Annotated in this window: 102 protein-coding genes, 1 pseudogene and 1 riboswitch (2 of these 104 only partly in view); of the genes and pseudogenes, 63 read left to right on the top strand and 40 right to left on the bottom strand. The window is 60.7% G+C overall.

The window, feature by feature from the left end:
* Positions 1-173, bottom strand: partial view of a DNA polymerase II gene (locus ACJ8M3_RS14640; RefSeq protein WP_089196582.1) — the start only. It extends 2,194 nt beyond the left edge of the window; only the first 173 of its 2,367 coding nucleotides appear in the window; the start codon lies at positions 171-173; the stop codon falls past the left edge of the window.
* A 215-nt stretch (positions 174-388) separates the two neighbouring features.
* Between ACJ8M3_RS14640 and ACJ8M3_RS14635 the strand changes: the two genes are divergently transcribed.
* Positions 389-1,159: a DedA family protein gene (locus tag ACJ8M3_RS14635; protein ID WP_033641838.1), complete on the top strand. Its 771-nt coding sequence runs from the start codon at positions 389-391 to the stop codon at positions 1,157-1,159.
* A gap of 27 nt (positions 1,160-1,186) precedes the next feature.
* Here ACJ8M3_RS14635 and ilvN (ACJ8M3_RS14630) read toward each other — a convergent pair whose 3' ends face one another.
* The 7 genes from ilvN (ACJ8M3_RS14630) to sgrR form a co-directional block, all read right to left on the bottom strand.
* Positions 1,187-1,480 (bottom strand): acetolactate synthase small subunit, encoded by a 294-nt coding sequence (gene ilvN / locus ACJ8M3_RS14630; RefSeq protein WP_033641839.1) that lies wholly within the window; start codon positions 1,478-1,480, stop codon positions 1,187-1,189.
* A gap of 3 nt (positions 1,481-1,483) precedes the next feature.
* A complete protein-coding gene (gene ilvB, locus ACJ8M3_RS14625; RefSeq protein WP_042783677.1) occupies positions 1,484-3,178 on the bottom strand; it encodes an acetolactate synthase large subunit in 1,695 nt (564 codons plus the stop codon).
* Positions 3,179-3,289: 111 nt separating this feature from the next.
* Positions 3,290-3,403: an ilvB operon leader peptide IvbL gene (gene ivbL, locus ACJ8M3_RS14620; protein WP_154747116.1), complete on the bottom strand. Its 114-nt coding sequence runs from the start codon at positions 3,401-3,403 to the stop codon at positions 3,290-3,292.
* Between the two features lie 88 nt (positions 3,404-3,491).
* On the bottom strand, positions 3,492-4,196 hold the full coding sequence (gene thiQ, locus ACJ8M3_RS14615; protein ID WP_046688226.1) for a thiamine ABC transporter ATP-binding protein ThiQ: 705 nt from the start codon (positions 4,194-4,196) through the stop codon (positions 3,492-3,494).
* Positions 4,183-5,790: a thiamine/thiamine pyrophosphate ABC transporter permease ThiP gene (gene thiP / locus ACJ8M3_RS14610; RefSeq protein ID WP_089196583.1), complete on the bottom strand. Its 1,608-nt coding sequence runs from the start codon at positions 5,788-5,790 to the stop codon at positions 4,183-4,185. Before thiP ends, thiQ begins: the two co-directional genes overlap by 14 nt.
* Positions 5,766-6,752: a thiamine ABC transporter substrate binding subunit gene (gene thiB / locus ACJ8M3_RS14605; RefSeq protein WP_042783680.1), complete on the bottom strand. Its 987-nt coding sequence runs from the start codon at positions 6,750-6,752 to the stop codon at positions 5,766-5,768. Before thiB ends, thiP begins: the two co-directional genes overlap by 25 nt.
* 57 nt (positions 6,753-6,809) lie before the next feature.
* Positions 6,810-6,928, bottom strand: a riboswitch (TPP riboswitch).
* Positions 6,929-6,965: 37 nt separating this feature from the next.
* On the bottom strand, positions 6,966-8,627 hold the full coding sequence (gene sgrR, locus ACJ8M3_RS14600) for an HTH-type transcriptional regulator SgrR (protein WP_033641844.1): 1,662 nt from the start codon (positions 8,625-8,627) through the stop codon (positions 6,966-6,968).
* Positions 8,628-8,717: 90 nt separating this feature from the next.
* Between sgrR and sgrT the strand changes: the two genes are divergently transcribed.
* From sgrT to ACJ8M3_RS14585, 3 genes are all read left to right on the top strand, one after another.
* Positions 8,718-8,891: a glucose uptake inhibitor SgrT gene (gene sgrT, locus ACJ8M3_RS14595; protein ID WP_071845093.1), complete on the top strand. Its 174-nt coding sequence runs from the start codon at positions 8,718-8,720 to the stop codon at positions 8,889-8,891.
* Between the two features lie 156 nt (positions 8,892-9,047).
* The gene (locus tag ACJ8M3_RS14590) at positions 9,048-10,244 is read left to right on the top strand and encodes an MFS transporter (RefSeq protein ID WP_042783681.1); all 1,197 of its coding nucleotides are present in this window, start codon (positions 9,048-9,050) and stop codon (positions 10,242-10,244) included.
* 144 nt (positions 10,245-10,388) lie between these two features.
* Complete coding sequence (locus ACJ8M3_RS14585) at positions 10,389-11,861, top strand: DASS family sodium-coupled anion symporter (RefSeq protein ID WP_047572680.1); 1,473 nt, start codon at positions 10,389-10,391, stop codon at positions 11,859-11,861.
* 37 nt (positions 11,862-11,898) lie between these two features.
* Here ACJ8M3_RS14585 and leuD read toward each other — a convergent pair whose 3' ends face one another.
* Genes leuD through leuA form a run of 4 tightly spaced genes read right to left on the bottom strand, consistent with a single transcriptional unit; the run spans position 11,899 to position 16,581 of the window.
* Entirely contained in the window at positions 11,899-12,501 is a 603-nt protein-coding gene (leuD, locus tag ACJ8M3_RS14580) for a 3-isopropylmalate dehydratase small subunit (RefSeq protein ID WP_025159634.1), read from the bottom strand.
* A gap of 9 nt (positions 12,502-12,510) precedes the next feature.
* Entirely contained in the window at positions 12,511-13,911 is a 1,401-nt protein-coding gene (gene leuC / locus ACJ8M3_RS14575; RefSeq protein ID WP_033651676.1) for a 3-isopropylmalate dehydratase large subunit, read from the bottom strand.
* 1 nt (position 13,912) lies between these two features.
* Positions 13,913-15,004 carry a 3-isopropylmalate dehydrogenase gene (leuB, locus tag ACJ8M3_RS14570; protein WP_025159635.1) on the bottom strand — a complete coding sequence of 364 codons (1,092 nt, stop codon included), beginning with the start codon at positions 15,002-15,004 and terminating at the stop codon, positions 13,913-13,915.
* Between the two features lie 2 nt (positions 15,005-15,006).
* Entirely contained in the window at positions 15,007-16,581 is a 1,575-nt protein-coding gene (gene leuA / locus ACJ8M3_RS14565) for a 2-isopropylmalate synthase (RefSeq protein WP_033641848.1), read from the bottom strand.
* Between the two features lie 872 nt (positions 16,582-17,453).
* Between leuA and leuO the strand changes: the two genes are divergently transcribed.
* The 5 genes from leuO to cra all read left to right on the top strand — a co-directional run bounded on the left by leuO (position 17,454) and on the right by cra (position 24,427).
* A complete protein-coding gene (leuO, locus tag ACJ8M3_RS14560; RefSeq protein WP_033641849.1) occupies positions 17,454-18,401 on the top strand; it encodes a transcriptional regulator LeuO in 948 nt (315 codons plus the stop codon).
* A 465-nt stretch (positions 18,402-18,866) separates the two neighbouring features.
* The gene (locus ACJ8M3_RS14555; protein ID WP_033641850.1) at positions 18,867-20,675 is read left to right on the top strand and encodes an AMP-dependent synthetase/ligase; all 1,809 of its coding nucleotides are present in this window, start codon (positions 18,867-18,869) and stop codon (positions 20,673-20,675) included.
* 316 nt (positions 20,676-20,991) lie between these two features.
* Positions 20,992-22,710 carry an acetolactate synthase 3 large subunit gene (ilvI, locus tag ACJ8M3_RS14550; protein ID WP_028127857.1) on the top strand — a complete coding sequence of 573 codons (1,719 nt, stop codon included), beginning with the start codon at positions 20,992-20,994 and terminating at the stop codon, positions 22,708-22,710.
* Positions 22,711-22,712: 2 nt separating this feature from the next.
* Entirely contained in the window at positions 22,713-23,204 is a 492-nt protein-coding gene (ilvN, locus tag ACJ8M3_RS14545; protein WP_004932806.1) for an acetolactate synthase small subunit, read from the top strand.
* Positions 23,205-23,422: 218 nt separating this feature from the next.
* A complete protein-coding gene (gene cra, locus ACJ8M3_RS14540; RefSeq protein WP_033641851.1) occupies positions 23,423-24,427 on the top strand; it encodes a catabolite repressor/activator in 1,005 nt (334 codons plus the stop codon).
* 34 nt (positions 24,428-24,461) lie between these two features.
* Here cra and ACJ8M3_RS14535 read toward each other — a convergent pair whose 3' ends face one another.
* Complete coding sequence (locus ACJ8M3_RS14535; protein WP_033651675.1) at positions 24,462-24,902, bottom strand: L-alanine exporter AlaE; 441 nt, start codon at positions 24,900-24,902, stop codon at positions 24,462-24,464.
* Positions 24,903-25,765: 863 nt separating this feature from the next.
* Between ACJ8M3_RS14535 and mraZ the strand changes: the two genes are divergently transcribed.
* The 16 genes from mraZ (at position 25,766) to lpxC (ending at position 43,616) form a co-directional block, all read left to right on the top strand.
* A complete protein-coding gene (gene mraZ, locus ACJ8M3_RS14530; RefSeq protein ID WP_004932796.1) occupies positions 25,766-26,224 on the top strand; it encodes a division/cell wall cluster transcriptional repressor MraZ in 459 nt (152 codons plus the stop codon).
* 2 nt (positions 26,225-26,226) lie between these two features.
* Positions 26,227-27,168 carry a 16S rRNA (cytosine(1402)-N(4))-methyltransferase RsmH gene (gene rsmH / locus ACJ8M3_RS14525; RefSeq protein ID WP_089196585.1) on the top strand — a complete coding sequence of 314 codons (942 nt, stop codon included), beginning with the start codon at positions 26,227-26,229 and terminating at the stop codon, positions 27,166-27,168.
* Positions 27,165-27,485, top strand: a complete 321-nt coding sequence (ftsL, locus tag ACJ8M3_RS14520) for a cell division protein FtsL (RefSeq protein WP_033651674.1) — start codon at positions 27,165-27,167, stop codon at positions 27,483-27,485. Before rsmH ends, ftsL begins: the two co-directional genes overlap by 4 nt.
* Before the next feature lie 42 nt (positions 27,486-27,527).
* Complete coding sequence (locus ACJ8M3_RS14515; RefSeq protein ID WP_004932790.1) at positions 27,528-29,291, top strand: peptidoglycan glycosyltransferase FtsI; 1,764 nt, start codon at positions 27,528-27,530, stop codon at positions 29,289-29,291.
* The gene (murE, locus tag ACJ8M3_RS14510) at positions 29,278-30,765 is read left to right on the top strand and encodes a UDP-N-acetylmuramoyl-L-alanyl-D-glutamate--2,6-diaminopimelate ligase (protein WP_038873471.1); all 1,488 of its coding nucleotides are present in this window, start codon (positions 29,278-29,280) and stop codon (positions 30,763-30,765) included. Before ACJ8M3_RS14515 ends, murE begins: the two co-directional genes overlap by 14 nt.
* Complete coding sequence (gene murF, locus ACJ8M3_RS14505) at positions 30,762-32,123, top strand: UDP-N-acetylmuramoyl-tripeptide--D-alanyl-D-alanine ligase (RefSeq protein WP_033651672.1); 1,362 nt, start codon at positions 30,762-30,764, stop codon at positions 32,121-32,123. Before murE ends, murF begins: the two co-directional genes overlap by 4 nt.
* On the top strand, positions 32,117-33,199 hold the full coding sequence (gene mraY / locus ACJ8M3_RS14500; protein ID WP_004932782.1) for a phospho-N-acetylmuramoyl-pentapeptide-transferase: 1,083 nt from the start codon (positions 32,117-32,119) through the stop codon (positions 33,197-33,199). Before murF ends, mraY begins: the two co-directional genes overlap by 7 nt.
* Positions 33,200-33,201: 2 nt before the next feature.
* Positions 33,202-34,521, top strand: a complete 1,320-nt coding sequence (gene murD / locus ACJ8M3_RS14495; RefSeq protein ID WP_033641855.1) for a UDP-N-acetylmuramoyl-L-alanine--D-glutamate ligase — start codon at positions 33,202-33,204, stop codon at positions 34,519-34,521.
* Entirely contained in the window at positions 34,518-35,720 is a 1,203-nt protein-coding gene (ftsW, locus tag ACJ8M3_RS14490) for a cell division protein FtsW (protein WP_015376649.1), read from the top strand. The genes murD and ftsW overlap by 4 nt, the downstream gene beginning before the upstream one ends.
* 3 nt (positions 35,721-35,723) lie before the next feature.
* Positions 35,724-36,788 carry an undecaprenyldiphospho-muramoylpentapeptide beta-N-acetylglucosaminyltransferase gene (gene murG, locus ACJ8M3_RS14485; protein WP_004932773.1) on the top strand — a complete coding sequence of 355 codons (1,065 nt, stop codon included), beginning with the start codon at positions 35,724-35,726 and terminating at the stop codon, positions 36,786-36,788.
* Between the two features lie 83 nt (positions 36,789-36,871).
* Positions 36,872-38,347, top strand: coding sequence for a UDP-N-acetylmuramate--L-alanine ligase (gene murC / locus ACJ8M3_RS14480; protein ID WP_025301571.1), 1,476 nt, complete (start codon positions 36,872-36,874; stop codon positions 38,345-38,347).
* Positions 38,340-39,260 carry a D-alanine--D-alanine ligase gene (locus tag ACJ8M3_RS14475; protein ID WP_033651670.1) on the top strand — a complete coding sequence of 307 codons (921 nt, stop codon included), beginning with the start codon at positions 38,340-38,342 and terminating at the stop codon, positions 39,258-39,260. The genes murC and ACJ8M3_RS14475 overlap by 8 nt, the downstream gene beginning before the upstream one ends.
* 1 nt (position 39,261) lies before the next feature.
* On the top strand, positions 39,262-40,113 hold the full coding sequence (gene ftsQ / locus ACJ8M3_RS14470) for a cell division protein FtsQ (protein ID WP_004932761.1): 852 nt from the start codon (positions 39,262-39,264) through the stop codon (positions 40,111-40,113).
* Positions 40,110-41,366, top strand: a complete 1,257-nt coding sequence (gene ftsA, locus ACJ8M3_RS14465) for a cell division protein FtsA (protein WP_004932758.1) — start codon at positions 40,110-40,112, stop codon at positions 41,364-41,366. The genes ftsQ and ftsA overlap by 4 nt, the downstream gene beginning before the upstream one ends.
* 74 nt (positions 41,367-41,440) lie before the next feature.
* Positions 41,441-42,595 carry a cell division protein FtsZ gene (gene ftsZ, locus ACJ8M3_RS14460; RefSeq protein WP_004932757.1) on the top strand — a complete coding sequence of 385 codons (1,155 nt, stop codon included), beginning with the start codon at positions 41,441-41,443 and terminating at the stop codon, positions 42,593-42,595.
* Between the two features lie 103 nt (positions 42,596-42,698).
* On the top strand, positions 42,699-43,616 hold the full coding sequence (gene lpxC, locus ACJ8M3_RS14455; RefSeq protein WP_004932754.1) for a UDP-3-O-acyl-N-acetylglucosamine deacetylase: 918 nt from the start codon (positions 42,699-42,701) through the stop codon (positions 43,614-43,616).
* A gap of 114 nt (positions 43,617-43,730) precedes the next feature.
* Here lpxC and ACJ8M3_RS14450 read toward each other — a convergent pair whose 3' ends face one another.
* Positions 43,731-44,246, bottom strand: a complete 516-nt coding sequence (locus ACJ8M3_RS14450; protein ID WP_004932751.1) for a DUF721 domain-containing protein — start codon at positions 44,244-44,246, stop codon at positions 43,731-43,733.
* A 26-nt stretch (positions 44,247-44,272) separates the two neighbouring features.
* On the opposite strand from ACJ8M3_RS14450, the gene secM reads away from it, so the two are divergent.
* The 3 genes from secM (at position 44,273) to mutT (ending at position 48,079) form a co-directional block, all read left to right on the top strand.
* Positions 44,273-44,803, top strand: a complete 531-nt coding sequence (gene secM / locus ACJ8M3_RS14445; protein ID WP_033641856.1) for a secA translation cis-regulator SecM — start codon at positions 44,273-44,275, stop codon at positions 44,801-44,803.
* Between the two features lie 82 nt (positions 44,804-44,885).
* Positions 44,886-47,594 carry a preprotein translocase subunit SecA gene (gene secA / locus ACJ8M3_RS14440; RefSeq protein WP_042783690.1) on the top strand — a complete coding sequence of 903 codons (2,709 nt, stop codon included), beginning with the start codon at positions 44,886-44,888 and terminating at the stop codon, positions 47,592-47,594.
* A gap of 80 nt (positions 47,595-47,674) precedes the next feature.
* Positions 47,675-48,079, top strand: a complete 405-nt coding sequence (gene mutT, locus ACJ8M3_RS14435) for an 8-oxo-dGTP diphosphatase MutT (RefSeq protein WP_033651668.1) — start codon at positions 47,675-47,677, stop codon at positions 48,077-48,079.
* 39 nt (positions 48,080-48,118) lie between these two features.
* On the opposite strand, the gene yacG is transcribed toward mutT, so the two are convergent.
* Positions 48,119-48,310 carry a DNA gyrase inhibitor YacG gene (gene yacG, locus ACJ8M3_RS14430; RefSeq protein WP_025301578.1) on the bottom strand — a complete coding sequence of 64 codons (192 nt, stop codon included), beginning with the start codon at positions 48,308-48,310 and terminating at the stop codon, positions 48,119-48,121.
* Between the two features lie 51 nt (positions 48,311-48,361).
* Positions 48,362-49,102, bottom strand: a pseudogene (gene zapD / locus ACJ8M3_RS14425) (cell division protein ZapD); the annotation flags it as partial.
* On the opposite strand from zapD, the gene ACJ8M3_RS14420 reads away from it, so the two are divergent.
* Positions 48,990-49,220 (top strand): hypothetical protein, encoded by a 231-nt coding sequence (locus tag ACJ8M3_RS14420; RefSeq protein WP_227414610.1) that lies wholly within the window; start codon positions 48,990-48,992, stop codon positions 49,218-49,220. The pseudogene zapD and the gene ACJ8M3_RS14420 sit on opposite strands and share 113 nt — an antisense overlap.
* On the opposite strand, the gene coaE is transcribed toward ACJ8M3_RS14420, so the two are convergent.
* Positions 49,120-49,734 (bottom strand): dephospho-CoA kinase, encoded by a 615-nt coding sequence (coaE, locus tag ACJ8M3_RS14415; protein ID WP_025301580.1) that lies wholly within the window; start codon positions 49,732-49,734, stop codon positions 49,120-49,122. The genes ACJ8M3_RS14420 and coaE overlap by 101 nt on opposite strands.
* 362 nt (positions 49,735-50,096) lie before the next feature.
* Here coaE and ACJ8M3_RS14410 point away from each other — a divergent pair, with 362 nt between their 5' ends.
* Positions 50,097-51,140, top strand: coding sequence for a GMP reductase (locus tag ACJ8M3_RS14410; RefSeq protein WP_015376656.1), 1,044 nt, complete (start codon positions 50,097-50,099; stop codon positions 51,138-51,140).
* A 54-nt stretch (positions 51,141-51,194) separates the two neighbouring features.
* Here ACJ8M3_RS14410 and hofC read toward each other — a convergent pair whose 3' ends face one another.
* From hofC to nadC, 4 genes are all read right to left on the bottom strand, one after another.
* The gene (gene hofC / locus ACJ8M3_RS14405) at positions 51,195-52,394 is read right to left on the bottom strand and encodes a protein transport protein HofC (RefSeq protein WP_033651666.1); all 1,200 of its coding nucleotides are present in this window, start codon (positions 52,392-52,394) and stop codon (positions 51,195-51,197) included.
* Positions 52,391-53,833 carry a type II secretion system protein GspE gene (gene gspE, locus ACJ8M3_RS14400; protein ID WP_089196586.1) on the bottom strand — a complete coding sequence of 481 codons (1,443 nt, stop codon included), beginning with the start codon at positions 53,831-53,833 and terminating at the stop codon, positions 52,391-52,393. Before gspE ends, hofC begins: the two co-directional genes overlap by 4 nt.
* Before the next feature lie 5 nt (positions 53,834-53,838).
* Positions 53,839-54,276, bottom strand: coding sequence for a prepilin peptidase-dependent pilin (ppdD, locus tag ACJ8M3_RS14395; protein WP_442514701.1), 438 nt, complete (start codon positions 54,274-54,276; stop codon positions 53,839-53,841).
* Between the two features lie 189 nt (positions 54,277-54,465).
* Positions 54,466-55,356, bottom strand: coding sequence for a carboxylating nicotinate-nucleotide diphosphorylase (gene nadC, locus ACJ8M3_RS14390; protein WP_025301584.1), 891 nt, complete (start codon positions 55,354-55,356; stop codon positions 54,466-54,468).
* Positions 55,357-55,440: 84 nt separating this feature from the next.
* Here nadC and ampD point away from each other — a divergent pair, with 84 nt between their 5' ends.
* Both ampD and ampE read left to right on the top strand, forming a co-directional pair.
* Positions 55,441-56,037 carry a 1,6-anhydro-N-acetylmuramyl-L-alanine amidase AmpD gene (gene ampD / locus ACJ8M3_RS14385; RefSeq protein ID WP_025301585.1) on the top strand — a complete coding sequence of 199 codons (597 nt, stop codon included), beginning with the start codon at positions 55,441-55,443 and terminating at the stop codon, positions 56,035-56,037.
* A complete protein-coding gene (ampE, locus tag ACJ8M3_RS14380; protein ID WP_033631795.1) occupies positions 56,037-56,891 on the top strand; it encodes a beta-lactamase regulator AmpE in 855 nt (284 codons plus the stop codon). Before ampD ends, ampE begins: the two co-directional genes overlap by 1 nt.
* A gap of 62 nt (positions 56,892-56,953) precedes the next feature.
* On the opposite strand, the gene hemL is transcribed toward ampE, so the two are convergent.
* Positions 56,954-58,243 carry a glutamate-1-semialdehyde 2,1-aminomutase gene (hemL, locus tag ACJ8M3_RS14375; protein WP_015376661.1) on the bottom strand — a complete coding sequence of 430 codons (1,290 nt, stop codon included), beginning with the start codon at positions 58,241-58,243 and terminating at the stop codon, positions 56,954-56,956.
* Positions 58,244-58,417: 174 nt separating this feature from the next.
* Between hemL and clcA the strand changes: the two genes are divergently transcribed.
* Positions 58,418-59,857 carry a H(+)/Cl(-) exchange transporter ClcA gene (gene clcA, locus ACJ8M3_RS14370; RefSeq protein ID WP_033641864.1) on the top strand — a complete coding sequence of 480 codons (1,440 nt, stop codon included), beginning with the start codon at positions 58,418-58,420 and terminating at the stop codon, positions 59,855-59,857.
* Positions 59,858-59,946: 89 nt separating this feature from the next.
* Positions 59,947-60,291, top strand: a complete 345-nt coding sequence (gene erpA / locus ACJ8M3_RS14365) for an iron-sulfur cluster insertion protein ErpA (protein WP_033641865.1) — start codon at positions 59,947-59,949, stop codon at positions 60,289-60,291.
* A gap of 164 nt (positions 60,292-60,455) precedes the next feature.
* Here the strand turns inward: erpA and ACJ8M3_RS14360 are convergent, their stop codons facing one another.
* From ACJ8M3_RS14360 to mtnN, 3 genes are read right to left on the bottom strand one after another with little or no spacing between them, the layout of a single operon-like run.
* Positions 60,456-61,070, bottom strand: coding sequence for a TRIC cation channel family protein (locus tag ACJ8M3_RS14360; RefSeq protein ID WP_033641866.1), 615 nt, complete (start codon positions 61,068-61,070; stop codon positions 60,456-60,458).
* On the bottom strand, positions 61,070-61,876 hold the full coding sequence (gene btuF / locus ACJ8M3_RS14355) for a vitamin B12 ABC transporter substrate-binding protein BtuF (protein WP_046688235.1): 807 nt from the start codon (positions 61,874-61,876) through the stop codon (positions 61,070-61,072). The genes ACJ8M3_RS14360 and btuF overlap by 1 nt, the downstream gene beginning before the upstream one ends.
* Position 61,877: 1 nt before the next feature.
* A complete protein-coding gene (gene mtnN / locus ACJ8M3_RS14350; protein ID WP_019455094.1) occupies positions 61,878-62,579 on the bottom strand; it encodes a 5'-methylthioadenosine/S-adenosylhomocysteine nucleosidase in 702 nt (233 codons plus the stop codon).
* 129 nt (positions 62,580-62,708) lie between these two features.
* Between mtnN and dgt the strand changes: the two genes are divergently transcribed.
* Together dgt and degP are read left to right on the top strand one after the other, a co-directional pair.
* On the top strand, positions 62,709-64,226 hold the full coding sequence (gene dgt, locus ACJ8M3_RS14345) for a dGTPase (protein ID WP_033641868.1): 1,518 nt from the start codon (positions 62,709-62,711) through the stop codon (positions 64,224-64,226).
* Positions 64,227-64,407: 181 nt separating this feature from the next.
* Positions 64,408-65,850, top strand: a complete 1,443-nt coding sequence (gene degP, locus ACJ8M3_RS14340) for a serine endoprotease DegP (protein ID WP_033641869.1) — start codon at positions 64,408-64,410, stop codon at positions 65,848-65,850.
* Between the two features lie 68 nt (positions 65,851-65,918).
* On the opposite strand, the gene barA is transcribed toward degP, so the two are convergent.
* A complete protein-coding gene (gene barA / locus ACJ8M3_RS14335; RefSeq protein ID WP_442514700.1) occupies positions 65,919-68,072 on the bottom strand; it encodes a two-component sensor histidine kinase BarA in 2,154 nt (717 codons plus the stop codon).
* Positions 68,073-68,138: 66 nt separating this feature from the next.
* Between barA and rlmD the strand changes: the two genes are divergently transcribed.
* The 8 genes from rlmD (at position 68,139) to ACJ8M3_RS14295 (ending at position 79,100) form a co-directional block, all read left to right on the top strand.
* A complete protein-coding gene (gene rlmD, locus ACJ8M3_RS14330) occupies positions 68,139-69,488 on the top strand; it encodes a 23S rRNA (uracil(1939)-C(5))-methyltransferase RlmD (RefSeq protein WP_046688236.1) in 1,350 nt (449 codons plus the stop codon).
* Positions 69,489-69,497: 9 nt separating this feature from the next.
* Positions 69,498-71,729: a GTP diphosphokinase gene (relA, locus tag ACJ8M3_RS14325; RefSeq protein ID WP_047572652.1), complete on the top strand. Its 2,232-nt coding sequence runs from the start codon at positions 69,498-69,500 to the stop codon at positions 71,727-71,729.
* A 99-nt stretch (positions 71,730-71,828) separates the two neighbouring features.
* The gene (gene mazG / locus ACJ8M3_RS14320; RefSeq protein WP_033641873.1) at positions 71,829-72,623 is read left to right on the top strand and encodes a nucleoside triphosphate pyrophosphohydrolase; all 795 of its coding nucleotides are present in this window, start codon (positions 71,829-71,831) and stop codon (positions 72,621-72,623) included.
* Positions 72,624-72,981: 358 nt separating this feature from the next.
* Positions 72,982-74,619: a glutamine hydrolyzing CTP synthase gene (gene pyrG / locus ACJ8M3_RS14315; protein ID WP_004932674.1), complete on the top strand. Its 1,638-nt coding sequence runs from the start codon at positions 72,982-72,984 to the stop codon at positions 74,617-74,619.
* A gap of 81 nt (positions 74,620-74,700) precedes the next feature.
* Complete coding sequence (gene eno / locus ACJ8M3_RS14310; RefSeq protein WP_004932670.1) at positions 74,701-75,996, top strand: phosphopyruvate hydratase; 1,296 nt, start codon at positions 74,701-74,703, stop codon at positions 75,994-75,996.
* Between the two features lie 285 nt (positions 75,997-76,281).
* On the top strand, positions 76,282-77,472 hold the full coding sequence (locus tag ACJ8M3_RS14305; protein WP_442514699.1) for an NAD(P)/FAD-dependent oxidoreductase: 1,191 nt from the start codon (positions 76,282-76,284) through the stop codon (positions 77,470-77,472).
* Entirely contained in the window at positions 77,469-77,873 is a 405-nt protein-coding gene (locus ACJ8M3_RS14300; protein ID WP_080273363.1) for a hypothetical protein, read from the top strand. Before ACJ8M3_RS14305 ends, ACJ8M3_RS14300 begins: the two co-directional genes overlap by 4 nt.
* A 30-nt stretch (positions 77,874-77,903) precedes the next feature.
* Positions 77,904-79,100 (top strand): methionine gamma-lyase, encoded by a 1,197-nt coding sequence (locus ACJ8M3_RS14295; protein ID WP_197845321.1) that lies wholly within the window; start codon positions 77,904-77,906, stop codon positions 79,098-79,100.
* A 36-nt stretch (positions 79,101-79,136) separates the two neighbouring features.
* On the opposite strand, the gene ACJ8M3_RS14290 is transcribed toward ACJ8M3_RS14295, so the two are convergent.
* From ACJ8M3_RS14290 to ACJ8M3_RS14275, 4 genes are all read right to left on the bottom strand, one after another.
* The gene (locus ACJ8M3_RS14290; RefSeq protein ID WP_033651653.1) at positions 79,137-80,531 is read right to left on the bottom strand and encodes an amino acid permease; all 1,395 of its coding nucleotides are present in this window, start codon (positions 80,529-80,531) and stop codon (positions 79,137-79,139) included.
* Positions 80,532-80,633: 102 nt separating this feature from the next.
* Positions 80,634-82,169: a histidine ammonia-lyase gene (gene hutH, locus ACJ8M3_RS14285; RefSeq protein WP_025301604.1), complete on the bottom strand. Its 1,536-nt coding sequence runs from the start codon at positions 82,167-82,169 to the stop codon at positions 80,634-80,636.
* The gene (hutU, locus tag ACJ8M3_RS14280; protein ID WP_025159649.1) at positions 82,166-83,857 is read right to left on the bottom strand and encodes a urocanate hydratase; all 1,692 of its coding nucleotides are present in this window, start codon (positions 83,855-83,857) and stop codon (positions 82,166-82,168) included. Before hutU ends, hutH begins: the two co-directional genes overlap by 4 nt.
* Before the next feature lie 375 nt (positions 83,858-84,232).
* A complete protein-coding gene (locus ACJ8M3_RS14275) occupies positions 84,233-85,573 on the bottom strand; it encodes an MFS transporter (protein ID WP_033641877.1) in 1,341 nt (446 codons plus the stop codon).
* 327 nt (positions 85,574-85,900) lie between these two features.
* Here ACJ8M3_RS14275 and queE point away from each other — a divergent pair, with 327 nt between their 5' ends.
* Positions 85,901-86,572: a 7-carboxy-7-deazaguanine synthase QueE gene (gene queE, locus ACJ8M3_RS14270; RefSeq protein WP_033641878.1), complete on the top strand. Its 672-nt coding sequence runs from the start codon at positions 85,901-85,903 to the stop codon at positions 86,570-86,572.
* Between the two features lie 43 nt (positions 86,573-86,615).
* Complete coding sequence (locus tag ACJ8M3_RS14265) at positions 86,616-87,125, top strand: GNAT family N-acetyltransferase (RefSeq protein WP_049866645.1); 510 nt, start codon at positions 86,616-86,618, stop codon at positions 87,123-87,125.
* Between the two features lie 26 nt (positions 87,126-87,151).
* Here ACJ8M3_RS14265 and queD read toward each other — a convergent pair whose 3' ends face one another.
* On the bottom strand, positions 87,152-87,511 hold the full coding sequence (queD, locus tag ACJ8M3_RS14260) for a 6-carboxytetrahydropterin synthase QueD (protein ID WP_004932638.1): 360 nt from the start codon (positions 87,509-87,511) through the stop codon (positions 87,152-87,154).
* A 436-nt stretch (positions 87,512-87,947) separates the two neighbouring features.
* On the opposite strand from queD, the gene cysJ reads away from it, so the two are divergent.
* From cysJ to ACJ8M3_RS14245, 3 genes are all read left to right on the top strand, one after another.
* A complete protein-coding gene (cysJ, locus tag ACJ8M3_RS14255) occupies positions 87,948-89,747 on the top strand; it encodes an NADPH-dependent assimilatory sulfite reductase flavoprotein subunit (RefSeq protein ID WP_033651649.1) in 1,800 nt (599 codons plus the stop codon).
* On the top strand, positions 89,747-91,462 hold the full coding sequence (gene cysI / locus ACJ8M3_RS14250; protein WP_033641880.1) for an assimilatory sulfite reductase (NADPH) hemoprotein subunit: 1,716 nt from the start codon (positions 89,747-89,749) through the stop codon (positions 91,460-91,462). Before cysJ ends, cysI begins: the two co-directional genes overlap by 1 nt.
* Before the next feature lie 61 nt (positions 91,463-91,523).
* Positions 91,524-92,258 (top strand): phosphoadenylyl-sulfate reductase, encoded by a 735-nt coding sequence (locus ACJ8M3_RS14245; protein WP_047025218.1) that lies wholly within the window; start codon positions 91,524-91,526, stop codon positions 92,256-92,258.
* 54 nt (positions 92,259-92,312) lie between these two features.
* On the opposite strand, the gene ACJ8M3_RS14240 is transcribed toward ACJ8M3_RS14245, so the two are convergent.
* Positions 92,313-93,383, bottom strand: coding sequence for an aminopeptidase (locus ACJ8M3_RS14240; RefSeq protein WP_060660852.1), 1,071 nt, complete (start codon positions 93,381-93,383; stop codon positions 92,313-92,315).
* A 261-nt stretch (positions 93,384-93,644) separates the two neighbouring features.
* Between ACJ8M3_RS14240 and cysG the strand changes: the two genes are divergently transcribed.
* From cysG to ACJ8M3_RS14215, 5 genes are all read left to right on the top strand, one after another.
* Positions 93,645-95,075 (top strand): siroheme synthase CysG, encoded by a 1,431-nt coding sequence (gene cysG, locus ACJ8M3_RS14235; protein WP_060659945.1) that lies wholly within the window; start codon positions 93,645-93,647, stop codon positions 95,073-95,075.
* A 22-nt stretch (positions 95,076-95,097) separates the two neighbouring features.
* Positions 95,098-96,006 (top strand): sulfate adenylyltransferase subunit CysD, encoded by a 909-nt coding sequence (gene cysD / locus ACJ8M3_RS14230; RefSeq protein ID WP_033641883.1) that lies wholly within the window; start codon positions 95,098-95,100, stop codon positions 96,004-96,006.
* A gap of 11 nt (positions 96,007-96,017) precedes the next feature.
* Complete coding sequence (gene cysN, locus ACJ8M3_RS14225; protein ID WP_033641884.1) at positions 96,018-97,445, top strand: sulfate adenylyltransferase subunit CysN; 1,428 nt, start codon at positions 96,018-96,020, stop codon at positions 97,443-97,445.
* On the top strand, positions 97,384-98,073 hold the full coding sequence (gene cysC / locus ACJ8M3_RS14220; protein WP_079656228.1) for an adenylyl-sulfate kinase: 690 nt from the start codon (positions 97,384-97,386) through the stop codon (positions 98,071-98,073). The genes cysN and cysC overlap by 62 nt, the downstream gene beginning before the upstream one ends.
* Before the next feature lie 84 nt (positions 98,074-98,157).
* On the top strand, positions 98,158-98,484 hold the full coding sequence (locus tag ACJ8M3_RS14215; protein WP_016929047.1) for a DUF3561 family protein: 327 nt from the start codon (positions 98,158-98,160) through the stop codon (positions 98,482-98,484).
* A 52-nt stretch (positions 98,485-98,536) separates the two neighbouring features.
* Here ACJ8M3_RS14215 and ACJ8M3_RS14210 read toward each other — a convergent pair whose 3' ends face one another.
* The 3 genes from ACJ8M3_RS14210 to ACJ8M3_RS14200 form a co-directional block, all read right to left on the bottom strand.
* Complete coding sequence (locus ACJ8M3_RS14210) at positions 98,537-99,259, bottom strand: amino acid ABC transporter ATP-binding protein (RefSeq protein ID WP_089196591.1); 723 nt, start codon at positions 99,257-99,259, stop codon at positions 98,537-98,539.
* Positions 99,243-99,962 (bottom strand): amino acid ABC transporter permease, encoded by a 720-nt coding sequence (locus ACJ8M3_RS14205; protein WP_042706788.1) that lies wholly within the window; start codon positions 99,960-99,962, stop codon positions 99,243-99,245. Before ACJ8M3_RS14205 ends, ACJ8M3_RS14210 begins: the two co-directional genes overlap by 17 nt.
* A 114-nt stretch (positions 99,963-100,076) precedes the next feature.
* Positions 100,077-100,847, bottom strand: a complete 771-nt coding sequence (locus ACJ8M3_RS14200) for a basic amino acid ABC transporter substrate-binding protein (RefSeq protein WP_033651644.1) — start codon at positions 100,845-100,847, stop codon at positions 100,077-100,079.
* Between the two features lie 403 nt (positions 100,848-101,250).
* Between ACJ8M3_RS14200 and ftsB the strand changes: the two genes are divergently transcribed.
* The 8 genes from ftsB to rpoS all read left to right on the top strand — a co-directional run bounded on the left by ftsB (position 101,251) and on the right by rpoS (position 107,556).
* Positions 101,251-101,571 carry a cell division protein FtsB gene (gene ftsB / locus ACJ8M3_RS14195; protein WP_016929043.1) on the top strand — a complete coding sequence of 107 codons (321 nt, stop codon included), beginning with the start codon at positions 101,251-101,253 and terminating at the stop codon, positions 101,569-101,571.
* A gap of 3 nt (positions 101,572-101,574) precedes the next feature.
* Entirely contained in the window at positions 101,575-102,282 is a 708-nt protein-coding gene (gene ispD, locus ACJ8M3_RS14190) for a 2-C-methyl-D-erythritol 4-phosphate cytidylyltransferase (protein ID WP_004932598.1), read from the top strand.
* A gap of 10 nt (positions 102,283-102,292) precedes the next feature.
* A complete protein-coding gene (gene ispF, locus ACJ8M3_RS14185; protein ID WP_004932594.1) occupies positions 102,293-102,766 on the top strand; it encodes a 2-C-methyl-D-erythritol 2,4-cyclodiphosphate synthase in 474 nt (157 codons plus the stop codon).
* 4 nt (positions 102,767-102,770) lie between these two features.
* Positions 102,771-103,817, top strand: coding sequence for a tRNA pseudouridine(13) synthase TruD (truD, locus tag ACJ8M3_RS14180; protein WP_089196592.1), 1,047 nt, complete (start codon positions 102,771-102,773; stop codon positions 103,815-103,817).
* The gene (gene surE / locus ACJ8M3_RS14175; RefSeq protein WP_033641889.1) at positions 103,798-104,559 is read left to right on the top strand and encodes a 5'/3'-nucleotidase SurE; all 762 of its coding nucleotides are present in this window, start codon (positions 103,798-103,800) and stop codon (positions 104,557-104,559) included. The genes truD and surE overlap by 20 nt, the downstream gene beginning before the upstream one ends.
* On the top strand, positions 104,553-105,179 hold the full coding sequence (locus tag ACJ8M3_RS14170; protein WP_033641890.1) for a protein-L-isoaspartate(D-aspartate) O-methyltransferase: 627 nt from the start codon (positions 104,553-104,555) through the stop codon (positions 105,177-105,179). Before surE ends, ACJ8M3_RS14170 begins: the two co-directional genes overlap by 7 nt.
* Before the next feature lie 325 nt (positions 105,180-105,504).
* Entirely contained in the window at positions 105,505-106,503 is a 999-nt protein-coding gene (nlpD, locus tag ACJ8M3_RS14165) for a murein hydrolase activator NlpD (protein WP_170853020.1), read from the top strand.
* Positions 106,504-106,557: 54 nt separating this feature from the next.
* Positions 106,558-107,556, top strand: a complete 999-nt coding sequence (gene rpoS / locus ACJ8M3_RS14160) for an RNA polymerase sigma factor RpoS (protein WP_019455119.1) — start codon at positions 106,558-106,560, stop codon at positions 107,554-107,556.
* Positions 107,557-107,635: 79 nt separating this feature from the next.
* Here the strand turns inward: rpoS and mutS are convergent, their stop codons facing one another.
* The gene (mutS, locus tag ACJ8M3_RS14155) at positions 107,636-110,191 is read right to left on the bottom strand and encodes a DNA mismatch repair protein MutS (RefSeq protein WP_089197664.1); all 2,556 of its coding nucleotides are present in this window, start codon (positions 110,189-110,191) and stop codon (positions 107,636-107,638) included.
* A 394-nt stretch (positions 110,192-110,585) separates the two neighbouring features.
* Between mutS and ACJ8M3_RS14150 the strand changes: the two genes are divergently transcribed.
* Positions 110,586-110,753 carry a hypothetical protein gene (locus ACJ8M3_RS14150; RefSeq protein ID WP_162882342.1) on the top strand — a complete coding sequence of 56 codons (168 nt, stop codon included), beginning with the start codon at positions 110,586-110,588 and terminating at the stop codon, positions 110,751-110,753.
* Here the strand turns inward: ACJ8M3_RS14150 and ACJ8M3_RS14145 are convergent.
* The 4 genes from ACJ8M3_RS14145 to ACJ8M3_RS14130 form a co-directional block, all read right to left on the bottom strand.
* Entirely contained in the window at positions 110,750-111,367 is a 618-nt protein-coding gene (locus ACJ8M3_RS14145; RefSeq protein ID WP_089191196.1) for a Fic/DOC family protein, read from the bottom strand. The genes ACJ8M3_RS14150 and ACJ8M3_RS14145 overlap by 4 nt on opposite strands.
* 194 nt (positions 111,368-111,561) lie before the next feature.
* On the bottom strand, positions 111,562-112,554 hold the full coding sequence (locus ACJ8M3_RS14140) for a Vgb family protein (RefSeq protein ID WP_230079616.1): 993 nt from the start codon (positions 112,552-112,554) through the stop codon (positions 111,562-111,564).
* A 30-nt stretch (positions 112,555-112,584) separates the two neighbouring features.
* Positions 112,585-113,556, bottom strand: a complete 972-nt coding sequence (locus ACJ8M3_RS14135) for an aldo/keto reductase (RefSeq protein ID WP_033641894.1) — start codon at positions 113,554-113,556, stop codon at positions 112,585-112,587.
* 12 nt (positions 113,557-113,568) lie between these two features.
* A protein-coding gene (locus ACJ8M3_RS14130) for an SDR family NAD(P)-dependent oxidoreductase (protein WP_049866646.1) crosses the window boundary here: on the bottom strand, positions 113,569-113,920 show its 3' portion. It continues 449 nt past the right edge of the window; only the last 352 of its 801 coding nucleotides appear in the window; its start codon lies beyond the right edge, outside the window — the gene reads right to left on this strand; it ends in the stop codon at positions 113,569-113,571.

Here is a 113,920-nt window from a genome sequence, read left to right as displayed (position 1 = left end):
AGCAGTTCCGCGCGCTGCCTTTGTTCGGCGGGGATAAACGCCACCGAGGTTTGCGGCGGCAGACGCAGCTGGCGCGGGCCCGCGTCGGTCGCCAGCCAAAATTCGACCTCGGTGCCGGCGGGCGTGTCGCGCCAATGGCGAGTGAGCAGGAACCCCTGTTGCAGTGCTGTCATAACCCCTTCGTTTTCCGCCGGGCGGCGTGTGCGACGTTCAGCGTGATGTCGGTTTTGGCGCTAATATAGATAAATTACAGTATGGGTTTTTATACAGTCATTGTCCATTGCCGCGCGGCGTTGCCAAATACGCATACAATTCATCGATTGACTCGCCAGCGGCGGCGCTGGAAAATCCTCGGCCCCGTTTGGCCCGAATAATCCACAGAGGTGTAATGGAAGCCTATTTACAAGATTTGATCACCCAGTCACTGGCTTTCACTCTGATGGTCGTTCTGCTGGTCGCTTTTCTGGAGTCGTTGGCGCTGGTGGGGCTGCTGTTGCCCGGCACGGTGATGATGGCCAGCATCGGCGCGCTGATCGGCAGCGGCAAGGTGGATTTTTACTACGCCTGGGTGGCGGGCATCGTCGGTTGCCTGCTCGGCGATTGGATCTCCTATTTCGTCGGCCGCGCCTTTAAGGGGCCTTTGCATCGCTGGTCGTTTCTGAAGAAGAACAAAGCGCTGCTCGACAAAACCGAACATGCCTTGCACCAGCACAGCATGGCGACCATTTTGATCGGTCGCTTCGTTGGCCCGACGCGCCCGCTGGTGCCGATGGTGGCCGGCATGCTCGATTTGCCGCCGTACAAGTTCGCGCTGCCGAATATCATCGGTTGCCTGACCTGGCCGCCGGTCTATTTCTTCCCCGGCATTCTGGCGGGGGTGGCGATCGATATCCCCGCCGACGCCAACAGCGCGACGTTCAAGTGGCTGTTGCTCGCGGCGGCGCTGCTGGTCTGGCTGGCGGTGTGGCTAAGCTGGCGCTGGTGGCGCGAGGGCAAGCGCAACGCCGATCGGCTGAGCCGTTGGCTGACGCCGCTGCGGCTGCGCGTGGTGTGCGGATTGAGTTGGCTGGCGGCGTTGGCGGTCGGCTATTTGCTGAGCCAACAGCCGCTGATGCCGGTGTACCGGCATCTGTTGTGGCAGGTGCTGTCCGGGCAATGATTGCGGGGGCATTAGCCCCCGTTCGCCTTACTGGAAGAACGCTTCCAGCTGTTCAAATACCCGCACGTCTTCGCTGTGGCGCTTCACCCGCAGCACGTCTTCCAGCTTTTCCACCTGGCTTATCATTTGTTCCAGCCGTTGATCGTCGGCGACCAATAGCCAAATGCGGCTCTGTTGGCCGTCTTTCAACGGCAGACACAGAATGCCTTCGACGTTGAACGCGCGGCGGGCGAACAGCCCGCAAACGTGCGACATCACGCCGGGATGGTTGCGCACCGCCAGCTCCAGGATCACCTGTGGTTTATCTTGTGGTTGCAGCATGGCTTATTCTCCAATCATGTCGATGTTGGCGGCGCCCGGCGGCACCATCGGGAACACTTTTTCGTTGATATCGATCAGCGCGTGGATCAGGCAGGGACCCGGGCGCTGGATCGCCTCAGCCAGTGCCGCCTGAGGATCTTCCGCGGCGTTCAGATCGCAGGTATCCAGCCCGAATCCGGCGGCGATTTTCAGGAAGTCGGTACGCTTCGGATAGGCGGCGGCGAAGATGCGCTGTTGGTAGAACAGGGTTTGCTGTTGGTGCACCAGCCCCAGCGCCTGGTTGTTCATCAAAATGATTTTCACGTCCAGATCGTGCTCGACCGCGGTGGCCATTTCCTGAATGTTCATCATCAGGCTGCCGTCGCCGGAGAAGCACAGCACTTTACGTTCGGGCTCCGCCAACGCCGCGCCGATCGCCGCCGGCAGACCGAAGCCCATGGTGCCCAGGCCGCCCGACGTCAGCCACTGGCGCGGCCGGCTCAGCGGATAGGCCTGCGCTACCCACATCTGATGCTGACCCACGTCGGTGGTGATGATGGCGCTGTCGTCCACGCAGCGCGCGGCGGCCAGCACCAGGCCGTAATGGCTCAGCGGATCGTCGGCGTTCGGCATGTTGAACGGGAATTCGCGCTTCAGATCGTTGACGGTGTTCAGCCACGCGCTGCGCGGCTGCGTGTCGATCTGCGGCAGCAGCTGTTGCAGCACCTGGCCGACGTCGGCATGGATCGCCACGTTGGCCTGTTTGACCTTGCCCAGCTCGGCGCGGTCGATATCCACATGAATGATGGCGGCGTTAGGGCAGAACTGCTCGGTTTTGCCGATCGCCCGATCGTCGAAGCGCGCGCCCAGCACGATCAGCAGATCGGCCTCCTGCAGAATGAAGTTGGTGCTGCGCGCGGCGTGCATGCCCAGCATGCCCAGCGACAGCGGGTGTTCCACCGGCATCGCGCCCAGCGCCATCAGCGTCATGGTGGTGGGCAGACCGGCGCGCTCGGCCAGTTCCAGCGCCTGCCGGTGAGCGTCGGCGCAGATGATGCCGCCGCCCAGGTAGAGGATGGGGCGTTTCGCCTGATTGATCATCGCGGCGGCCTGCGAAACCAGCGCCGGATCGAAGCTCGGGGCGGCGTCCGGCACGGCGATTGGCGGCAACTCTTCCAGGGTGATGGTGGCGGTCTGCACGTCTTTCGGCACATCGATCCAGACCGGGCCGGGGCGGCCGGACTCGGCGATGCGGAACGCGTCGCCAATCACCTGCGGCAGCTCGCGGATATCGCGCACCAGATGGTTGTGCTTGGTGATCGGGATGGAAATGCCGTAGGTGTCCACTTCCTGGAAGGCGTCGGTGCCGATCATCGAGGAAGGCACCTGCCCGGTGATGCACACCAGCGGAATGGAGTCGAGCTTGGCGTCGGCGATGGCGGTGACCAGGTTGGTGGCGCCCGGCCCGCTGGAGGCGATGCACACCGCCGCTTTGCCGTTGGCGCGCGCCATGCCTTGCGCCATAAAGCCCGCGCCCTGTTCGTGGCGCGCCAGCACGTGGTGAATGCGGGTGCTTTGGCTCAGCGCGTCATACAGCGGCAGCGCGGCGCCGCCGGGAATGCCGGCGACGGTGGTGATGCCCTGACGCTCCAGCAGATGAACGATCAATTGTGCGCCGGTGAAGCGGGTACTCGGTTGAGGCGTGCCCGAAGTTGCCATGTTCCTGTCCTTTCTCAAGGCCGGTGAGCTTTTCTGGGCAGGGTGCTAAAACAAGAAACCCCGCCCGGTTTGCGCCGGCGGGGTTTGGGAATCGATGCGTTGATTCGGACCCTACGGCGCATTGCCGACGACCACCACCACACGCACGACGACCACCGCGGCTGGTAGCGCGGTAACTAGTAGGGTCGAAGTCAGCGAGGATGCGATCACAGGGAACCTTATCATCAGTAAAAAAAGTCAGGTTTTTATAAAAACACAGGCGCAAAATTCGCACAACAGGTTTATTGGCGCAGCATAAAAAACGCGCGTCAGATCACGCTTTACCCGAAATGCCCAGCACGCGCGCTTCCGGTGCGCTGCCGTCCAGCAGGGCCTGCGTCGGGCCGTCGTAGTAGATGCGGCCGTCGACCACCAGCAGCGTGCGCGGCGCGATGCGCGCGGCGTCGTCGAGGTTGTGCGACACCATCAGCAGCGTCAGGTCGCGCTGTTCGCACACCGTCTGCAGCAGCTGCAGCATCTCGTTGCGCAGCGCCGGATCGAGCGCCGAGAAGGGTTCGTCGAGCAGCAGGATCGGCCGCCGGCGAATCAAACAGCGCGCCAGCGCGGCGCGCTGACGCTGACCGCCGGAAAGCTGCGCCGGCAGGCGATCCAGGTGTTCTTCCAGGCCGACCTGACGGGCGATGTGTTCTCGCTGTTGACGCTGCTGCGCAGTCAAGCGCAGACCGGGATCCAACCCCAACCCGATGTTCTGCGCCACCGTCAGGTGCGCGAACAGGTTGTTTTCCTGAAACAGCATCGACACCGGCCGTTTGGCCGGCGGCGTGGCGGTGTGGTCTTCGCCGTTCAGCAGCAGCCGGCCGCTGGCCGCCGGCAGAAAACCGGCGATCAGGCTCAGCAGGGTGCTTTTACCGGCGCCGCTGGGGCCGAGCACCGCGACGCGCTCGCCCGGCTGGATGCGCAAATCAAAGCGCATCGGCAGGTGTTCATACAGATAGGTCAGTTTTTCAAGCGTCAGCATGGCGGCCCGGTAAGCGTTCAATCAGGGTAAACAGCAGGAAGCACAGCAGCAGCAACAGCAGCGCGGTCACCGCTCCGTCCTGGCTGCGGTAGGCGCCAATCTGCTGATACAGGTAAAAAGGCAGGGTACGGAAATGCTCGTTGCCAAACAAGGCGACCACGCCGAAATCGCCGATCGACAGCACGCAGGCGAAGGCCAGCGCCTGCGCCAGCGGGCGGCGCAGGGCGCGCAGTTCAATCAGCCGCAGCCGTCGCCAGCCGCGGATATCCAGCGACAGGCACAGCGGGTTGTAACGTTCGGCGAGGTCGCGCATCGGGTTCTCCAACACCTTCAGCGCATAGGGCACCGCCATCAGCGCATTGGTGAGGATCACCAGCGCATAGGGCGACTGCGGCAACCCGATCGTATCGTTCAGCAGCAGGAAGAACCCGGTGGCCAGCACGATGCCCGGCATCGCCAGGATCACCATGCCGCTCAGCTCCAGCGCTTGGCCGCCGCGCAGCTGCTGCCGCAGTTTCAGCTCGCGGCTGCTCCACAGCAGCATCATCGTGAGCGCCACGCACAGCGCTCCGGCGCCAAGGGCGATGCGCAGCGACGTGAACAGCGCCTGCCACAGCACCGGCTGGCGCAGCACGCTGATGATAGCCTGATTGGCGCCGTCGGCGATCACCGCCAGCAGAGGCGGCAGCAGCAGCAACAGCGCGGCGGCGATCAGCAGAAAATCGCTGATGCGCCGCCACAGGCTGTCTTCCGGGTTGCGCCAGCGCTGGGCGTGGGTATGCCCTACCGGCAATGCCTGGCTCAGGCGTTGGCTGATCAGCACCAGCCCCAGACAACAGCCCAGTTGGATCAGCGCCAGCAGGGCGGCGCGGCCCAGATCGTAGTCGTAACTCAACGCCTGGTAGATCGCCAGCTCGATGGTGGTGGCCTGCGGCCCGCCGCCCAGTGACAGCACGGTGGCGAAGCTGGCGAAGCACAGCATGAAGATCAGCGCGCCGCTCGGCAGGATTTGGCGGCGCAGCGCCGGCCATTCGACGAAGCGGAACTGCTGCCAGCCGTTCATGCCCAGCTGGGCGGCCAGCTGGCGCTGTTCCACCGGAATATTCTCCAGCGCCTGCAGCAACAGGCGGGTAGCCAGCGGCAGGTTAAAGAACAGGTGCGCCAGCAGAATGCCCTGCAGCCCGTAGGGCGAGAAATCATACTCGACGCCCAGCCAGCCGCACAGCGTCGCCAGCCAGCCCTGGCGCCCATAGACGCTGAGCAGGCCGAACACCGCCACCAGCACCGGCAGCACCAGCGTCATGGCGCACAGTCGCAGCAGCAACTGCCGGCCGGGGAAACGGCGGCGATAGAGCGCGCGCGCCAGCAGAATGGCGGGCAGCACCGAAATCAGCGCCGACAGCAGCGCCTGCAGGAAAGTGAAGCGCACCACGTGCCACAGGTAGCTGTCCTGCCACAGGCCGCGCCAGCCGCTGTCCGGCGAGTGACGCCACAGCGAGCCCATCGCCAGCGCGGCGACCAGCAGGATCATGCCGGCGGCCAGCAGCCCCGGCCAGAGCCAGCGGGGGATCAGCGGCTGACGGCGGTTTGCCATGCCCGGATCCAGCCGCCGCGTTGTGTGGCCACCTCTTCGGCGCTGTATTGCAGCGCGGTATGCGGCACGTTCATCTGTTCAAAGCCGACGGGCAGCGGGGTGTTGATCACCGGGTACATCCAGTTGCCGGTCGGGATGGTGTTCTGGAATGCCGGCGTCACCATGAACTGCATGAAACGCTCCGCCAGCTCAGGCTGTTTGGCGGCCTTCAGTTTGCCGGCCACTTCCACCTGCAGGTAGTGGCCTTCGCTGAACGTGGCGGCGGCGTAGCGGTCTTTTTTCTCGGCGATCAGATGATAGGCGGGGGAGGTGGTGTAGCTGAGCACCAGATCGCCTTCGCCTTTCAGGAACAGGCCGTAGGCTTCGCTCCAGCCTTTGGTGACGGTCACGGTCTTTTTCGCCAGCTGCTGCCAGGCGGCCGGCGCCTTGTCGCCATACACTTTTTGCATCCACAGCAGCAGGCCGAGGCCCGGCGTGCTGGTGCGCGGATCTTCGTAGATCACCTTCCAGTCACGATCGCTGCTGACCAGCTCCTGCAGGCTTTTCGGCGGGTTCTTCAGTTTTTCCTTGTCGTAGACGAAGGCGAAATACCCGTAGTCGTAAGGCACGAAGGTCGCGTCCTGCCAGCCGCCCGGCACCGTCAGTTTGGCGGTGTCCACGCCGCTCGGCGCGAACAGGCCGGTTTGCTGCGCCGCCTGCAGCAGGTTGTTGTCCAGCCCCAGCACCACGTCGGCGGCGCTGTTCTTGCCTTCCATGCGCAGGCGGTTCAGCAGTGAGACGCCGTCTTCCAGCGCCACGAACTTCAGCTCACAGTCGCACTCGGCTTCGAAGGCTTTTTTCACCGCCGGGCCTGGGCCCCAGTCGGCGGCGAAGGAATCGTAGGTGTAAACCGTCAGCGTCGGCTTGGCGAACACCGGCGCGGCGCACAGCAGCAATAAGCAGGGCAGATATTTTTTGACCACGTTGCACTCCTGAAAAATAAGGGGGCAAGGGCATCTGAGGGGGCGAGGCGGCGTCGCCGGTTCGCTGGGCTCAAATCCCTCCGCCGGTATTGACCGGATCAGGTTCGACGGGTGTGCTCTCAGCGGAAAATCGGGCTTATCACGCGGCCCGACTCTCCGCACCCCGTTGAGACGGCGCTATTGTAAAGATTAACCGACCCGGGCGAAAGGCGCTTATGCCTCCGGCGGGGCAAACCAGGCTGACTTGAAGTCGAACCAGCCGAGGGTGTTCATTCGCACGCCGCGCATGCTGCGCTGGCCGTGCAACTGCAGCCAGTGGTGGAACAGCGGATGCAGTTGGTGATTGCTGACCAGGCGCTGGCAGAACTCCGCCAGCGGCAGACGGTTGGCGCGCCACAGCGCCGCATCCTGCGCCAGGTCCTCGCTCATGCAATGCTGCATCAGCGGCAGCTCGTACAGCGTGGCGAACAGCGAAAACTCCAGCGGCAGATAGAAGTTGGCGCTGCCGAGCCATAGATCGCTGCGCGCGTCGCCCTGGTGCCAGGTCGCGTAATCCACGCTTTGCACGATCAGGCGGATGCCGTGCTGCGCCAGCAGCGGCTCGATCGCCTGGCGGATGGCGTGGAACTCCGAATGCTCATTGAAGTGAGTCAGCGTCAGTTCGGTCAGCCCCGCCGGTTTGGGCTGCTGCGCCAGCGCGCGGTTGTGGTGCCAGCGCGGCAGCAGGCCGTACGCCGGCGACCAATAGCGCTGGTAGAGCGGCCCGGCGTGGCTCAGCAGCGAAATGGGGTTGATCAATTCGCACAGCCAGCTGCGCATGGCGGGATCGGCCGCCAAGGGAGAGCGCTGATCGAACAGCAGGAAGTAGCAGCCTTCTTCCAGCCGGCTTTCCAGCTCGCTGTTGCCGGTTTCATCGCCCTGCAGCTGTACGCCGGAGTGCACCAGTTCTTCGGAGAACTCCGGCAGCACCCAGATGTTGACCTCATCGATCAGCGCCCGGTAGCCGAAATAGTCATCGAAGGCGTGGATCTTCATCTGGCTGGGAAGGTTGCGCACCACGCGGTAGGGGCCGGTGCCGATCGGATGGCGGGTGAAGTCCGGCAGATCGCGCCATTCGCGCGGCAGGATCATGGCGTGCACGCTGCCCAGCAGCCAGGGTAACCAGTGGTCGGGGCTGCGCAGATGCACGTCGACAACGAACGGCGTCGGCGAGGTGACGCTTTCGATATGCGAGAACAGCGGTTGCGAGGTCAGACGCGAAAGCGAGCTGATGACGTCCGCCATCTCCAGCTCGCGGCCATGATGAAAATGGATCGCCGGGCGCAGGTAAAACCGCCAGTGCAGCGGCGTCAGCGCCTGCCAATGGTGGGACAGATCGGATTCGAGTTCCCCGTTTTCCTCATTTATGCGCGTCAGGCCGTTGAAGATCTGACGCGCCAAATGGGTCTCGGAACGCCGCAGCGCCGAGCCGGGCAGCAGGTTGTACAACTGCCGATAGTAGAGCACCCGCAGGATATGTTTCCCCTGACGGAAGCTGCGCCCCAGCTGCGACAGCAGCATTTGGCGCACCACGTTTTTGTCGCCCACCAGCTGCACCAACTGATCGATGCGATCCTGCTCCAGCAGCTCCTCGGCCCGCTGTTGCTGCAGCGCCAGGCCGGTGTAATGAAAGGTTAGCCGCGAACGCTTGCCGCGTCCCGACTCCGCCTGCCAGGTGAGCCAGCCCTCCCGCTGCATAGCGCTCAACAGGGAGCGTACGTGGCGCCGCGAGCAGCTCAGCGCCTCCGCCAGCGCCTGCAGCGTGGTGTCGGTGGTTTCACCGTGGCAGCGCTGCCACAGACGGATGAACTGCTGCTGCAATCTGGACGTGGACATAAAAGAGGAACACTCCTGTCTCAACTCGTCAATTTTTCTTTCCCTATATTACGCCGATAATTTTCATCAATGAAAGGGGAGGGCGTAATCATGAAAGCTTTCTTATCCAAATCGTTCTATCAGCGCTATTTCAGCGCGGTGCGTCGGCAGCACGCTGACTGGCTGAACGTGGTGCCCGAGCAGGCGCGGCTGGCAATATTGGCGCACCTGACGCAATGGGATATCAAAGAGATGAGCGACAAGCAGTATCGCGAGCACCTGTAAGGCGCTGCGGCATAAAAGTTTCTGAGTAATGGTGCTGTTTCACCAGCCAGTGGGTCGCCCCACTGGTTTTTTTATTTGCGGTTAGGGCGATGGACTTGCATTTTCCTCGCCGTGACCTAAGGTTTTTGCTTCTGCTTTGGGATCAGGGAAGAGGATATGGAACGCCTGAGACGGTTATCACTGCGCATCAACCCCATCTTTGCCGCCTTCCTGCTGATCGCTTTTCTCTCCGGCATCGCCGGCGCGTTGCTGACGCCGACGCTCAGCCTGTTTCTGACCACCGAAGTTAAGGTGCGGCCGCTGTGGGTCGGGTTGTTTTACACCGCCAACGCGGTGGCCGGCATCGTCGTCAGCTTCCTGCTGGCCAAACGTTCCGACACCCGCGGCGATCGGCGCAGGCTGATCCTGCTGTGCTGCCTGATGGCGGTCGGCAACTGCCTGCTGTTCGCTTTCAACCGCGACTACATGACGCTGATCACCGCCGGGGTGTTGATGTCCGCCGTTGCCAACACCGCCATGCCGCAGATCTTCGCGCTGGCGCGGGAATACGCCGACAGCGAGGCGCGTGAAGTGGTGATGTTCAGTTCGGTGATGCGCGCCCAGCTTTCGCTGGCGTGGGTGATAGGCCCGCCGCTGTCGTTTGCGCTGGCGCTGAATTACGGCTTTACCGTGATGTTCCTGATCGCCGCCGCCACCTTCGCCATCTGCGTGCTGCTGGTCGGGTTCATGCTGCCTTCGGTGCCGCGCGCGGCGGACGGCGACGGGCTGCGGGACGGCGCTTCCGCGCCGATTGCGCCCGCCAGCGCCTGGCGCAATCGCGACGTGCGTCTGCTGTTCATCGCCTCGATGCTGATGTGGACCTGCAACACCATGTATATCATCGACATGCCGCTGTATATTACCGCCGATCTCGGCCTGCCTGAGGGGCTGGCCGGGGTGCTGATGGGCACCGCTGCCGGGCTGGAGATCCCGGCGATGCTGCTGGCCGGTTACTACGTCAAACGTTTCGGCAAGCGCAACATGATGCTGCTGGCGGTGGCGGCGGGCGTGCTGTTTTACCTCGGGCTGACGGTGCTGGCGACCAAGCCGACCCTGATCGCATTGCAGCTGCTCAACGCGGTGTTTATCGGCATCGTCGCCGGTATCGGCATGCTCTATTTTCAAGATTTGATGCCGGGCCGACCGGGCGCCGCCACCACGCTGTTCACCAACAGCATCTCGACCGGGGTGATCCTGGCCGGGGTGCTGCAGGGCGCGCTGGTGGAGAACCTCGGTCATGGCTCGGTGTATTGGATGGCGGCGCTGCTGGCGCTGGCGGCGCTCTGGATGAGCGCCAAAGTGCGTGAAGTGTGAGGTCAAACGACGGCATTCTTGATGCAAGTCATTGAGAAGGCTGAAGCGGACGCCCAAGCTGAAGGCATATGGAGCGCGATCGTTGCGTCCACGCCCGTCTCGCTATTGAGATGCCGCCTTGTTGTTTAGAACAGTGGGAACGTTATGGATAAACTCACACCGCTCAAACCGCTTCCTTCCCTGTGCGCCCTTGCCGCCACGCTGATCATCTGGTTCCTCATTCCCGTGCCGGAGGGCGTTGCGCCCAACGCCTGGCAGCTGCTGGCGCTGTTTATCGGCACTATCATCGCCATCATCGGCAAGGCGATGCCGATCGGCGCGGTCTCGGTGATCGCCATCGCCCTGGTGGCGGTGACCGGCGTCACCAATCCCGGCAAGCCGGGCGCCGCGCTGGACGACGCGCTCAGCGGTTTTTCCAACCAGCTGATCTGGCTGATCGGCTTTTCTATCATGATCTCCCTCAGCCTGAACAAAACCGGGCTGGGCGCGCGCATCGGTTACTACTTTATCTCGCTGTTCGGTAAAAAAACGCTCGGCATCGCCTACGCATTGACGTTGGCGGAAACCACCCTGGCGCCGGTGACGCCGAGCAACACCGCGCGCGGCGGCGGCATCATTCACCCGATCATGAAATCGATCGCCGACAGCTTTGGTTCCAAACCCGAGCTCAATACCTCCGGCAAGATCGGCCGCTATCTGTCGCTGGTGAACTACAACATTAACCCGGTCACCTCGGCGATGTTTATCACCGCCACGGCGCCTAACCCGCTGATTGTCAGCCTGATCGCCAAAGGCACCCACGGCAGCTTCGAACTGTCCTGGTCGATGTGGGCGATTGCCGCCCTGGTGCCGGGGCTGTGTTCGCTGATCGTGATGCCGCTGGTCATTTATCTGCTGTACCCGCCGGAGGTGAAAAGCACCCCGGACGCGCCGCGTTTTGCCTGCGAAAAGCTGCAGGCGCTGGGGCCGGTGACGCTGCCGGAGAAAATTACTCTCGCGGTGTTCGCGCTGCTGTTGGTACTGTGGGCCGGCATTCCGGCGATGATTTTCGGCCCGGCGCTGGCGGTCAATCCTACCACCGCGGCGCTGATCGGCCTGGCGGTGCTGCTGGCTACCGGGGTGCTGAGCTGGGAGGATGTGCTGAAGCATAAAGGGGCCTGGGATACCGTCGTGTGGTTCTCGGCGCTGGTGATGATGGCCAGTTTCCTCGGCAAGCTGGGGCTGATCGGCTGGCTGTCGCAGACCGTCGGCAACGGCATCGACCATATGGGCATGAGTTGGGTGGGCGGCACGATCTTGCTGACCATCATTTATCTGTATTCTCACTATTTCTTCGCCAGCACCACTGCGCACGTAACGGCGATGTTCGCCGCCTTCTTCGCTGCCGGCATCGCGCTCGGCGCGCCGCCGGCGCTGCTGGGCCTGATCCTGGCGTTCTCTTCTTCGCTGATGATGTCGCTGACGCATTACGGGACCGGCACCGCGCCGATCATCTTTGGCTCCGGCTATGTGACGTTGGGGGAGTGGTGGAAAGCGGGATGGGTGATGAGCGTGGTTAACCTACTGATCTGGATAGTGATCGGCGGCGCATGGTGGAAGCTGCTGGGCTACTGGTGAGGAAAAAATTCACCCGCCGGGCGGCGGGTGAAGGGGATTAATTCAGAAACGCCGGTTGCTGCGCTTCGTAGCGGGAGATGTCCGCTTCATGCTGCAGCGTCAGGCCGATGCTGTCCAGCCCGTTGATCATGCAGTGGCGGCGGAAGCTGTCTATTTCGAACGGATAGCTTTTGCCACCGGCGTTGACCGTCTGGTTCTCCAGATCCACCACGAACTCCGTACCCTCGTTGGCGTCAACCAGTTTGAACAGCTCATCCACCTGCTGCTCGCTCAGCGTGACCGGCAACAGCTGGTTGTTAAACGAGTTGCCGTAGAAGATATCGGCGAAGCTCGGCGCGATCACCACTTTGAAACCGTAGTCGGTCAGCGCCCAAGGGGCGTGTTCGCGCGAGGAGCCGCAGCCGAAGTTCTCCCGCGCCAACAGGATGCTGGCGCCTTTATAGCGCGGTTTGTTCAGCACGAACTCCGGGTTGGGTTGCTGGCCGGCATCGTCGAGGAAGCGCCAGTCGTTGAACAGGTGCTGGCCGAAACCGGTACGGGTCACCTTCTGTAAAAACTGCTTGGGAATAATGGCGTCGGTGTCGACGTTGGCCGCATCCAAAGGCACCACTAAGCCGGTATGTTGAGTAAATTTAGCCACGTTAGCCCCTTAGTGAATATCACGGATGTCAGCGAAGTGACCGGCGACGGCGGCCGCGGCGGCCATTGCCGGGCTGACCAGGTGGGTGCGCCCACCGCGGCCCTGGCGCCCTTCGAAGTTACGGTTGCTGGTGGACGCGCAGCGCTCGCCCGGATTCAGACGGTCGTTGTTCATCGCCAGGCACATCGAGCAACCCGGCAAGCGCCATTCGAAACCGGCTTCAATAAAGATTTTGTCCAACCCTTCGGCTTCCGCCTGGGCCTTCACCGGGCCGGAGCCCGGCACCACGATGGCCTGCACGCCGTTGGCGACCTTGCGCCCCTTGGCGATCGCCGCCGCCGCACGCAGATCTTCGATGCGCGAGTTGGTGCAGGAACCGATGAACACTTTGTCGATCGGCACTTCGGTCAATTTGATGCCCGGCTTCAAATCCATGTAGGCCAGCGCTTTCTCGGCGGAGGCGCGCTCAACCGGATCGTTAAACGATTCCGGCGCCGGGATCGCCTGATTGACGGCGATCACCTGGCCAGGGTTGGTGCCCCAGGTGACCTGCGGCGCGATCTCTTCGGCGCGCAGCGTCACCACGGTATCGAACTGGGCGTCGGCGTCGGACTTCAGCGTGCGCCAGTAAGCGACCGCCTGCTCCCAGTTTTCACCGGTCGGCGCGAACTGACGCCCCTTCAGGTAGGCGAAGGTGGTGTCGTCCGGCGCGACCAACCCGGCTTTGGCGCCCATTTCGATCGCCATGTTGCACAGGGTCATGCGGCCTTCCATGCTCAATGCCTCGATCGCCTTGCCGCAGAACTCCACCACGTGGCCGGTGCCGCCGGCGCTGCCGGTTTTGCCGATCACCGCCAGCACGATGTCTTTGGCGGTAATGCCCTCGGCGGCATCGCCGGTGACCTCAATCTTCATGGTTTTGGCCCGGCCCTGCTTCAGGGTCTGGGTCGCCAGCACGTGCTCCACTTCGGAGGTGCCGATGCCGAACGCCAGCGAGCCGAAAGCGCCGTGGGTGGCGGTGTGCGAGTCGCCGCAGACGATGGTCATGCCCGGCAGCGTCATGCCTTGCTCAGGCCCGATCACGTGTACGATGCCCTGGAACGGGTGGTTCAGGTCATACAGCGAAACGCCGAATTCCGCGCAGTTCTTGATCAGCTCCTGCATCTGGATGCGTGCCATTTCGCCGCTGGCGTTGATGTCTTTGGTCTGGGTCGACACGTTGTGATCCATGGTGGCGAAGGTTTTGCCGGGCTGGCGCACCTTGCGGCCCATGGCGCGCAGGCCGTCGAATGCCTGCGGCGAAGTGACTTCGTGCACCAGGTGACGGTCGATATACAGCAACGGCGTTTCGTTCGGCGCTTCGTGCACCACGTGGGCGTCGTACAGCTTCTGGTATAAGGTCTTGGCCATGTTATGCCCCCTGAGCTACAAAGCGAGCGATGATGTCGCCCATTTCATCGGTGCTGACGGCTTTGCCGTCACCGGCCAGATCGGCGGTACGGTAGCCCTGTTCCAACGCCTGGTTGATGGCGCGCTCCACGGCGTCGGCCGCTTCATCGGCGCCCAGGCTGTAACGCAGCAGCAGGGTGGCGGACAGGATCTGCGCAATCGGGTTGGCGATGCCTTTGCCTGCAATATCCGGCGCGGAACCGCCCGCCGGTTCGTACAGGCCGAAGCCTTGCTCGTTCAGGCTGGCGGACGGCAGCATGCCCATCGAGCCGGTAATCATCGCGCACTCGTCGGACAGGATGTCGCCGAACAGGTTGGAACACAGCAGCACGTCGAACTGGGACGGATCCTTGATCAGCTGCATGGTGGCGTTGTCGATATACATGTGCGACAGCGACACGTCCGGGTAATCCTTGGCGACCTGATTGACCACTTCACGCCACAAGATGGAACTTTGCAGCACGTTGGCCTTGTCGATCGACGTCACCTTGTGGCGGCGCTTGCGGGCGGATTCGAAGGCGATGCGCGCGATGCGTTCAATCTCGAAACGGTGATACACCTCGGTGTCGAAGGCGCGCTCCTGCATGCCCTGGCCTTCGCGGCCCTTCGGCTGGCCGAAATAGATGCCGCCGGTCAGTTCGCGCACGCACAGAATGTCGAAGCCGCGGGCGGCGATATCGGCGCGCAGCGGGCAGAACGCCTCCAACCCTTGATACAGGCGGGCCGGGCGCAGGTTGCTGAACAGTTTGAAGTGCTTGCGCAGTGGCAACAGCGCGCCGCGTTCCGGCTGCTCGGCCGGCGGCAGGTGTTCCCATTTCGGGCCGCCCACCGAACCGAACAGGATGGCGTCGGCCTGCTCGCAGCCGGCGACGGTCGCCGCCGGCAACGGGCTGCCGTGGCGATCGATGGCGATGCCGCCGACGTCGTACTCGGCGGTGGTGATGCGAATGTCAAAGCGTTGACGCACCGCGTCCAACACTTTGCGCGCCTGAGCCATTACTTCCGGGCCGATGCCGTCTCCGGGCAAGACGGCAATGTGATAAGTCTTCGTCATGTTCACACCGTTTCCTGATTATTTTGATGTTTGTTTTGCTGCAGGCGCTGCTTTTCTTTTTCTACCTGCTGTGAGCGCCAAATATTGTTCAACACGTGCACCATCGCCTTGGCGGAGGATTCGACGATGTCGGTCGCCAGACCTACGCCGTGGAAGCGGCGGCCGTTGTATGAGACCACGATATCCACCTGGCCCAGCGCGTCGCGGCCATGGCCCTTGGCGGTCAGTTGGTATTTCACCAGCTCGATCGGGTAGTCGGTGATGCGATTGATTGCCTGATAAACCGCATCGACCGGGCCATTGCCGGTGGCGGCCTCGGCTTTCTCTTCGCCGCCGCAGATCAGTTTCACCGAGGCGGTGGCCATGATGCTGCTGCCGGACTGCACGCTGAAGTAGCCCAGGCTGAAGTGCTCCGGCTCTTCCTGCTGTTTATTGATGAAGGCCAGCGCCTCCAGGTCATAGTCGAACACCTGGCCTTTTTTGTCGGCCAGCTTCAGGAAGGCGGCGTACAGGGTGTCCAGGTTGTAGTCCTGCTCCTGGTAGCCCATCTCTTCCATGCGGTGTTTCACCGCCGCGCGGCCGGAGCGGGAAGTCAGGTTCAACTGCACGTCTTTCAGGCCGATCGACTGCGGGGTCATGATTTCGTAGTTTTCGCGGTTCTTCAGCACGCCGTCCTGGTGAATGCCGGAGGAGTGGGCGAAGGCGTTGGCGCCGACGATCGCCTTGTTGGCCGGGATCGGCATGTTGCACAGCTGGCTGACGATCTGGCTGGTGCGGAAGATTTCCTGATGATTGATGTTGGTGTGCACGTTCATGATGTCCTGGCGCACCTTAATCGCCATGATCACCTCTTCCAGCGAACAGTTGCCGGCGCGCTCACCGATGCCGTTCAGGGTGCCTTCCACCTGACGGGCGCCGGCCTGGACCGCGGCAATGGAGTTGCCGACTGCCATGCCCAAATCGTCGTGGCAGTGTACGGAAATGATGGCTTTGTCGATGTTTGGCACGCGGTCATACAAGGTGGTGATGATACCGCCGAACTGGTTTGGCGTGGTGTAGCCGACGGTATCCGGAATATTGATGGTGGTGGCGCCGGCGTTGATGGCGGCTTCGACCACGCGGCACAGATTGTCGATCGGCGTGCGGCCGGCGTCTTCGCAGGAGAATTCCACGTCGTCGGTATAGTTGCGGGCGCGTTTGACCGAGCGCACTGCCATCTCCAACACTTCGTCGAACGAGCGCTTCAGCTTCGATTCGATGTGCAGGGTGGAGGTGGCCAGGAACACGTGGATACGGAACGCTTCAGCGACGCGCAACGCTTCGGCGGCCACGTCGATGTCTTTGTCCACGCAGCGGGCCAGGCCGCAGACACGACTGTTCTTGATCTGGCGAGCGATGGTTTGCACCGATTCGAAATCGCCCGGCGAAGAGACCGGGAAGCCGACTTCCATCACGTCAACGCCCATTCTTTCCAGCGCCAGCGCAATCTGAATCTTCTCTTTTACGCTCAGGCTGGCCTGCAATGCCTGTTCGCCATCACGCAGCGTGGTATCGAAAATAATGACTTGTTGGCTCATCGGTGCATTCCTTATCGTGTTGATTTCACGCTAAGCGGGCAAAAAAAAACCCGCGCAGTAGCGCGGGTTTCTTATGGGTGATCGGCTGAGTCAGCTCCGAACTTCGTCCACAGGCATACCGCGCAAACAAGATGCGTTGAGTAGTAGGCCTAGTAGACGGTGAGTACGGATCATAATGGTTCAGCTTCTCTTAAATTGGGTGTCTGCCTAATTTGATACGTGATTGGCCTGGCGATGTCAACACCTGATTGAATGCGGGGACAATGCACCGGCTATCCGTCCAAACAGAGGATCATTCGGTAAAAATGCAGCGCTATAGAGAAAAAATGGGAGCAGTTTGCGTGCTGCTTAGCATAAACGAATCGAATATATACTGCGCTAATTGCTTCTGGATTTTGTTGGGTTAAGATTTGTGATGAAAAAATAAGGAGGATTAATCACGGGAGGAAACAAAATAATATTTTTAATACGAATGATTTAAATTGAATTCATATGATTAATTGATTGTTTTAGTCATAATATAACAAAATAATGCGATTTTACACAAAGCGATTGATGTTTTTAGATGGTTTGATTGCTTATGATGTGTTTTTATAGTTTGTCTCATACAGTGGGGTTACGTTGTTTAATTGTATTAATCATTGTTAATACCTAATTATTAGTACCACCCAGGTGGCATTTTTCCTGCTGACGGTAGAAGTGACTGATATGCATTCCATATACGACTTAAATCGTGTCGATAACACGAGGTTTTTTATCGGCTGATGACGGTAATGGCAGGATTTGTCGTGCAAAGATAAGACAATGCGGCGTTTCATTGTTTGTCGAGCATAAGGATTAGATTATCTACACAGGATTTAGTGGAGTGAAATATGGCTGAATATGATTCAGAAATCGCCATGGTCAAAGAGCCGGCGGACATCCATTTGCGCAGCGTCGATCTTAATTTGCTGACGGTGTTTGACGCCGTGATGCAAATGCAAAATATTACGCGAGCCGCTAATTCGCTAGGGATGTCGCAGCCGGCGGTGAGCAACGCGGTAGCGCGTCTGAAGGTGATGTTCAACGACGAGCTGTTCGTGCGCTGCGGGCGCGGGATCCAGCCCACCATGCGGGCCAGACAGCTGTTCGGGCCGGTGCGGCAAGCGCTGCAGCTGGTGCAAAATGAGTTGCCGGGATCTGAGTTTGAGCCGCTGACCAGCACGCGAGCGTTCTCCCTGTCCCTGTGCAGCCCGCTCGATTTGCGTCTGGGCGCCGGGATAATCAATCACGTCAAACAGATAGCGCCGCAGCTTAACCTGCAAATAAAGTCATACATTAACAATAATATTGAACATCAATTACGTTATCAGGACGTCGAATTTGTCATCGGCTACAGCCGTTTCGAGTCGGCGGAGTTTCGCAGCCTGGCGATGTTCGACGACGAATTAGTGCTGGCGGTTGCGCAGGCGCACCCGCGAATAGGGGAGGAGGTGACGCCGGAACACATGTTGGCCGAACAGCACGCGGCGGTTTCCCTGGAAAGTTTTGGATCGTTCAGTAAACCTTTCTATTTAGAGGAGCCGATGCTGCGCGCCGTGACACAACAGTGCACGGATCTCTACAGCGTGTTGAATATGGTGTCGCAAACGGAAATGGTGGCGATTGCGCCCGCCTGGTTGGTGCGGCAACAGACGGAGGCGTTGAAAATAAAGGCAGTTCCTTTGTGCGCCAATCACAATAAAGCGACCTGCTATCTTTCCTGGCATGAATCCTCCGAACGGGATAAAGGGCACCAGTGGATGAAGTCCGTCCTGATTGAGGCGGGTAACCCAAAGTAAAGCGATAAAAAATGGGGATATATAAAGATAATATTCAACTGAGCGTTTTTTTCTCATGATAAAAACTAAGAACTATCTGGGTTTTTATTAAGATGTTTCTTGGTTTTGCGGCGATTAAATAACTTATTTTCAGGGTGAGTTGGTTCGTTTACCAAAAATAATTAATATAAATTAATATTCTGATTTTTACTTTACGACTGGTATTTTAAACTAACTCGATGCGGCGGCCCAGATGGGCCGCGTTTTATTGCCGCCAGCAAACCTTTTCCTTCCCGTTCTGTCCAACCCATGAAAGCGCGAAAGCCGGCCTGAGTTTTGGCTCACACTTCTACGCTGAAATCGCTTTTCCCCCTGCCTGAGAGTAGGTAGACTGCGCGGAAAAAAGTAAACACGTGTAAGCTGAGATGAGGGCCGTAAGGCGTCGTTCAGGCTTAACTGTATGATTCATTTCAGGCTTAGAGCACTATGATCACTAATCTGCTGCAATACCATTTGATCCATCGTATACAGCATCAAATCACCCACCGAGCCGATCGCACAGCTTTTCGCCAATGGTCGCCCAACGGCGAGTTTCAACTGACCTGGGAAGAGGCCGCCGTTCGCATCGATCGCATTGCCGCCGGGCTGTTGGCCCTGGGGGCCGAAGTGCAAGAGCGCATCGGCATTTTCGCCAATAACGGCATGGCCTGGTCGCTGGCCGATCTCGCGATTCTCCACCTGCGCGGCGTCAGCGTGCCGCTCTATTCCACCAATACGCCGGCGCAGGCGGCCTTCGTCATCAACGACGCCGACATTCGCATACTGTTCGTCGGCGAACAGGCACAGTTGGACGCGGCCATCGCGCTGCGCGGCGTTTGCCCACAGCTGCGCCATATTATCGTGTTTGACCAAGATGCCGATCTGCGCGGCTGCGAGATAGCGCGACACCTGAGCGCCTTCGAGCATGCCGCCGATCCGGCGGCTTTTATCGCTCAACGTCGGCAGCGCATTGAAGAGTGCGACCTGCAGGACCTCTTCACCCTGATCTATACCTCGGGCACCACCGGCGAGCCGAAAGGGGTGATGCTGGATTACCGCAACCTGGCGGCGCAGCTCTACCTGCATGATGAGAGACTGACGGTTGGCGAAGAAGATGTGTCGCTCAGTTTCCTGCCGCTGTCGCATGTATTCGAGCGTGCCTGGAGCTTCTTTGTCATGCATTCCGGCGCGCAGAACGTCTTCCTGCCGAACACTGACTGGGTACGGGAAGCGATGGGGCAGGTCCGCCCGACGCTGATGTGCGCGGTACCGCGTTTCTACGAGAAGATTTTCAGCGCGGTGCATGAAAAAGTGGCGCGCGCGCCTTGGCTGCGCCGCGCGCTGTTCCACTGGGCGATCGTCTGCGGGGAGCGCAAGTTCCTTCAGGAGCGGGCCGGCAAACCGTTGGGTAAACTGTTCGAACTCTCTCATCGCTGGGCCGACAAGCTGGTATTGAGCAAGCTGCGCGGCATCCTCGGCGGCCGGGTGCGCTTCCTGCCGGCGGCGGGCGCCAAGCTGGATGACAATGTGATCCTGTTTTTCCAGGCGATGGGCGTCAACATCAAGTACGGCTATGGCATGACCGAAACCTGTGCGACCGTGTCCTGCTGGGAAGAAGGGCATTTCCGCTTCGGCTCTATCGGCAAACCGCTGCCGGAGGTCGAGGTGCGCATCGGTGAAGAAAATGAAATCCAGGTGCGCGGGCCGATCGTGATGCGCGGCTATTTCAACAAACCGTTGGAAACCGCCGCGACCTTTACCGCAGACGGCTGGCTGAAAACCGGCGATGCCGGGGCGATCGATGAAGAGGGCAATCTGTTCATCACCGAGCGCCTTAAGGATTTGATGAAAACCTCCGGCGGCAAATACATCGCGCCGCAGATGCTGGAAGGCACGCTGGCGCAGGACCGCTTTATCGAGCAGGTGGCGATCATCGCCGATGCGCGCAAGTTCGTTTCCGCGCTGATCGTGCCGTGCTTTGAGTCGCTGGAAGAGTACGCGAAGTCAGTCAACCTGAAGTATCAGGATCGCCTGGAGCTGCTGCGCAACGGTGAAATCCTCGAGATGTTCGAAAAGCGTCTGCGTGAGATGCAAAAGGAGCTGGCGCGCTTCGAGCAGGTGAAGAAGTTCACGCTGCTGCCGGCGGCCTTTTCCATGGAGCTGGGGGAGCTGACGCCAACGCTGAAGCTGCGCCGCAAAGTGATCCTGCAGCGCTATCAGCGTGAAATCGACTCCATGTACCAGGAACAGGGCTGAGGCCGCCGCCGGGCCGCGCGTTCGGCGAAAAAAACGGCATATTCTTCGCCTGATTTAGTTCTGTAATTTTCCCTCTGTTCGAAACAATGCCTAGCCTGACGCCCCTGGGGCTAGCGCATTGTTTTTATAAAGTCGCGATCTCCAGCCGCTTGGCAATAACCCCGCCGTCGTTAAGCCATTTTGCCGTTTGCCTGCCCCATATTCTGACGTTATGTTAATTCGATAGCGACAACCCATAAAAATTTAGGGGCATTGCCCCGCAGCAGGCGCTACGTTCCGGCGCCAGAGAAGAATAAGCAAGCCTGGAGGCAAACCCATGGAGATGTTGTCAGGAGCCGAGATGGTCGTCCGATCGTTGATCGATCAGGGCGTTAAACATGTATTCGGCTACCCCGGCGGGGCGGTGCTCGATATCTACGACGCCCTGCATACGGTCGGAGGGATCGATCATATTCTGGTGCGCCACGAGCAAGGTGCGGTGCACATGGCCGACGGTTACGCGCGCGCCACCGGCGAAGTGGGCGTGGTGCTGGTGACCTCCGGCCCCGGCGCCACCAACGCCATTACCGGTATCGCTACCGCTTATATGGACTCGATCCCGATGGTCGTCCTGTCGGGGCAGGTGCCCAGCTCGCTGATCGGCTACGACGCCTTCCAGGAGTGCGATATGGTGGGGATTTCTCGGCCGGTGGTGAAACACAGCTTCCTGGTGAAACGCACCGAAGACATCCCGGCGGTGTTGAAGAAGGCCTTTTACCTGGCCTCCAGCGGCCGCCCCGGCCCGGTGGTGATCGATCTGCCGAAAGACATCGTCGGCCCGGCGGTGCGGATGCCTTATGCCTATCCGCAGGACGTGAGCATGCGTTCTTACAACCCGACGGTGCAGGGCCACCGCGGGCAAATCAAACGCGCGCTGCAAACCATTCTGGCGGCCAAAAAGCCGGTGATGTACGTCGGCGGCGGCGCGATCAACGCCGGTTGCGAAGCCGAACTGTTGGCGTTGGCGGAGCAGCTGAACCTGCCGGTGACCAGCAGCCTGATGGGGTTGGGGGCCTTCCCCGGCACTCATCGCCAGAGCGTCGGCATGCTCGGCATGCACGGCACCTATGAAGCCAATAAAACCATGCACCATGCCGACGTGATCTTCGCCGTCGGCGTGCGTTTCGACGATCGTACGACCAACAATCTGGCCAAATACTGTCCGGATGCCACCGTGCTGCACATCGATATCGATCCGACCTCGATCTCCAAAACGGTGGACGCCGATATCCCGATCGTCGGCGATGCCAAGCAGGTGCTGGTGCAGATGCTGGAGCTGCTGGCGCAGGACGAGAAAGCGCAGGATCACGATGCGCTGCGCGATTGGTGGCAGTCTATCGAGCAGTGGCGCGCCCGCGACTGCCTGGGCTACGACAAAAACAGCGGCACCATCAAGCCGCAGGCGGTGATTGAAACCCTGCATCGCCTGACCAAAGGCGACGCCTATGTGACCTCGGACGTCGGCCAGCACCAAATGTTCGCCGCGCTCTATTATCCGTTCGACAAACCGCGCCGTTGGATCAACTCCGGCGGCCTCGGCACCATGGGCTTCGGCCTGCCGGCGGCATTGGGCGTCAAGCTGGCGCTGCCGGAGGAAACCGTGGTGTGCGTGACCGGCGACGGCAGCATTCAGATGAATATTCAGGAGCTGTCCACCGCGCTGCAATATAACCTGCCGGTGGTGGTGGTGAACCTCAACAACCGCTATTTGGGCATGGTCAAGCAGTGGCAGGACATGATTTATTCCGGCCGTCATTCGCAGTCTTACATGGATTCACTGCCGGACTTCGTCAAGCTGGCCGAGGCTTACGGCCATGTCGGCATCGCCATCCGCACGCCGGATGAGCTGGAAAGCAAGCTGGCGCAGGCGCTGGCGGAAAAAGAGCGGCTGGTGTTCGTCGACGTGACCGTCGATGAAACCGAACATGTCTACCCGATGCAGATCCGCGGCGGAAGCATGGACGAAATGTGGCTTAGCAAAACGGAGAGGACCTGATCATGCGCCGTATTTTATCTGTCTTGCTGGAAAACGAATCCGGCGCCCTGTCGCGCGTGGTGGGGTTGTTCTCCCAGCGCGGTTACAACATCGAGAGCCTGACGGTGGCGCCGACCGACGATCCGACGCTGTCGCGCATGACTATCCAGACCGTCGGCGACGAGAAAGTGCTGGAGCAGATTGAGAAGCAGTTGCACAAGCTGGTGGACGTGTTGCGCGTCAGCGAGCTGGTGCAGGGCGCTCACGTTGAACGCGAGATCATGCTGGTGAAGCTGCAGGCCAGCGGCTACGGCCGTGAAGAGGTGAAACGCTGCGCCGATATTTTCCGTGGCCAGATCGTCGATGTGACGGCGACGCTGTATACGGTGCAGCTGGCCGGCACCAGCGACAAGTTGGACGCTTTCCTGAGCGCGGTGCGTGAAGTGGCGGAGATTGTGGAAGTGGCGCGTTCCGGCGTGGTCGGCGTGTCGCGCGGCGACAAAATCATGCGCTGAGCGCGGTCTGGCGGCGAATAATCGGGGGCGCGGCGTGGCTGCGCCCTTTGTTTTTCGGCCTTTTTTGCCCGATTGCCGGCACCTTTCGGCAAAAGCGGTTGCTAGGTAGTGTTTTCTGCTGTTAGATCGCAGAGGCTGGATTGAATAACCGCACGGGATGCCATGGTTAATCCGAGCACAGCCTTCACTTCTATTTTCAGCGTCATTAAGGGGTTAATGTGAAACTGGATGAAATCGCGCGTCTCGCGGGCGTTTCGCGCACGACGGCCAGTTATGTCATCAACGGCAAGGCGAAGCAGTATCGTGTCAGCGATAAAACCGTCGAGAAAGTGATGGCCGTGGTCAGGGAGCATAACTATCACCCGAATGCCGTCGCGGCGGGGCTGCGCGCCGGGCGCACCCGTTCTATCGGCCTGGTGATCCCGGATCTGGAAAATACCAGCTATACCCGCATCGCCAACTACCTGGAGCGCCAGGCGCGCCAGCGGGGTTACCAATTGCTGATCGCCTGTTCCGAAGATCAGCCGGACAACGAAATGCGCTGCATTGAGCACCTGCTGCAGCGTCAGGTGGACGCCATCATCGTCTCCACCGCCTTGCCGCCGGAGCATCCTTTCTATCAACGCTGGGCCAACGATCCGCTGCCGATCATCGCGCTGGACCGCGCGCTGGATCGCGAGCATTTCATCAGCGTTGTGGGCGCCGATCAGGAAGACGCTTTTGCGTTGGCGCAGGAGCTGCGCACCTTCCCGGCGGAGTCGGTGCTGTACCTGGGCGCCTTGCCGGAGCTTTCGGTCAGCTTCCTGCGTGAGCAGGGCTTCCGCCAGGCCTGGCAAGAGGATCCCCGCCACGTCGATTACCTGTACGCCAACAGCTACGAACGCGAAGCCGCCGGCGCGTTGTTTGCCGAATGGTTGAAAGCGCACCCGATGCCGCAGGCGCTGTTTACCACGTCGTTCTCTTTATTGCAGGGCGTGATGGACGTGACGCTGAAGCAACGCGGCCGCTTGCCGACCGATCTGGCGATCGCCACCTTCGGCGATCATGAACTGTTGGATTTCCTTGAGTGCCCGGTATTGGCGGTAGCGCAGCGCCATCGCGACGTGGCCGAACGCGTGCTGGAACTGGTGCTGGCCAGCCTGGACGAGCCGCGTAAACCCAAGCCGGGGCTGACGCGCATTCGCCGCAATCTGTTCCGCCGCGGCAGTCTGAGCCGCAAGTAGTTTGGCTGACAGGGGCCCGCGTTGGCGGGCTCCTTTAGACGTAACCCGCTACCCGAAACAGCCGCCGGCAGTACTCCAGGAAGTAACCATACACCACGCCCATCGCCATGGAGACCAGCGCATTGCTGGTTACCGCCGCCAGCATTTGTTGGCCGTCGGCGCCCACGCTCCATAAAATTGCAGCATAAACCGGCGACTGGAAGCTGACATAGGCCAGCAGATCGGCGAGATTGCGCAGTAGGAACTGGCCGTGCGGGCAGCGGCGCGCCGTGCGGATAAACAGATCGCGATAGCGGCCATAAGGCCAGGCGATCAGAATGTTGACCGGGATCGACAACAGGCGTGAAGAGAGGGATTGCTGGAAGCTCATGCCGGAGATCAACACTTCAATCGCCATACCGGCGATAAAGCAGTACACCACCAGTGCAAACGTATCGGCAGCGGCGCTGCGCCAGTGTGCGGCGGGCGAAAGCATGTATCTCTCCTTTTGTGTTAATGTGCTGTTAATTTTATAATTTGCGGTTGTTAATTCTGGTTTTTTGCTTTTTATATAGTTTACTGATCTGGTTTGTGTTTTTTAACTAGGTTTATATTTTTATTTTTAACATTTGTTCGGTTTTTGTCCCGCAGAGCCGGGGCGCAGGAAGGGATGGAGAGATTAAAATCGGTGTTTTTAAATAAACCTATTAAAAACATGCTGTTGCGATTTTTTGTGTCCGCGGGGGGATTTTTCCGGCAAAAATTGTGGAAATAAAGGTGTAAGAAAATGAAACCATAATTGTAAACAGGTGTTTTGGGAATAATCTTACCAAATTGATTTAAATCGAAATTACTTCTGCTCGTAATATCCGAGTCATTTATTTTCGCCGTGCTCTCATCATGGCGGTGCAAATTGAAGTAAAATAGCGCGCAGTTTCACGGTGAATAACGATTGAGCGTTATTAACTCAAGGAGTTATAGCCTTATTCTGCGGTCGACTCGTCAGGCGCCGAGCCTTGGCGCGCGCGGGGCGGCAGCGGTTACAGCCCTGAGATTGCCGAGCTGAAAAATGAGACATGGCTTGCAGAAGGAAGTAATGAGTTAATTAATCGCCAGTTCGTCAGGTTTTTAATCAGATTCTTTCCGCCTAGAAAATTCTCTCCGTTTATCATGGTGTTAATTTTTAATCGTCGAATAATCAGAGTTTCTTTCGCGAGTCAGCTCCCAAAATGACCAGAGAAATATTGCCAAAGCGCTGGCGCTCTGGCTTGACAAGGTTTTCATACCCTCCGTAAACTCCATTGTGTGGGAATTTGTGGGGTAAAGTGGTGAAAACGGTCACTAAGGGGTAGCTCAGGAATGTTCCGTGGAGCGACGATGGTCAACCTCGACAGCAAAGGGCGGCTCGCCGTACCTACCCGATATCGGGAATTGCTCAACGAGGAATCGCAAGGCCAAATGGTCTGTACCATTGACCTCCATCAGCCCTGCCTGCTGCTTTATCCTTTGCCCGAATGGGAAATTATTGAACAAAAATTATCACGTCTGTCGAGCATGAATCCCGCCGAGCGCCGCGTTCAGCGCCTGCTGTTGGGACATGCCAGTGAGTGTCAGATGGATAGTGCCGGTCGTTTGCTGTTAGCCAGTACGCTGCGGCAACACGCCGGGCTCACGAAAGAAGTGATGCTGGTCGGTCAGTTCAACAAGTTTGAACTGTGGGATGAACAGACCTGGTATCAACAAGTCAAGGATGATATTGACGCTGAACAGTCGACTCAGGAACCGTTGTCTGAGCGGCTACAGGACTTGTCGCTATAAGCATGTTGGAAAACTATAAACACACCACCGTCCTGCTGGACGAAGCCGTCAACGGCCTCAATATCCGCAGCAACGGCATATATATCGACGGTACTTTTGGTCGCGGTGGCCATTCTCGTCTGATTCTGTCCCAACTGGGGCCGGAAGGGCGCTTGCTGGCAATTGACCGTGACCCTCAGGCGATTGCAGCCGCCAAATCTATTGAAGATCCTCGTTTTACCATCGTACACGGCCCATTTTCCGAGTTGTCGCACTATGTGCGGGAGCGCGAGCTGGCGGGCAAGATCGACGGCGTTCTGCTCGATCTGGGCGTTTCCTCGCCGCAGCTTGACGACGCGGAGCGCGGGTTCTCCTTTATGCGCGACGGTCCGCTGGACATGCGCATGGATCCGTCCACCGGCCTGTCTGCCGCAGAGTGGCTGATGAAGGCCGAAGCGGACGACATCGCCTGGGTGCTGAAAACCTTCGGCGAAGAGCGTTTCGCCAAGCGCATCGCGCGCGCCATCGTCGAAAGAAACCGCGTGGAGCCGATGACGCGCACCAAAGAGCTGGCGGATCTGATCGCCGATGCCAGCCCGTTCCGTGAAAAGCACAAGCATCCGGCGACGCGCAGCTTCCAGGCGATCCGCATTTATATCAACAGCGAGCTGGAAGAGATCGAGCGTGCGCTCGACGGCGCGCTGGAAGTGCTGGCCCCGCAGGGCCGTTTGTCGATCATCAGCTTCCATTCGCTGGAAGACCGCATCGTCAAACGCTTTATGCGACACCACAGCCGCGGCGCCCAGGTGCCGGCGGGCATTCCGTTGACCGAGGAGCAACTGCGCGGCATGGGCGGGCGAACGCTGAAAGCGCTGGGCAAAATGATGCCGTCGGAAGCGGAAGTGGCGGACAACCCGCGTGCGCGCAGCTCGGTGCTGCGCATTGCTGAGAGGATGCCCGCGTGATTGGCAACGAACGTCACGGCCTGGTCGGGGTGATTGGCGGCGATCTGCTGCGCAACGCCAAGATCCCCATGATTTTACTGATTGCGTCACTGGTCTCCGCGATTTTCGTGGTGACCACCGCGCACCGCACCCGCCTGCTGACCGCCGAACGCGAGCAGCTGGTTCTGGAGCGCGATGCGCTGGATATCGAGTGGCGCAACCTGATTTTAGAAGAGAACGCCCTCGGCGATCACAGCCGGGTTGAACGTATCGCGACAGAAAAACTGCAGATGCAACACGTTGATCCATCGCAGGAAAATATCATCGTTAAACAATGAATGGTTTAACCGGAATAATGACACGGAGTAGAAAGGAAACGCATGAAAGCAGCGCGCCCCGGTAAGTTGAGACGCCAGGAAGATCAGGCCAGCTTTGTCAGCTGGCGTTTTGCGTTGCTGTGCGGCTGCATTTTGCTGGCGATGGTTGGCCTGATGCTGCGCGTCGCGTACCTGCAGGTCATCAACCCCGATCGTCTGGTGAAAGAAGGCGACATGCGTTCGCTGCGCGTGCAGGAAGTGCCGACCGCGCGCGGCATGATCAGCGATCGCGCCGGCCGTCCGTTGGCGGTCAGCGTGCCGGTGAATGCGGTGTGGGCCGATCCGAAAGAGCTGAACGAACGCGGCGGCATCACGCTGGACAGCCGTTGGAAAGCGCTTTCCGATGCGCTCAACATCCCGCTGGACCAGCTTTCCAACCGCATCAACGCCAACCCGAAAGGGCGCTTCGTTTACCTGGCGCGCCAGGTTAACCCGGCGATCGGCGACTACATCCACAAACTCAAGCTGCCGGGGATCTACCTGCGGCAGGAGTCGCGCCGTTACTACCCGGCGGGGCAGGTGACGTCGCACATCATCGGCGTGACCAACATCGACGGGCAAGGCATCGAAGGCGTCGAGAAGAGCTTCGATCGCTGGCTGACCGGGCAACCGGGCGAGAGAACGGTGCGCAAGGACCGCTTCGGCCGAGTGATTGAAGATATCTCCTCCGTCGATAGCCAGGCGGCGCATAACCTGGTGCTGAGCGTCGATGAGCGCCTGCAGGCGCTGGTGTATCGCGAGCTGAACAACGCCGTGGCGTTCAACAAGGCCGAATCGGGCACTGCGGTGCTGATCGATGTGAACACCGGCGAAGTGCTGGCGATGGCCAACAGCCCGTCTTACAACCCGAACAACATGGCCGGTACGCCGAAAGAAACCATGCGTAACCGCGCTATCACCGATATTTTTGAACCCGGTTCAACCGTGAAGCCAATGGTGGTGATGACCGCGCTGCAAAACGGCGTGGTGAGAGAAAACAGCGTGCTGAACACCATCCCGTACCGCATTCAGGGCCACGAGATCAAAGACGTGGCGCGGTACTCGGAGCTGTCATTGACCGGGATCTTGCAGAAGTCGAGTAACGTCGGTGTTTCAAAGCTGGCGTTAGCGATGCCGTCCTCAGCGTTAGTAGATACTTACTCTCGTTTTGGGCTGGGAAAAGCGACCAATTTGGGGCTGGTCGGAGAAAGCAGTGGCATATACCCAAAAAAACAACGGTGGTCTGACATAGAGAGGGCCACCTTCTCTTTCGGCTACGGGCTGATGGTAACTCCGTTACAGTTGGCGCGAGTCTATGCAACGATCGGCAGTCTGGGCGTGTATCGCCCATTGTCGATCACCAAGGTTGACCCTCCGGTCGCCGGCGAACGCGTTTTCCCTGAACCTCTGGTGCGCACCGTGGTGCACATGATGGAAAGCGTGGCCTTGCCGGGCGGCGGCGGCGTGAAAGCCGCCATCAAGGGATATCGTATCGCCATCAAAACCGGTACCGCGAAAAAAGTGGGCCCGGACGGCAAATACGTCAACCGATACATCGCTTATACCGCCGGCGTCGCGCCGGCAAGTAACCCCCGTTTTGCCCTGGTGGTCGTCATCAACGACCCGCAGGGTGGGAAATACTATGGTGGCGCAATCTCCGCGCCGGTGTTCGGCGCCATCATGGGCGGCGTATTGCGCACCATGAACGTCGAGCCTGACGCGTTGCCCACCGGTGACAAAAGCGAATTAGTGATTAACAAGAAAGAGGGTTCAGGTGGCAGATCGTAATTTGCGCGACTTACTCGCCCCGTGGGTGCCGACGGCGCCCGGGCGCGCGCTGCGGGAAATGACATTAGACAGCCGTGTGGCGGCTGCCGGGGATCTGTTTGTCGCCGTGGTCGGCCATCAAACGGATGGACGCCGCTATATTCCGCAGGCCATCGCGCAGGGCGTCGCCGCCGTGATCGCCGAAGCTGACGGTCAGGCCGAAGACGGCGCCATCGTTGAGATGCACGGCGTGCCGGTGATCTACCTGAGCCAACTGAACCAGCGCCTTTCCGCGCTGGCCGGGCGTTTTTACCATCAGCCGGGCGAGCGTCTGCGGCTGGTCGGCGTGACCGGCACCAACGGCAAAACCACCACCACGCAGTTGTTGGCGCAGTGGAGCCAACTGCTGGGCGAAACCAGCGCGGTGATGGGCACCGTCGGCAACGGTCTGCTGGGCCAGGTCTGCCCGACCGAGAATACCACCGGTTCTGCGGTGGATGTTCAACACGTATTAAACGACTTGGCGGAACAGGGCGCGACCTTCGCCGCGATGGAAGTCTCATCCCACGGTTTGGTGCAACACCGGGTGGCGGCGCTGCCGTTCGCTGCCGCGGTCTTCACCAACCTGAGCCGCGATCACCTGGATTACCACGGTGACATGGCCAATTACGAAGCGGCCAAATGGTCGCTGTTCGCCGCCCACAATGTGGGGCAGGCGATCATCAACGCCGACGATGAAGTCGGCCAGCGCTGGCTGAGCAAGCTGCCGGATGCGGTGGCGGTGACGATGCAGGGCAACCTGCAGCCGGGCTGTCACGGCCGCTGGCTGAAAACCACGGCGGTCGATTATCACGACAACGGCGCCACGGTTCGGTTCAGCTCCAGCTGGGGCGACGGCGAGATCGAAAGCCGCCTGATGGGCGCTTTCAACGTCAGCAATCTGCTGTTGGCATTGGCGACGCTGCTGTCGCTGGGCTACCCGCTGGAGGCGCTGGTGGAAACCGGCAACCGTCTGCAGCCGGTCTGCGGCCGCATGGAAGTGTTTAACGCGCCGGGCAAACCGACGGTCGTGGTGGATTACGCCCACACGCCGGATGCGCTGGAGAAAGCGCTGGAAGCGGCGCGCCTGCACTGCCAGGGGCAGCTGTGGTGCGTCTTCGGCTGCGGCGGCGATCGCGACAAGGGCAAACGTCCGCTGATGGGCGGCATCGCCGAGCAGTTCGCCGATCGCGTGGTGATCACCGATGACAACCCGCGTACCGAAGAGCCGCGCGCGATTATCAACGATATCCTGACCGGATTGCTGGATGCCGGGCAGGCGCTGGTGATCCACGGCCGCGCCGAAGCGGTGACCAGCGCCATCATGCAGGCGCAGGAGCAGGATGTGGTGTTGGTGGCGGGCAAAGGCCACGAAGATTATCAGCTGGTGGGCAACCGCCGCCTGGATTACTCCGACCGCACGACGGTCGCCCGACTGCTGGGGGTGCTGGCATGATCCCTGTCTCTCTTCAGACACTGGCTGAGGTATTGAGCGCTGAACCGATCGGCGCCGATTGCCAAATTGTCGAGGTGACGACAGACACCCGCAAGGTGACCGCCGGTTGCCTGTTTGTGGCGCTGAAAGGCGAGCGTTTCGACGCTCACGACTTCGCGGCGGATGCCGTAGCCGCAGGCGCCGGGGCGTTGCTGGTCAGTAAGCGCTTATTGGTGGACGTGCCGCAGCTGGTGGTGAAAGACACCCGTCTGGCGCTGGGGCAGCTTGGCGCCTGGGTGCGTCAGCAGGTGCCGGCGCGCGTGGTGGCGCTGACCGGCTCCTCGGGCAAGACATCGGTGAAAGAAATGACCGCCGCCATTCTGCGTGAATGCGGCGAAGTGCTGTATACCGCCGGCAACTTCAATAACGACATCGGCGTGCCGTTGACGCTGTTGCGTCTGGAGCCGCAGCATGATTTTGCCGTGATAGAGCTGGGCGCTAACCACATTGGCGAAATTGCTTACACCACCGCATTGACGCGTCCGCAGACCGCTTTGGTGAACAACCTGGCGGCGGCGCACCTGGAAGGCTTCGGCTCGCTGGCCGGCGTCGCCCAGGCGAAAGGTGAAATCTTTACCGGCCTGCCGGCCGACGGCGTGGCGATCATCAACGCCGATAACAACGACTGGCCGCACTGGCAGAGCATGCTGGGCGGCAAAACCGTCTGGCGCTTCTCGCCGCAGGCGGCCGAAGGCGTGGACTTCTTCGCGGACGATGTGCGGGTGAACGGCGCAGGCACGCAGTTTACGCTGCACAGCCCGTTCGGCACCGCCGAGATCGCGCTGCCGCTGCCGGGGCGCCACAACGTGGCCAACGCGCTGGCGGCCACGGCGCTGGCGATGTCGGTGGGCGCCACCCTCGAAGCGGTGCGTCAGGGGTTGAAACAATTGCAGGCGGTGCCGGGGCGTTTGTTCCCGGTGGCGCTGGCCGAAGGCAAGCTGCTGCTGGACGACAGCTACAACGCCAACGTCGGGTCGATGACCGCGGCGGCGCAGGTGCTGGCGGAGATGCCGGGCTACCGCGTGATGGTGGTCGGCGATATGGCCGAGCTGGGCGCAGAAGCGGAAGAGTGCCACCGTCAGGTGGGTGAAGCCGCCCGCCAGGCCGGGGTCGATAAAGTGATCAGCGTCGGCGGGTTGAGCCGCGTGCTGAGCGAGGCTTCCGGCAACGGCGAACATTATCAGGACAAGACAGCAGTGATCGCGCGCGTGGCGGAATTACTGTCGGAACATGCGGTCATCACCGTGTTAATCAAAGGTTCACGTAGTGCCGCAATGGAGCAGGTAGTACGCGCGTTACAGGAGAAAGCACCATGTTAGTTTGGCTGGCCGAGCATTTGGTCAAGTATTACTCAGGCTTCAACGTCTTTTCTTATCTGACGTTCCGAGCCATTGTCAGCCTGCTGACCGCGCTGTTCCTGTCGCTGTGGATGGGCCCGCGGGTGATCAAGCGTCTGCAAGAAATGTCCTTCGGCCAGGTGGTGCGTAACGACGGCCCCGAGTCGCACTTCAGCAAGCGCGGCACGCCGACCATGGGCGGCATCATGATCCTGACCTCCATCACCATTTCGGTGCTGATGTGGGCCTACCCGTCCAACCCGTATGTCTGGTGCGTGCTGTTTGTGCTGGTGGGTTACGGCATCGTCGGTTTCGTCGATGACTACCGCAAGGTGGTGCGTAAGGACACCAAAGGGCTGATCGCCCGCTGGAAGTATTTCTGGCAGTCGGTGATTGCGCTGATTGTCGCATTCGCCATGTACGCCGTAGGAAAAGACACGCCAGCCACCGAGCTGGTTGTGCCGTTCTTTAAGGACGTGATGCCGCAGTTGGGCTTGCTGTACATCCTGCTGGCCTATTTCGTCATCGTCGGCACCAGCAACGCGGTCAACCTGACCGACGGTCTGGACGGCCTGGCGATTATGCCGACGGTATTCGTGGCGGCCGGTTTCGCGCTGGTGGCCTGGGCGACCGGTAACATGAACTTCGCCAACTACCTGCATATTCCGTATCTGCGTCATGCCGGTGAGTTGGTGATCGTCTGCACCGCCATCGTCGGCGCCGGCCTCGGCTTCCTGTGGTTCAACACCTACCCGGCGCAGGTGTTTATGGGCGACGTCGGTTCGCTGGCGCTGGGCGGCGCGCTGGGCACCATCGCGGTGCTGCTGCGCCAGGAGTTTTTGTTGGTGATCATGGGCGGCGTATTCGTGGTAGAGACGTTGTCGGTGATCCTGCAGGTGGGATCGTTCAAGCTGCGCGGACAACGCATTTTCCGCATGGCGCCGATTCACCACCACTATGAATTGAAAGGCTGGCCGGAGCCGCGCGTTATCGTGCGCTTCTGGATCATTTCGCTGATGCTGGTGCTGATTGGCCTGGCAACGCTGAAGGTGCGTTAATCATGGCAGACTATCAGGGTAGAAAAGTCGTCATCATCGGGTTGGGCCTCACCGGCCTGTCCTGTGTCGATTTCTTCATGGCGCGCGGCGTGACGCCGCGCGTGATGGATACCCGTATCGCGCCGCCAGGGTTGGACAAACTGCCTGAAAGCGTGGAGCGCCATCTGGGCGATCTGAACCAGGACTGGCTGCTGGCGGCGGATCTGATCGTCGCCAGCCCGGGCGTCGCGCTGGCGACCCCGGCATTGAGCGCCGCGGCTGACGCCGGCGTGGAAATCGTCGGCGACGTCGAACTGTTCTGCCGCGAGGCGCAGGCGCCGATCGTGGCGATTACCGGCTCCAACGGCAAGAGCACCGTCACCACCCTGGTGGGCGAGATGGCGAAAGCCGCCGGTTGGGCGGTGGGCGTGGGCGGCAATATCGGCCTGCCGGCGCTGAGCCTGTTGCGCCAGGAATGTCAGCTTTACGTGCTGGAGCTGTCCAGCTTCCAGCTGGAAACGACGTATAGCCTGCGGGCGGCGGCGGCGACCATCCTGAACGTGACCGAAGATCATATGGATCGCTATCCGTTCGGCCTGCAGCAGTATCGCGGTGCCAAGCTGCGCGTGTATGAAAACGCCGCCGTGTGCGTGGTGAACGCGGACGATGCGCTGACCATGCCGGTGCGCGGCGCCGACGAACGCTGCGTCAGCTTCGGGGCGGACGTGGGCGACTATCACCTGAACCGTCAGCAGGGCGAAACCTGGCTGCGGGTGCGCGGTGAGAAGGTGCTGAACACGCGCGAGATGAAGCTGACCGGCCGCCACAACTACACCAACGCCCTGGCGGCGCTGGCGTTGGCGGATGCGGTCAATATCCCGCGTGCCTCCAGCCTGAAGGCGTTGACCACCTTCACCGGCCTGGCGCACCGCTTCCAGCTGGCCTGGGAGAACAACGGCGTGCGTTGGATCAACGATTCCAAAGCCACCAACGTCGGCAGCACCGAAGCGGCACTGAACGGCCTGCAGGTGGACGGCACGCTGCATCTGCTGCTGGGCGGCGACGGCAAGTCCGCCGATTTCTCGCCGCTGGCGCGCTATCTGCAGGGCGACAACGTGCGGCTGTATTGCTTTGGCCGCGACGGCGCCCAGCTGGCGCAGCTGCGGCCGGAAGTGGCGACGCTGACCGAGACCATGGAGCAGGCAATGCGCACCATCGCCGGCCGCGTACAGCCCGGCGATATGGTGCTGTTGTCGCCGGCCTGCGCCAGTCTCGATCAGTTCCGTAATTTTGAAGTGCGCGGCGATGAGTTCGCCCGCCTGGCGCAGGAGCTTGGCGGATGAAACTACGCTTGCCGAACTTCGGGCTGACAGAACGGCTGAAAGACTGGGTGACCGGCGCGCGCGACAACGACGCGGTCAACATGGTGCTGTACGATCGCACCCTGCTGTGGCTGACCTTCGGGTTGGCGATCATCGGCTTCGTGATGGTGACCTCGGCGTCGATGCCGATCGGCCAACGCCTGGCGGACGATCCGTTCCTGTTCGCCAAACGCGATGCGCTGTACCTCGGCCTGGCGTTCGGCCTGTCGCTGGTGACGCTGCGCATCCCGATGGAAGTTTGGCAGCGCTACAGCAACGTGATGCTGCTGATGTCGATCGTGATGCTGCTGATCGTCCTGGTGGTGGGGAGCTCGGTGAACGGGGCCTCGCGCTGGATCGCGCTCGGCCCGCTGCGTATTCAGCCGGCGGAGCTGTCCAAGCTATCGCTGTTCTGCTACCTGGCGAGCTATCTGGTGCGCAAGGTGGAAGAGGTGCGCAGCAACTTCTGGGGCTTCTGTAAGCCGATGGGCGTCATGGTGGTGCTGGCGGTGCTGCTGCTGGCGCAGCCGGATCTCGGCACCGTGGTGGTGCTGTTCATCACCACGCTGGCGATGCTGTTCCTGGCCGGCGCGAAAATGTGGCAGTTCCTGGCGATCATCGGCTCCGGCGTGTTCGCCGTGGTGCTGCTGATTATCGCGGAACCGTACCGTATGCGCCGCGTGACCTCGTTCTGGAACCCGTGGGCCGACCCGTTCGGCAGCGGCTACCAGTTGACCCAGTCGCTGATGGCGTTCGGCCGCGGCGAGTTCTGGGGGCAGGGGCTCGGCAACTCGGTGCAGAAACTGGAGTATTTGCCGGAAGCGCACACCGACTTCATCTTCTCCATTTTGGGTGAAGAACTGGGCTATATCGGTGTGGTTTTAGCCCTGTTAATGGTATTCTTCGTCGCTTTTCGCGCGATGTCCATCGGGCGCCGCGCGCTGGAGATCGACCAACGCTTCTCCGGCTTCCTGGCCTGCGCGATCGGCGTGTGGTTCAGCTTCCAGGCGCTGGTTAACGTCGGCGCCGCCGCGGGCATGCTGCCGACCAAAGGTCTGACGCTGCCGCTGATCAGTTACGGCGGCTCGAGCTTGCTGATTATGTCGACGGCGATTGTGCTGTTGCTGCGAATTGATTATGAAACGCGCCTGACCAAGGCTCAGGCGTTTGTGAAGAGGTAAGGGATGAGCGGGAAACCTAAGCGTTTAATGGTGATGGCAGGCGGTACCGGCGGGCACGTGTTCCCGGGGCTGGCGGTCGCGCATCATCTGATGGCGCAGGGCTGGCAGGTGCGCTGGCTCGGAACCGCAGACCGAATGGAAGCCGATCTGGTGCCGAAGCACGGGATCGAGATTGATTTTATCCGCATCTCCGGCCTGCGCGGCAAGGGCCTGAAGGCCCAGTTGACGGCGCCGCTGCGGATCTGGCAGGCGGTGCGGCAGGCGAAAGCCATCATGCGCAGTTATCAGCCGGATGTGGTGCTGGGGATGGGCGGTTACGTTTCCGGCCCCGGCGGCCTGGCGGCCTGGCAGTGCGGCATCCCGGTGGTGCTGCACGAGCAGAACGGCATCGCCGGCTTGACCAACCGCTGGCTGGCGCGCATCGCCGCCAAAGTGATGCAGGCCTTCCCCGGCGCGTTCCCGAACGCCGAGGTGGTGGGCAACCCGGTGCGCACCGACGTGTTGGCGCTGCCGTTGCCGGCGGAGCGGTTGCAAGGGCGCGAAGGCCCGATCCGCGTGCTGGTGATTGGCGGAAGTCAGGGCGCCCGCGTGCTGAATCAGACAGTTCCTGAAGTCGCGGCGCGTTTGGGCGATAGAATTACGCTCTGGCATCAGGTTGGCAAGGGCGCGCTGGAAACGGTGTTGCGCGACTACGAGAGGGTAGGGCAGACGCAGCACAAGGTGACCGAGTTCATCGACGACATGGCCGCCGCCTATGCCTGGGCCGACGTGGTGGTCTGCCGCTCCGGCGCGTTGACCGTCAGCGAAATCGCGGCGGCGGGGCTGCCGGCGATTTTCGTGCCGTTCATGCACAAGGATCGTCAACAGTACTGGAACGCACGCCCGCTGGAAGAAGCCGGCGCGGCGAAGATTATCGAACAGCCGCAGTTCAACGCCGATGTGGTGGCCGAACTGCTGGCGAGCTGGGATCGCAAGACGCTGCTGGCCATGGCCGAGAAAGCGCGCGCGGTCGCCATTCCGGACGCCACCGAGCGCGTGGCGGCGGAGCTGGTGCGGCTCGCCAAGTAACGAGTGCAGGGGTTCGGCGCGCCGAACCTGAATAAAAGCAATGTGATGTAGGCCGGTATACCGGATCCGGATTAGAGAGAGTGATGAATACACAACAACTGGCGAAACTACGTACTATCGTGCCCGAGATGCGTCGCGTCCGGCACATTCACTTTGTCGGCATCGGTGGCGCCGGCATGGGTGGTATCGCCGAAGTGTTGGCAAACGAAGGGTATCAGATCAGCGGCTCCGACCTGGCGCCAAATCCGGTGACCCAGCAGTTGAGCGCGCTCGGGGCGACGATTTATTTCAATCACCGTCCGGAAAACGTGCTGGATGCGAGTGTGGTGGTGGTATCTACCGCCATCTCCGCCGACAACCCGGAGATCGTCGCCGCCCGTGAAGCGCGCATCCCGGTGATCCGCCGCGCTGAAATGCTGGCGGAGCTGATGCGTTTTCGCCACGGCATCGCTATCGCCGGCACGCACGGCAAAACCACCACCACGGCGATGGTCTCGAGCATTTACGCCGAAGCCCGCCTGGACCCGACCTTCGTTAACGGCGGGCTGGTTAAGGCGGCGGGCACCCACGCACGACTGGGGTCCAGCCGTTATCTGATCGCGGAAGCGGATGAGAGCGATGCGTCGTTCCTGCATCTGCAGCCGATGGTGGCCGTGGTCACCAACATCGAAGCCGACCACATGGACACCTACCAGGGCGACTTCGAGAACCTGAAGCAGACGTTTATCAATTTCTTGCACAACCTGCCGTTCTACGGTCGCGCGGTGATGTGCATCGACGATCCGGTGGTGCGTGAGCTGCTGCCGCGCGTGGGTCGTCATATCACCACCTACGGCTTCAGTGAAGATGCCGATGTGCGCATCGAAGACTACCGGCAGATTGGGCCGCAGGGGCACTTTACCCTGAGCCGTCAGGACAAACCGTTGCTGACGGTGACGCTGAACGCGCCGGGCCGCCACAATGCGTTGAACGCAGCGGCGGCGGTGGCGGTAGCGACCGAAGAAGGCATCGACGACGAAGATATCCTGCGCGCGCTGGCGGGCTTCCAGGGCACCGGGCGCCGCTTCGATTTCCTCGGAGAGTTTCCGCTGGAGCCGGTCAACGGCAAAGCGGGCAGCGCGATGCTGGTGGACGATTACGGCCACCATCCGACCGAAGTGGACGCCACGCTGAAGGCGGCGCGCGCCGGTTGGCCGGACAAGCGTCTGGTGATGATCTTCCAGCCGCACCGCTACACGCGTACCCGCGATCTGTACGACGATTTCGCCAACGTGCTGTCGCAGGTGGATGTGCTGCTGATGCTCGACGTGTACGCCGCCGGCGAAGCGCCGATCCCGGGCGCGGACAGCCGCTCGCTGTGCCGCACCATCCGCAGCCGCGGCAAGCTGGATCCGATCCTGGTTTCCGATGCCGATACCGTGCCGGAAACCCTGGCGCAGCTGCTGCAGGATGAAGACCTGGTGCTGGTGCAAGGCGCCGGCAACGTGGGCAAAATCGCCCGTAAACTGGCCGAGCTGAAGCTGCAGCCGCCGAAGAAAGAGGAGGAGCACCATGGCTGATAAAGTTGCAGTTCTGCTGGGCGGCACCTCCGCTGAACGTGACGTTTCTCTGCAGTCCGGCGCCGCGGTGCTGGCCGGGTTGCGCGAAGCCGGTATCGATGCGCACGGCGTCGATACCCGCGATTTCCCGGTGACCCAGCTGAAAGAGCAGGGGTTCACCAAAGTGTTTATCGCGCTGCACGGCCGCGGCGGCGAGGACGGCACCCTGCAGGGGCTGCTGGAGTTCCTCGAGTTGCCTTATACCGGCAGCGGCGTGATGGCCTCGGCGCTGACCATGGACAAATGGCGCACCAAGATGGTGTGGCAGTCGATGGGCTTGCCGGTGGCGCCTTACGTGGCGCTGAATCGCCAGCTGTATCTCGGCGCCGAAAAAGCGGCGCTGCTGGCGCGCGTGGCGGATCTCGGTCTGCCGGTGATCGTCAAGCCGAGCCGTGAAGGCTCCAGCGTCGGCATGAGCAAGGTCACCGAAAGCGCGGCGTTGGCAGCGGCGTTGGAAGAAGCCTTCCGCCATGACGACGATGTGCTGGTGGAGAAGTGGTTGAGCGGCCCGGAATACACCGTGGCGATGCTGGGCGATCAAGTGTTGCCGTCGATCCGTATCCAGCCGGCCGGCGTGTTTTACGACTATCAGGCCAAGTACATTTCGGACGACACGCAGTACTTCTGCCCGAGCGGTTTGAGCGCCGAGCAGGAAGCCGAGATGGCGGCGTTGGCGCTGCGCGCCTACCGCGGTCTGGACTGCAGCGGCTGGGGCCGCGTCGATGTGATGCAAGACAGCGATGGCAGCTTCTATCTGCTTGAGGTGAACACCTCTCCGGGCATGACCAGTCATAGCCTGGTGCCGATGGCGGCGCGCCAGTTTGGATTAAGCTTCTCGCAGCTAGTGGCGAGAATTTTGGAGTTGGCCGACTGATATGTCGCAAGCTGCCCTGAATGCGCGCGATCGCGAGGTGGATAACGGCCCGCGCCGCAGCAATGGAACCCAGTTGGCGGGAATGATTTTCCTGCTGATGGTGTTGGGAACGGTCGTGTGGAGCGGTTGGGCGGTGCTTGGCTGGATGAAAGACGCCAGTCGCCTGCCGCTCTCAAGGCTGGTGGTGACCGGCGAACGCCATTACACCACCAACGATGATATTCGTCAGGCGATCCTGGCGCTGGGCGCGCCCGGCACCTTTATGACGCAGGATGTGGACGTCATCCAGCAGCAGATCGAACGTCTGCCGTGGATCAAGCAGGCCAGCGTGCGCAAACAATGGCCAGATGAGCTGAAGATCCATCTGGTGGAGTATGTCCCGGTGGCGCGCTGGAACGATTTGCACATGGTGGACGCCGAGGGCAAAGCGTTCAGCGTGCCGGCGGAGCGGGCGGGCAAGCAGAAGTTGCCGCTGCTCTACGGGCCGGAAGGGAGCGAGCAGGATGTGTTGGAAGGCTATCGGGCGATGAGCGCCACGTTGGCGGCCAGCAAATATACGCTGAAAATGGCGGCGATGACCGCGCGCCATTCCTGGCAGCTGGCGCTGGACAACGATGTCCGGCTTGAGCTGGGGCGCGATGACCGCAACGGGCGTTTGCAGCGGTTTATCGAGCTTTACCCGGTATTGCAGCAGCAGGGCCAGGCGGAGAGCAAGCGTGTCAGCTATGTCGATTTGCGCTACGAGTCCGGCGCTTCGGTAGGGTGGGCTCCGGTGTTGGTCGATCCGCAGGCGCTTGGCGGTCAGCAAAACAGTAATCAGCAACAGAATCAGGCACAGGCAAAACAACAATGATCAAGTCGACGGACAGAAAACTGGTAGTTGGACTGGAGATCGGTACTGCAAAAGTCTCCGCGTTGGTAGGGGAAGTTCTGCCCGATGGCATGGTCAACATTATCGGGGTGGGCAGCTGCCCGTCTCGCGGCATGGATAAGGGCGGCGTAAACGACCTGGAGTCGGTGGTGAAGTGCGTACAGCGCGCCATCGATCAGGCCGAGCTGATGGCGGACTGCCAGATCTCGTCGGTGTACCTGGCGCTGTCGGGCAAACACATCAGCTGCCAGAACGAAATCGGCATGGTGCCTATCTCGGAAGAGGAAGTGACGCAGGACGACGTGGAGAACGTGGTGCACACCGCCAAATCGGTGCGCGTGCGTGACGAACACCGCATCCTGCACGTGATTCCTCAGGAATACGCCATCGATTATCAGGAAGGCATCAAAAACCCGGTTGGGCTGTCCGGCGTGCGCATGCAGGCCAAGGTGCATCTGATTACCTGCCATAACGATATGGCGAAGAACATCGTCAAGGCCGTGGAACGTTGCGGCCTGAAAGTTGACCAACTTATTTTCGCCGGTTTGGCCGCGAGCTACGCGGTGCTGACCGAAGATGAACGCGAACTCGGCGTTTGCGTGGTGGATATCGGCGGCGGCACCATGGATATGGCGGTGTACACCGGCGGTGCGCTGCGCCACACCAAAGTGATCCCTTACGCCGGGAACGTGGTCACCAGCGATATCGCTTACGCCTTCGGCACGCCGCCGACCGACGCGGAAGCGATTAAAGTTCGACACGGTTGTGCGCTTGGGTCGATTGTTAGCAAGGATGAGAATGTAGAGGTGCCTAGCGTCGGGGGACGTCCTCCGCGCAGTCTGCAAAGACAGACGCTGGCTGAAGTCATTGAGCCACGCTACACCGAACTGTTGAATCTGGTTAACGATGAAATTTTGCAATTGCAGGAGCAACTGCGTCAGCAAGGGGTGAAGCATCATCTGGCGGCCGGTATCGTGCTGACCGGTGGCGCCGCCCAGATTGATGGCCTGGCAGCCTGTGCGCAACGGGTGTTCCACACCCAGGTACGCATCGGCCAACCCTTGAACATCACGGGTCTGACGGATTATGCGCAGGAGCCTTACTACTCGACGGCGGTAGGTCTGCTGCACTATGGAAAAGAGTCTCACCTGAGCGGTGAGACAGAAGTAGAAAAACGCGCCTCGGTGGGCAATTGGTTTAAACGCATCAATAGCTGGCTGAGAAAAGAGTTTTAATGTTTCAACAAAGAGATCATGCTGAGTAATCTTTTTATGATCTCGCAGCGACAGGCACAAAACGGAGAGAAACTATGTTTGAACCAATGGAACTAACCAATGACGCGGTGATTAAAGTCATCGGCGTCGGCGGCGGCGGTGGCAACGCCGTTGAACACATGGTGCGCGAGCGCATCGAAGGTGTTGAATTCTTCGCTGTGAACACGGACGCCCAGGCGCTCCGCAAAACGGCGGTTGGCCAAACCATCCAGATTGGTAGCGGTATTACCAAAGGTCTGGGTGCGGGCGCGAACCCGGAAGTGGGTCGCAATTCAGCGGAAGAAGACCGCGAAGCCCTGCGCGCAGCGCTGGACGGCGCAGACATGGTCTTCATCGCAGCCGGCATGGGCGGCGGCACCGGTACCGGTGCGGCGCCAGTGGTGGCTGAAGTGGCTAAAGATTTGGGTATTCTGACCGTGGCCGTGGTGACCAAGCCTTTCAACTTCGAAGGCAAAAAGCGCATGGCATTCGCGGAGCAGGGTATCGCTGAACTGTCCAAACACGTGGACTCACTGATCACCATCCCGAACGACAAGCTGTTGAAAGTTCTGGGGCGCGGCATTTCCCTGCTGGACGCGTTCGGCGCGGCCAACGACGTGCTGAAAGGCGCGGTGCAGGGTATCGCCGAGCTAATCACCCGTCCGGGCCTGATGAACGTCGACTTCGCCGACGTGCGCACCGTGATGTCCGAAATGGGCTACGCGATGATGGGTTCCGGTGTGGCTTGCGGTGAAGACCGCGCCGAAGAAGCGGCCGAAATGGCGATCTCCAGCCCACTGCTGGAAGACATCGACCTGTCCGGCGCGCGCGGCGTACTGGTCAACATCACCGCCGGCTTCGACCTGCGTCTGGATGAGTTCGAAACCGTGGGTAACACCATTCGTGCGTTCGCTTCCGACAACGCCACCGTGGTTATCGGTACCTCGCTGGATCCGGAAATGAACGACGAACTGCGCGTAACCGTGGTTGCAACCGGTATCGGTATGGACAAGCGTCCTGAAATCACCCTGGTGACCAATAAGCAGGCCAGCCAGCCGGTGATGGATCACCGTTATCAGCAGCACGGCATGTCGCCTCTGCCGCAGGAAGTGAAACCTGCCGCGAAGGTGGTCAACGACCAAGCTGCGCAGCCGAATAAAGAGCCCGATTATCTTGATATTCCAGCCTTCCTGCGTAAACAGGCAGACTAAGAATATCCTGAGAATTTGGAATCTCCGCTCTTTGTGCTAAACTGTCCCGCCAGCCATGCTGTATGCTTGGCTGGTAGGATGGATAACATTGCGAGATAAAACGATGATCAAACAAAGGACATTAAAACGTATTGTTCAGGCGACTGGCGTCGGTTTGCATACCGGCAAGAAAGTCACGCTGACAATGCGCCCAGCGCCGGCTAATACCGGGGTCATCTATCGTCGCACTGACTTGAATCCACCGGTTGATTTTCCGGCTGATGCAAAATCCGTGCGTGATACCATGCTCTGTACTTGCCTGGTGAATGAGCATGACGTGCGTATTTCGACCGTTGAGCATCTTAACGCCGCGCTGGCTGGGCTGGGCATCGACAACATCGTCATCGAAGTCGACGCCGCTGAAATCCCAATCATGGACGGCAGCGCCAGTCCGTTCGTGTTCTTGCTGCTGGATGCCGGCATCGAAGAACTGAACTCGGCGAAGAAATTCCTGCGTCTGAAAGAGACCGTACGCGTTGAAGATGGCGACAAGTGGGCCGAGCTGTCCCCGCATAACGGGTTCCGCCTGGACTTCACCATCGACTTCAACCACCCGGCCATCGACGCCAGCTCTCAGCGCTATCGTCTTGATTTCTCGGCTGAGTCGTTCGTGCGTCAAATCAGCCGCGCGCGCACCTTCGGGTTCATGCGTGATATCGAATACCTGCAGTCCCGCGGCCTGGCCTTGGGCGGCAGCTTCGACTGCGCCATCGTGGTAGACGACTACCGCGTGCTGAACGAAGACGGTCTGCGTTTCGAAGACGAATTCGTACGTCACAAAATGCTGGACGCCATCGGCGACCTGTTCATGTGCGGCCACAACATCATTGGCGCGTTCACCGCGTTCAAGTCTGGCCACGCGCTGAACAACAAACTGCTGCAGGCCGTGCTGGCCAAGCAGGAAGCGTGGGAATACGTGACCTTCCAGGACGAAGCCGAAATGCCATTGGCATTCAAGGCACCGTCTACCGTATTGGCGTAAGGTCTGCATTCCTCACCTGCGAATAACGGCAGGCGCATCCCCTGAGAGCCTGAGAATTCAGGCTCACGATGGTGTGATGTCGGCTGTTCGGTATTTTGCAGTTTGTGTCGCTGATTACTTATCACGACTGGTTGTGTTGGTACCCTCTCCGGCCAATGCAGCCAGCCGTTCCAATATCTTGCGCAGTTTCTCCGGGCTACGGCTCGCCAATCCCCTCAGCTCTTCCGCACTCTCCAGACTCAAATGCCGCATCGGCACGGGTTTTTCCGGCGCTTTTTCGGCGTTTTGCACCTGGTTGCTGCCTTTCGCCATCAAGGCCGGATTAATCCTGATGTCGATCGACGACAATGATGGTAGAATTTGCGCTCGTAGTGCAGACAGCAAAGCGGGTTGTTCGTAGCGCAAGCGCATCATCCAACTGGCATTTGCCGTTTCGAGCACTAAAATACCCTGTCGGAAATTCGCGACGCGGCACCAGGGATGCAGGGGAGCGGGCAACAGGCCCTTCACTGCACGGTTAAGCTTGAGCAGCGCCACCGCGCGTTGCTGGACGTTATGCAGCGGCCCTTTGCTGCCGGCAGACGCGTCGTCGAACAGGACATCTAATAATTGTGGACGGCTATCGCGCATAATGGGCTCCGGCGGATTATAAACTCGTGATCGGTATTCTAAATCGTTGGCGACAATTTGGCAGACGTTATTTCTGGCCCCATCTCCTGTTAGGGATGGTTGCGGCCACGCTTGGCGCGCCTTCCAATTTGTCCGGCGCACCCGATCAGGCCGCATTGCCGAGCACATCGTCCAGCCTTAACCGGCAAAATTCGGCCAACGGCACCTTCAACAGCCTGGCCCTGCTGCAGGACGCGCATCGCCGTCCTACCTTCAGCGTAGATTATTGGCAGCAACATGCGCTGCGCACCGTCATTCGTCACCTCTCTTTCGCGCTGGCGCCGCAGGCGGTTTATGCGCGGGTGCAGGAGAGCGAAGCCGAAGCGGAACCCCCTTTGCAGGTAGCGCAACTGGCGCTGCTTTCTACTCTCAACGCGCTGCTGACGCACGAGCCGAAGCCGCCGACCATCATTCGCCACACCCACCTTGAGGTGCTGCCAACGCTGGCGCGGCACCAGACCGGCCTGTGGGTGGCGCAGGTGCAGGGCATTCGCGCCGGGCCCGTCGCCCTCGTCTGATCTCGCCCTTTGGGCACAAAAACCATAAATAATAGCAAGTTGACTGCCGCGCTCGGCGGTCATGACAGAGATATCAAACATCATGTTAGTGAAATTATTAACCAAAGTTTTTGGCAGCCGTAACGATCGTACCCTGCGCCGCATGCGCAAAGTGGTTGAGCAGATCAACCGCATGGAACCGGACATGGAAAAGCTGTCCGATGACGAGTTGAAAGCGAAAACCAACGAATTCCGCGCGCGCCTGGAGAAGGGCGAATCGCTGGAAAGCCTGATCCCGGAGGCCTTCGCCGTGGTGCGTGAGGCGAGCAAGCGCGTGTTCGGCATGCGTCACTTTGACGTGCAGCTGCTGGGCGGCATGGTACTGAACGACCGCTGCATCGCCGAGATGCGCACCGGTGAAGGTAAAACCCTGACCGCGACGCTGCCGGCTTATCTGAACGCCCTGAGCGGCCGCGGCGTGCACGTCGTGACCGTCAACGACTATCTGGCGCAGCGCGACGCCGAAAACAACCGTCCGCTGTTCGAGTTCCTCGGTCTTAGCATCGGCATCAACCTGCCGGGCATGCCGGCGCCGGCCAAGCGCGAAGCTTACGCCGCCGACATCACCTACGGCACCAACAATGAGTACGGCTTCGACTACCTGCGCGACAACATGGCGTTCAGCCCGGAAGAGCGCGTGCAGCGCAAACTGCACTATGCGCTGGTGGATGAGGTGGACTCCATCCTGATCGATGAAGCGCGTACACCGCTGATCATCTCCGGCCCGGCAGAAGACAGCTCCGAGATGTACATCAAGGTCAACAAGCTGATCCCTAAACTGATCCGCCAGGAAAAAGAAGACTCCGACACCTTCAAAGGTGAAGGGCACTTCTCGGTGGACGAGAAGGCGCGTCAGGTACACCTGACCGAACGCGGCCTGATCCTGATTGAAGAGATGCTGGTGGAAGCCGGCATCATGGATGAAGGCGAATCGCTATACTCGCCGACCAACATCATGCTGATGCACCACGTTACCGCCGCGCTGCGCGCTCACGTGCTGTTCACCCGCGACGTGGACTACATCGTGAAAGACGGCGAGGTGATCATCGTCGATGAGCACACCGGCCGTACCATGCAGGGCCGCCGCTGGTCCGACGGTCTGCACCAGGCGGTGGAAGCCAAAGAAGGCGTGGAGATCCAGAACGAGAACCAGACGCTGGCTTCGATCACCTTCCAGAACTACTTCCGTCTGTACGAGAAGCTGGCCGGGATGACCGGTACCGCCGATACCGAAGCCTTCGAATTCAGCTCGATCTACAAGCTGGACACGATCGTGGTGCCAACCAACCGTCCGATGATCCGTAAGGATATGCCGGATCTGGTGTACATGACCGAGAAAGAGAAGATCGGCGCCATCATTGAAGACATCCGCGAACGTACCGCCAAAGGCCAGCCGGTGCTGGTGGGGACCATCTCGATCGAGAAATCCGAAGTGGTGTCCCGAGAGCTGACCAAAGCGGGCATCGACCACAAAGTGTTGAACGCCAAATTCCACGCCATGGAAGCGGACATCGTCGCCCAGGCCGGCCAGAGCGGTGCGGTGACCATCGCCACCAACATGGCGGGCCGTGGTACCGATATCGTGCTGGGCGGCAGCTGGCAGGCCGAAGTGGCGCTGCTGGAAGAACCGACCGAAGAGCAGATCGAAGCCATCAAAGCCGCCTGGAAAGAGCGCCACGACGCGGTGCTGGCGGCGGGCGGCCTGCATATCATCGGCACCGAGCGCCATGAATCGCGCCGTATCGATAACCAGCTGCGCGGCCGTTCCGGTCGTCAGGGCGACGCCGGTTCATCCCGCTTCTACCTGTCGATGGAAGATGCCCTGATGCGTATCTTCGCCTCGGATCGCGTGTCCGGCATGATGCGTAAACTGGGCATGAAAGAAGGCGAAGCGATTGAGCACCCGTGGGTGACCAAGGCGATCGCCAACGCGCAGCGCAAAGTGGAAAGCCGCAACTTCGATATCCGTAAGCAACTGCTGGAATACGACGACGTCGCCAACGATCAGCGCCGCGCCATCTACAGCCAGCGTAACGAATTGCTGGACGTGTCCGACGTGAGCGAAACCATCGCCAGCATCCGCGAGGACGTGTTCAAGAGCACCATCGACAACTACATCACGCCGCAGTCGCTGGAAGAAGAGTGGGACATTCAGGGGCTGGAAGAGCGTCTGAAGAACGACTTCGATCTGGAGATGCCGATCGCCCAGTGGCTGGACAAAGAGCCGGAGCTGCACGAAGAGACGCTGCGCGAACGCATTCTGGAGAACGCCAAAGAGCAGTACCTGCGTAAGGAAGAAGTGGTCGGCAGTGAAATGATGCGCAACTTCGAGAAGGGCGTGATGCTGCAGACGCTGGATTCCCTGTGGAAAGAGCACCTGGCGGCGATGGACTACCTGCGTCAGGGCATCCACCTGCGCGGCTATGCGCAGAAGGATCCGAAGCAGGAGTACAAGCGCGAATCCTTCAACATGTTCGCCACCATGCTGGAATCGCTGAAATATGAAGTGATCAGTGTGCTGAGCAAGGTACAGGTGCGGATGCCGGAAGAGGTGGAAGCGCTGGAACAGCAGCGCCGTGAAGAGGCCGAGCGTCTGGCGCAGCAGCAACAGCTGAGCCACCACGACGAGAACGCGCTGGTGACCGAAGATCCGAACGCGCCGGCGACCGCCGAGCGCAAAGTGGGCCGCAACGATCCTTGCCCATGCGGTTCCGGCAAGAAATACAAGCAGTGCCACGGCCGCCTGCAGTAATGCCGGCCGCGGTTGACCGATAATACCCAGGGGTTCAGCTTGCTGAGCCCCTGTTTTTTGGCACCCATCAGGAGGGTGAGATGAAACATCTGAATATCGCCGTGGGCATCATCCGCAATGCTCAACGGGAGATCTTTATTACCCGCCGCGCCGCTGACGCGCACATGGCCGGATTTTGGGAGTTTCCCGGCGGCAAGATCGAACCGGGTGAGACGCCGGAACAGGCGCTGAACCGCGAGCTGCGTGAAGAGACCGGTATCGAAGCCGAGCGGGCCGAACTGCTGGAGGTGGTGGAACATCGCTTCAGCGATCGCATCGTGACGCTGAATTTTTATCTGGTGGAGCATTGGGCGGGCGAGCCGTTTGGCCGTGAGGGGCAGCCGATGCGCTGGGTAAAACAGGCGGAGCTGCGTGAAGACGAGTTCCCGGAAGCCAACGCCGGCATTATCCAACTGCTGGTGGCGCAGGCTGGCGCCGCCCAATAACACTATCGGCCTGGCGTGCGCCAGGCCTTCAATCGGCGATTAGCGGTCGTCGAGTTCGCTCCAGTCCTCACTTTCCGACAGATCGCTGTTGCTCGGAATGCGCTTCTCTTCATCGGCCCACTCGCCAAGATCGATCAGTTGGCAGCGCTTGCTGCAAAACGGCCGGAACGGGCTGACTTCGCCCCAAACCACGCCGGTGCCACAGGTTGGGCATTTCACTACGGTCGTCATAACGGTTCCTTACGCCTTCTGGCGGTGCTGAGAAGGCTTGCTTTCATGAGTTCAACAACAGGCCAGTTCGAACGTCAGGCGTTCAGGCACCATGCCATGTTCGCTGTCCAACGGCAGGAAACGAATGGCATAACGCGTCTTGTGGCCGGAAATTTGCGGATAAAGCTGCGGCGCCAGATGAAGGCGCAGGCGCAGCAGGTCCGCCCCTTCGGCGTTGTCCTGGAAAAAGCCGTTCAGACTGATTTGATTGCGGAACGGCCCCGACTGACGGATCAGATCCAGCACCATGATCAGCGCCTGGTTCAGCGGATCCAGCGACTGCAGCCAGGCGGCGACGTCGGCATCGCGATCCTGCTGCGGCGCATGCATCCACATGTGCAGGGTCGGCAAATCGAAGCTGCAGCAGCCGCCGGGAATGTTCAGACGCTGGCGCACCAGGCCGATCAGCCGGTCTTCACGCAGTGCCTGACCGAGGCGCGGTGCCGCCATCAGCGCCGATGAACGCGACTTCAACTGGCCGCGCAACTGCTCGATCAGCGCCATATCCACGCCCGGCACATCGGCCCAGGCCAACAGTTTTTGCTGCTGACGCTCCAGCTCTTTGAGCAGTTCGGTGCGTACCTCGCCGCGCTCCAGTACGTCCAGCAAATCGGAGACGGTGCGGAAAAAGGTAAGGGCGATGGCGGTTTCGCTCAGGGCGCGCTGGCCGTGCAGCTGTTGCAGTAAAAACTCGATGCGCAGCCAGGTACGCATTTTTTCGTTCAGCGGGTGTTCAAAGAGAACGGTTGGGGAAACATCACTCATGCAGTTTAATCCTGTTGGGGCGCTGTTGCCGCCAGTTCAAGGTAGCGACGATGCAGTGCGGCGACCCGTGGCTCTATCCCCTGAGCGGCGCCGCTGTTGTCAATAATGTCATCCGCCACGGCGAGGCGCTGCTGGCGCGTGGCCTGGGCGGCGAGAATGCTCTGCGCTTGCTCGCGGCTGATGCCGTCGCGCGCGATGGTGCGAGCCAACTGGGTTTCGGTGTCGACGTCGATCACCAGCACCCGATCGGCGCGATCCTGCAGGCCGTTTTCCACCAGCAGCGGCACGACCCACAGCGCGTACGGGCTGGCTGCCTGCGCCAGTTGGCGTTGGGTCTCGCGGTGTATCAGCGGATGCAGCAGTTGGTTCAGCCAGGTTTTATCATCGGGGTGGCTGAAGATGCGCTGACGCAGCGCAGCGCGGTTGAGCGCGCCGTCCGGCAGCAACATTTCATTACCAAATCGCTCGGCGATCGCGGCCAGAGCAGGGGTGCCCGGCTCAACGACCTGACGGGCGATCACGTCGGCATCGACAATGGCTGCGCCGTGGCGCGCAAAGGCGTTCGCAACGGTCGTTTTGCCGCTGCCTATGCCCCCGGTCAACGCAACAATGTAGGCCATGGTGTTAGGTGCATCCGATGTTCATAAAAAAATAATAGACGAATCATAAAGCGATCGCGCAGAAGTGCAAGTCGGCAGGCGGCGCTTGCGCCTCGGCCCCGTTTGGACGGCGAGAAAAAGCGCAGCGGCACGGCAGAAATGAGCGGGCAATCACACTGCGATTATGCAGGTAAATTTGTCGGATTGTAGCGTAAATAAAGGCGAATTCGCAGTCTTGTTCGGCGATTATTAGCGCGTATTATAACGTCACTGGAACTGGCATTACTCTCGCCGTCATCTTTCCGCGCCACGGGAAAGCCGTCGGGCAGAGGTTCGAATATCCTCCTTGCGATCCGTCGCCATTAACCAGGAAATCATAAGTCATGCGTATTGAAGAAGATTTGAAGTTAGGCTTTAAAGACGTGTTGATCCGCCCTAAGCGTTCCACGTTGAAAAGCCGTTCCGAGGTTGAACTGGAACGTCAGTTTACCTTCAAGCATTCAGGTTGCAGCTGGTCCGGCGTGCCGATTATCGCCGCCAACATGGACACGGTGGGCACCTTCCGCATGGCCGAGGCCCTGGCTTCTTTCGACGTTCTCACCGCCGTACACAAACATTACAGCGTCGAGCAATGGGCTGACTTCGTGCAGCGCATGCCGGAATCGGTGCTGCGCCACGTGATGGTGTCCACCGGCACCTCAGAAGCCGACTTCGCCAAAATGCAGCAGATCCTGGCCCTGTCTCCGGCGCTGAAATTCATCTGTATCGACGTGGCCAACGGCTACTCTGAACACTTCGTCGCCTTCCTGCAGAAAGCGCGCGAAGCCTGCCCGAATCACGTCATCTGCGCCGGCAACGTCGTGACCGGCGAGATGGTGGAAGAGTTGATCCTCTCCGGCGCCGACATTGTTAAAGTCGGCATCGGGCCGGGATCGGTATGCACCACCCGCGTGAAGACCGGCGTGGGCTATCCGCAGCTGTCGGCAGTGATCGAATGCGCCGATGCGGCCCACGGGCTGGGCGGCCAAATCGTCAGCGACGGCGGCTGCTCGGTGCCGGGCGATGTCGCCAAAGCCTTCGGCGGCGGCGCGGACTTCGTGATGCTGGGCGGTATGCTGGCCGGCCACGACGAGTGCGAAGGCACCGTGGTGGAAGAGAACGGCGAGAAATTCATGCTGTTCTACGGCATGAGCTCCGAGTCAGCGATGAAGCGCCACGTCGGCGGCGTGGCGGAGTATCGCGCGGCCGAAGGCAAAACCGTCAAGCTGCCGCTGCGAGGCGAGGTGGAGTTCACCGTGCGTGATATCCTCGGCGGCCTGCGTTCCGCCTGCACCTACGTCGGCGCCGAGCGTTTGAAAGAGCTGACCAAGCGCACCACCTTTATCCGCGTGGCGGAGCAGGAAAACCGCGTCTTCGGCAGCAAATAAGCCGCACCTTGCATTCGGGCGCAGCGCACCGCGGCGCCCGCTATCCTTTTACCCTTATCCCAACACGCTGCCCAGTTGAAAGATAGGCAGATACATGGCGATCACCAAAGCGCCGACAATCCCACCTACCACCAGCATCAGCAGCGGCTCCAGCGTTTGCGCCAGCGTATCGGCCAGCTCGTGCGTCTGCCGTTCATACCACTGCGCCAATTTATCCAGCAAGGCGTCCAGCGAACCGGACTCTTCGCCCACCCGCACCAGCTGCCGGCACAGCGGCGGAAACAGCGGTTGCAGGCCCAGGGCATGATGAAAGGCTTCGCCTTCGGCGATCTGCCGTTGCACCTGCTCCAGCGCCTGTTTGTACAGCAGATGGTCAGCCGCCAACGCCGCCGCGTTCAACCCTTCCACCAGCGTCAGCCCGGCGCGTTGGGTCATGGTCAGGATGCGAAATGTTTGGCTCAGCGCGCCGCCGCTCACCAGCCGGGCGATCAGCGGCAGGCGCAGCAAGAGAGCCTGTTCACGTCTGCGCCACGGCGGGCGCGGGTGCAGCCAGCGGCCATAGCCGAACAGCGACGCGCCCAGCAGCAGCGCCAGATAGGGGCCGGTGGCGATCAACTGCGCAGACAATGCCAGCAACCCTTGGGTAAACCAGGGCAGCGGCGCATCGAACGATTGATAAACCTTGGCGAATTCCGGCAGCACCATCACCAGCATCAACACGCTGACCATCAGCGCCACCGCGCAGATGAAGAGGGGATAACGCAGCGCTTTGGTCACCTTGCGGCGCAGCAGCAACTGGGCCTCCTGTTGTTGCGCCAGCTGCAGGCAGCAGCGATCGAGGTTGCCGGTCAGTTCACCGATGGCGATCAGCTGGCGATAGATCAGGGGAAAAATCCCCGGTTGTTCGGCGAGGGTTTCGGAAAGCGGTTGCCCTTCGCGCACCTGGTCGGCCAGCTGGCGCAACAGGCAGCGCCAGGCTGCCGAAGGATGCTCTGCTGCCAGCAACTGCAGCGCATTGACCAGCGGCAACCCCGCCTGCAGCAGAGTGGCGAGCTGGCGGGTGAAGTGGATTAACGGTTCTCCACGCCATTGGCCGGGCGTAACGCGTTTGCCGTGCCCGATTCGGCACGGTTGCAGGCCTTGTTCGATCAGCAACCGGCTCACCTGCCGTTTTTCCTCGCTCATCAGTTCGCCGCGGCGTAAGGCGCCCTGTGCGTCGAAAGCCTGCCAAAGAAACAGCCGGCGCGCTTTCATGGCGCGGCTATGCCAGGCTGGACGACGTCGATCACGCGGTACAGTTCTTCCAGCGAGGTCGTGCCTTCGGCGGCCAGCGCCAGGCCCGCGTGCAGCAGCGAAAGCTGCCCCTGTTCGCGGGCGATATCCGCCAGCAGACTGGGAGCGGCGTTCGCCAGCAATGCCGCCTGTATTTCCGGCGTAATGGCCAACAGTTCATACACGCCGATGCGCCCATAGTAACCGCCGAAGCAATGCTCGCAGCCATCGGCGCGCCAGACAGTGAGCGGTTCCGGCCAGATCGCGCTGGGAAAATGCGTCGGCTGGCTGTGCGGATAGCGGCAGTGGCGGCACAGTCTGCGCACCAACCGCTGCGCGACGATCAGCTTCAGACAGCCGGCGAGCAGGTAGCCGGGGATCCCCATGTGCATCAGCCGCGTCAGGGTTTCGCCGGTAGAGTTGGTATGCAGCGTCGACAGCACCAGGTGGCCGGTTTGCGCGGCCTTGACCGCGATCTCGGCGGTTTCCGCATCGCGGATCTCGCCGATCATGATGACGTCTGGATCCTGGCGCAGCAGGGCGCGCAGCACCCGGGCGAAGCTCAGCTCGGTTTTGGCGTTGATCTGGGTCTGATTAACGCCGAACAGCGGGATCTCGACCGGATCCTCGACGCTGCACAGGTTGCTCTGCGCATCGTTCAACTGGCGCAGACCGCTGTACAGCGTCACCGTTTTGCCGCTGCCGGTCGGGCCGGTCACCAGGATCAACCCTTGCGGGCAGGCCAGCGCCGTCGCGTAGCGCGCCAGATCCGCCCGGCTCATGCCTAACTGATCCAGCGGCAGTTCTTGTTGCTCGCCCTGCTGAACGCGCAGCACCACCTTTTCGCCGTGCAGCGTCGGCAGAGTGGCGATACGCATGGCATAGCGCGCGCTGTCCAGCGTCAGGCTGAGCTGCCCGTCCTGAGGCTGACGGCGCTCGGCGATATCCAACTGGCCGAGGATCTTCAGCCGGGCGACGAGGCGCGCGGCCAGCTGCGGCGGCGGTGAGGCGAGGGTTTGCAGCACGCCGTCGATGCGCAGACGAATGCGAAAATGCTGCCGAAAAGGCTCGAAGTGGATGTCCGAGGCGCGGCGCTGGATGGCCAGGCGCAGCGTCTGGTTGATGAATTGCACCACCGGCGCATCGCCGTCGTCGGGGTAGGCGATGTCGGTTGTGTCCTCTTCGGCCGCCAGCGGCGCCGAGAGCGGTTCGTGGCGCTGGTTAAGCGCCAGCTCCAACCTGGCCGCCGGCCATTGTTCCAGATGGATGCGTTTGCCGGTGGCGAAACGCAGCGCCGCCAGCAGCCCCTGCGGCGCTTCTTCGCTGAGCGCGACCGTCAGGGTGGTCGGGTCCTCGCTCAACGCCAGCGCCTGATAGCGCCGACACAGGGTGTGAACCTCTTCGCTGATTTGCGCGTTCATCGCCGTTACTCCGCCGCGTCGTCGAAGCGGAAGACTTCCCGGCACACCTCAACCAGCGTCGCGTTTTCGCTGCTGCACAGCCGGGTCCAGCGGGTCAGCCCATCGGCGTTCGACTTGGGGGTTAACGCCACCGCCAGCCCCTGCAGAGTTTGGGTGCCGGTCAGCGTGATTACGCCTTTAACGACTTTCACCCCGCTGACGTAACGCGCCGCGCCGCCGGTGGAAATGCCTTTGCTGCCTGCTTCACAGCCGGCGGGCGCGCCTTCATCCAGTACGCACAGCTCGACCGCCAGCTTATACGGCGCCATGGTTTGCAGCATGTCGGTCATCGCCGCTTTCTGGATGTAGCGCTGGTAGGCGGGAATGCCGATGGCGCTGAGGATGGCGATGATGGCGATCACCACCATCAGTTCGATCAGGCTAAAGCCGCGTTGCGTTTCCATGCGTTGTTTCCTCCATAAGGGTGTGGAAGACAACGGTAGCGGTTTGCGCGGGGGAACGGCGAGCGGGTTTTACGCGTTTCTCGGCGTACTTCCATCAGTATTGATGTCGTTTGCAGCGGAGGAAAAAACGGTGCGAGGGGCTTCGCAAATCTGCGTTAACGCCCCCGGCGGCGGCCGGGGGCGAGGGGATCATTTGAAGCGCATCGACAGATCGAGCGCGGTCACATGTTTGGTCAGCGCGCCGACCGAAATGTAATCCACGCCGGTCTCGGCGAAGGTGCGCAGCGTCTCGCTGGTGACGTTGCCGGACACCTCCAGCTGGGCGCGGCCCTGGGTTTGGGCGACCGCCTGACGCATCATCTCGACGCTGAAGTTGTCCAGCATGATGATGTCGGCGCCGGCGTCCAGCGCCTGCTGCAGCTCATCGAGCGACTCGACTTCCACTTCCACCGGCACGTCGGCGTGCAGCCAGAAGGCTTTTTCCACCGCGTTTTTGATCGAGCCGGAGGCGATGATGTGGTTTTCCTTGATCAGGAAGGCATCGGACAGCCCCAGCCGGTGGTTGCTGCCGCCCCCGCACAGCACGGCGTATTTCAGCGCGGTGCGCAGGCCGGGCAAGGTCTTGCGGGTATCGAGCAGGCGAGTCTGGGTGCCTTCCAGCAGAGCCACGTAGCGGCTGACCTCGGTCGCCACGCCGGAGAGCATCTGCACGAAGTTCAGCGCGGTGCGCTCGCCGGTCAACAGCACCCGCGCAGGGCCGCGCAGCCGGCAAAGCGGTTGGTTCGGTATCAGACGGTCGCCGTCTGCCACCAGCCACTCCACCTGCACCTGGTTGCCCAACTGAATAAAGACTTCGTTCAGCCAGCGGCGGCCGCAGAACACGCCGGCTTCGCGGGTAATGACGGTGGCTTCGGCCTGCTTGTCCGCCGGTAACAATTGCGCGGTAATATCGCGCCCGGCGTCAACTTCACCTCCCAGGTCTTCGCGCAGCGCCTGGGCGACGGAATAGGGAATATCACTTTCAATACGTTCAAGAAGCTCGGTGCGGCGACGGTCGGCACTGTAGCGGCGTGTCGGCATGGAAAACTCCGAAATGGACGGTTAGTTCGTAGGGGAACATGCTACTCTGTTGCAGGAATAAGTACCACCGCAGAGAGGTGTCTGATGCAGTTGGAAAATGGCTGGATTGTCGGGGTGACGCGAGTGGTTTCGCCGCACTGCGATCGGCGCCCGGATGACGAGCCGCCCTCGCTGCTGGTCATCCATAACATCAGCCTGCCGCCCGGCGAATTCGGTGGCCCCTATATCGACCAGCTGTTCACCGGCACGCTCGATCCCGCGCAGCACCCTTATTTCGCCGAGATCCATCAGCTGCGAGTGTCTGCGCACTGTCTGATCCGCCGCGACGGGGAGATCGTGCAGTATGTGCCCTTCGACCAGCGCGCGTGGCACGCGGGCGTTTCTCTGTATCAGGGGCGCGAACGGTGCAACGATTTCTCCATCGGCATCGAGCTGGAAGGCACCGACCAGTTAGCCTACACCGAGGCGCAATATCGCACGCTGCAGGCGGTCACCGCGCTGCTGGCCGAACACTATCCGCCGTTGGCGGCGCATATCGCCGGGCATTGCGATATCGCCCCCGGCCGCAAAACCGATCCCGGGCCGGCGTTCGATTGGGATCGCTATCTGGCATCTCTGGAACAACGCGGCGCGCCCGCCGACGCTATGCTTGAGACAAGAAAAAGGGAGAGGAATCGCTAATGACGCTGTTTACGCTGTTGCTGGTTTTGGCCTGGGAGCGCCTGTTCAAGCTGGGGGAACACTGGCAGCTGGATCATCGCCTCGAAGTGGTATTTCAGCGGCTGCATCGGGTTTCGCTGGCGCAGACGCTGGCGATGACCGCCGCCTGGATGGTGATCGTCTGGGGCGTTCTGTGGTTGTCGCACGGGTTATTCTTCGGCGTGGTGACGCTGCTGCTGTGGATCGTCATCGATCTGCTGTGCGTCGGCGCCGGCATCAAGCGCAAACACTATCGCGCCTACCTGAAAGCGGCGCGGCAGGGGGATACCCATGCCAGCGATCAGATGGCGGAAGAGCTGGCGTTGATCCACGGTTTGCCGGTGGACTGCAGTGAAGAGCTGCGCCTGCGCGAGCTGCAAAACGCGCTGCTGTGGATCAACTTCCGTTATTACCTGGCGCCGCTGTTCTGGTTCGTGGTCTTTGGGCCGTACGGGCCGATCGCGCTGGCGGGATATGCCTTCCTGCGCGCCTATCAAACCTGGCTGGCGCGCCACAATACGCCGCTGGAGCGTTCGCAGTCGGGCATTGATCATCTGCTGAACTGGCTGGACTGGATCCCGGTGCGTTTGGCCGGGGTGGCCTATGCGTTGTTCGGCCACGGCGAGCGCGCGTTGCCGGCCTGGTTCGCCTCACTCGGCGATCGGCATTCGTCGTCGTATCAGGTGTTGACGCGGCTGGCGCAGTTCTCGCTGGCGCGCGATCCGCATATGGACCCGGTGCAAACGCCGCGGGCGGCGGTGACGCTGGCGCGCAAGGTGACGATGATCATCGTGGTGGTGGTGGCGCTGTTGACCATTTACGGCACGCTGCTGTAAACCGCCGTGAAAAACAAAACGGGCGCCTCGGCGCCCGTTTCTTTTTGGCCATCCGGCCGGGATTACAGCTTGGCGAAGCAGCGACGCGCGGCGTCGATGGTGCGCTGGATGTCTTCCTTGCTGTGCGCCACGGACATGAAACCCGCTTCGAAGGCGGACGGCGCGAGATACACCCCCTCTTCCAGCATCAGGTGGAAGAAGCGCTTGAAGCGTTCCACGTCGCACTGCATCACGTCCTGGTAGCAGGTGACCGCCGGCGCGTCGGTGAAGAACAGGCCGAACATGCCGCCGACGTTGTTGACCACCAATGGAATATTCTCTTCCTGCGCCGCGTGCAGCAGGCCAGCGGCCAGCATCTCGGTCAGTTCGGTCAGCGTCTGGTGCACGCCAACCTGCGACACTTCGGTCAGGCAAGCGTAGCCCGCCGCCATGGCGATCGGGTTGCCGGACAGGGTGCCCGCCTGGTAGACCGGGCCGGTCGGCGCCAGCGCGTCCATCACCTCGCGACGGCCGCCGAAGGCGCCCACCGGCATGCCGCCGCCGATGATTTTTCCGAGGCAGGTCAGATCCGGCTCGACGCCGTAATAGGATTGCGCGCCGGCCAGCGCGACGCGGAAGCCGGTCATCACTTCGTCGATGATCAAGAGCGCGCCGTACTTGTCGCACAGGGCGCGCAGGCCCGGCAGGAATTCCGGCAGCGGCGGCACGCAGTTCATGTTGCCGGCGACCGGCTCGACGATGATACAGGCGATCTCGGACGGGTACTGTTCGAAGGCGGCGCGCACCGAATCCAGATCGTTATAGGTGCAGGTCAGGGTGTGTTTGGCGAAGTCGGCCGGCACGCCCGGTGAGTTCGGCTGGCCGAGGGTCAGCGCGCCGGAGCCGGCTTTCACCAGCAGGCAGTCGGCGTGGCCGTGGTAGCAGCCTTCGAACTTGATGATTTTATCGCGGTTGGTGTAGCCGCGCGCCAGGCGGATAGCGCTCATGGTGGCTTCGGTGCCCGAGTTCACCATGCGCACCATATCCATCGTCGGCACCAGTTCGGTGACCAGCTGCGCCATTTTGACTTCCATCTCGGTCGGCGCGCCGAAGCTCAGGCCGCGCTGCGCCGCTTCAATCACCGCGTCGCGGATCGCCGGGTGGTTATGCCCCAGCACCATCGGCCCCCAGGAACCGACATAGTCGATATAGGCCTTGCCGTCGGCATCGAACAGGTAAGCCCCGTCTGCGCGCTCGATAAACAGCGGCACACCGCCCACGCCGGTGAATGCACGCACCGGAGAGTTTACCCCGCCGGGGATCAACTGTTGCGCCTGGGCGTACAGACTTTCGGACTTGCTGTGTAGGCTCATAAATCGGCTCCTGGATTCTCTTTTGAATGATTTGACCGCGCTATTCTAGAGGAGAGCGCCGCGTTATGAAACGATCACAGTCAGATACCATTAACGGCAGCGCCCGCCGCCGGGTTGGGGTAGAATTATCGCCCTGCCTATTTGTATTACAAATTACCTGACGAATCACTCGCGATGACAGAATCACAATCACAGCCAGTCGGGACGTTGAGCCCGCGTCTTAGCCGCAGCGATGCGGTGCGCCAGTTTATCCGCCGCGATAAAACGCCGGTGGCGATCCTGTTGATGGCCGCGCTGGTGGGGACGCTGGCCGGTTTGCTCGGCGTGGCCTTCGATAAAGCGGTGGAGTGGGTGCAGCAGCAGCGGCTGGCTTCGCTGGCGCAGGTCGCCGACTTCTGGATCCTGGTGTGGCCGCTGGCGTTTATCTTGTCCGCCGCGCTGGCGGCGCTGGGTTATTACCTGGTGCGGCGCTTTGCGCCTGAGGCTGGCGGTTCGGGCATTCCGGAGATCGAAGGCGCGCTGGAGGAGCTGCGGCCGGTGCGCTGGTGGCGCGTGATACCGGTGAAATTCATCGGCGGCATGGGAACGCTGGGGGCGGGCATGGTGCTGGGGCGCGAAGGGCCTACGGTACAGATGGGCGGCAACGTCGGGCGCATGGTATTGGACGTGCTGCGCATTCGCGGCGCCGAGGCGCGCCATTCGCTGCTGGCGACCGGGGCCGCCGCCGGGCTGTCCGCCGCGTTCAACGCGCCGCTGGCCGGCATTCTGTTTATCATCGAAGAGATGCGGCCGCAGTTTCGCTACAACCTGATCTCGATTAAAGCGGTGTTTATCGGCGTTATCATGTCGAGCGTGGTGTTCCAGCTGTTCAACGGCCAAGGCTCGGTGATCGCGGTCGGCAAACTCGCCTCGGCGCCCATCAACACCTTGTGGCTCTATCTGGTGCTGGGCGCGATATTCGGCGCGGTGGGTGTGGGATTCAACGCGCTGATCTTTCGCACTCAGGACATGTTCGCGCGCCTGCACGGCGGCAGAATGCGCAATGTGCTGCTGATGGGCGGGCTGCTCGGCGGCGTGTGCGGCATTCTGGGGCTGATCCAGCCGGAGGCGGCGGGCGGCGGCTTTGGGCTGATCCCGATCGCCGCGGCGGGCAATTACAGCGTCGGCATGTTGATGTTCATTTTCATTACCCGCATCTTCACCACGCTGCTGTGCTTCGGTTCCGGCGCGCCGGGCGGCATCTTTGCGCCGATGCTGGCGCTGGGCACGCTGTTCGGCACCGCCTTCGGGCTGGCGGGGGCGCATTTGTTCCCGCAGTACGGCATCGAGGCGGGCACTTTCGCCATCGCCGGCATGGGGGCGTTGTTCGCCGCCACGGTGCGCGCCCCGCTGACCGGTATCGTGTTGGTGCTGGAAATGACCGACAACTACCAGCTGATTTTACCGATGATCATCACCTGCCTCGGCGCTACGGTGGTGGCGCAACTGCTCGGCGGCAAGCCGCTGTATTCGTCGATCCTGGCGCGCACCCTGCAACGGCAGGAGGCGCAGTTGGCGCGGGAAGCGGCGGAGAAAACAAGTAAAGAAAATACAACAAATGCGGTGAATACTTGAACGCAACACTCAGGTATCGGATAATCGTTAATATTAATCAGGCAGCCCTGGTCGCGATCTGATGCTGAACAATGTTGGGAGTAAAGAGTATGAGTGATGAAACGGCACTGCCCCTGCAATTTACCGAGGCAGCAGCAAACAAGGTCAAGTACCTGATTGCTGACGAAGAAAATCCGAACCTGAAGTTGCGGGTTTACATTACCGGCGGCGGCTGCAGCGGATTCCAGTACGGTTTCACTTTTGACGACAAGGTCAACGATGGCGACATGACCATCGAGAAGCAGGGCGTGGCGCTGGTGGTCGATCCGATGAGCCTGCAGTATCTGGTTGGCGGTTCGGTGGACTACACCGAAGGGCTGGAAGGATCGCGCTTCGTGGTGACCAACCCGAATGCCAAAACCACCTGCGGTTGCGGTTCGTCGTTCAGCATCTGAGTTTGCCTGTCAGAATATCAACCCGCTCGCTTTCCGGCCGGCGGGTTTTTTTATGCCTACCACTCCACGAGGATCACTGCCACGCCGTTCTCCTGGGCCGGTGGGCTGTGGATGATATTCGGCTGTGCCGTCGCGTGGCTGCATTCGCCCCGCAGGGCGGCGGCTCAGCGTTCGAGAATAAAGGCGGGCAGCTTGAGGTGCCAGCGGATGGCCGCCAGCCGAATGGCCAGCGTGATGACCATGCCCAGCATCATGGCTTGTTGCAGCGGCATGTTGAAGGTGTAAAACGCCGTGGCGTGCGCGATGCCGCCGATGATACAGGCGGTGGCGTAAATTTCGGTGCGCAGGATCATCGGGATCTCGCGCGCCAGCACGTCGCGGATAATGCCGCCGCCGACGCCGGTGATCACCCCCATGCAGATCGCCACCAGCGGGCCGGTACCGGCCGCGAAAGCCTTGTTGACGCCGATGCCGACGAACACCGCCAGCCCGACGGCATCGAGCACCGGCAGCACCCATTTCGGCAGGCGGCGCGGCTGGCGCACCAGCAGCAGCGTCAATACGCAGGTGATCATCGCCACCACCAGATCGGTGGGATCCTTGACCCAGAACACCGGGCCGTTGGCCAGCGCCATATCGCGGATGGTGCCGCCGCCGACCGCGGTAACCACGCCCAACACCAACACGCCGAACGGATCCATGCGCAGTTTGCCGGCCAGCAGTACGCCGGAGACGGCGAACACCGCCGTACCGAGAATATCCAACCAGAACACCAGCATCAGCGGATCTCCGCCAGCTGGCGGCACAGTTGCTGCGCCGCCAACAGCAGCCGCGGGCCGCCGCGATTGAACCAGTCTTCATTCAGCGCGATCACCGGCACCTGCAGCTGCGGCGCCCAGAAGGCTTTCACATTGGCGGCCTCTTTCGCGCCGCCGGTGATGACGATGGCCTGGGGTTGGCGCGCCAGCACCTGCTCGCGGCTGATCTGCGGCCAAGGCGTGCGGCTGTCGGCGAAGACGTTCTGCGCGCCGCACAGCGCCAACACCTGGCTCTGCAGCGTGGCGCCGGAGCTGGTGAACAGCGGCTGGGTGCCGAACTGCAGCAACACGCGTCGCGGAGGATTATCGGCGTACTGTTGTCTGAGAGCAGCGAACTGACGGCGAAGGCCGGCGGCGGCCTGATGCGCCTGGTCCGGGTGCGGGCTGTATTGCGCCAGCTTATCCAGCAAGCCGGCGATCCCTTCGAGATTATCGGCGTCCGCATAGAAGATCGGGATGCCGAATGCGGCGAGCTGATCCAGCACGCGCTGCGGATTGCCGCCGCGCCAGGCGAGGATCAGATCCGGCTTGAGCGCCAGCACCCGCTCCAGATTGATGCCCTGCCAGGAGGCCACCTGCTCCAGCCTGGCGGCCTGCGGCGGATAATCGGAATAGGCGCTCGCCGCCACCAGCACCTCGCCCATGCCGGCGGCATAGGCGAGTTCGGTCGCATTGGGCGCCAGGCTGATCACTCGCTGGGCGGCCCCGGCCGGCAGGGCTAGCCAGAACGCCAGCAGCCAGAGCGCCGAGGTGAAGCGCAGCCTCACATCAACCGCGCTTGGCCAGGGTTTGCAGCATGGCGTTGACCATCAGCGTAGACTGCTTGGCCGCTACCACCAGGAACTCGTCAAAGCTCATGTGCGACTCGCTGTCGGCGACGTCGGAAATGGCGCGCACCACCACGAACGGCGTGCCGAACAGATGGCAGACGTGGGCGATCGCCGCGGCTTCCATTTCCACGGCGGCGACGCGCGGGAAGGTGGCGCGGATGCGCGCCAGCGGCTCGGCGCCGTTGATGAAGGCGTCACCGCTGCAGATCAGGCCGCGCACCGCGTGCAGATCCAGCTGTTTGATGCAGCTTTCCGCCAGCGCGATCAGTGCGTCGTCGGCGACGAACGCCGCCGGGCAGCCGGCCATCTGGCCCGGCTCGTAGCCGAAGGCGGTGACGTCGGCGTCGTGGTAGCGCACTTCTTCCGACACTACGATATCGCCCACGCGCAGCGTGCTGGCCAGGCCGCCGGCGGAGCCGGTATTGATCACCACGTCCGGGCTGCAGTGCTCCAGCAGCAGGGTGGTGCCCATGGCTGCGGAGACTTTGCCGATGCCGGATTTCAGCAGGGCCACTTCAACGCCGCCGATCTGGCCGGTGTAGATTTCGCAGCCCGCGCGCTGGATGGTTTGACGGTTTTCGATTTGATCGCGCAGCAGGGTGACTTCCTGCTCCATTGCGCCGATGATGCCTACTTTCATAAATAACACTCGCTGATTGGCCGTGAGAATTGCGGCATAGTCTATCATGGCTGTGTATCAGAGATAATGCGTTGCATCCGCCGCCGGGAATTGTTATCACGGGGGCAGGGCGCAACGGCGGAGAAACAGATGTCCGGGATCGACTTCAAGCAAAAAATCAGCTTCCAACGGCCTTTCAGCAAACCGATCGAGGCCGAGGAAGAGTACGACATCGTGCGGCAGTTCGAGAGCGATCGCGGGCGCATCGTCAACTCGGCCGCCATTCGCCGTTTGCAGCAAAAAACCCAGGTGTTTCCGCTGGAGCGCAACGCGGCGGTGCGCAGCCGCCTGACGCACTCGATGGAGGTGCAGCAGGTCGGGCGCCATATCGCCAAAGAGATCCTCAACCGCTTCAAACAGGCGGGTAAGATCGATGAATTCGGCCTGACCCGGCTGCTCGATCCGTTTGAGAGCATCGTGGAAATGGCCTGTCTGATGCACGATATCGGCAATCCGCCGTTCGGTCACTTCGGCGAGTCGGCGATCAACGACTGGTTCACCCAGCGGCTCGATCCTGCCAGCTGCGGCAGCGAGCCGGGCAGTCACGATCGCTGCCAGGTCGCGTCGCTGCGGCTGCATGAAGGGGAGAGCGATCTGAACCGGCTGCGCAGCCGGATCCGTCAGGATCTCAGCCATTTCGAGGGCAACGCCCAGGCGATCCGCATGGTGTACAGCCTGCTGAAACTCAATCTGACCTACGCGCAGGTCGGCTGCATTTTGAAATACACCCGCCCGGCTTATTGGGCGGGCGACATCCCCGCCAGCCACAGCTATTTGATGAAAAAGCCCGGCTATTATCTGGCGGAAGAAGCCTTTGTCGATAGGCTGCGGCGCGAGCTGCACATGGGCGAGTTCGATCGTTTTCCGCTGACCTACATCATGGAGGCCGCCGACGATATCTCGTACTGCGTGGCCGATCTGGAAGACGCGGTGGAGAAGAGCATTTTCACCGTCGAGCAGCTGTATCAGCATCTGATTCAGGAGTGGGGCGAGGTGGCGCCGGGCGATCTGTTCGACAAGACCGTCGCCAGCGCGTTTCGCAAGATCGACCGCGGCGGCGCGCGGCGCAGCGCGGAAGATCAGTTCTTCATGTATCTGCGGGTGTTTACCGTGGCGCGGCTGGTGCCGCACGCGGCGCAGCGCTTTATCGACAATCTTGACGCGGTTTATCAGGGCAGTTTCAATCAGGCGCTGCTGGAAGATTCCAGCCCGGCCTATCAGCTGCTGAAAATATTTAAAAATGTGGCGTTCAAGCACGTGTTCAACCACCCGGAGGTCGAGCAGCTCGAGCTGCAAGGCTACCGGGTGATCAGCGGCCTGCTGGACATTTACAGCCCGCTGCTGGCGATGTCGCTGGCGGACTTCAGCCGGTTGGTGCGCGAGGACAGCCATCGCGCTTACCCGATCGAAACGCGCCTGTTCCACAAGCTGTCCACCAAGCATCGGCTGGCTTATGTGGAGGCGGTAGAAGGGCTGCAGCATTTATCGCCGGAGCAGCAAACCATTCGGGAATATTATTTCCGCGCGCGTTTATTGCAGGACTATATCAGCGGAATGACCGACCTTTATGCCTATGATGAATATCGTCGATTAATGGCGGCGGAATAATTAAGCGGAGGAATAATTATCAGCAATTCCAACCGGTTGGCTGTCTCGAGTTTTGTAAAGACGAACAATATTTGTTTACTATTGCCAATCATCTGTGCCGGAACTTCGGGCTATTAATTAACTCTGAATAAGCACGCAAGACAGCCATTCTTTTTTGAACGACTTTATAAGAGACACACAGATGAAAAAAACCGCATTAGTTCTGAGCGCACTGGCATTCAGCATCGGTATGGCGATGGGCCCGGTTACGGCCAGCGCCGCTGAAACCGCGTCTTCCAGCACCCAGCAGTTGCCGAGCCTGGCGCCGATGCTGGAGAAGGTGATGCCTTCCGTCGTGAGCATTAACGTTGAGGGCAGCACCACGGTCAATACGCCGCGCATGCCGCAACAGTTCCAACAGTTCTTCGGTGAAGATTCGCCGTTCTGCCAGGACGGTTCACCGTTCCAGGGCTCGCCGATGTGTCAGGGCGCTGAACAGCCCGGACCGGATGGCCAGCAGCCGCAGGGCACGCAGCAGAAATTCCAGGCGCTGGGCGCCGGGGTGGTTATCGATGCCGCCAAGGGCTATGTGGTGACCAACAATCACGTGGTGGACAACGCCAACAAGATCCAGGTGCAGCTGAGCGACGGCCGCCGTTTCGACGCCAAAGTGATCGGCAAGGATCCGCGTTCCGACATCGCCCTGATCCAGCTGAAAGACTTCAAGAACCTGACGGCGATCAAGATGGCGGACTCCGATCAGCTGCGCGTCGGCGATTACACCGTGGCGATCGGCAACCCGTACGGGCTGGGTGAAACCGCCACCTCGGGCATCGTGTCCGCCCTGGGGCGCAGCGGCCTGAACATCGAAAACTACGAAAACTTTATCCAGACCGATGCGGCAATCAACCGCGGCAACTCCGGCGGCGCGCTGGTTAACCTGAACGGCGAGCTGATCGGCATCAACACCGCGATCCTGGCGCCGGACGGCGGCAACATCGGCATCGGCTTCGCCATTCCGAGCAATATGGTGAAAAACCTGACGGCGCAAATGGTCGAGTATGGCCAGGTGAAACGCGGCGAGCTGGGCATCATGGGCACCGAGCTGAACTCGGAGCTGGCCAAGGCGATGAAGGTCGACGCGCAGCGCGGCGCCTTCGTCAGCCAGGTAATGCCGAAATCTTCCGCCGCGAAGGCGGGCATCAAGGCCGGTGACGTGATCGTCACCATGAACGGCAAGGCCATCTCCAGCTTCGCCTCGTTCCGGGCAGAGATTGGCACGTTGCCGGTCGGCAGCAAGATGTCGCTGGGCATTATTCGCGACGGCAAGCCGATAACGATTGACGTCACGTTGGAGCAAAGCGCGCAGACCCAGGTGGCCTCGGGCAATATCTACACCGGCATTGAAGGCGCCGAGCTGAGCAATACCCAGGTCGGCAACGTGAAAGGCGTCAAGGTCGACAGCGTGAAAGCCGGCAGCGCCGCCGCACGCATCGGCCTGAAAAAGGGCGACGTGATCCTGGGCGTGAACCAACAGCCGATCCAGAACCTGGGCGAGCTGCGTAAAATCCTCGACAGCAAACCGTCGGTGCTGGCGTTGAATATTCAGCGCGGCGATAGCCAGCTGTACCTGCTGGCGCAGTGATAAACGTCAGGCGCTAAAAGCAACAAAGGCACGCTACGGCGTGCCTTTTTGCATTATGGCCTGAGGATTCAGGCCGGTTGCGCCAGATGCGCGCGCGCCGCGTGGATCACCAGTTCAATCTCATCCAACAGCTCCAGCCACTCCGGCTCCAGCTCGTCGTTGGTGATGCCCTGGCGCAGCTGCCGCTCGAGGTAGAAACACAGCTGCTTGAGGCGCGGCACGCCGCTGTAGCTGCAGCTGCCGTGTAGCTTATGGACCAGGTCGAGGATCTCGTCGTCGTGTTGCCCCTCGAGCAGCGCCTGCACCCGTTCGCGTACCTGCGGCAGGAAATCGAGCAGCATTTGCAGCAGATCGCGCGCCAGATCCGGTTTATTGGCCGCCTGGCGCAGCGCCAGAATGACCCGATCGGCCAGCTTCAGCGAGGCCAACAATTTGTCCTGATGCTGCGCCATGTTGTCGCGGAACGGGATCGGCACGCCGGCCAGCAGGAAATCGTAATGGCCTGACGGCAGCTGGCCCAGCGTCGGCGAGTGGGTGATCACCAGCTGCGTGACGCTGAGCATGTTGAGCGTCGCCTGTGCCGCCGTCGGGTTGGACTCGATGTAGGCGAGCGTTTTGCCGTTCAGGTCCGGCAGGTTCGGCGCCAGCGACAGCATGCCCTCGTTCAGATCCAGCGTGATGTGGAACCAGAAGGTCGAGCCGCGATTCAGCTGGCTGTGGAAGCAGATGTCGCCGCCCATTTCCTTCACCAGCTTTTGCGTGATCACCAACCCCAGCCCGGTGCCGCCGTGGCGGCGGGAGATGCTGGCGTCCGCCTGGCGGAACGCCTGGAACAGCTGCGACTGCTGGCGTTCGGAGATGCCGATGCCGGTGTCGTGGATCTGCACTTCCACTTCCACCCGGCGCTCCAGCTGTTTGCGCAGCTCGACGCGAATATCGATATTGCCGGTTTCGGTGAACTTGATGGCGTTGCCCAGCAGGTTGGTGATGATTTGCTGCAGGCGCAGCGAGTCGCCGATCACCTGCTCCGGCACGTCGTTGTGCACATCCAGCGTCAGCTCCAACCCTTTGTCATGGGCGCTGGGGGCCAGCAGCACCACCACTTCGTCCAGCGTTTCGCGCAGGGCGAACGGAATATGCTCCAGCACCAGTTTGCCGGCCTCCAGCTTGGAGAAGTCCAGCACGTCATTGATGATGGTCAGCAGGTTGTTGGCCGAGCGCTCGATGGTCTGCAAATAGTCGGTTTGGGTCGCGCTCAGATCGGTTTTCAGCATCTGGCGGGTAAAACCGATCACGCCGTTGAGCGGGGTACGCAGCTCGTGCGACATGTTGGCCAGGAATTCGGACTTGATGCGCGCCGCCTCCTGCGCGCGTTTTTTCGCCAGATCCAGTTCGACGTTCTGGATCTCCATCTGCTCCAGCGTTTCACGCAGGTCAGACGTGGCTTGATCGATGTTCTGCTGCATCTCTTCGTGATAGGCGGTGAGCGACATCGCCATCGAGTTGATGCCGTTCTTCAGCATGTGCAGCTCGCCGAGCATGTAGCCCTCCACGCGGCTGTCGAGCTGGCCGCGGCGGATGCGATCGACGGTGTTCACCATGTTGCGGATCGGGCCGGTCACGTCGCGCATCAGGCGGTAAGCGAACAGGATGGCGATGCACATGCACAGCAGCAGCAGCAGGGTGGAGACGAACACCTCTTTATACTGCTGCAGCCGCACCGACTGCAGATCCAGCTCGATCGCCACATAGCCCAGGTTGTTGTCGGGGTGGCTGCCGCCGTCGGCGGTTTCATCCGGATACTGATTTTCCGACAGGATCGGCGTGCGCAGGATCAGCGAATCGCCGCGCCGGGTGAGCATCAGTTCGGTGGGCAACGGCACGCCTTTCGGCAACTGCAGCTGAGCGAAGTTGTGGTGATAATTGGAGGTGACGAACAGGTTGTTCTGCGCATCGAACACGGTGATCGAACGCACGATGTCCGAATGGCGGCGGTGCAGCAGGCTGACCAGTTGCCTGACCGATTCGCGGCTGCGGAACGTCATGCCGTACTCGCTGGCTACCGCCAGCGGCTCGATGATGCTGGCGCCGGCGTCGACCAATTGCTCCTGCAGCTCGTTATAGCGGTGCACCACGAAGAAGGTGCTGAGCAGCAAACCAATCAGCAAGGTCGGGGCCAGAATCAGGATCATCATGCGCGCACGCAGGCTGTATTTGGTCATGGGATTCCAATGTGGGAGAATTGACAGCTGACACTAGCTTAATGAACCAGCACACAATCGACAAATATGGCGCAATTCTACTCTCCCAAACGCCGCGTGACGACCCGGCAGAGCTCACAAATCTTCACCGTGACGGTGAGCGATCTCGATACTTTCGGCCAGGGCGTGGCGCGCCACGACGGCAAAGCGGTGTTCGTGCCGGGCGTATTGCCGGGCGAGCAGGCGGAAATCCAGCTGACCGAAGACAAGCGCCAGTTCGCCAAAGGCAAGCTCAAGCGCCTGCTGAGCCGCAGCCCGCAGCGGGTGGAGCCGCGCTGCCCGCATTTCGGCGTGTGCGGCGGCTGCCAGCAGCAACATGCGGATGAGGCGCTGCAACAGCAGAGCAAGGCGGCGGCGCTGGTGCGCATGATCGCCCGCGAAACCGGAGTAACCCCGCAACAGGAACCGGTGATCGCCGGCCCGGAATACGGCTATCGCCGCCGCGCCCGCCTGAGCCTGGCGTGGCAGCCGAAGCTGCAGCGCCTGATGATGGGGTTTCGACAGGCGGCCTCCAGCGAGCTGGTGGCGGTGGAGCACTGCCCGGTGCTGCGCCCGGAGCTGGAACAGCTGCTGGCGCCGGTGCGCGCCTGCCTGAGCGGGCTGCAGGCGGTGCGGCGGCTGGGGCATGTGGAGCTGGTGTTGGCGGATAATGGTCCGCTGCTGGTGCTGCGCCATCTCGATGCCCTGAAAGAGGCGGATCGCCAGGCGCTGTTGGCGTTTGGCGAGCGGGAAAAGGTCGCCGTTTATCTGGCGCCGGACAGCGATCGGGTGGAAAAACTGTGCGGTGAAACGCCGTATTATCAGGTTGACGGGCTACGCTTAGACTTCAGTCCGCGCGACTTTATTCAGGTCAATGACGCCGTAAACCAACAAATGGTGGCGCAGGCCCTTGAATGGCTCGACATTCAACCCAATGATCGGGTGCTGGACCTGTTCTGCGGCATGGGGAATTTCACCCTGCCGCTGGCGCGCCGCGCCGCTGCGGTGGTGGGCATCGAAGGTGTTGCCACGCTGGTAGCGAATGGGCAATATAATGCACATAAGAATAAGCTGAATAATGCGTCGTTCTTCCATGAGAATCTGGAGGACGACGTTGAGCGGCAACCTTGGGCAGCACAAGGGTTTGATAAGGTGATGCTGGATCCCGCCCGCGCCGGTGCGGCCGGGGTGATGTCACACATTGTAAAACTGGCGCCGGCGCGGGTGGTGTATGTTTCCTGTAACCCCACCACGCTGGCTCGCGACAGCAAAGTGCTGTTGAACGCCGGTTATCGTCTTGCGCGCGTGCGGATGTTGGATATGTTTCCGCACACGGGGCATCTTGAATCAATGGCGCTGTTTATCAACGAGCGCGCGCCAGAGGTCGCTGCAAAGTAGGGAGAAGTTATGGTTGCGGTAAGAAGTGCACATCTGAATACGGCGGGTGAGTTCGCTCTCGATGAGTGGATCGCCGGCTTGGGGCTACCCAACCCGCAGTCATGTGAGCGATTGGCCGCAACCTGGCGTTATTGTGAGCAGCAGACCCAAAACCATCCCGACGCCTCGCTGCTGTTGTGGCGCGGCCTGGAGATGGTGGAAATCCTCTCGACGCTGAGCATGGACAACGACAGCATGCGCGCCGCGCTGCTGTTCCCGCTGGTGGATGCCGGCATCGTGCAGGAAGAGATCCTGACGGAAACGTTCGGCAAGGGCATCGTCGCCCTGGTGCATGGCGTGCGGGACATGGACGCCATTCGCCAACTGAAAGCCACCCAAAACGATTCGATGGCTTCCGAACAGGTCGACAACGTGCGCCGCATGCTGCTGGCGATGGTTGAGGATTTCCGCTGCGTCGTCATCAAGCTGGCGGAGCGCATCGCCCACCTGCGCGAGGTGAAAGACGCGCCGGAAGACGAACGCGTGCTGGCGGCGAAAGAGTGTTCCAACATCTATGCGCCGTTGGCTAACCGGCTCGGCATCGGCCAGTTGAAGTGGGAGCTGGAGGATTTCTGCTTCCGCTACCTGCACCCGGAAGAATACAAGCGCATCGCCAAGCTGTTGCATGAGCGCCGCATCGATCGCGAACAGTTCATCGACGATTTCGTCGCCGGGCTGCGCGACGAGATGGCCAAAGAAGGCATTCGGGTGGAGATCTACGGCCGGCCGAAACACATCTACAGCATCTGGCGCAAGATGCAGAAAAAGCACCTGGCGTTCGACGAACTGTTCGACGTGCGCGCGGTGCGCATCGTGGCGGAGCGTCTACAGGATTGCTATGCGGCATTGGGCATCGTGCATACCCACTTCCGCCACCTGCCGGACGAGTTCGACGACTACGTCGCCAACCCGAAACCCAACGGCTACCAGTCGATCCACACCGTGGTGCTGGGGCCGCGCGGCAAAACCGTCGAGATTCAGATCCGCACCCGGCAAATGCATGAAGACGCCGAGCTGGGCGTGGCCGCACACTGGAAGTACAAAGAGGGCGCGGGGGTTACCGTGCGCTCCGGCTATGAAGAGCGCATCGCCTGGCTGCGTAAGCTGATCGCCTGGCAGGAAGAGATGGCGGACTCCGGCGAGATGCTCGACGAAGTGCGCAGCCAGGTGTTCGACGATCGGGTCTATGTATTTACCCCGAAAGGCGACGTGGTCGATCTGCCGGCCGGCTCCACGCCGCTCGATTTCGCCTACCACATTCACAGCGACGTTGGTCACCGCTGCATCGGCGCCAAGATCGGCGGCCGCATCGTGCCGTTTACCTATCAGCTGAAGATGGGCGATCAGATTGAGATCATCACCCAGAAACAGCCGAACCCGAGCCGCGACTGGCTGAACCCGAACCTGGGCTACGTGACCACCAGCCGCGGGCGCTCGAAGATCCACAACTGGTTCCGCAAGCAGGATCGCGACAAGAACATTCTTGCCGGCCGCCAGATGCTGGACAACGAATTGGAACACCTCGGCATCAGCCTGAAAGAGGCCGAGAAGCTGCTGATCCCGCGCTACAACATGAACTCGCTGGACGAGGTGCTGGCGGCGATCGGCGGCGGGGACATTCGCCTGAACCAGATGGTGAATTACCTGCAGGGCAAGTTCAACAAGCCGAGCGCCGAAGAGCAGGATCGCGAGGCGCTGCGCCAGCTGGTGCAGCAGAAAGCGCCGCCGCCGGCCCGCAACAAGGATAACGGCCGCGTGGTGGTGGAGGGCGTGGGCAACCTGATGCACCACATCGCCCGCTGCTGCCAACCGATCCCGGGCGACGACATCGTCGGCTTTATCACCCAGGGGCGCGGCATCTCGATCCACCGTGCGGACTGCGATCAGCTGGCCGATTTGCAATCGCATGCGCCGGAGCGCATCGTCGATGCGGTGTGGGGAGAAAGCTACTCCAGCGGTTATTCGCTGGTGGTGCGCGTGATGGCCAACGATCGCAGCGGGCTGCTGCGCGATATCACCACCATTCTGGCCAACGAAAAGGTCAACGTGCTGGGCGTCGCCAGCCGCAGCGATACCAAGAAGCAGTTGGCCACCATCGATATGGACATCGAAATTTATAACCAGCAGGTGCTGGGCCGGGTGCTGGCGAAGCTGAACCAGCTGCCGGACGTGATAGACGCCAAGCGTCTGCACGGCAACTAACTCCTGCGCCTTTCGGGCCGCATCCGAGGTCGATGCGGCCCGAACTCCATCAGTTCCGGCGGACATGTCCGTGCGCCCCCATTTTCTCAGAGATTTTTTATGACCCAATCCACTTCGTTGCAGCGCCTGCTGAACATCATGAAAACGCTGCGCGACCCGCAGAACGGTTGCTCATGGGACCGTAAGCAAACCTTCGCCACCATCGCGCCCTACACGCTGGAAGAGACTTACGAAGTGCTGGACGCCATCGAACGGCAGGACTACGCCGATCTGCGCGACGAACTGGGCGACTTGCTGTTTCAGGTAGTGTTCTACGCTCAGATGGGGCAGGAACAGGGGCTGTTCGATTTTGATGAGGTGTGTACTGCCATCAGCGACAAGCTGGAGCGCCGTCATCCGCACATCTTCGGCGACGCCGAGGGCGGAGACAGCGAAGCCGTGGCGGCGCGCTGGGAGCAGCTCAAGGCCGGCGAGCGCGCCGAAAAAGCGCTGCACTCAGTGCTGGACGACATTCCGCAGGCGTTGCCGGCGTTGATGAAGGCGCACAAGATCCAAAAACGCTGCGCCTCGGTCGGCTTCGACTGGAACACGCTGGGCCCGGTGCTGGACAAAGTGTATGAAGAGATCGACGAAGTGATGCACGAAGCCCGCCAGGCGGTGGTCGATGAGAGCAAGCTGGAAGAGGAGATCGGCGATCTGCTGTTCGCCACGGTGAACCTCTCGCGCCATTTGGGCCACAAGGCCGAGAACGCATTGCAGGCGGCCAACCGCAAGTTCGAACGCCGCTTCCGCGAGGTGGAGGCGATCGTCAAGCAACGCGGGCTACGCTTGGAAGACGCCACGCTGGAGCAGATGGAAGATGCCTGGCAACAGGTGAAACGCCAGGAAAGTTGAATCGCTGCAACGACAATGTTGAATGTTGATCACAAACAAGGTTCACTCAAGCTGAAACGGTTAAGCTTACGGTCAGGTCACAGGCGCAGGGCTGCCGTCGGCAGCAAAAGGCCAACAAACTGAAATCTAAGGTGTTTTATCGTTCGAGAGGGGCGGTAAAAAGAAATTTTCTCCGCTAACTCTTTGTATTTCCTTGAGGGTTTTGGGCGCGCCGGCGGAGTAAACCCTGATGAACACGGGAGGGCGGCCGAGATGATGGACAGCAAAACGATCGTTTGTAGGTCAGGAGAGGTTCGGGTATACTACTTTCCCGTCCTGGTTCTTCCATCGTCTTTAAACCTAAACTCTCAGGTTCAGCATGACAACTAATTATATTTTTGTGACCGGCGGGGTCGTATCCTCTCTGGGTAAAGGCATTGCCGCAGCCTCTCTGGCGGCTATTCTTGAAGCCCGTGGCCTCAACGTTACCATCATGAAACTGGACCCGTACATCAACGTGGATCCGGGCACCATGAGCCCGATTCAGCATGGGGAAGTTTTCGTCACCGAAGACGGCGCAGAAACCGATCTGGATTTGGGTCACTACGAGCGCTTCATCCGCACCAAAATGTCGCGTCGCAACAACTTCACCACCGGCCGCATCTACTCCGACGTGCTGCGTAAAGAACGCCGCGGCGACTATCTGGGCGCGACCGTGCAGGTCATTCCGCACATCACCAACGCGATCAAAGAACGCATCATCGAAGGTGGCGAAGGCCACGATGTGGTGCTGGTGGAAATCGGCGGCACCGTCGGCGATATCGAATCGCTGCCGTTCCTCGAAGCCATCCGTCAGATGGCGGTGGAAGTGGGCCGCGAGCACACCCTGTACATGCACCTGACGCTGGTGCCGTACATGGCGGCGGCGGGCGAAGTGAAAACCAAGCCGACCCAGCATTCCGTAAAAGAGCTGCTTTCCATCGGTATTCAGCCTGATGTGCTGATTTGCCGTTCCGACCGCGCGGTTCCTGCTAACGAACGCGCGAAAATCGCGCTTTTCTGCAACGTGCCGGAAAAAGCGGTTATCTCTCTGAAAGACGTTGATTCTATTTATAAAATCCCAGGCCTATTGAAATCTCAGGGGCTGGACGATTATATTTGTAAACGATTCAGCCTGAACGCGCCGGAAGCCAACCTGGCCGAATGGGAACAGGTGATCTACGAAGAAGCCAATCCGGGCGGCGAAGTGACCATCGGTATGGTCGGCAAATACGTTGAGTTGCCGGACGCCTACAAGTCGGTGATCGAAGCGCTGAAGCACGGCGGGCTGAAAAACCGTCTGACCGTGAACATCAAGCTGATCGACTCGCAGGACGTGGAAACCCGCGGCGTGGAAGTGCTGAAAGGGCTGGACGCGATCCTGATCCCGGGCGGCTTCGGCTACCGCGGCGTGGAAGGCAAAGTGATGACCGCACGCTATGCGCGCGAGAACAACATTCCTTACCTGGGCATTTGCCTGGGCATGCAGGTGGCGTTGATGGAGTTCGCTCGCAACGTGGCGGGGATGGAGAACGCCAACTCCACCGAGTTTATGCCAGACTGTAAGTACCCGGTGGTGGCGTTGATCACCGAATGGCGCGATGAAGACGGCAACGTCGAAGTGCGCAGCGAAGAAAGCGATTTGGGCGGCACGATGCGCGTAGGTGGCCAACAGTGCAACCTGAGCGACAACAGCCTGGTGCGTCAGCTGTACGGCGAACCGACCATTGTCGAGCGTCATCGTCACCGTTACGAAGTTAACAACATGCTGTTGAAGCAGATCGAAGCCGCAGGGCTGCGTGTCGCCGGTCGTTCCGCCGACAACAAGCTGGTCGAGATCATTGAACTGCCGAATCACCCGTGGTTTGTGGCCTGTCAATTCCACCCGGAATTTACATCGACGCCGCGTGATGGGCATCCGCTGTTCGCCGGCTTCGTGAAAGCCGCAGGCGAGCATCAGAAGCGCCAGGTGAAATAAAATATTTGGTAGGCGGCGCGCGGTGAGAACCGCGCGCTGTTTGTCTGGAGTTTTAGTTTAACTTGTACTGAGGAAAACCTAATGTCCAAAATCGTTAAAGTCATCGGTCGTGAAATCATCGACTCCCGCGGTAACCCGACTGTTGAAGCCGAAGTTCATCTGGAAGGCGGTTTCGTCGGCCTGGCTGCTGCGCCGTCAGGTGCTTCTACCGGTTCCCGCGAAGCGCTGGAACTGCGTGACGGTGACAAGTCTCGTTTCCTGGGTAAAGGCGTACTGAAAGCCGTTGCTGCAGTAAACGGTCCGATTGCTCAGGCAGTACTGGGTAAAGATGCCAAAGACCAGGCGAACATCGACAAGATCATGATCGAGCTGGACGGCACCGAAAACAAATCCAACTTCGGCGCCAACGCCATTCTGGCGGTTTCCCTGGCAGCAGCGAAAGCGGCCGCAGCCTCTAAAGGCATGCCGCTGTACGAGCACATCGCTGAACTGAACGGCACCCCAGGCAAATTCTCCATGCCACTGCCGATGATGAACATCATCAACGGCGGCGAGCACGCTGACAACAACGTCGACATTCAGGAATTCATGATTCAGCCGGTTGGCGCGAAGACCCTGAAAGAAGCGGTGCGCATCGGTTCCGAAGTGTTCCACCACCTGGCGAAAGTTCTGAAAGCCAAAGGCATGAACACCGCCGTGGGCGACGAAGGCGGCTACGCGCCAAACCTGGGTTCCAACGCCGAAGCGCTGGCGGTTATCGCTGAAGCGGTAAAAGCGGCGGGCTACGAGCTGGGCAAAGACGTCACTCTGGCGATGGACTGCGCGGCTTCCGAATTCTACAAAGACGGTAAATACGTGCTGGCCGGCGAAGGCAACAAAGCCTTCACTTCCGAAGAGTTCACTCACTTCCTGGAAGAGCTGACCAAACAGTACCCAATCGTGTCTATCGAAGACGGCCTGGATGAATCCGACTGGGCGGGCTTTGCTTACCAGACCAAAGTGCTGGGCGACAAAATTCAGCTGGTGGGCGACGACCTGTTCGTGACCAACACCAAGATCCTGAAAGAAGGCATCGAGAAAGGCATCGCTAACTCCATCCTGATCAAATTCAACCAGATCGGTTCTCTGACCGAAACGCTGGCGGCTATCAAGATGGCGAAAGACGCCGGCTACACTGCGGTGATCTCTCACCGTTCCGGTGAAACCGAAGACGCAACCATCGCCGACCTGGCGGTAGGGACTGCAGCTGGCCAGATCAAAACCGGTTCCATGAGCCGTTCTGACCGCGTTGCCAAGTACAACCAACTGATCCGCATCGAAGAAGCGCTGGGTGACCGTGCGCCGTTCAACGGCCTGAAAGAAGTTAAAGGCCAGTAAGTTCGACCGATTCGGTTGCTAAATAAAAACCCGCCGCGGCGGGTTTTTTTATGGCTGACGTCCCGATGTTAACCCTGTTTTATTTATTAATAATCGCTGCGTTTAACCTAATAATTTTATTGTGCAGTTTTCTTGCCGGTTTTTATATTCCGTTTTTATTTGCTTTATAATTATTCGTTACTAGACTGCCAATAAGGCGGCGTTATTTTTTTTCTTGCCGTTAAATATCGCCATCATCGTAATGCGTTCTTTCATACTGCCGGGTTTCGGCTGGGGGAGGGCCAGATGCGACAGCGAGTCGTCATTGTCGGCGATGGAACCGGCGGCACCATGCTAGCCAATCTGCTGGCCGTGAAATTGCACAGGGAAATTCTCAATAATAAAGTTGAGTTATTAATGATTTCGGATTCGCCGCTGCATTATTACAAGCCGGCGTTTATGTATGTTGCATTCAATAATTTTTTCAAGCAGGAGCTCACGCGTTCACAGCGGAGTTTATTGCGGCCGGAAATACAGTTTGTCGTCGATAAAGCGGAATCTTTTGATTTAAAACAGCGGTATATCATTACGCAAAGCGGCAAGCATTATCCGTATGACTTCCTGGTTTTCGCCACCGGCTGCGAGCCCTGGCCGGAGCGCATCGAAGGGTTGGCGCAGGCGGGCGATCATTTCTACCAGTATCAGGCCGCGCGGCGGTTGGCGCATAAGCTGGCGACGATCGAGAAAGGCCGCATTTTCATCACCGTGTCCTTCCCTGAAACGCCTAATGTGCCCCATCAGTGCGGCATCGCGCCGATCGAAACCACCCTGATGCTGGACGACTACCTGCGGCGGCGCGGCGTGCGCAAGGCGGTGGAGATCGTTTATACCTACCCAACCATTTCTCAACTGCTGCGCAACTGTCTGTTTTTACAGCGCCCGACCGGCGAAGCGCTGCCCGCCATTTTTGCCGCGCGCGACATTCGCCACCAGCGTGGGTTTACCCTCAGCCGGGTGGACGCTCAGCGCAACATCGCCTATTCCGCCGAGGGGGAGGAACAGCCGTTCGACATTCTGATGGCGACGCCGCCCATCCGTGCAGTGGAGGCGGTGCGCAATACCGGGTTGAGCGAGAGCCAAAACGGCGAAGGCTGGCTGCCGACCGATCATCAAACGCTGCAGGTCTACGGCCAGCAGGGGGTGTATGTCATAGGTGATACCGTGGATTTGCCGGTCAGCAAGGCCGGTGGCTCTTGCCATAATCAGGCGCCGGTCATTGCCGACAACATCGTGGCGGAAATGCGGCTGGGCCAAACCGTGAGCCATTACGACGGCAAGGTGCAGGCGGTCGCGCAAATGGGGCTGAATGCCGGCATGCCGCTGGTGTACGACTACCGTCACGACGTGCTGCCGACGCCCGCCACCAAGGCGGGCGGCATGCTGCGCAACGGGTTCAACCGCGGCCTTTACTGGGCCACGGTAAGGGGGCTGATATGACGGAAAGCACGGTGCATGCGGCTGACCTGCAATCATTGGCGGCGTTGCTCGAGAAACTGCAGCCGCTGCTGGCGGGCGGCCGTTTGGATAACGTGATCGATCTGTTGTCGCTGCTGTCGGACGTGGTGGACATCGCCGACAACGCGCTGGTAGAGAAACTGGCCGGCGTCTTTGAAGGTTTGGTGACCATCGGTTGGGAAGGCGGAACGGCGCTGCAGATGGCGCACAGCGAGCTGCAATTGAATCCTCCGCCGGCCAGTTTTCGCGCGCTGTACGCCTTGCTGAAGCAGCCGGATACTCTGCTGGGGTTGACGCTGCTGCTGCGTACTTTACAAATCATCGGCCAGCGCACGCGAGACAGCGCATTGCCGCCGGCCCTTTCGGATGAATCAAAAAATTAAGCTTCACCCACTCAGGTAAGGAGTTGTGTTATGTCCGCTACAGCAGTTGGCCACGACTTTGCCACCCGGACTATTCATTACGGCTACGATCCGCAGCGGTATCAGGGGGCACTGTCTCCGCCGGTGTTTATGAGCTCTACGTTTGCTTTCCCCACTGCGGAATACGGCGGCGCCTGCTTTGCCGGCACCGAGCCGGGGTACTTTTACTCGCGCATCGCCAATCCGACGTTAAACCTGCTCGAGCAACGCGTCGCCAACCTGGAGGAGGGGGAGGCGGCGGTGGCGTTCGCTTCCGGCATGGGGGCGATCACCGCCTGTTGCTGGACGCTGCTCAGACCGGGCGATGAGCTGATTGTCGACGAAACCGTGTATGGTTGCACCTTCAGCTACTTTCATCATGGCCTGGCGCGCTTTGGCGTCAAGATAACCCACGTTGATCTGACCCGGCCGGAGCGGCTGGCGGCGGCCATTGGACCGCGTACCCGTCTGGTGTATTGCGAAACGCCGGCCAATCCCAATATGCGTTTGATCGATATCGCCGCCGTGGCGGAGATTGCCCATCGGCATCAGGCGCTGTTGCTGGTGGACAACACCTATTGCACGCCCTATCTGCAGCGGCCTTTGGCGCTAGGCGCCGATATCGTGGTGCACTCGGCGACCAAGTACCTCGGCGGACACGGCGATCTCCTGGCCGGAATAGCGGTGACGCGTCAGGCGTTGGCAGAGGCGATCCGTCTGGAGGGGCTAAAGGACATGACCGGGGCGGTACTGTCGGCGCAGGATGCCGCGCTGGTGCTGCGCGGGATGAAAACCCTGCCGCTGCGCATGGATCGTCATTGCGATAACGCGCAGCGCCTGGCGGAGATGTTGGCGGAGCATCCGGCGGTCGAGCGGGTATATTACCCCGGCCTGGCGAACTTCCCGCAGCATGCGTTGGCGCAGCGGCAAATGGCGCGCCCCGGCGGCATGCTGGCGTTTGAGCTGCTGGGCGGCCTGCGTGCGGGCATTCGTTTCCTCAACGCGCTGCAGCTCATCTTGCGCGCGGTCAGCCTGGGCGATTGCGAAAGCCTGGCGCAGCACCCGGCCAGCATGACGCACTCGGCCTACACGCCGGAAGAGCGGAAACGGCATCACATCAGCGAGGGGCTGGTGCGGTTGTCCGCCGGGCTGGAGGCGTTTGACGATCTGCAGGCGGATATCCTGCAGGCGTTGGCGCAGGCGCAATAAAAAACCCGCCGCAGCGGGTTTTAGCAGAAGCGAGCGTTACATCTGTTGCGTCGCCGCGGTCACCGGCGAACCGCCGCCTTTCTTGCGCACCCACAGCCAGTAAGCCACGGTGAGTAAAGCGATCCACACCAACCCGACGTACAGCGCGATGCGGCTCTCTTCGAAATAGCCGAGCAGGCCGATGACGAACGCCATAAAGGCGGTCGCCAATGCCGGCGCCACCGGCCACCACGGCACCGGGAAGCTCAACTGGCGCGTTTCTTCCGGCGACAGCGTGCGGCGCATGACGATCTGCGACAGCAGGATCATCAGCCACACCCAGACGGTGGCGAAGGTGGCGATCGAAGCGATGATCATGAAGACCTTCTCCGGGATCAGGTAGTTGAGCACCACCGCCAACAGCAGGGCGACCGACATCACCAGCACCGTCATCCACGGCACGCCGCTGGCGGTCAGTTTGGTGAAGCTGCGCGGCGCCTGGCCGTCCTGCGCCATGCCGTACATCATGCGGCCGGCGCCGAAGATATCGCTGTTGATGGCCGAAATGGCGGCGGTGATCACTACAACGTTCAGCACGTTGGCGGCGGAGCTGATGCCGAGGTTGCTGAAGATCTCAACGAACGGGCTGCCGTTCTGGCCGATGCTGTTCCACGGATAGATAGCCATCAGCACCGTCAGCGTCAGCACGTAAAACAGCAGGATGCGCACCGGCACGGCGTTGATCGCCTTCGGCAGCACTTTGGCGGGGTCTTTCGCCTCGCTGGCGGTAATGCCGATGATCTCGATGCCGCCGAAGGCGAACATCACCACCGCCAATGACGCGACCACGCCGCCGATGCCGTTAGGCATAAAGCCGCCGTGTTGCCACAGGTTGCTGATGCCGGTGGCGTGCTGGGTTTGCCCGAAACCGAACAGCATCACCGCTGCACCGCCGACGATCATCGCCACGATGGCGGCGACCTTGACCAGCGACAGCCAGAACTCCAGCTCGCCGAAGACCTTGACGCTGCACAGGTTGAGCGCGCCGATAAACAGGATGATGCTGAGCACCCAAACCCACTGAGCGACGTCCGGGAACCACAGCCCCATATAGATGCCGAAGGCGGTGACGTCCGCCAGGGCGACGATCACCATTTCGAAGGTGTAGGTCCAGCCGGTGAGGAACCCGGCCAGCGGGCCGAGATAGTGGCTGGCGTAGTGGCCGAACGAGCCGGAAACCGGCTGATGCACCGCCATTTCACCCAGCGCGCGCATCACCATGAATACCGCCGCGCCGCCCACCAGATAGGCCAGCAGCACCGCCGGGCCGGCCAGTTGGATGGCGCCGGCGGAGCCGTAGAACAGGCCGGTGCCGATCGCCGAGCCGAGAGCCATAAAACGGATATGCCGCGCGTTTAGTCCGCGTCTGAGTTGTGTCGTTTCGTTACGCATGTTGTTTCCCGTTAAGTGTTTGCCGAACAGGCACGCGCTGCCCGCACCGGGTGGAACGCACCCGGCGGGGCAGAACAAACTGCGTGATTCAGTGTGTGATGATTATGCCTGGCTAGGCAGCAGCGCCGCAGGCAGCAGCGATGTCAGGTGACCGGCCGCCAAGAGTTGGCTGGCGGCTTCAATGTCGGGGGCGAAGAAACGATCCTTGTCGTAGAAACTGACATGCTCGCGCAGCAGACGGCGCGCCTGCTCCAGACCTTCCGAGGTCTTCAGGCCGTTGCGGAAATCCAGGCCCTGGCAGGCGGCCAGCCATTCGACCGCCAGAATGCCGCGCACGTTGTCCGCCATGCTCCACAGGCGGCGACCGGCGGCCGGCGCCATGGAGACGTGGTCTTCCTGGTTGGCGGAGGTTGGGATGCTGTCGACGCTCGACGGATGCGCCAGCGCTTTGTTTTCGCTGGCCAGCGCCGCGGCGGTGACCTGAGCGATCATGAAGCCGGAGTTCACGCCGCCGTTCTCCACCAGGAACGGTGGCAGCTGCGACATGTGCTTGTCCATCATCAGCGAGATGCGGCGTTCGGACAGCGAGCCGATTTCGGCAAACGCCAGCGCCAGGTTATCGGCGGCCATCGCTACCGGTTCGGCATGGAAGTTGCCGCCGGACAGCACGTCACCCTGCTCGGCGAACACCAGCGGGTTATCGGAGACGGCGTTGGCCTCGATCTCCAGCACCTCGGCGGCCTGGCGGATCTGCGTCAGGCAGGCGCCCATCACCTGCGGCTGACAGCGTAGGGAGTAAGGATCCTGCACTTTTTCGCAGTTGCGGTGCGAGTCGGAGACTTCGCTGCGCGCGCCGAGCAGGTGGCGGTAGGCGAGGGCGGCGTCGATCTGGCCGCGCTGGCCGCGCACCTCATGGATACGCGCATCGAACGGGCTGCGGGAGCCCAGCGCCGCTTCCACCGTCAGGCTGCCCGCCACGGTCGCGGCGGCGAACAGGTCTTCCGCGTCGAACAGGCCGCGCAGCGCGAAGGCGGCGGAGACCTGGGTGCCGTTCAGCAGCGCCAGGCCCTCTTTCGCCGCCAGCGTCAGCGGTTTCAGACCGGCCTTGGCCAGCGCTTCGGTCGCCGGCAACCATTGGCCCTGATGGCGCGCCTGGCCTTCGCCCAGCAGCACCAGGCTCATGTGCGCCAGCGGCGCCAGGTCGCCGGAGGCGCCGACCGAGCCCTTCAGCGGGATATGCGGATAAACTTCGGCGTTGACCAGCGCGATCAGCGCCTGGATGACTTCCAGACGAATGCCGGAGAAGCCGCGCGACAGGCTGTTGATTTTCAGCACCATGATCAGGCGCACCAGATTGTCGTCGGTGGGCTCGCCCACGCCGGCGGCGTGTGACAGCACGATCGAACGCTGCAGGTTTTCCAGATCGTCGCGGGCGATGCGGGTCGAAGCCAGCAGGCCAAACCCGGTGTTGATGCCGTAAGTGGTGCGGTTTTCTTCAACGATGCGTTCCACGCAGGCCACGCTCTGCTGGATAGGGCCGTAGGCGTTGTCGTCCAGCGTCAGCGTCACCGGATGTTGATACACGTCGCGTAGCTGGGCCAGCGTCAGTTTGCCTGGGCGAATAGTCAGCGCTTTCATGCTTTTTCTCCTTGGGTCGCGGCAACCATCGGCAGGTTCAGGCCTTGCTCACGGGCGCAGTCGATAGCGATATCGTAACCGGCGTCGGCGTGACGCATGACCCCGGTAGCCGGGTCATTGTGCAGGACGCGGGCAATGCGCTCGGCGGCTTCGTCGGTGCCGTCGCAGACGATCACCATGCCGGAGTGTTGGGAGAAGCCCATGCCGACGCCGCCGCCGTGGTGCAGGGAAACCCAGGTGGCGCCGCTGGCGGTATTCAGCAGCGCGTTCAGCAGCGGCCAGTCGGAAACGGCATCGGAGCCGTCTTTCATCGCTTCGGTTTCACGGTTCGGGCTGGAAACGGAGCCGGAATCCAGATGGTCGCGGCCGATGACGATCGGGGCAGACAGTTCGCCGCGGCGCACCATCTCGTTGAACGCCAGGCCCAGCTTGGCGCGCTGGCCGAGGCCAACCCAGCAGATGCGCGCCGGCAGGCCCTGGAAGCTGATGCGCTCGCGCGCCATGTCCAGCCAGCGGTGCAGGTGCTCGTCATCCGGGATCAGCTCTTTCACCATGGCGTCAGTTTTGTAGATGTCCTGCGGATCGCCGGACAGCGCCGCCCAGCGGAACGGCCCGATGCCGCGGCAGAACAGCGGACGGATGTAGGCCGGCACGAAGCCCGGGAAGTCGAAGGCGTTGTCGACGCCGGTTTCTTTCGCCATCTGGCGAATGTTGTTGCCGTAGTCGAAGGTCGGCACGCCCATCTGCTGGAACGCCAGCATGGCTTTGACGTGATCGGCCATCGATTGCTTGGCGGCGGCGACCACTTTGGCCGGCTCGGTTTGCGCGCGCTGGCGATACTCTTCCCAGCTCCAGCCCTTCGGCAGGTAGCCGTTCAGCGGATCGTGGGCGCTGGTCTGGTCGGTGACCATGTCCGGGCGCACGCCGCGGCGCACCAGCTCAGGCAGGATTTCCGCCGCGTTGCCGCACAGAGCGATGGAGATGGCTTTGCCTTCTGAGGTGTATTTCTTGATGCGGGCCAGCGCGTCGTCCAGATCTTTGGCCTGCTCATCGACGTAGCGGGTTTTCAGACGGAAATCGATGCGGCTCTGCTGACATTCGATGTTCAGCGAGCAGGCGCCCGCCAGCGTCGCGGCCAGCGGCTGCGCGCCGCCCATGCCGCCCAGACCGGCGGTCAGCACCCAGCGCCCCTGCAGGCTGCCGTCGTAGTGCTGGCGGCCCGCTTCGACGAAGGTTTCATAGGTGCCCTGAACGATGCCCTGGCTGCCGATGTAGATCCAGCTGCCGGCGGTCATCTGGCCGTACATCGCCAGGCCTTTGGCGTCCAGCTCGTTGAAGTGTTCCCAGGTTGCCCAGTGCGGCACCAGGTTGGAGTTGGCGATCAGCACGCGCGGCGCGTTGCTGTGGGTTTTGAAGACGCCGACCGGTTTGCCGGACTGCACCAGCAGGGTTTCGTCTTCTTCCAGCGTTTTCAGGGTTTCGACGATCTTGTCGTAGCAATCCCAGTCGCGCGCGGCGCGGCCGATGCCGCCGTACACCACCAGCTCGTGTGGGTTCTCCGCAACTTCAGGATCGAGGTTGTTCATCAGCATGCGTAACGGCGCTTCGGTCAGCCAGCTTTTTGCGTTTAATTGTGTGCCGCGTGGCGCGCGTACATCGACATTGCGAACTTTGTTATTTGTAGTCACAGCATTTTCCTCAAACAGTATCGGTGCAGATTCCATGCCGCGGTGGGGATGAGTACCACGGCATAACAATGCGTAGGGCTTATTAACATATACTTGTATGTACAAGCATATGCAACATTGACCAGTTGCCGCTGAAAAGTGGCATAAGAAAAAGTTATTTTCTTTTTATATCAGGTTGATATGCGATTTTTTATCGCCGGTCTCAGGTACGGAAAGCCGGAGAAAAGTGAGCTGTTCGGCAAAAATGAATTAAAATTGACTCATTTTTGGGCGGCTAGTCACAATATTTTTACAGTCTTATTACAGTTGACGGCGGAGGATAAAAAAGCCCTATCACCGCAGGAAGAAAGCCCGCCGTGGGCGGGCTTGCAAGGGTCAGGCGGCCGGCTGTAGCGTCGGTTTGCGGCTCATCTTGCACACCGTGGCGATGGCGGCGATCAGCGCCGGCACGCACAGGAACATCAGGATGCTCTGCACTTCCCACTGCATGGCCAGCAGTTGGGCGCCCATCATGGTGCCGGCGACGCCGCCGAAGCGGCCGATGCCCTGCATCCAGGCGATGCCGGTGGCGCGGCTGTGGGTCGGGTAGAAGGTCGCCGCCAGCGTTTGCAGCCCGGACTGCGCGCCGTTCATGGTGACGCCCATCAGGAAGATGAAGGCGCCCAGCAGCACGATCTGTTTATCCTCGGTGGCCATCGCCACGATCAGCAGGGCGGTGACGACAAAGCCGCTCGAGACCACTTTGTGCGCATTCCAGCGGTCCATCAACCAGCCGGCCACCAGGATGCCCAGCGTGCCGCCGAAGGTGAACAGCGAGGTGAGCATCGCCGATTGCTCCAACTGATAGCCCAGTCCCTGCATCAGGATTGGCATCCAGCTCAGCAACACGTAGTAGATCACCAGCCCCATAAAGTAGGTCAGCCACAGCATCAGCGTGCCGAGCAGGTAAGGGCGGCTGAACAGCAGGCCGACGCTGGTCTTGGTCTGCGCCAGCTTCTCTTCGTACAGGTAAAACCGCGTCACGCCGTCGAGGCTCCGGCTGACGAAGCGCTGCGCGATGCGCTTGATCTTCGCCGCATCCTGGCCGCGGTTAACCATATATTTAACCGACTCCGGCAGCAGCAGGATCAGCAGGACAGTCAATACCAGCGGCGCGATGGCGCCGAGCAGCAGCACGCTGTGCCAGCCGTAGTTCGGGATCAGCCACGATGAAATGGCGCCGCCGCCGGCCGCGCCCAGCGGAAAACCGCAGTACATGGTGTTGATCGCCAGCGAACGGCAGCGCTGCGGCGCGTATTCGGAGATCAAGGTAATGGCGTTGGGCATCGCCGCCCCCAGCCCGAGACCGGTGAGGAAGCGCCACAGCGTCAGGCTGTTGAGCGAACCGGCGTAGGCGGTGGCCAGGCTCGACAGGCCGAAGAACAGGCAGGAAAACACCAGTACGCGCTTGCGGCCGATGCGATCGGAGATCGGCCCGGCGATCAGCGCGCCGAGCGACAGCCCCAGCAGCGCAGCGCTCAGCACCGGCCCCAGATCCTGCTTCACGATGCCCCAGTCTTTGGCGACCGAGGGGGCGATATAGCCCATGGCGGCGGTATCGAAACCGTCGATGGCGAGGATCAGAAATCCGAGAATGATCAGTGTCCAGTGAAACAGCGAAAACTTGCTGTCGTCGATGGCCTGTTGAATGTTTAACTCGCTGGTGGAATGAGTCATGGCACCCTCTAAACGCAGATGTAGTCGTGATGGATGGAACGTGGCCGAAACTGGCGCTCGGCTTGTGTTTGCTTGTATATACATCTGCGCGTCGGCGCTTTATGTCAAATATAATTATCTTATTTGTTAACTGTGTGTTGTTTTCTGTGGAGCAGGTTGCACCGCCGATGAAAGGCCAAAGACCGGTTAACAAATTAAATGAACGCCATTGGCGGTGAGATATGCTGACGGCGGCGCGGAGGATAAAATTTAATACAATTTTGGCCGTTTGGTCGCCGGGCCGGAATCTGCGATAATCGCTTTTTACTTTTCCAGATTGAGAAACCGATGCAGTACCCGATCAACGAGATGTTCCAAACCTTGCAGGGCGAAGGCTTTTTCACCGGCGTTCCGGCCATTTTCATCCGCCTGCAGGGCTGCCCGGTAGGGTGCAGCTGGTGCGACACCAAACATACCTGGGAAAAGGAAGCCCATCGGGAAGTCGACCTGCAACGGATCCTGGTCAAAACAGAAGAGAGCGACGCCTGGGGCAATGCCGGCGCCGAGCAGCTGTTGGCGGTGATGCGCCAACAAGGTTACACCGCGCGCCATGTGGTGATCACCGGCGGTGAACCCTGCATCTACGATCTGGCGCCGTTGACCGAGCTGTTCGAGCAGCACGGCTACCGTTGCCAGATTGAAACCAGCGGCACCCACGAAATTCGCTGCTCCGCCAACACCTGGGTGACGGTTTCGCCCAAGGTGAATATGCGCGGCGGCATGAAGGTGCTGGATCAGGCGCTGCGGCGCGCCGACGAGGTGAAGCATCCGGTGGCGCGCGAGCGCGATATCGAGGCGCTGGATGCGCTGCTGGCGACGCTGCAGGACGACAAGGCACGGATTATTGCGCTGCAGCCGATCAGCCAGAAAGAAGAGGCGACCCGCCTGTGCATCGAAACCTGCATTGCGCGCAATTGGCGGCTGTCGATGCAGACCCACAAATATCTGAATATCGCCTGAGTTTTTTATTGGCCGCAGGCCTTCGAACGGGACGGGAGTTACGGTGAAAATTGTATCGCGTGCATTCGAGGCGGTGACGGAAGCGGAATTGCGGTCGATTCGCTCGCTGTTGTCCGACGCTTTCCCCGAGATAACCGACGGATTTTATCGGCGGCAGGTGCCGGCTTGCCTGGTGACCGCCACGGAAGGCGAGGCGATCGTCGGCCAACTGGCGGTGCATGAGCGGCCGGTGTTGATTGACGGTGAGGCCGAGGTGATCGGCATCATCGGGCTGGTGGCCGTGGCACACACGCATCGGCGCCGCGGCGTGGCCGCAAACATGCTGGTGAAGGCGCATGACTATTTGCGCAGTAAAGGGATCGCGTATTCCATACTGTTTGCGGTAAGCGAAAAGTACTATACCGGCGCCGGCTATCGGGCGATGGAAAACGAGACGGCGTTCATTGAGGATGGCGAGAGCAAAACGTTTGTCTATCGAGGGGGAATGGCGCTGAGCCTGTCGGAAAGGCCCTGGACGGCGCGGCGCTTGGATCTGCAAGGCGAGGTAGTGTGAGGGTATCTGCACATACCCTCACGGCATCAACCTTTATATACGCATCCCGCTGTACAGGTCTCTTTCACCATCACCGCAGTCAGTTCCGGTAACTGGGGCTTGAGCTGCTGCCAAATCCAGGCGGCGAGCACTTCGCTGGTGGGATTTTCCAATCCTGGAATATCGTTCAGATAATGGTGATCCAGCCGTTCCCAGATCGGGGAAAACACAGCCTTGAGCTCGGCGAAATCCATCACCCAACCGGTGTGGGGATCCACTTCACCGGTCACTTCCAGACGCACCATAAACGAATGCCCATGCAGACGGCCGCATTTGTGGCCCTCCGGCACATGCGGCAAACGGTGTGCGGCTTCAAACTGAAAATCTTTAAACAGCGTGGTTGCCATTATTACGGCCTCATTGACTCAAAAACCGCCGCATAGTACCGGAAAGCGCGTCTGCTTGCCATTTATACCGTTATGGTCTACCGCCACGGCAAACGCATCCGGTTAACACTTTTTTTGTTTGGTGTCTGCGGTACCTATCGGCTGGGGTTATGAGCCGAAATGTTGAACGGTGAAAAAATGATGAAAAAAAGTGCTTTATTTTCATCTGGATAAAAAACTTTGTTTAACGGTTTAAGCGTTATCCCTTACCAGAAAAACAGCTTAGTCATTTTGGTTATGATTTATTGCTATCCCTTATTTAATCGTTGCTATTCTGCTCGGTAACCTTACAAACTCTCCTGATCTTTTCCGCACGCCCGACGCAGCGAAGAGACAGCGACTGACACTGGCGCGCGCCTGGCAGGAAAGGCGCTAAGTATAGGAAATAAGTACAGCAATGACGACTCAGGCTCCTCCAACATCTTTGCTCCCGCTGACGCCCGAACAGCTGGCACGCCTGCAGGCGACGATCGGCGACTATTCGCCGACGCAGCTGGCGTGGCTGTCCGGCTATTTTTGGGGCATGGTCAATCAACAGCCAGGAGCCGTGGCCATTGCGCCCGCCGCCCCTGCCGCCGCCGGCATCACCATCATTTCCGCTTCGCAGACCGGCAATGCGCGCCGCCTGGCGGAGCAGCTGCGCGACGATTTGCTGGCCGCCAATCTGAACGCCACGCTGATCAGCGCCGGCGATTACAAGTTCAAGCAGATAGCGCAAGAGCGCCTGCTGGTGATCGTCGCCTCCACGCAAGGGGAAGGCGAGCCGGCGGAAGAAGCGGTGGCGCTGCATAAATACCTGTTCTCGAAAAAGGCGCCGAAGCTGAGTGACACCGCGTTTGCGGTGTTCGGGCTGGGCGACACCTCTTATGAGAATTTCTGTCAGTCCGGTAAAGATTTCGACGCCAAGTTGGCCGAACTGGGCGCCGAGCGCCTGGTGGAGCGCGTGGATGCCGACGTGGAGTATCAGGAACTGGCCGCCGCCTGGCGCAAACAGGTGGTGTCGGTGCTGAAGGCGCGCGCGCCGGCGGAAAGCGCCGCGCCGGGCGCGTTGGCCAGCGGCGCGGTCGACCTGATCGACAGCAGCCCGTACAGCAAGGAACAACCGCTCACCGCCCAACTGGCGGTCAAGCAGAAAATTACCGGCCGCGCGTCCGATAAAGACGTGCGCCACATCGAGATCGATTTGGGCGATTCGGGCCTGCGCTACCAGCCTGGCGATGCGCTCGGCGTATGGTTCGACAACGATCCGGCGCTGGTGGACGAATTGGTGCAGCTATTGTGGCTGAAAGGCGATGAACCGGTGGAGGTGGAAGGGCAAACCCTGCCGCTGGCGCAGGCGCTGCGCAGCCATTTCGAACTGACGCAGAACACCACGCCGATCGTCGATAAATACGCCGCGCTGTCGCGCGACGAAAAGCTGATCGGTCTGTTGGCGGATAAAGCCGCGCTGCAGCAGTATGCGCACAACACGCCGATCGTCGACATGGTGCGCCAGGCGCCGGCGGATCTGAGCGCCGAACAGCTGGTCGGGCTGCTGCGTCCGCTGACGCCGCGCCTGTACTCCATCGCCTCTTCACAGGCGGAAAATGAGAACGAAGTGCACATCACCGTGGGCGTCGTGCGTTACGACATCGACGGGCGCGCTCGCAGCGGCGGCGCCTCCGGTTTCCTGGCGGACCGCCTGGAGGAGGACGGCGACGTGCGGGTGTTTATCGAGCACAACGACAACTTCCGTCTGCCGGCCAACCCGGAAACGCCGGTGATCATGATCGGCCCGGGCACCGGCATCGCGCCGTTCCGCGCCTTTATGCAGCAGCGCGACGCTGACGGCGCCGGTGGCAAAAACTGGCTGTTCTTCGGCAACCCGCACTTTACCGAAGATTTCCTGTACCAGGTTGAATGGCAGCGCTACGTGAAAGACGGCCTGCTCACCCGCATCGATCTGGCCTGGTCCCGCGACCAGCAACATAAAATATACGTACAAGACAAACTGCGCGAACAGGGCGCGGAAGTGTGGCGCTGGATTCAGGAAGGCGCGCACATTTACGTCTGCGGCGATGCCAATCGCATGGCGAAAGACGTGGAACACACATTACTGGAACTGGTGGCCGAGCACGGTGGCATGGATACCGAGCAGGCGGATGAATTTTTAAGTGAGCTGCGCCTTGAGCGCCGTTATCAGCGAGATGTTTACTGATGAGTGATAAACACCCCGGGCCTTTGGTAGTCGAAGGCAAACTGGCCGATGCGGAGCGCATGAAGAAGGAGAGTAACTTCCTGCGCGGCACCATCGCCGAAGATTTGAACGACGGCCTGACCGGCGGCTTCAACGGCGACAACTTCCTGCTGATCCGTTTTCACGGCATGTACCAGCAGGATGATCGTGACATTCGCGCCGAACGCGCCGAGCAGAAGCTGGAGCCGCGCCACGCCATGATGCTGCGTTGCCGCCTGCCGGGCGGCGTCATCAGCCCGCAGCAGTGGCTGGGCATCGACAAGTTCGCGCAGGAGAGCACGCTGTACGGCAGCATTCGCATCACCAACCGCCAGACGTTCCAGTTTCACGGCATCCTGAAAGGCAACGTCAAACCGGTGCACCAGTTGCTGAATCGCCTGGGGCTGGACGCGCTGGCGACCGCCAACGACGTGAACCGCAACGTGCTGTGCACCTCCAACCCGGTGGAGTCCGAGCTGCATCAGGAAGCCTACGAGTGGGCGAAGAAGATCTCTGAACACCTGCTGCCGCGCACCCGCGCCTATGCAGAGGTGTGGCTGGATCAGGAAAAGGTGGCCACCACCGACGAAGAGCCGATTCTGGGGCCGACCTACCTGCCGCGCAAATTCAAAACCACGGTGGTGATCCCGCCGCAGAACGACGTCGATCTGCACGCCAACGACATGAACTTCGTGGCGATCGCCGAAAACGGCAAGCTGGTGGGTTTCAACCTGCTGGTGGGCGGCGGGCTGTCCATTGAGCACGGCAACAAGAAAACCTACGCGCGTCAGGCCAGCGAGTTCGGCTACATTCCGCTCGAGCATACGCTGGCGGTGGCGGAAGCGGTGGTCACCACGCAGCGCGACTGGGGCAACCGCACCGACCGCAAGAACGCCAAGACCAAATACACGCTGGAGCGCGTCGGGGTGGACGTTTTCCGCGCCGAAGTGGAAAAGCGCGCCGGCATCACCTTCGCGCCGATCCGCCCATATGAATTCACCGGCCGCGGCGATCGCATCGGTTGGGTGAAGGGCATCGACGATCAGTGGCATCTGACGCTGTTTATCGAGAACGGCCGCCTGCTGGACTATCCGGGGCGCCCGCTGAAGACCGGCATGGCGGAGATCGCCAAGATCCATAAAGGCGACTTCCGTCTGACGGCGAACCAAAACGTGATCATCGCCGGCGTGCCGGAAAGCGAGAAGGCCAAGATCGACGCCTTGGCGCGCGATCATGGCCTGATCGACGACCAGATCAGCGAGCAACGCAAGAACTCGATGGCCTGTGTGTCGTTCCCGACCTGCCCGCTGGCGATGGCGGAGGCCGAGCGCTTCCTGCCGCAGTTCGTCACCAAGGTTGAGGAGATCATGCATCGGCACGGGATGGGCGACGAGCATATCGTGCTGCGCATCACCGGCTGCCCGAACGGCTGCGGCCGCGCGCTGCTGGCGGAGCTGGGGCTGGTGGGCAAGGCGGTCGGCCGCTATAACCTGCATTTGGGCGGCAACCGCGAAGGCACGCGCATTCCGCGCATGTACCGCGAAAACATCAACGAAGACGAGATCCTGAGCGAGATCGACCTGTTGGTGGGGCGCTGGGCGAAGGAGCGTAACGCCGGCGAGGGTTTCGGCGACTTCACCGTGCGCGCGGGCATCGTCAAACCGGTGCTGGATCCGGCGCGAGATTTCTGGGAGTGAGGCCGGGCGGCCCCTGGGCAGAGGGGCCGCACAGGTAATTTCAAGTATCAGGAGAGACAACATGGCTGAATTCGATCTGGCGGCGCTGAACGCGTTGCCCAAATCCGGGCAGGCGCTGGCATTGGCGGTGGTCAACGGCCAGCTGGAGAGCCTCAGCGCCGAACAGCGCGTTGCATGGGCGCTGGAGCATCTGCCCGGCGAGTTCGTACTCTCGTCCAGTTTCGGCATTCAGGCGGCGGTATGTCTGCACCTGGTGACGCGCATCCGGCCGGATATCCCGGTGATCCTGACCGACACCGGTTACCTGTTCCCGGAAACCTACCGCTTTATCGATCAACTGACCGACCAGCTGAAGCTGAATCTGCAGGTGTTCCGCGCCGAACAGTCTCCCGCCTGGCAAGAGGCGCGCTACGGCAAACTGTGGGAGCAGGGCGTGGAAGGCATTGAAAAGTATAACCAGATCAATAAGGTCGAGCCGATGAACCGCGCGCTGGAGACGCTGGGCGCGCAGAGCTGGTTCGCCGGCCTGCGGCGCGAACAGTCCGGCAGCCGCGCCAATCTGCCGGTGCTGGCGGTGCAGCGTGGGGTGTTCAAGATCCTGCCGATCATCGACTGGGACAACCGCAAGATTTACCAGTATTTGACCGAACACGGGCTGAGCTACCACCCGTTGTGGGAGCAGGGCTACCTGTCGGTCGGCGATACCCACACCACCCAAAAGTGGGAGCCGGGCATGAGCGAGGAAGAGACGCGCTTCTTTGGCCTGAAGCGCGAGTGCGGTCTGCACGAAGGCTAAACGACGCGAATGACATCACAGGGCTCAGCAATGCTGGGCCCTGTTTTTTACGGGCTACTTTTTCTTTTGCGCTTTCGGCGGGTGCGCCTGCGCCAGCTCTTTGATCAAGGGCAGCAGGATCTGCACGCTGTCGCGGCTGCGTTTGTCGATCCGCCCCGGCAGGTAGCGATCCAGATATTGCAGGTTGTCGTACTGCGGGCGGTGCCAGGTGATGCCCTGCGGGAAGTGCGGGCTGACGGCGCGCTGCTGGTAACCGTCCTTGTCGCCCAGCGACCAGTTGGTGGCCTCCACTGACAATACCGGGATGCCTGCGGCGTCGAACACCTCTTGATCGGAACAGCAGCCGGTGCCTTGCGGATGCTGCGCGTTGCCAGGGTTGGTGGCGGCGGCGATGCCGTAGCGGTGGGCGATATCCAGTGCGCGATCGCGGGAGCGCTTCGCCATCTGCGGCGGCGTGTTGCGCCCGGCGTTGAAGTACAGACGATCGCCGGTGATCAGGCTGTCGAGGTTGATCACCAGCACGGTGTTGCTTTTCTCTTCCGCGCTCATGCGCTGCAGGTAGTTCTGCGCGCCCAGCGAACCGATCTCTTCAGCGCTGGTGGCGACGAAGCGCAGGCCGTAGGCGGTGGGGATATCCTTCAGGCGTTCCGCCAGCTCCAACATTACGCCGATGCCGGAGGCGTTGTCGTCGACGCCCTGCAGCGTCAGGCCGCCGAGATTGTTATCCAGATCCTCGTCGCTCTGCGGCGTATAGGTGTCGAAGTGGGCGACGATCACGACCTGTTTCGGGCTGCTGCCGTTGCGGGCGGCGATCACCGAGCTGGCGGTGACGTTATTCCAGTTCTTCTTGCCGTCTTTGCTGGTGTAGAGATAGCGCGTATTGACGCTGCGAATGTCGCTTTGGTAACCCATCTTGCCGAACTGCTGCTTGAGATAGTCGGCGGTGAGCAATTCTGCCGGGCTGCCCGCCATGCGGCCGGGGAAGTAAGTGGCGATGTGGCGGGTCTGTTCGGCGGCGAAACGGCCCATTGGCGCGTCTTTTACGGGCTGTGCGGCACAAACGCTGAAGACGCCGCCGAGTGCGAGGGCCAGCAGGCTGGTCTTCAGGTAAAAACGGGAAAACATACCGAAAAATCCTTCTTTGCTATCGGCGCTGCCGATCATTTTTCTTCGGCGCCCAGTATGAGACGACGGGCGGCATTACACAATTTCCCTGTCTCTTAATTTTCGCGCGAACGCGCAAATCGCCGTCGCGATGAGCATGGTTTGCCTCCTGCGCTGCGGCCTATATTCCATAAAGGAACTAATCATTCCTTTTCGTCATTTCAGAGGCTAAATCTCAGCCCGTATAGTCACACTATCTTTCTGTTATATGAAAAGGCTGTTGTGGACTATCTACCAATATTCGCCGACCTGAAACAACGTCCGGTGCTGGTCGTTGGCGGTGGGGACGTGGCGGCGCGCAAAGTCTCCCTGCTTCAGCGCGCCGGGGCTGAAATACGGATAGTTGCGCAGTCGCTCTCACCGGAACTGGAACAACAACGTCAGCAAGGGCGGGTGCTCTGGCTGGGGAAAACCTTTGATCCGCAGCAGCTGGACGACGTGTTTCTGGCGATCGCTGCCACGGACGACAATGCGCTGAACGCCGCGGTGTTCGCCGAGGCGGATAAACGCCGGGTGCTGGCCAACGTGGTGGACGATCAGCCGCGCTGTTCGTTCATCTTCCCGTCGATCATCGATCGCTCGCCGCTGGTGGTGGCCGTATCGTCCAGCGGCCAGGCGCCGGTGCTGGCGCGGTTGCTGCGCGAAAAGCTGGAGGCGTTGCTGCCCGCCAGTTTGGGGCTGATGGCGCAGGTGGCGGGCCGCTGGCGTGGCCAGGTCAAACAGCGGTTGGCTTCGATCGGCGAACGTCGCCGTTTCTGGGAAAACACCTTCGGCGGCCGTTTCGCCACGCTGGTGGCCAACGGCCAGACGGCGCAGGCGGAACGCCAGCTGGAGCAGGATTTACACCGCTTCGCCACAGGCGATGAGGGCACCCAGGGCGAGATAGCGTTGGTGGGCGCCGGGCCGGGCGACGTGGGGCTGTTGACCCTGCGCGGGCTGCAGGTGATGCAGCAGGCGGACGTGGTGCTGTATGACCATCTGGTCAGCGGCGAAATCCTCGATCTGGTGCGCCGCGACGCCGAGCGCATCTGCGTGGGCAAGCGCGCCGGCGCGCACTCGGTGATCCAGGAAGAGACCAATAGGCTGCTGGTGGAACTGGCGCAGCAGGGCAAGCGCGTGGTGCGCCTCAAGGGGGGCGATCCGTTCATCTTCGGCCGCGGCGGCGAAGAGCTGCAGGTGGCCGCCGCCGCCGGCATTCCGTTCCAGGTGGTGCCGGGCGTCACGGCCGCCGCGGGGGCGACCGCCTACGCAGGCATTCCGCTGACGCACCGCGACCACGCGCAGAGCGTGACCTTTATCACCGGCCACTGCCGCCCCGACGGCGATGGCCTGGACTGGGCCGATCTGGCCCGGGCGCGGCAGACGCTGGCTATCTACATGGGCACCATGAAGGCGGCGGACATCAGCCAGCGCCTGATCGCCCACGGTCGCGACGCCTCGACGCCGGTGGCGGTGATCAGCCGCGGCACGCGCGCCGATCAGCAGGTGCAGATCGGCACGCTGGAACAACTGGAATATCTGGCCCAACGGGCGCCGTTGCCGGCGCTGCTGGTGATCGGCGAAGTGGTGGAACTGCACCACCAAATCGCCTGGTTCGGGCATCAATCGCAGACGGAAGGGGCCGCGCGCCCGGCCGTCGTGAATTTGGCATAGGCAAGGCTTTTAAGGACCTGTTATGGACGAAAAACGACTCACTCATTTGCGGCAATTGGAGGCGGAGAGTATCCATATCATCCGTGAAGTCGCCGCTGAATTCGCCAACCCGGTGATGCTGTATTCCATCGGCAAAGACTCTTCCGTGATGCTGCATCTGGCGCGTAAGGCGTTCTTCCCCGGCACGCTGCCATTCCCGCTGCTGCACGTCGATACCGGCTGGAAATTCCGCGAAATGTACGAATTCCGCGATCGCACCGCGAAGGAGTACGGCTTCGAGCTGCTGGTGCATAAAAACCCTGAAGGGGTGGCGATGGGCATCAACCCGTTCGTGCACGGCAGCGCCAAGCATACCGACATCATGAAAACCGAGGGCCTGAAGCAGGCGTTGAACAAGTACGGTTTCGACGCCGCCTTCGGCGGTGCGCGGCGCGACGAGGAGAAATCGCGCGCCAAAGAGCGCATCTATTCGTTCCGCGATCGCTTCCACCGCTGGGATCCGAAAAACCAGCGGCCGGAGCTGTGGCACAACTACAACGGCCAGATCAACAAAGGGGAGAGCATCCGCGTCTTCCCGCTGTCGAACTGGACCGAGCTGGATATCTGGCAGTATATCTTCCTGGAAAACATCGACATCGTGCCGCTGTATCTGGCGAAACCGCGCCCGGTGGTGGAGCGCGACGGCATGCTGATGATGGTGGACGACGATCGCATCGATCTGCAGCCGGGTGAAGTGATCAGCCAGCGCATGGTGCGTTTCCGCACCCTGGGCTGCTGGCCGCTGACCGGCGCGGTGGACTCGCAGGCGCAAACCCTGCCGGAGATCATCGAAGAAATGCTGGTCTCCACCACGAGTGAACGCCAGGGGCGGATGATCGATCGCGATCAGTCCGGCTCGATGGAGCTGAAAAAGCGTCAAGGGTATTTCTAAGGAGCCGCCGGATGAACAACGCAATTGCACAACAAATCGCTGACCAGGGCGGCGTCGAATCTTACCTGCACGCGCAGCAGCACAAGAGCCTGCTGCGCTTTCTGACCTGCGGCAGCGTCGACGACGGCAAAAGCACCCTGATTGGCCGCCTGCTGCACGATACCCGCCAGATCTACGAGGATCAGCTGTCGACGCTGCACAGCGACAGCAAACGCATCGGTACTCAGGGCGAAAAGCTCGACCTGGCGCTGCTGGTGGACGGCCTGCAGGCCGAGCGCGAGCAGGGCATCACCATCGACGTGGCCTATCGCTATTTCTCGACCGAAAAACGCAAATTTATCATCGCCGATACCCCAGGGCATGAGCAGTACACCCGCAACATGGCCACCGGCGCCTCCACCTGCGATCTGGCGATCCTGCTGATCGACGCGCGCAAAGGGGTGCTGGATCAGACTCGCCGCCACAGCTTTATCGCGACCCTGCTGGGCATTCGCCACCTGGTGGTGGCGGTGAACAAAATGGATCTGGTGGACTATCAGGAAGCGGTGTTCGAGCAGTTCAAACAGGATTACCTGACCTTCGCCCAGCAGCTGCCAGGCGATCTGGACATCAAGTTTGTGCCGCTGTCGGCGCTGGACGGCGACAACGTGGCGAGCGAAAGCGCCCATATGCCGTGGTACAGCGGCCCGACGCTGCTGGAAGTGCTGGAGAGCGTTGACGTGGTCAGCGAGCGAGAAAACCAGCCGCTGCGCTTCCCGGTGCAGTACGTCAACCGCCCGAACCTCGATTTTCGCGGCTATGCCGGCACGCTGTCCGCCGGCGTGGTGCGTGTGGGGCAACGCATCAAAGTGCTGCCTTCCGGCGTGGAGTCCAGCGTGGCGCGCATCGTGACCTTCGACGGCGATCTGCCAGAGGCGGTGCCGGGCGAAGCGATTACGCTGGTGCTGAAGGATGAAGTGGACATCAGCCGGGGGGATCTGCTGGTCGACGCCGGCGAAAGTCTGCAGGCGGCGCAGAGCGCGCTGGTAGACGTGGTATGGATGGCCGAGCAGCCGCTGGTGCCGGGCCAGAGCTACGACATCAAGATCGCCGGTAAAAAGACCCGCGCGCGCGTGGAGAGCATCCGTCATCAGGTGGAGATCAATACGCTGGCGCAGCATCCGGCCGACACGTTGCCGCTCAACGGCATCGGATTGGTGGAGCTGACCTTCGACGAACCGCTGGTGCTGGACAGCTACCAGAGCAATCACGACACCGGCGGGCTGATCTTCATCGATCGCATGAGCAACGTCACGGTGGGCGCCGGGCTGGTGCGTGAAACGCTGCAGGCCGCATCGGCGGCGCGCGGCGAATTCAGCGCCTTCGAGCTGGAGCTGAATGCGCTGGTGCGCAAGCACTTCCCGCACTGGGGCGCGCGCGATCTGCTCGGTGGCCGATAAGGTGGCCGCTGAACTGAGGGCGACCGGGCCGGACGATGAGAACGTGGTTTGGCATCCGCACGCGGTGACGCGCGCGGATCGCGAAGCGCGCAACGGCCATCGCGGCGCGGTGCTGTGGTTTACCGGGCTGTCCGGTTCGGGCAAATCCACCGTCGCCGGCGCGCTGGAGCAGGCGCTGCATGGGCTCGGCGTCAGCACCTACCTGCTGGACGGCGATAACGTGCGCCACGGCCTGTGCCGCGATCTCGGCTTCTCCGACGAGGATCGGCGCGAGAACATTCGCCGGGTGGGGGAAGTGGCCAAGCTGATGGTGGACGCCGGGCTGGTGGTGCTGACCGCATTCATTTCGCCGCACCGCGCCGAACGGCAGATGGTGCGTGAGATGCTCGGCGACGATCGCTTTATCGAGGTGTTTGTCGATACGCCGTTGGCGATCTGCGAGGCGCGCGATCCGAAGGGATTGTATAAGAAAGCGCGCGCCGGCGAGCTGCGCAATTTCACCGGTATCGACGCGGTTTACGAGGCGCCGCAGCAGCCGGAAATCCACCTTGATGGCCAACAATTGGTAACAAATTTGATTGCGCAATTGTTAGACGTGTTGCGTGGTCAGGCTATTATCAAACCCTGAATTCAAAAAAAGCGTGTGGCGTTTTTCGCCATGCGCTTTTTACTCTAAGCCGCCGCAGAGCGAGCCGAATAACCAGGGATCACTATGCAAAATGTCACGCCTATCTTGATCGACTCCAAGCAGTCAAAACAGGAGAGAGAGGAGCCTTCTTATTCTTTCCTGGGCGGCGTCAGCGGCTTTGTTTTCTACTGGCTGGCGTTCGCGTTGCCGTTTTTGGTTTACGGTTCCAATACGCTGTTTTTCCTGCTTTATACCTGGCCATTCTTCCTGGCGCTAATGCCGCTGTCGGTGCTGATCGGCATCACTCTCAGCATGCTGCTGCGCGGCCGTTTGATCTTGACGCTGCTGCTGACCGGCGCCGTTGTGCTGTGCCTGTTCTGGCTGGTGTTCAGCTTCCTGACCGGGTGGTGAGAGAGTGGGCGCCGAGGCCGGCGCCCGCAGGATTGCAAAGCCGTGCCGAAGGTTACAAAACTTTGCTCAAAAATGCCTGAGTGCGCGGATTGGACGGGTGACTGAAGATCTGCTGCGGCTGCCCCTCTTCCTGAATGATCCCCTGATCGATAAACAGTACCCGGTCGGCCACCTCGCGGGCAAAGCCCATCTCATGCGTGACGACCACCATGGTCATGCCCTCATGGGCCAGCGATTTCATCACCGCCAACACTTCGCCCACCAGCTCCGGATCGAGCGCTGAGGTCGGTTCGTCGAACAGCATGATTTTCGGCTCCATCGCCAGCGCGCGGGCGATCGCTACCCGCTGCTGCTGGCCGCCGGACAGGCTGTTGGGATAGGTGTCGATTTTGTCGAGCAGGCCGACCTTGCGCAGCAGCTGTTCCGCTTGCGCGATGGCTTCGGCGCGCGGCAGTTTTTTCACGCTGACCGGCGCCATGATGATGTTTTCCAACACCGTCATGTGCGGGAACAGGTTAAAGCGCTGGAACACCATGCCCACGCTTTCACGCATCTTGTTCAGGTCGGTTTTCTGATCGTGGACGGCGAAGCCATTCACCTCTATCTCGCCGCCGGAGAGCGTTTCCAGCGCGTTGATGCAGCGCAGGAAGGTGCTTTTACCGGAGCCGGAGGGGCCGATGACGCACACCACTTCGTTGGCGGCGATCCGGCAGGAAATGCCGCGCAGCACGTGGCTTTCACCGAACTGTTTTTGCAGGTTATGTACGCGAATCACTTTTACCGAACCTCTTTTCCATGTGTTGCACCAGCAGCGATAGCAGGAAGGTGATGACCCAATAGACCAGCGAAATGGTCAGGTAGGGCTCCCAATAGGTGGCGTAGGCGCCGGAGACGGTGCGGGCGGCATAGGCCAGATCCGCCAGGCCGATGGCGGAGGCCAGCGACGAATCCTTGACGATGGCGATGGCGTTGTTGCCCAGCGGCGGCAGCATGCGCCGGAAGGCTTGCGGCAAGATAACCTGTCGCATGGTCTTGCCGTAGCTCATGCCCAACGAGCGGGATGCTTCCATCTGGCCGCGGTCGATCGATTGGATCCCGGCGCGGAAGATCTCCGACACATAGGCGCCGGCGTTGAGCGTGATCGCCACCACGCAGGAGAGAAAGGCGCCGTAGTCGGCGCGCAGCGCGCGGGCGAAGTCGACGCTCATCAGGCCGCTGGTGACCAGCAGGCCGTCGCGCGGGTTGATGAACAGCGGCACCAGCGCAAAGTGCACCACCATGATCTGCACGAACAGCGGGGTGCCGCGAAAGGCGCTGATGTAGATACGTACCGGCCACTGAACGCCGTAATGCAGGATGGGTTTCCAGATGCCGTGCGGCGCCTGCGCCAAGCGCCCCAGACCGAGGATCAATCCCCAGGTGGTGCCCAGCAGCACGCAGATAATGGTGCATTTGATGGTCATCCAGGCGCCTTCCATAAACAGCGGCGCGTATTCCTGGATGATCTCCCAGCGGAAGTTCAAAGGGTATTCCTTCTTGGTATGCTGAAACGGTGGCGCGCCGACGGCCTTGCGGGCGCCGGCGGCAGGGCATTATTCCGCCGGCAGCGTCGGTACGTTGCTGTCGAACCAGGCTTGGTAGATCTTGGCGTAGGTGCCGTCGGCGATGATTTTCTTCAGGCCGGCGTTGATTTTGTTGCGCAGCTCATCGTTGCCTTTGGCGACGGCGATGCCGAAATACTGACGTTCGAACTTGGCGTCGGGCACCAGCTTGAAGGCTTTCTCAGGGTGGGTTTTGATATAGAACTTGGCCACGCCGACGTCGCCGACCGCCGCGCCGATACCGTCTTCATACAGCTCTTGCAGCATCAGCGGGGTATTGTCGAAGCGTTTGATGGCGGTGCTGTTTTTGCCCAGCGCGTCGGACACCACGATGTCGCCGGTGCTGGAGTTCACCACGCCGACCTTCAGCGCTTTCAACGCGGCAATGGAGTCTACCTTCGAGTCTTGCGGCACCACGATGGCCTGCTCTGCCGGGAAGTAAGGCGCAGAAAAATCAACCATTTGTTTGCGTTTATCGGTGATGGTGATGCCGGAGATGATGATATCGCGATCGCCGGAATTCAGCGTGGCGAAGATCCCTTCCCACGGCGTATTGATCAGTTTTATCTGGAAACCTTCGGCCTTGGCTACCGCTTTGATAATGTCGATGTCGAAACCTTCCAGCTGCTTTTGGCTGTTTTCAAACTCGAACGGCCGATAGGTGCCGCCGGAGCCGACGACGTAGGTAGGTTCAGCCGCCAACGCGGCGGTGGAGAAGGTGGCGGCCAGGCAGGCGCCGATCAGAACTAAACGTTTTAACATCGCGATCCCCGATAATGAATGGTTATATATTGGAATTATTTATGCACTATGAGTGCATAAAAATAAGCTTCAATGAATGAAAGTGCAACCACTGCATGAGGATTATTCTTTCTATGGTGTTAAATATTCACTTCTTGCTTTGCCTTGGCGTAAGCGACGGGTCAGGATGCGATGGTGCAGTGATTCTTGCTGCATAATGGGGGAAGGGCAGTGTGTGTGTCAGCGGAAAACGCGGCGCGCGCGCCGGACTAAAGCGGCTTTTTTTGCCGCTTTCGCAGCGGAATTAGGCGCTGAACACGGGAATCCTTCATCCGTATTCTGAATTTGGCGTTGAAATGCCGCTCTCAGTGTGGAGTCCAACGAGAAGTTGTGGGATGATTGGTCGGTTTTTCAGGGGGCGGAGATGGGAAAACTTACGCTGCTATTGCTGGCATTGCTCGGTTGGTTACAGTATTCACTGTGGCTGGGCAAAAATGGTATTCACGATTACGTGCGGGTCAATGAAGACGTTGCGGTCCAACAGGGCAACAACGCGAAGTTGAAAGCGCGTAACGATCAGCTGTTTGCCGAAATCGATGATTTGAACGGCGGTCAGGAAGCGATCGAAGAGCGAGCGCGTAATGAGCTGGGCATGATCAAGCCCGGTGAGACTTTCTATCGTCTGGTTCCTGACCAATCCAGACGCAACGCGGCGTCTTCCTCGCAAAATAACGCACAAAAATAACGCATGAATCACTCCGCAGGCACCTTTCCCTCGGTGATTGCCGTCCTGCCCGCTGCCGGTATCGGCAGCCGCATGCAGGCGGAATGCCCGAAGCAATATTTAACCATCGGCCGGCACAGCATCGTCGAACACGCTATCCATGCTCTGTTGCGCCACCCGCGCATTGAACGGGTGATCGTGGCGATCGGCCCGGAAGATCGTCAGTTCGAACGGCTGCCCATCGCTCAGGATCCGCGGGTGACCGTCACCGAGGGCGGCAAACAGCGCGCCGATTCGGTGATGGCCGGGCTGAAGCTCGCGGGTGATGCGGACTGGGTGCTGGTGCACGACGCTGCGCGCCCCTGCCTGCATGCCGACGATCTCGAGCGCCTGTTGGCGATCACCGCACACAGCAAGGTGGGCGGCATTCTCGCCGCGCCGGTGCGCGACACCATGAAGCGCGCCGAACCTGGCCGCGACACCATCGCCCACACCGTTGAACGACAGGATCTGTGGCATGCGCTGACGCCGCAGTTGTTTCCGCTGCCGCTGCTCAAGCAGTGCCTGCAGCGCGCGCTGGATGAAGGCGCAAACGTCACCGACGAAGCCTCGGCGCTGGAGCATTGCGGTTATCATCCGCTGCTGATCGCCGGCCGGGCGGATAACATTAAAGTAACGCGGCCGGAGGATTTGGCGCTGGCGGCGTTCTATTTGACTCAGTTGGACAATTAAGGAGCGCACCATGCGTATCGGTCACGGTTTTGACGTACATAAATTCGGCGGCGAAGGCCCGTTGGTGATCGGCGGTGTTCGCATCCCTTACGACAAAGGCTTGTTGGCCCACTCCGACGGCGACGTTGCGCTGCACGCCGCGACCGACGCCTTGCTGGGCGCGGCGGCGCTGGGCGATATCGGCAAGCTGTTCCCCGATACTGATCCGGCCTTCAAGGGCGCGGACAGCCGCGAGCTGCTGCGCGAAGCCTGGAAGCGCATCCGCGCCAAAGGGTACCGCCTCGGCAACCTCGACATCACGATTATTGCCCAGGCGCCGAAAATGGCGCCGCACATCCCGCAGATGCGCGTCTTCCTGGCGGAAGATCTGCAGTGCCATATGGATGACGTCAACGTGAAGGCCACGACCACCGAGCAGCTCGGCTTCACCGGGCGCGGCGAGGGCATCGCCTGCGAAGCGGTCGCCTTGCTGATCAAGGAATAACCGCATGGATATGGCGAATCTGACCTGGCTGCATGGCCAGCCGCAGAGCACCGGGGTGTTGAAAGCCAATCCGGAAGACTTCGTGGTGGTGGAAGACCTGGGCTTTGCGCCGGACGGCGAAGGCGAGCATGTGCTGGTGAACATCCGTAAAAACGGCTGCAATACCCAGTTCGTGGCCGACTATCTGGCGCGCTTCGCCGGTATTCACGCCCGTTCCGTCAGCTATGCGGGCTTGAAGGATCGCCACGCGGTGACCGAACAGTGGTTCTGCCTGCATATGCCGGGCAAAGACACGCCGGATTTCTCACAGTTTGCGCTGGAAGGCTGCGAGGTGCTCTCGTTCGCCCGCCACCTGCGCAAAATGCGCATCGGCAATCTGAAGGGCAACCACTTTACGCTGGTGCTGCGCCAGATTTCCGATCGTCAGGACGTTGAGCGCCGCCTGCAGGCTATCGCCGCGCAGGGCGTGCCAAACTATTTCGGCAGCCAACGCTTCGGCCGCGGCGGCAACAATCTGGTGATGGCGCGCCGCTGGGCGAACGACGAAATCCGCGTTAAAGAGCGCAGCAAGCGCAGCTTCTACCTTTCCGCCAGCCGCAGTGCGCTGTTCAATCTGATAGCCGGCCGGCGCCTGGCCGACGGCCTGCAGCGCACCGTGCTGGAGGGGGATGCCCTGCAGTTGAGCGGCCGCGGTAGCTGGTTCGTCGCCAAAGCCGATGAGCTGGAGACGTTGCAACAGCGGCTGGATGCCGGCGAGCTGGCGATCACGGCTTCCTTGCCGGGCGACGGAGAGCCAGGCACCGCCGGCCAAGCCTTGGCTTTTGAACAACAATGCTTGGCGAAACAACCGGAATTGCTTACGCTTTTAAAGCGCGAGCGTGTCGAACCCGCTCGCCGGGCCCTGCTGTTGCAGCCGCAAAATTTGCAGTGGAACTGGTGGGATGACGTTACCGTGGAACTGCGCTTCTGGTTGCCGGCAGGCAGCTTTGCTACCAGCGTGGTTCGCGAAATCATGCAGCAGGATAACAGTGATGCGGATATTGCTGAGTAACGATGACGGCGTCAGCGCCCCAGGCATTCAGGTGCTGGCAGCGGCGCTGCGGGAGTTTGCCGAGGTGCAGGTCGTGGCGCCGGATCGTAACCGCAGCGGTTCTTCCAATGCCCTGACGCTGGAGTCGCCGCTGCGCACGCAGACGCTGGCCAACGGCGATATCGCGGTGCTGCAGGGGACGCCGACCGACTGCGTTTATCTTGGCGTCAACGCATTGATGCGCCCTGCGCCGGATATCGTGGTCTCCGGCATTAACGCCGGACCGAATTTAGGCGATGACGTCATCTATTCCGGCACCGTCGCGGCGGCGATGGAGGGCCGGCACCTGGGGCTGCCCGCGCTGGCGGTGTCGCTGAACGGTCACCAACACTACGCGACTGCTGCGGCCATTACCTGCCGCATCTTGCGTGCGCTGCAGCGTGAACCGTTACGCACCGGAAAAATCCTGAATATTAACGTGCCGGATTTGCCGCTGGCGGAGATCAAAGGCCTGCGCGTCACTCGCTGTGGCAGCCGCCATCCCGCCGATAAGGTCTTCTGCCAGCAGGATCCGCGTGGACAAAATCTCTACTGGATCGGGCCGCCTGGTGATAAATTTGATGTCGGGCCGGATACCGACTTTGCGGCGGTGGAACAAGGCTATGTGGCGATCACGCCGCTACAGGTGGATCTGACCGCCTACGCGGCGCAGGAAGTCGTGAAAACATGGTTAACCAAGGCAGAGGTTAGCGGGGAATGGTGAACAAGCGTATGCAAACATTGCTGACGCAGCTGCGTCAGCAAGGGATCCGGGACGAAAAGCTGCTGCGAGCGATCGAAGCGGTGCCGCGCGAGCGTTTTGTCGACGAAGCGCTGGATCACAAAGCCTACGAAAACACTGCATTACCGATCGGTTCCGGTCAGACCATTTCTCAGCCCTATATGGTGGCGCGGATGACCGAGCTGCTGAATCTGAAGCCTACTTCACGGGTGCTTGAGATCGGCACCGGTTCCGGTTATCAAACCGCCATTCTGGCGCATCTGGTGCAACACGTTTGTTCCGTCGAGCGCATCAAGGGGCTGCAGTGGCAGGCCAAGCGCCGCCTGAAGCAGCTCGACCTTCATAATGTTTCCACTCGCCACGGCGACGGCTGGCAGGGCTGGGCGTCGCGCGGCCCGTTCGATGCGATCATCGTCACTGCCGCGCCGCCGGAGATCCCGCAGGCGCTGGTTGAGCAGTTGGACGACGGCGGCATTTTGGTGTTGCCGGTGGGCGAGCATGCCCAAACCCTCAAACGCATTCAGCGCCATGGCAACGATTTCGTGGTCGACGCGGTAGAGGCGGTGCGCTTTGTGCCGCTGGTGAAAGGCGAATTGGCCTAGCGATTGTCTGATTTTTCGACCGTCTGAAAAATCTGTTGCACTTTCATCACGTGCGGATAAGGTTTTCTCGTTCCAATCAGGCTAATTTTCACTAGAATTGGCCTTTCTACGTAGTTGTCTTATGGTGCGGTGACGCCAATGTGGTTAGCATTGGCGCGCGTTTTGATGCTCCGGCGGGAGATGACCTGGCGTTCAGGGATCGGCCGGCGGCGCCTTTACATCGCAGAAACTGGGAAGTGGCAAAAGCTCGGCTACGATGTAAAGGGTATTTTGGATATATCACTGATATTGCTGTCATGGGGGAAGCATGAGCACGGGAAGCCCAATGATTACGTTACGCCGGGTTGCGGTGTGTACGATGGTAAGTTTGTGGTTGGCGGGTTGTACAAACACGGCCTCGACGTCAGCCCCTATCAGCAGCGTGGGCGGCGGCGGCGCCGTTCCATCCGGCAATAATAATGGCGGAGCGCAGCAGGCCAGCCCAGAGGGCCGCATTGTCTATAACCGCAGTTATAACGCTATCCCTAAAGGGAGCTACAGCGGCGGCGACACCTATACGGTCAAGCGCGGTGATACGCTGTTTTACATCGCCTGGATCACCGGCAACGATTTCCGCGACCTGGCGCAGCGCAACAATATTCCCGAGCCTTACAGCCTGAATGTTGGCCAAACCATTCAACTTGGTAATGGTTCTGCCAATGGCGGCGGCGGTATGCTGGCGACGACTGACGCGACCAAAAGCGGTGTTCCGAAGCCACCTTCCAGCACCCAGATCCAGACGGCAACGGTTGATTCTCAATCAACTAACGCGTATTCTGAAAACTCGGGTAAACAGAATGTAGGTAAGATGTTACCTGCAGCGGGCGCCGCAGCGGTTGGGACCGCGACTGCGCCTGTTACCGCACCGGAAGCCGCTCCACCAGTGAGCAGCACCGTCAGCAACAGCGCTCCGGTCAGTACCTGGAGATGGCCGACTGACGGCAAGATTATTGATAACTTTTCCTCATCAGAAGGTGGGAATAAGGGCGTCGATATCGCCGGTTCCCGTGGGCAGCCTATCTTCGCTACCGCCGATGGTCGCGTAGTGTATGCAGGCAACGCTTTACGGGGTTACGGTAATCTAATCATCATCAAACATAATGATGATTACCTGAGCGCCTACGCTCATAACGACACAATGCTGGTCCGGGAACAACAAGAAGTGAAGGCGGGTCAAAAAATAGCCACCATGGGTAGCTCCGGTACCAGTTCAGTACGTTTGCATTTTGAAATTCGTTACAAGGGGAAATCCGTAAACCCGCTGCGTTATCTTCCGCAGCGATAGATTGGGCAGAATACGCTGAGATTCTGCTCGCGGTATCACGGGTAGGAGCAGCATATGAGCCAAAATACGCTGAAAGTTAACGAGTTACATGATGATGCGGATTTCGACGAGAATGGAGCTGAGGCTGAGTCGTTTGATGAAAAAGCGCTGGTAGAAGAAGAGGCCAGCGAGAACGATTTAGCGGAAGAAGAGCTGTTGTCTCAAGGCGTTACGCAACGCGTATTGGATGCGACGCAGCTCTATCTGGGTGAGATCGGTTATTCACCTCTGTTGACCGCAGAGGAAGAGGTCTATTTTGCGCGGCGTGCTCTGCGCGGTGACGTGCCGTCCCGCCGTCGCATGATTGAAAGCAACCTGCGGCTGGTGGTGAAAATCGCCCGCCGCTACAGCAACCGCGGTCTGGCGCTGCTGGATCTGATCGAAGAGGGTAACCTCGGTCTGATCCGCGCGGTGGAAAAATTCGACCCGGAACGCGGTTTCCGTTTCTCCACTTACGCAACCTGGTGGATCCGTCAGACGATTGAACGGGCGATCATGAACCAAACCCGCACCATTCGTTTGCCTATCCATATCGTCAAAGAACTGAATGTTTATCTGCGCACCGCGCGCGAGCTTTCCCATAAACTGGATCATGAACCGAGCGCTGAAGAGATTGCCGAGCAACTCGACAAGCCGGTGGATGACGTCAGCCGCATGCTGCGCCTGAATGAGCGCATCACCTCGGTGGATACGCCGTTGGGCGGGGATTCGGAGAAAGCGCTGCTGGACATTTTGGCCGACGAGAAGGACAACGGGCCTGAAGACACCACGCAAGACGACGATATGAAGCAAAGCATCGTCAAATGGCTGTTCGAACTGAACGCCAAACAGCGTGAAGTGTTGGCGCGTCGTTTCGGCCTGCTGGGCTATGAAGCGGCGACGCTGGAAGACGTGGGCCGGGAGATTGGCCTGACGCGTGAACGCGTCCGTCAGATTCAGGTTGAAGGTCTGCGTCGCCTGCGTGAGATTCTGCAGATGCAGGGCCTGAGCATTGAGGCGCTGTTCCGCGAATAACGCCGGTTGTTGAACCGCATCAAATAAAAACGGTGAGCATGATGCTCACCGTTTTTTTATGCCCGCGTTTGGCGTCTGACTACACCATATTTTTCAGCCGGTAGATCCATTCCAGCGCCTGGCGCGGCGACAGGGAATCCGGATCCAGCGCCTCCAGGGCTTCTACCGCCGGCGAAGTCTCTTCCTGCAACAGCGTCATCTGGGTGGCATCAACGCTGCCCGACGCGGTGTGGCTGGAGATGGATTCCAGCTCGCGAAGCTTTTGGCGGGCGCGCTTGATGACGTCGCGCGGCACGCCGGCCAGCGCGGCGACCGCCAGGCCATAGCTTTTGCTGGCGGCACCGTCCTGCACGCTGTGCATAAAAGCGATGGTGTCGCCGTGCTCAAGCGCGTCCAGATGCACATTGACCACGCCTTCCATTTTTTCCGGCAGCGTCGTCAGCTCGAAGTAGTGGGTGGCGAACAGCGTCATCGCTTTGATGCGGTTGGCCAGGTTCTCGGCGCAGGCCCAGGCCAGCGACAGGCCGTCGTAGGTGGAGGTGCCACGGCCGATCTCATCCATCAACACCAGGCTGTGCTCGGTGGCGTTGTGAAGAATATTGGCGGTTTCGGTCATCTCCACCATGAAGGTGGAACGGCCGGAAGCCAGATCGTCCGCCGCGCCGACGCGGGTGAAGATGCGATCCACCGGGCCGATGGTGGCTTTGGCAGCCGGAACGTAGCTGCCGATGTGCGCCATCAGCACAATCAGCGCCGTTTGCCGCATATAGGTACTTTTACCGCCCATGTTCGGACCGGTGATGATCAGCATGCGGCGCTGTGGCGACAGGGAGAGCGGGTTGGAGATAAACGGTTCGCTCAGCACCTGCTCCACCACCGGGTGGCGGCCTTCGGTAATGCGGATCCCCGGTTGTTCGCTCATGACCGGGCAGCCGTAGTTCAGGGTGTCGGCGCGCTCGGCCAGGTTGGCCAGCACGTCCAGCTCGGCCAGCGCGGCGGCGCTTTGTTGCAGTTCCGCCAGGTGCGGCAGCAGCAGATCGAACAGCTCGTCGTACAGGCTTTTCTCGATCGCCAGCGCTTTGCCCTTGGAGGTGAGTACCTTGTCTTCGTACTCTTTCAATTCCGGGATGATGTAGCGCTCGGCGTTTTTCAGCGTCTGGCGACGTACATAGTGGATCGGCACCAGGTGGCTCTGGCCGCGGCTCACCTGGATGTAGTAGCCGTGTACGCCGTTGAAGCCGACTTTGAGCGTATCCAGCCCCAGCTTTTCACGTTCGCGGATCTCCAGCCGATCGAGGTAGTCGCTGGCGCCGTCGGCCAGCGCGCGCCACTCGTCCAGCTCGCTGTTGTAACCGGGGGCGATCACGCCGCCATCGCGCACCAGCACCGGCGGCGATTCAACGATCGCGCGTTCCAGCAGTTCGCGCAGCTCGTCGAACTGGCCTACCTGAGATAGCAGTTGCTGCACATGCGGCGTATCCACATCTTGCAGCAGCGCGCGGATGTCCGGCAGTTGCTGGAAAGCATGACGCATGCGGGCCAGATCGCGTGGCCGCGCGGTGCGCAGCGCCAGGCGCGCCAAAATTCGCTCCTGATCGCCCACCTGGCGCAGCGAAGGCTGCAGATCGGCGAACCGTTCCTGCAATGCGCCGATCGCCTGCTGGCGGGCGGTCAGCACCTTGATGTCTCGGGTCGGCATGTGCAGCCAGCGTTTCAGCATGCGGCTGCCCATCGGCGTGACTGTGCGATCGAGGATCGCCGCCAGCGTGTTGTCGCTGCCGCCGGACAGGCTCTGCGTCAGCTCCAGGTTGCGGCGGGTGGCGGCGTCCATGATGATGCCGTCCTGCTGACGCTCCATGGTGATGCCGCGAATGTGCGGCAGCGAAGTGCGCTGGGTATCTTTCACGTACTGCAACAGACAGCCGGCGGCGCGCAGCGCCTGATGCGCCTGCTCGACGCCGAAGCCGGTCAAATCGCGGGTGCCGAACTGCAGGTTGAGTTGTTGGCGTGCGGTCTCCAGTTCGAATTCCCACAGCGGACGGCGGCGCAGGCCGTGGCGTTGTTCGATCAGCGCCATTTGTTCGAAGGTTTCCGGGTAGAGCAGCTCGGCCGGATTGGTGCGCTGCAGCTCGGCGGCCATGGTCTCTAGATCCTGCGGCTCGGCGACGCGGAAGCGGCCGGAGCTCACGTCCAGCGTGGCGTAACCGAAGCCGCGCGCATCCTGCCAGATCGCCGCCAGCAGGTTGTCCTGGCGCTCTTGCAGCAGCGCTTCGTCGGTGATGGTGCCGGGGGTGACGATGCGTACCACTTTGCGCTCGACCGGCCCTTTACTGGTGGCCGGATCGCCGATCTGTTCACAGATGGCGACGGATTCGCCGAGTTGAACCAGCTTGGCCAGGTAGTTCTCCACCGCGTGGTGCGGCACGCCGGCCATCGGGATCGGCTCGCCCGCCGAGGCGCCGCGTTTGGTCAACGAGATATCCAGCAGTTGGGAAGCGCGCTTGGCGTCGTCGTAAAACAGCTCGTAGAAGTCACCCATGCGGTAGAACAGCAGGATTTCAGGATGCTGGGCCTTGAGGCGCAGGTACTGCTGCATCATCGGCGTGTGCGAATCGAGTTTATCGGTGCTATTCATGCGATTATTTTTCCAATCCATTGAATGTAAAGGGAACTGTGATTTTCATTGTCGTCATTCGCTATCACATTGTTTCAGCAGGCGTCGCCCCACTCAGCGCTTGGCGGGCGGCGCAAATCAAATCATCAAAACGCCAAACGGCGCACTCAAACCTGAGGTTTGCACAGACGCTTATACTAGCCCAGCGGGCAATCGGCTGTCACAGGTAAAAATGGGAAGCGCTGCGCAAGGCGGGTTTGTAACGCGGTGAGATTGTTGTTCGCCTGCGGGCAACAACGCAAGTGGCCGCCCGGAGTGGTGGTGAAGCTATTGCTCGGGAGTGAGAGGCAAGGGAATGAAGTCCTGTACATTCCTTGATATAATGTCTTCAGCAAATTTGCGAACAGAGGTTGTCATGAGTAACAGCAAAAAAGTGCAGGTGGGTTATGCTAAGCCGTCCCGTACGGACATTGCGCGTTCCGTGGCGACATCAACGGCGGTTGAAACAGGTCAACCCTCAGCCAGAGTTGAAGCTTCTTTAGAAGAAGCGCGTAAAAAATTTGCTCATTTACGCCTTGCCTAATACCTTCTTAGTGCTTGACTGACCCAGTGTTTCATCGGTTCGTAGTTCATGTTCATACCTGAGTGAATCGCTGAGATATATTGGGCTCTGTTTTGTTCCCAGCTTTGATAATCCAACGGTTTATGCCCGCCCTGAACCGCCATCACATCGGCCAACAGCCGTGACAAACGGCCATTCCCTTCTCTGAAGGGATGTATGAGTATCAGTTCAACATGGATTATTGCAATCGCTTCTATCAGCTGTTCTTCGCTCATGGCTGAGCAAGGTGTGTAACGAGCCAGGTATTCCACCTCGAAATCGTCCAGTAGTTTGGGCAATCGCGTCGAAGGGGCAAACATAAAGCCCCCTTTGCTGATATTGACAGTTCTTGCTTGTCCAGCCCATGCATAGATATTGCCTAACCAGCGGCGATGCCAGCCCTTGATCATCTCGACGGTGATTTTCCCTAACGGAAAATGCTGTTCGAAAACGGAATGGTAGAGCTGTTCCAGCAATACCAATTCGGCATCGTCGAGTTCATTGCTATCGGCAATACCCAGCTTGTTGGCTAGAACTTGCTCGCCGGATTCTTTCTCATATTGGCCTTCGCTGCTGGAAACATGGTATCGGCTCATGCTTACGCTCGGTAAATGAGGCGGGAGATAAGGCAAGTATAATCAGCGATACGCGGCGGAACAATTTAATTAAAATCAGGTTGTTAAGTTAGGATTAATCATAAGTATGATTAATGGCATCGAAGTAAATAGTTTCAATTTATTGGATGTTAACGATACAACGCGAGTGGCCGCCCGCTGAGGCGGCGTAGAGGTTATTGCGCGGCGGTGAGAGGCAAGGGCAGTTGATAGATGCGGAAGCTGTCGGGCACTTCGGTTTCATGGCCGGGCAGCAGGCGGTGGCGGATGCGCGACTCGCTGACGAAGGCGCAGCCTTGTGGGGTGATAGTCAGGTTGACCGGCGACTCCATGCCTTCGCGCAAAACCTCAATCCGATGCATGCCGGTCGCTTTTGGCAACGCGATCCGCAGGATCCGCCCTTGGCCGCTCTGGATCCCGTTCTCCAGCACGATCAATGCGCCGTCCGGCGCCAATCCCATTCCGTCCGGGTTTTCAATCAGGCGCGGCAGCTGCATTTCCGTCAGCTGCGGCTTTGGATCGTGATAGCTGAGAGTGTAAAGCTTACCGGTGCCGAAATTGGCGACAGCCATCAGCCGATCGTCGAGCAGCACGATCCCGGCGGCGCCCAGCCCGCTCGGAGCCGCCAACCGCGCATCCTGAAACAGCGTACTGAATGCCGCTTCGCCCGGCCGCAGGCGCAGGATGCCGCCGCCTCGGGTTTCTGTCACGTACACCGTACCGTCTGCGCCGAGCACGATATCGTTGCCCATTTCCCCCGTCGGCAGCGCCAGGCTGCGGTTGAGCGTGCCATCGGCGACGTTCAGCGCATAGATGCGGTTGGCGCGCGATTTGCCGCCGGAAAGGAAGTCCGGCGAATTGCCCCACAGCAACCCGCGCCGTTCGTCCAGCCGCAGCGCGTTTGAGGCGAACACCGTGTCAGCGCCAGGGAAAAAGGTTTCCCACGCTTTACCCGGCCGCTTGCGCAGCACGTTGCCGCTGGTGATCAGGCCGACATACAGCGTGCCGTCCGCCGCGCGGGCGATGCCGTTGGGATAAAGCGCGCCGGGCGGCAGCGTCATGCTGCTTTCGGCGCAGTGGGTATTGGCGGCGGCCTGCGCCGGAGTGGTCAGGGGGAGTGCGGCGGCGAGGGTGAACAACGCTGCTCGCGCGGTAAGCGCATATGACATGTCTTCTCTCCTGGAATGACGGAAAAGGGGCTACCAGCGATCGGGGCGGGCAGCGTGCGCCATCGGCGCCTCCAGCGCGGCCACGTCTTGCGGCGATAAGCTGAGATTAAGCGCCGCTAGCGCATCCTGCAGATGGTGCGGCTTGGACATGCCCACCAGCGGTGACGCCACGCCGGGTTTGGCCAGCAGCCAGGCCAGCGCGATCTGCGCCGGTGGAACGCCGCGCGTGGCCGCCACCTCCGCTACCGCTGCGACGGTGCGTTCTACTTCGTTTCTGCCGCCGTACCAACGGGGCGCCTGTTCGTCGGTGGCGGCGCGCAGCGTGCCGGCGTTGCCGGAACCGGCCAGCACGCCGCGGGCCAGCGGCGACCAGGGCGTCAGGCTGAGCCCCTCCTCCAGACACAGGGGGATCAGCTCCTCTTCATCTTCACGCGTCACCAGGTTGTATTGGCCTTGCAGCGAAATAAACGGCGCCAGGCGGTGCTGACGCTGAAAGGCCAGCATTTTCATCAGGCGCCAGGCGTGCAGCGAGGAGGCGCCGAGATAGCGGATCTTGCCCGCCCGTACCAGGCCGTCGAGGGTGTCGGCGGTTTCTTCGATCGGCGTTTCGGTGTCGAAGCGGTGCAGCACAAACAGATCGAGGTAATCCGTCCCCAACCGCTGCAAAGAGGCGTCGACGCTGTGCAGCAGGTGCTTGCGCGACAGCCCTCGGCTGTTCGGCTGCGCGTCCATCGGAAAGTAGGCCTTGGTGGCGATCACCACGTCTTCGCGGCGTGCGAACGCCTTCAGGGCGCGGCCGAGAATGCGCTCGCTTTCTCCGCCGGAGTAAATGTTGGCGGTATCGAAAAAATTGATGCCCGCTTCCAGCGCTTCGCGGATAAAGGGGCGCGCTTCATCTTCCTTCAGCACCCAGGGGCGCCAGGCCGGATCGCCATAGGTCATGCAGCCCAGGCAGAGACGAGACACTTTCAGGCCGCTGTCGCCAAGCCGAACGTAGTTCATGGCATCGTCTCCTCAGCGCATGCCGGCGATGGTGTAACCGCCGTCCACCAGCAGGCTTTGGCCGGTGATGAAGCGGGCCTCGTCCGTCGCCAACCACAGCGCCACATCGCCGATGTCTTCCGATTCGCCCAGGCGGCCGGCGGGCGTATGGGCGATAAAGGGCGCGAACGCCGCGCTGTCGGCTACGCTGCCGCGCGCCATCGGCGTGTCGATGATGCCGGGGTTGATGTTGTTGACGCGGATGCCCTGGCCGCTGTATTCGAGCGCCACCGCGCGGATCATCGCATCGAGCGCCCCTTTGCTGGCGGAGTAGCTGGATGAGCCGGCCAGCGCGCCGTGGGTCAGCCAGGAGGAGGTGTTGATG

The organism is Serratia sp. CY55921 (genome assembly GCF_052167655.1).
GTDB lineage: Bacteria > Pseudomonadota > Gammaproteobacteria > Enterobacterales > Enterobacteriaceae > Serratia > Serratia ureilytica.
Note: the sequence above shows the minus strand (reverse complement) of the source record. Positions and strands in the feature narration are given on the sequence as shown.

Excerpts from the sequence above, each read along its gene's own strand:
- ACJ8M3_RS14450 (WP_004932751.1), bottom strand. The coding sequence starts at position 44,246 with ATGCGCGATAGCCGTCCACAATTATTAGATGTCCTGTTCGACGACGCG.
- ACJ8M3_RS14290 (WP_033651653.1), bottom strand. The coding sequence starts at position 80,531 with ATGCGTAACGAAACGACACAACTCAGACGCGGACTAAACGCGCGGCAT.
- ftsQ (WP_004932761.1), top strand. The coding sequence starts at position 39,262 with ATGTCGCAAGCTGCCCTGAATGCGCGCGATCGCGAGGTGGATAACGGC.
- ACJ8M3_RS14410 (WP_015376656.1), top strand. The coding sequence starts at position 50,097 with ATGCGTATTGAAGAAGATTTGAAGTTAGGCTTTAAAGACGTGTTGATC.
- ppdD (WP_442514701.1), bottom strand. The coding sequence starts at position 54,276 with ATGGAAACGCAACGCGGCTTTAGCCTGATCGAACTGATGGTGGTGATC.
- ACJ8M3_RS14295 (WP_197845321.1), top strand. The coding sequence starts at position 77,904 with ATGTCCGCTACAGCAGTTGGCCACGACTTTGCCACCCGGACTATTCAT.
- ACJ8M3_RS14475 (WP_033651670.1), top strand. The coding sequence starts at position 38,340 with ATGGCTGATAAAGTTGCAGTTCTGCTGGGCGGCACCTCCGCTGAACGT.
- ACJ8M3_RS14555 (WP_033641850.1), top strand. The coding sequence starts at position 18,867 with ATGATCACTAATCTGCTGCAATACCATTTGATCCATCGTATACAGCAT.
- leuC (WP_033651676.1), bottom strand. The coding sequence starts at position 13,911 with ATGGCCAAGACCTTATACCAGAAGCTGTACGACGCCCACGTGGTGCAC.
- hutH (WP_025301604.1), bottom strand. The coding sequence starts at position 82,169 with ATGAAAGCGCTGACTATTCGCCCAGGCAAACTGACGCTGGCCCAGCTA.
- queD (WP_004932638.1), bottom strand. The coding sequence starts at position 87,511 with ATGGCAACCACGCTGTTTAAAGATTTTCAGTTTGAAGCCGCACACCGT.
- leuO (WP_033641849.1), top strand. The coding sequence starts at position 17,454 with ATGGCTGAATATGATTCAGAAATCGCCATGGTCAAAGAGCCGGCGGAC.
- ACJ8M3_RS14240 (WP_060660852.1), bottom strand. The coding sequence starts at position 93,383 with ATGTTTTCCCGTTTTTACCTGAAGACCAGCCTGCTGGCCCTCGCACTC.
- eno (WP_004932670.1), top strand. The coding sequence starts at position 74,701 with ATGTCCAAAATCGTTAAAGTCATCGGTCGTGAAATCATCGACTCCCGC.
- nadC (WP_025301584.1), bottom strand. The coding sequence starts at position 55,356 with ATGCCGACACGCCGCTACAGTGCCGACCGTCGCCGCACCGAGCTTCTT.
- mazG (WP_033641873.1), top strand. The coding sequence starts at position 71,829 with ATGACCCAATCCACTTCGTTGCAGCGCCTGCTGAACATCATGAAAACG.
- mutS (WP_089197664.1), bottom strand. The coding sequence starts at position 110,191 with ATGAATAGCACCGATAAACTCGATTCGCACACGCCGATGATGCAGCAG.
- murF (WP_033651672.1), top strand. The coding sequence starts at position 30,762 with ATGATCCCTGTCTCTCTTCAGACACTGGCTGAGGTATTGAGCGCTGAA.
- ACJ8M3_RS14140 (WP_230079616.1), bottom strand. The coding sequence starts at position 112,554 with ATGTCATATGCGCTTACCGCGCGAGCAGCGTTGTTCACCCTCGCCGCC.
- rsmH (WP_089196585.1), top strand. The coding sequence starts at position 26,227 with ATGTTGGAAAACTATAAACACACCACCGTCCTGCTGGACGAAGCCGTC.
- ACJ8M3_RS14305 (WP_442514699.1), top strand. The coding sequence starts at position 76,282 with ATGCGACAGCGAGTCGTCATTGTCGGCGATGGAACCGGCGGCACCATG.
- ACJ8M3_RS14635 (WP_033641838.1), top strand. The coding sequence starts at position 389 with ATGGAAGCCTATTTACAAGATTTGATCACCCAGTCACTGGCTTTCACT.
- ilvI (WP_028127857.1), top strand. The coding sequence starts at position 20,992 with ATGGAGATGTTGTCAGGAGCCGAGATGGTCGTCCGATCGTTGATCGAT.
- relA (WP_047572652.1), top strand. The coding sequence starts at position 69,498 with ATGGTTGCGGTAAGAAGTGCACATCTGAATACGGCGGGTGAGTTCGCT.
- cysN (WP_033641884.1), top strand. The coding sequence starts at position 96,018 with ATGAACAACGCAATTGCACAACAAATCGCTGACCAGGGCGGCGTCGAA.
- surE (WP_033641889.1), top strand. The coding sequence starts at position 103,798 with ATGCGGATATTGCTGAGTAACGATGACGGCGTCAGCGCCCCAGGCATT.
- ispD (WP_004932598.1), top strand. The coding sequence starts at position 101,575 with ATGAATCACTCCGCAGGCACCTTTCCCTCGGTGATTGCCGTCCTGCCC.
- hemL (WP_015376661.1), bottom strand. The coding sequence starts at position 58,243 with ATGAGCCTACACAGCAAGTCCGAAAGTCTGTACGCCCAGGCGCAACAG.
- ivbL (WP_154747116.1), bottom strand. The coding sequence starts at position 3,403 with ATGATAAGGTTCCCTGTGATCGCATCCTCGCTGACTTCGACCCTACTA.
- ilvB (WP_042783677.1), bottom strand. The coding sequence starts at position 3,178 with ATGGCAACTTCGGGCACGCCTCAACCGAGTACCCGCTTCACCGGCGCA.
- sgrR (WP_033641844.1), bottom strand. The coding sequence starts at position 8,627 with ATGTCCACGTCCAGATTGCAGCAGCAGTTCATCCGTCTGTGGCAGCGC.
- ftsW (WP_015376649.1), top strand. The coding sequence starts at position 34,518 with ATGAAACTACGCTTGCCGAACTTCGGGCTGACAGAACGGCTGAAAGAC.
- truD (WP_089196592.1), top strand. The coding sequence starts at position 102,771 with ATGGATATGGCGAATCTGACCTGGCTGCATGGCCAGCCGCAGAGCACC.
- rpoS (WP_019455119.1), top strand. The coding sequence starts at position 106,558 with ATGAGCCAAAATACGCTGAAAGTTAACGAGTTACATGATGATGCGGAT.
- ACJ8M3_RS14275 (WP_033641877.1), bottom strand. The coding sequence starts at position 85,573 with ATGACTCATTCCACCAGCGAGTTAAACATTCAACAGGCCATCGACGAC.
- ACJ8M3_RS14245 (WP_047025218.1), top strand. The coding sequence starts at position 91,524 with ATGGCTGAATTCGATCTGGCGGCGCTGAACGCGTTGCCCAAATCCGGG.
- ACJ8M3_RS14135 (WP_033641894.1), bottom strand. The coding sequence starts at position 113,556 with ATGAACTACGTTCGGCTTGGCGACAGCGGCCTGAAAGTGTCTCGTCTC.
- mraZ (WP_004932796.1), top strand. The coding sequence starts at position 25,766 with ATGTTCCGTGGAGCGACGATGGTCAACCTCGACAGCAAAGGGCGGCTC.
- rlmD (WP_046688236.1), top strand. The coding sequence starts at position 68,139 with ATGGCGCAATTCTACTCTCCCAAACGCCGCGTGACGACCCGGCAGAGC.
- murG (WP_004932773.1), top strand. The coding sequence starts at position 35,724 with ATGAGCGGGAAACCTAAGCGTTTAATGGTGATGGCAGGCGGTACCGGC.
- mutT (WP_033651668.1), top strand. The coding sequence starts at position 47,675 with ATGAAACATCTGAATATCGCCGTGGGCATCATCCGCAATGCTCAACGG.
- ACJ8M3_RS14200 (WP_033651644.1), bottom strand. The coding sequence starts at position 100,847 with ATGTTAAAACGTTTAGTTCTGATCGGCGCCTGCCTGGCCGCCACCTTC.
- clcA (WP_033641864.1), top strand. The coding sequence starts at position 58,418 with ATGACAGAATCACAATCACAGCCAGTCGGGACGTTGAGCCCGCGTCTT.
- dgt (WP_033641868.1), top strand. The coding sequence starts at position 62,709 with ATGTCCGGGATCGACTTCAAGCAAAAAATCAGCTTCCAACGGCCTTTC.
- degP (WP_033641869.1), top strand. The coding sequence starts at position 64,408 with ATGAAAAAAACCGCATTAGTTCTGAGCGCACTGGCATTCAGCATCGGT.
- ftsB (WP_016929043.1), top strand. The coding sequence starts at position 101,251 with ATGGGAAAACTTACGCTGCTATTGCTGGCATTGCTCGGTTGGTTACAG.
- cysI (WP_033641880.1), top strand. The coding sequence starts at position 89,747 with ATGAGTGATAAACACCCCGGGCCTTTGGTAGTCGAAGGCAAACTGGCC.
- ACJ8M3_RS14590 (WP_042783681.1), top strand. The coding sequence starts at position 9,048 with ATGGAACGCCTGAGACGGTTATCACTGCGCATCAACCCCATCTTTGCC.
- barA (WP_442514700.1), bottom strand. The coding sequence starts at position 68,072 with ATGACCAAATACAGCCTGCGTGCGCGCATGATGATCCTGATTCTGGCC.
- ilvN (WP_004932806.1), top strand. The coding sequence starts at position 22,713 with ATGCGCCGTATTTTATCTGTCTTGCTGGAAAACGAATCCGGCGCCCTG.
- yacG (WP_025301578.1), bottom strand. The coding sequence starts at position 48,310 with ATGACGACCGTAGTGAAATGCCCAACCTGTGGCACCGGCGTGGTTTGG.
- mraY (WP_004932782.1), top strand. The coding sequence starts at position 32,117 with ATGTTAGTTTGGCTGGCCGAGCATTTGGTCAAGTATTACTCAGGCTTC.
- ACJ8M3_RS14360 (WP_033641866.1), bottom strand. The coding sequence starts at position 61,070 with ATGCTGGTGTTCTGGTTGGATATTCTCGGTACGGCGGTGTTCGCCGTC.
- mtnN (WP_019455094.1), bottom strand. The coding sequence starts at position 62,579 with ATGAAAGTAGGCATCATCGGCGCAATGGAGCAGGAAGTCACCCTGCTG.
- nlpD (WP_170853020.1), top strand. The coding sequence starts at position 105,505 with ATGATTACGTTACGCCGGGTTGCGGTGTGTACGATGGTAAGTTTGTGG.
- hofC (WP_033651666.1), bottom strand. The coding sequence starts at position 52,394 with ATGAAAGCGCGCCGGCTGTTTCTTTGGCAGGCTTTCGACGCACAGGGC.
- secA (WP_042783690.1), top strand. The coding sequence starts at position 44,886 with ATGTTAGTGAAATTATTAACCAAAGTTTTTGGCAGCCGTAACGATCGT.
- ispF (WP_004932594.1), top strand. The coding sequence starts at position 102,293 with ATGCGTATCGGTCACGGTTTTGACGTACATAAATTCGGCGGCGAAGGC.
- cysD (WP_033641883.1), top strand. The coding sequence starts at position 95,098 with ATGGACGAAAAACGACTCACTCATTTGCGGCAATTGGAGGCGGAGAGT.
- ilvN (WP_033641839.1), bottom strand. The coding sequence starts at position 1,480 with ATGCTGCAACCACAAGATAAACCACAGGTGATCCTGGAGCTGGCGGTG.
- ACJ8M3_RS14535 (WP_033651675.1), bottom strand. The coding sequence starts at position 24,902 with ATGCTTTCGCCCGCCGCACACTGGCGCAGCGCCGCTGCCGATACGTTT.
- coaE (WP_025301580.1), bottom strand. The coding sequence starts at position 49,734 with ATGGCCTACATTGTTGCGTTGACCGGGGGCATAGGCAGCGGCAAAACG.
- ACJ8M3_RS14585 (WP_047572680.1), top strand. The coding sequence starts at position 10,389 with ATGGATAAACTCACACCGCTCAAACCGCTTCCTTCCCTGTGCGCCCTT.
- sgrT (WP_071845093.1), top strand. The coding sequence starts at position 8,718 with ATGAAAGCTTTCTTATCCAAATCGTTCTATCAGCGCTATTTCAGCGCG.
- ftsA (WP_004932758.1), top strand. The coding sequence starts at position 40,110 with ATGATCAAGTCGACGGACAGAAAACTGGTAGTTGGACTGGAGATCGGT.
- erpA (WP_033641865.1), top strand. The coding sequence starts at position 59,947 with ATGAGTGATGAAACGGCACTGCCCCTGCAATTTACCGAGGCAGCAGCA.
- murD (WP_033641855.1), top strand. The coding sequence starts at position 33,202 with ATGGCAGACTATCAGGGTAGAAAAGTCGTCATCATCGGGTTGGGCCTC.
- ACJ8M3_RS14150 (WP_162882342.1), top strand. The coding sequence starts at position 110,586 with ATGAGTAACAGCAAAAAAGTGCAGGTGGGTTATGCTAAGCCGTCCCGT.
- ACJ8M3_RS14515 (WP_004932790.1), top strand. The coding sequence starts at position 27,528 with ATGAAAGCAGCGCGCCCCGGTAAGTTGAGACGCCAGGAAGATCAGGCC.
- ftsZ (WP_004932757.1), top strand. The coding sequence starts at position 41,441 with ATGTTTGAACCAATGGAACTAACCAATGACGCGGTGATTAAAGTCATC.
- ampE (WP_033631795.1), top strand. The coding sequence starts at position 56,037 with ATGACGCTGTTTACGCTGTTGCTGGTTTTGGCCTGGGAGCGCCTGTTC.
- murC (WP_025301571.1), top strand. The coding sequence starts at position 36,872 with ATGAATACACAACAACTGGCGAAACTACGTACTATCGTGCCCGAGATG.
- ACJ8M3_RS14145 (WP_089191196.1), bottom strand. The coding sequence starts at position 111,367 with ATGAGCCGATACCATGTTTCCAGCAGCGAAGGCCAATATGAGAAAGAA.
- gspE (WP_089196586.1), bottom strand. The coding sequence starts at position 53,833 with ATGAACGCGCAAATCAGCGAAGAGGTTCACACCCTGTGTCGGCGCTAT.
- pyrG (WP_004932674.1), top strand. The coding sequence starts at position 72,982 with ATGACAACTAATTATATTTTTGTGACCGGCGGGGTCGTATCCTCTCTG.
- leuA (WP_033641848.1), bottom strand. The coding sequence starts at position 16,581 with ATGAGCCAACAAGTCATTATTTTCGATACCACGCTGCGTGATGGCGAA.
- ACJ8M3_RS14215 (WP_016929047.1), top strand. The coding sequence starts at position 98,158 with ATGCAAAATGTCACGCCTATCTTGATCGACTCCAAGCAGTCAAAACAG.
- ACJ8M3_RS14300 (WP_080273363.1), top strand. The coding sequence starts at position 77,469 with ATGACGGAAAGCACGGTGCATGCGGCTGACCTGCAATCATTGGCGGCG.
- queE (WP_033641878.1), top strand. The coding sequence starts at position 85,901 with ATGCAGTACCCGATCAACGAGATGTTCCAAACCTTGCAGGGCGAAGGC.
- thiP (WP_089196583.1), bottom strand. The coding sequence starts at position 5,790 with ATGGCAAACCGCCGTCAGCCGCTGATCCCCCGCTGGCTCTGGCCGGGG.
- lpxC (WP_004932754.1), top strand. The coding sequence starts at position 42,699 with ATGATCAAACAAAGGACATTAAAACGTATTGTTCAGGCGACTGGCGTC.
- ACJ8M3_RS14170 (WP_033641890.1), top strand. The coding sequence starts at position 104,553 with ATGGTGAACAAGCGTATGCAAACATTGCTGACGCAGCTGCGTCAGCAA.
- thiQ (WP_046688226.1), bottom strand. The coding sequence starts at position 4,196 with ATGCTGACGCTTGAAAAACTGACCTATCTGTATGAACACCTGCCGATG.
- cysC (WP_079656228.1), top strand. The coding sequence starts at position 97,384 with ATGCGCTGGTGCGCAAGCACTTCCCGCACTGGGGCGCGCGCGATCTGC.
- leuB (WP_025159635.1), bottom strand. The coding sequence starts at position 15,004 with ATGACGAAGACTTATCACATTGCCGTCTTGCCCGGAGACGGCATCGGC.
- ACJ8M3_RS14205 (WP_042706788.1), bottom strand. The coding sequence starts at position 99,962 with ATGGAAGGCGCCTGGATGACCATCAAATGCACCATTATCTGCGTGCTG.
- cysJ (WP_033651649.1), top strand. The coding sequence starts at position 87,948 with ATGACGACTCAGGCTCCTCCAACATCTTTGCTCCCGCTGACGCCCGAA.
- ACJ8M3_RS14420 (WP_227414610.1), top strand. The coding sequence starts at position 48,990 with ATGGCGGTTTCGCTCAGGGCGCGCTGGCCGTGCAGCTGTTGCAGTAAA.
- ampD (WP_025301585.1), top strand. The coding sequence starts at position 55,441 with ATGCAGTTGGAAAATGGCTGGATTGTCGGGGTGACGCGAGTGGTTTCG.